This is a genomic window from Tenacibaculum pacificus, assembly GCF_027941775.1.
Lineage (GTDB): Bacteria > Bacteroidota > Bacteroidia > Flavobacteriales > Flavobacteriaceae > Polaribacter > Polaribacter pacificus_A.
Map to the genome: position 1 here is coordinate 325,686 of NZ_CP115917.1, position 115,343 is coordinate 441,028.

The 115,343-nt window shown below is 29.1% G+C and carries 122 protein-coding genes, 1 tRNA gene and 3 pseudogenes (2 of these 126 cut by a window edge); 71 read left to right on the forward strand and 55 right to left on the reverse strand.

Annotation, left to right across the window (positions count from 1 at the left end; all coding sequences use genetic code 11):
- From PG913_RS01390 to PG913_RS12980, 4 genes are all read left to right on the forward strand, one after another.
- Positions 1–111, forward strand: partial view of a response regulator gene (locus PG913_RS01390; protein ID WP_271231292.1) — the final stretch only. It extends 168 nt beyond the left edge of the window; only the last 111 of its 279 coding nucleotides appear in the window; its start codon lies off the left edge, out of view; the stop codon is at positions 109–111.
- 86 nt (positions 112–197) lie between these two features.
- Positions 198–1,904: a tetratricopeptide repeat-containing sensor histidine kinase gene (locus PG913_RS01395; RefSeq protein ID WP_271231293.1), complete on the forward strand. Its 1,707-nt coding sequence runs from the start codon at positions 198–200 to the stop codon at positions 1,902–1,904.
- A gap of 91 nt (positions 1,905–1,995) precedes the next feature.
- Complete coding sequence (locus tag PG913_RS01400) at positions 1,996–2,742, forward strand: LytR/AlgR family response regulator transcription factor (RefSeq protein ID WP_271231294.1); 747 nt, start codon at positions 1,996–1,998, stop codon at positions 2,740–2,742.
- Positions 2,743–3,104: 362 nt separating this feature from the next.
- Positions 3,105–3,197, forward strand: coding sequence for a LytTR family transcriptional regulator DNA-binding domain-containing protein (locus PG913_RS12980; RefSeq protein WP_408648501.1), 93 nt, complete (start codon positions 3,105–3,107; stop codon positions 3,195–3,197).
- 285 nt (positions 3,198–3,482) lie between these two features.
- On the opposite strand, the gene PG913_RS01405 is transcribed toward PG913_RS12980, so the two are convergent.
- The 4 genes from PG913_RS01405 to PG913_RS01420 form a co-directional block, all read right to left on the reverse strand.
- Positions 3,483–4,973, reverse strand: a complete 1,491-nt coding sequence (locus PG913_RS01405; RefSeq protein ID WP_271231295.1) for a S41 family peptidase — start codon at positions 4,971–4,973, stop codon at positions 3,483–3,485.
- A gap of 62 nt (positions 4,974–5,035) precedes the next feature.
- Entirely contained in the window at positions 5,036–5,461 is a 426-nt protein-coding gene (locus PG913_RS01410) for a deoxycytidylate deaminase (RefSeq protein ID WP_271232110.1), read from the reverse strand.
- A 57-nt stretch (positions 5,462–5,518) separates the two neighbouring features.
- The gene (locus PG913_RS01415) at positions 5,519–6,082 is read right to left on the reverse strand and encodes a HupE/UreJ family protein (RefSeq protein ID WP_333780807.1); all 564 of its coding nucleotides are present in this window, start codon (positions 6,080–6,082) and stop codon (positions 5,519–5,521) included.
- A gap of 30 nt (positions 6,083–6,112) precedes the next feature.
- Positions 6,113–6,574 carry an Lrp/AsnC ligand binding domain-containing protein gene (locus PG913_RS01420; RefSeq protein WP_058885880.1) on the reverse strand — a complete coding sequence of 154 codons (462 nt, stop codon included), beginning with the start codon at positions 6,572–6,574 and terminating at the stop codon, positions 6,113–6,115.
- A 269-nt stretch (positions 6,575–6,843) separates the two neighbouring features.
- Between PG913_RS01420 and PG913_RS01425 the strand changes: the two genes are divergently transcribed.
- The gene (locus tag PG913_RS01425; RefSeq protein ID WP_271231296.1) at positions 6,844–7,281 is read left to right on the forward strand and encodes a LexA family protein; all 438 of its coding nucleotides are present in this window, start codon (positions 6,844–6,846) and stop codon (positions 7,279–7,281) included.
- Positions 7,282–7,334: 53 nt separating this feature from the next.
- Here the strand turns inward: PG913_RS01425 and PG913_RS01430 are convergent, their stop codons facing one another.
- Positions 7,335–7,745: a BrxA/BrxB family bacilliredoxin gene (locus tag PG913_RS01430; RefSeq protein ID WP_271231297.1), complete on the reverse strand. Its 411-nt coding sequence runs from the start codon at positions 7,743–7,745 to the stop codon at positions 7,335–7,337.
- 269 nt (positions 7,746–8,014) lie between these two features.
- Between PG913_RS01430 and PG913_RS01435 the strand changes: the two genes are divergently transcribed.
- The 6 genes from PG913_RS01435 to PG913_RS01460 all read left to right on the forward strand — a co-directional run bounded on the left by PG913_RS01435 (position 8,015) and on the right by PG913_RS01460 (position 14,708).
- A complete protein-coding gene (locus PG913_RS01435; protein WP_271231298.1) occupies positions 8,015–8,773 on the forward strand; it encodes a TerB family tellurite resistance protein in 759 nt (252 codons plus the stop codon).
- A gap of 111 nt (positions 8,774–8,884) precedes the next feature.
- Positions 8,885–12,283 (forward strand): isoleucine--tRNA ligase, encoded by a 3,399-nt coding sequence (gene ileS / locus PG913_RS01440; protein WP_271231299.1) that lies wholly within the window; start codon positions 8,885–8,887, stop codon positions 12,281–12,283.
- A 3-nt stretch (positions 12,284–12,286) separates the two neighbouring features.
- Positions 12,287–12,667 (forward strand): TraR/DksA family transcriptional regulator, encoded by a 381-nt coding sequence (locus PG913_RS01445; RefSeq protein ID WP_271231300.1) that lies wholly within the window; start codon positions 12,287–12,289, stop codon positions 12,665–12,667.
- An 11-nt stretch (positions 12,668–12,678) separates the two neighbouring features.
- Positions 12,679–13,398 (forward strand): hypothetical protein, encoded by a 720-nt coding sequence (locus tag PG913_RS01450; protein WP_271231301.1) that lies wholly within the window; start codon positions 12,679–12,681, stop codon positions 13,396–13,398.
- A gap of 43 nt (positions 13,399–13,441) precedes the next feature.
- Positions 13,442–14,014: a lipoprotein signal peptidase gene (locus tag PG913_RS01455; protein ID WP_271231302.1), complete on the forward strand. Its 573-nt coding sequence runs from the start codon at positions 13,442–13,444 to the stop codon at positions 14,012–14,014.
- Between the two features lie 70 nt (positions 14,015–14,084).
- Positions 14,085–14,708 carry a DUF4230 domain-containing protein gene (locus tag PG913_RS01460; RefSeq protein ID WP_271231303.1) on the forward strand — a complete coding sequence of 208 codons (624 nt, stop codon included), beginning with the start codon at positions 14,085–14,087 and terminating at the stop codon, positions 14,706–14,708.
- A 157-nt stretch (positions 14,709–14,865) separates the two neighbouring features.
- Here the strand turns inward: PG913_RS01460 and PG913_RS01465 are convergent, their stop codons facing one another.
- The 9 genes and pseudogenes from PG913_RS01465 to pdxA form a co-directional block, all read right to left on the reverse strand.
- On the reverse strand, positions 14,866–15,279 hold the full coding sequence (locus PG913_RS01465) for a DUF6691 family protein (protein ID WP_271231304.1): 414 nt from the start codon (positions 15,277–15,279) through the stop codon (positions 14,866–14,868).
- 1 nt (position 15,280) lies between these two features.
- Positions 15,281–15,841 carry a YeeE/YedE family protein gene (locus PG913_RS01470; RefSeq protein ID WP_271231305.1) on the reverse strand — a complete coding sequence of 187 codons (561 nt, stop codon included), beginning with the start codon at positions 15,839–15,841 and terminating at the stop codon, positions 15,281–15,283.
- Positions 15,841–17,078: pseudogene (locus PG913_RS01475) on the reverse strand (3-deoxy-D-manno-octulosonic acid transferase). Before PG913_RS01475 ends, PG913_RS01470 begins: the two are co-directional and overlap by 1 nt.
- A 67-nt stretch (positions 17,079–17,145) precedes the next feature.
- The gene (accC, locus tag PG913_RS01480; protein ID WP_271231306.1) at positions 17,146–18,486 is read right to left on the reverse strand and encodes an acetyl-CoA carboxylase biotin carboxylase subunit; all 1,341 of its coding nucleotides are present in this window, start codon (positions 18,484–18,486) and stop codon (positions 17,146–17,148) included.
- Between the two features lie 71 nt (positions 18,487–18,557).
- Complete coding sequence (accB, locus tag PG913_RS01485) at positions 18,558–19,037, reverse strand: acetyl-CoA carboxylase biotin carboxyl carrier protein (protein WP_271231307.1); 480 nt, start codon at positions 19,035–19,037, stop codon at positions 18,558–18,560.
- Between the two features lie 26 nt (positions 19,038–19,063).
- A complete protein-coding gene (locus PG913_RS01490; RefSeq protein WP_271231308.1) occupies positions 19,064–20,059 on the reverse strand; it encodes a beta-ketoacyl-ACP synthase III in 996 nt (331 codons plus the stop codon).
- Between the two features lie 150 nt (positions 20,060–20,209).
- Complete coding sequence (rpmF, locus tag PG913_RS01495) at positions 20,210–20,404, reverse strand: 50S ribosomal protein L32 (protein WP_271231309.1); 195 nt, start codon at positions 20,402–20,404, stop codon at positions 20,210–20,212.
- A gap of 6 nt (positions 20,405–20,410) precedes the next feature.
- Positions 20,411–20,944, reverse strand: a complete 534-nt coding sequence (locus tag PG913_RS01500; RefSeq protein ID WP_271231310.1) for a YceD family protein — start codon at positions 20,942–20,944, stop codon at positions 20,411–20,413.
- 71 nt (positions 20,945–21,015) lie between these two features.
- A complete protein-coding gene (pdxA, locus tag PG913_RS01505) occupies positions 21,016–22,053 on the reverse strand; it encodes a 4-hydroxythreonine-4-phosphate dehydrogenase PdxA (protein WP_271231311.1) in 1,038 nt (345 codons plus the stop codon).
- A 61-nt stretch (positions 22,054–22,114) separates the two neighbouring features.
- On the opposite strand from pdxA, the gene PG913_RS01510 reads away from it, so the two are divergent.
- The 6 genes from PG913_RS01510 to dgoD all read left to right on the forward strand — a co-directional run bounded on the left by PG913_RS01510 (position 22,115) and on the right by dgoD (position 27,297).
- Complete coding sequence (locus tag PG913_RS01510; protein WP_271231312.1) at positions 22,115–22,702, forward strand: riboflavin synthase; 588 nt, start codon at positions 22,115–22,117, stop codon at positions 22,700–22,702.
- Between the two features lie 261 nt (positions 22,703–22,963).
- Positions 22,964–23,743 (forward strand): SDR family oxidoreductase, encoded by a 780-nt coding sequence (locus tag PG913_RS01515; RefSeq protein WP_271231313.1) that lies wholly within the window; start codon positions 22,964–22,966, stop codon positions 23,741–23,743.
- 16 nt (positions 23,744–23,759) lie between these two features.
- Positions 23,760–24,623 (forward strand): SMP-30/gluconolactonase/LRE family protein, encoded by an 864-nt coding sequence (locus PG913_RS01520; protein WP_271231314.1) that lies wholly within the window; start codon positions 23,760–23,762, stop codon positions 24,621–24,623.
- A complete protein-coding gene (locus PG913_RS01525; RefSeq protein ID WP_271231315.1) occupies positions 24,623–25,540 on the forward strand; it encodes a 2-dehydro-3-deoxygalactonokinase in 918 nt (305 codons plus the stop codon). The genes PG913_RS01520 and PG913_RS01525 overlap by 1 nt, the downstream gene beginning before the upstream one ends.
- Positions 25,524–26,162: a 2-dehydro-3-deoxy-6-phosphogalactonate aldolase gene (locus PG913_RS01530; protein ID WP_271231316.1), complete on the forward strand. Its 639-nt coding sequence runs from the start codon at positions 25,524–25,526 to the stop codon at positions 26,160–26,162. The genes PG913_RS01525 and PG913_RS01530 overlap by 17 nt, the downstream gene beginning before the upstream one ends.
- The gene (gene dgoD, locus PG913_RS01535; protein ID WP_271231317.1) at positions 26,143–27,297 is read left to right on the forward strand and encodes a galactonate dehydratase; all 1,155 of its coding nucleotides are present in this window, start codon (positions 26,143–26,145) and stop codon (positions 27,295–27,297) included. Before PG913_RS01530 ends, dgoD begins: the two co-directional genes overlap by 20 nt.
- Before the next feature lie 109 nt (positions 27,298–27,406).
- On the opposite strand, the gene eda is transcribed toward dgoD, so the two are convergent.
- The 8 genes and pseudogenes from eda to PG913_RS01575 all read right to left on the reverse strand — a co-directional run bounded on the left by eda (position 27,407) and on the right by PG913_RS01575 (position 35,859).
- Positions 27,407–27,970, reverse strand: a complete 564-nt coding sequence (gene eda / locus PG913_RS01540) for a bifunctional 4-hydroxy-2-oxoglutarate aldolase/2-dehydro-3-deoxy-phosphogluconate aldolase (RefSeq protein WP_271231318.1) — start codon at positions 27,968–27,970, stop codon at positions 27,407–27,409.
- A 12-nt stretch (positions 27,971–27,982) separates the two neighbouring features.
- Positions 27,983–29,785, reverse strand: coding sequence for a phosphogluconate dehydratase (gene edd, locus PG913_RS01545; protein WP_271231319.1), 1,803 nt, complete (start codon positions 29,783–29,785; stop codon positions 27,983–27,985).
- An 11-nt stretch (positions 29,786–29,796) separates the two neighbouring features.
- Positions 29,797–30,471, reverse strand: coding sequence for a 6-phosphogluconolactonase (pgl, locus tag PG913_RS01550; protein WP_271231320.1), 675 nt, complete (start codon positions 30,469–30,471; stop codon positions 29,797–29,799).
- 4 nt (positions 30,472–30,475) lie between these two features.
- The gene (zwf, locus tag PG913_RS01555) at positions 30,476–31,939 is read right to left on the reverse strand and encodes a glucose-6-phosphate dehydrogenase (RefSeq protein ID WP_271231321.1); all 1,464 of its coding nucleotides are present in this window, start codon (positions 31,937–31,939) and stop codon (positions 30,476–30,478) included.
- Between the two features lie 9 nt (positions 31,940–31,948).
- A complete protein-coding gene (locus PG913_RS01560; RefSeq protein WP_271231322.1) occupies positions 31,949–33,535 on the reverse strand; it encodes a solute:sodium symporter family transporter in 1,587 nt (528 codons plus the stop codon).
- Positions 33,536–33,612: 77 nt separating this feature from the next.
- Positions 33,613–34,611 carry a GntR family transcriptional regulator gene (locus tag PG913_RS01565; RefSeq protein WP_271231323.1) on the reverse strand — a complete coding sequence of 333 codons (999 nt, stop codon included), beginning with the start codon at positions 34,609–34,611 and terminating at the stop codon, positions 33,613–33,615.
- A 147-nt stretch (positions 34,612–34,758) separates the two neighbouring features.
- Positions 34,759–34,832 (reverse strand) — tRNA-Ile (locus PG913_RS01570).
- Between the two features lie 53 nt (positions 34,833–34,885).
- Positions 34,886–35,859, reverse strand: a pseudogene (locus tag PG913_RS01575) (polyprenyl synthetase family protein).
- A gap of 126 nt (positions 35,860–35,985) precedes the next feature.
- Between PG913_RS01575 and PG913_RS01580 the strand changes: the two are divergent.
- From PG913_RS01580 to PG913_RS01600, 5 genes are all read left to right on the forward strand, one after another.
- Positions 35,986–36,591 carry a TetR/AcrR family transcriptional regulator gene (locus PG913_RS01580; protein ID WP_271231324.1) on the forward strand — a complete coding sequence of 202 codons (606 nt, stop codon included), beginning with the start codon at positions 35,986–35,988 and terminating at the stop codon, positions 36,589–36,591.
- 91 nt (positions 36,592–36,682) lie between these two features.
- Positions 36,683–37,924 (forward strand): TolC family protein, encoded by a 1,242-nt coding sequence (locus tag PG913_RS01585; protein ID WP_333780771.1) that lies wholly within the window; start codon positions 36,683–36,685, stop codon positions 37,922–37,924.
- Between the two features lie 7 nt (positions 37,925–37,931).
- The gene (locus tag PG913_RS01590) at positions 37,932–39,098 is read left to right on the forward strand and encodes an efflux RND transporter periplasmic adaptor subunit (RefSeq protein WP_271231326.1); all 1,167 of its coding nucleotides are present in this window, start codon (positions 37,932–37,934) and stop codon (positions 39,096–39,098) included.
- Between the two features lie 21 nt (positions 39,099–39,119).
- Positions 39,120–42,584 (forward strand): efflux RND transporter permease subunit, encoded by a 3,465-nt coding sequence (locus PG913_RS01595; protein ID WP_271231327.1) that lies wholly within the window; start codon positions 39,120–39,122, stop codon positions 42,582–42,584.
- Positions 42,585–42,687: 103 nt separating this feature from the next.
- A complete protein-coding gene (locus tag PG913_RS01600; protein ID WP_271231328.1) occupies positions 42,688–43,164 on the forward strand; it encodes a regulatory protein RecX in 477 nt (158 codons plus the stop codon).
- Here PG913_RS01600 and PG913_RS01605 read toward each other — a convergent pair.
- Positions 43,157–43,681 carry a hypothetical protein gene (locus tag PG913_RS01605; RefSeq protein ID WP_271231329.1) on the reverse strand — a complete coding sequence of 175 codons (525 nt, stop codon included), beginning with the start codon at positions 43,679–43,681 and terminating at the stop codon, positions 43,157–43,159. The two genes, PG913_RS01600 and PG913_RS01605, sit on opposite strands and share 8 nt — an antisense overlap.
- Positions 43,682–43,900: 219 nt before the next feature.
- Here PG913_RS01605 and PG913_RS01610 point away from each other — a divergent pair, with 219 nt between their 5' ends.
- The gene (locus tag PG913_RS01610; protein WP_271231330.1) at positions 43,901–44,491 is read left to right on the forward strand and encodes a thioredoxin family protein; all 591 of its coding nucleotides are present in this window, start codon (positions 43,901–43,903) and stop codon (positions 44,489–44,491) included.
- A gap of 91 nt (positions 44,492–44,582) precedes the next feature.
- Positions 44,583–45,083 (forward strand): ABC transporter ATPase, encoded by a 501-nt coding sequence (locus tag PG913_RS01615; protein WP_271231331.1) that lies wholly within the window; start codon positions 44,583–44,585, stop codon positions 45,081–45,083.
- Here PG913_RS01615 and PG913_RS01620 read toward each other — a convergent pair.
- From PG913_RS01620 to mce, 6 genes are all read right to left on the reverse strand, one after another.
- Complete coding sequence (locus PG913_RS01620) at positions 45,057–45,593, reverse strand: hypothetical protein (RefSeq protein ID WP_271231332.1); 537 nt, start codon at positions 45,591–45,593, stop codon at positions 45,057–45,059. The two genes, PG913_RS01615 and PG913_RS01620, sit on opposite strands and share 27 nt — an antisense overlap.
- Positions 45,594–45,629: 36 nt before the next feature.
- The gene (gene truB, locus PG913_RS01625; RefSeq protein WP_271231333.1) at positions 45,630–46,325 is read right to left on the reverse strand and encodes a tRNA pseudouridine(55) synthase TruB; all 696 of its coding nucleotides are present in this window, start codon (positions 46,323–46,325) and stop codon (positions 45,630–45,632) included.
- A 3-nt stretch (positions 46,326–46,328) separates the two neighbouring features.
- Positions 46,329–47,123, reverse strand: coding sequence for an undecaprenyl-diphosphate phosphatase (locus tag PG913_RS01630; protein ID WP_271231334.1), 795 nt, complete (start codon positions 47,121–47,123; stop codon positions 46,329–46,331).
- Between the two features lie 2 nt (positions 47,124–47,125).
- Entirely contained in the window at positions 47,126–47,368 is a 243-nt protein-coding gene (locus tag PG913_RS01635) for a DUF3098 domain-containing protein (RefSeq protein WP_271231335.1), read from the reverse strand.
- Between the two features lie 7 nt (positions 47,369–47,375).
- Complete coding sequence (locus PG913_RS01640; protein ID WP_271231336.1) at positions 47,376–48,254, reverse strand: cell division protein FtsX; 879 nt, start codon at positions 48,252–48,254, stop codon at positions 47,376–47,378.
- Between the two features lie 62 nt (positions 48,255–48,316).
- Positions 48,317–48,718, reverse strand: coding sequence for a methylmalonyl-CoA epimerase (gene mce, locus PG913_RS01645; RefSeq protein WP_271231337.1), 402 nt, complete (start codon positions 48,716–48,718; stop codon positions 48,317–48,319).
- Positions 48,719–48,994: 276 nt separating this feature from the next.
- Here mce and PG913_RS01650 point away from each other — a divergent pair, with 276 nt between their 5' ends.
- From PG913_RS01650 to PG913_RS01670, 5 genes are all read left to right on the forward strand, one after another.
- Complete coding sequence (locus PG913_RS01650; protein ID WP_271231338.1) at positions 48,995–49,609, forward strand: hypothetical protein; 615 nt, start codon at positions 48,995–48,997, stop codon at positions 49,607–49,609.
- A gap of 623 nt (positions 49,610–50,232) precedes the next feature.
- Entirely contained in the window at positions 50,233–51,000 is a 768-nt protein-coding gene (locus PG913_RS01655; RefSeq protein ID WP_271231339.1) for a sensor histidine kinase, read from the forward strand.
- 25 nt (positions 51,001–51,025) lie between these two features.
- On the forward strand, positions 51,026–51,670 hold the full coding sequence (locus tag PG913_RS01660) for a response regulator transcription factor (protein WP_271231340.1): 645 nt from the start codon (positions 51,026–51,028) through the stop codon (positions 51,668–51,670).
- Positions 51,671–51,691: 21 nt separating this feature from the next.
- Positions 51,692–52,087 (forward strand): 30S ribosome-binding factor RbfA, encoded by a 396-nt coding sequence (gene rbfA, locus PG913_RS01665; protein ID WP_271231341.1) that lies wholly within the window; start codon positions 51,692–51,694, stop codon positions 52,085–52,087.
- A 40-nt stretch (positions 52,088–52,127) separates the two neighbouring features.
- A complete protein-coding gene (locus PG913_RS01670; RefSeq protein ID WP_271231342.1) occupies positions 52,128–53,330 on the forward strand; it encodes an ABC transporter permease in 1,203 nt (400 codons plus the stop codon).
- A gap of 64 nt (positions 53,331–53,394) precedes the next feature.
- Here PG913_RS01670 and PG913_RS01675 read toward each other — a convergent pair whose 3' ends face one another.
- The 5 genes from PG913_RS01675 to PG913_RS01695 all read right to left on the reverse strand — a co-directional run bounded on the left by PG913_RS01675 (position 53,395) and on the right by PG913_RS01695 (position 56,433).
- Positions 53,395–53,790 (reverse strand): hypothetical protein, encoded by a 396-nt coding sequence (locus PG913_RS01675; protein WP_271231343.1) that lies wholly within the window; start codon positions 53,788–53,790, stop codon positions 53,395–53,397.
- Between the two features lie 55 nt (positions 53,791–53,845).
- The gene (locus tag PG913_RS01680; RefSeq protein ID WP_271231344.1) at positions 53,846–54,058 is read right to left on the reverse strand and encodes a hypothetical protein; all 213 of its coding nucleotides are present in this window, start codon (positions 54,056–54,058) and stop codon (positions 53,846–53,848) included.
- 126 nt (positions 54,059–54,184) lie between these two features.
- Positions 54,185–54,580: a hypothetical protein gene (locus PG913_RS01685; protein ID WP_271231345.1), complete on the reverse strand. Its 396-nt coding sequence runs from the start codon at positions 54,578–54,580 to the stop codon at positions 54,185–54,187.
- A 153-nt stretch (positions 54,581–54,733) separates the two neighbouring features.
- Positions 54,734–55,735: a tRNA dihydrouridine synthase DusB gene (gene dusB / locus PG913_RS01690; RefSeq protein WP_271231346.1), complete on the reverse strand. Its 1,002-nt coding sequence runs from the start codon at positions 55,733–55,735 to the stop codon at positions 54,734–54,736.
- 47 nt (positions 55,736–55,782) lie between these two features.
- The gene (locus PG913_RS01695; protein WP_271231347.1) at positions 55,783–56,433 is read right to left on the reverse strand and encodes a hypothetical protein; all 651 of its coding nucleotides are present in this window, start codon (positions 56,431–56,433) and stop codon (positions 55,783–55,785) included.
- 241 nt (positions 56,434–56,674) lie between these two features.
- On the opposite strand from PG913_RS01695, the gene lepA reads away from it, so the two are divergent.
- Positions 56,675–58,471 (forward strand): translation elongation factor 4, encoded by a 1,797-nt coding sequence (gene lepA, locus PG913_RS01700; RefSeq protein ID WP_271231348.1) that lies wholly within the window; start codon positions 56,675–56,677, stop codon positions 58,469–58,471.
- A gap of 53 nt (positions 58,472–58,524) precedes the next feature.
- On the opposite strand, the gene PG913_RS01705 is transcribed toward lepA, so the two are convergent.
- Positions 58,525–58,767, reverse strand: a complete 243-nt coding sequence (locus PG913_RS01705) for a hypothetical protein (RefSeq protein WP_271231349.1) — start codon at positions 58,765–58,767, stop codon at positions 58,525–58,527.
- Positions 58,768–58,919: 152 nt separating this feature from the next.
- On the reverse strand, positions 58,920–59,618 hold the full coding sequence (locus PG913_RS01710; protein WP_271231350.1) for a zinc metallopeptidase: 699 nt from the start codon (positions 59,616–59,618) through the stop codon (positions 58,920–58,922).
- Between the two features lie 371 nt (positions 59,619–59,989).
- Here PG913_RS01710 and PG913_RS01715 point away from each other — a divergent pair, with 371 nt between their 5' ends.
- The 7 genes from PG913_RS01715 to PG913_RS01745 all read left to right on the forward strand — a co-directional run bounded on the left by PG913_RS01715 (position 59,990) and on the right by PG913_RS01745 (position 64,294).
- Positions 59,990–60,598 (forward strand): asparaginase, encoded by a 609-nt coding sequence (locus PG913_RS01715; protein ID WP_271231351.1) that lies wholly within the window; start codon positions 59,990–59,992, stop codon positions 60,596–60,598.
- A 46-nt stretch (positions 60,599–60,644) separates the two neighbouring features.
- The gene (locus PG913_RS01720; protein ID WP_271231352.1) at positions 60,645–61,022 is read left to right on the forward strand and encodes a hypothetical protein; all 378 of its coding nucleotides are present in this window, start codon (positions 60,645–60,647) and stop codon (positions 61,020–61,022) included.
- 239 nt (positions 61,023–61,261) lie between these two features.
- Positions 61,262–61,975 (forward strand): MotA/TolQ/ExbB proton channel family protein, encoded by a 714-nt coding sequence (locus PG913_RS01725; protein ID WP_271231353.1) that lies wholly within the window; start codon positions 61,262–61,264, stop codon positions 61,973–61,975.
- 8 nt (positions 61,976–61,983) lie between these two features.
- Positions 61,984–62,421, forward strand: coding sequence for a hypothetical protein (locus tag PG913_RS01730; RefSeq protein WP_271231354.1), 438 nt, complete (start codon positions 61,984–61,986; stop codon positions 62,419–62,421).
- Between the two features lie 6 nt (positions 62,422–62,427).
- Positions 62,428–63,054 carry an ExbD/TolR family protein gene (locus PG913_RS01735; protein ID WP_271231355.1) on the forward strand — a complete coding sequence of 209 codons (627 nt, stop codon included), beginning with the start codon at positions 62,428–62,430 and terminating at the stop codon, positions 63,052–63,054.
- Positions 63,055–63,072: 18 nt separating this feature from the next.
- Positions 63,073–63,543 carry an ExbD/TolR family protein gene (locus PG913_RS01740; RefSeq protein ID WP_271231356.1) on the forward strand — a complete coding sequence of 157 codons (471 nt, stop codon included), beginning with the start codon at positions 63,073–63,075 and terminating at the stop codon, positions 63,541–63,543.
- A gap of 91 nt (positions 63,544–63,634) precedes the next feature.
- Positions 63,635–64,294, forward strand: a complete 660-nt coding sequence (locus tag PG913_RS01745; protein ID WP_271231357.1) for a porin family protein — start codon at positions 63,635–63,637, stop codon at positions 64,292–64,294.
- Here the strand turns inward: PG913_RS01745 and PG913_RS01750 are convergent.
- The 3 genes from PG913_RS01750 to asnS all read right to left on the reverse strand — a co-directional run bounded on the left by PG913_RS01750 (position 64,289) and on the right by asnS (position 67,871).
- On the reverse strand, positions 64,289–64,888 hold the full coding sequence (locus PG913_RS01750; RefSeq protein ID WP_271231358.1) for a hypothetical protein: 600 nt from the start codon (positions 64,886–64,888) through the stop codon (positions 64,289–64,291). The genes PG913_RS01745 and PG913_RS01750 overlap by 6 nt on opposite strands.
- A 4-nt stretch (positions 64,889–64,892) precedes the next feature.
- A complete protein-coding gene (rpoN, locus tag PG913_RS01755) occupies positions 64,893–66,353 on the reverse strand; it encodes an RNA polymerase factor sigma-54 (protein ID WP_271231359.1) in 1,461 nt (486 codons plus the stop codon).
- 84 nt (positions 66,354–66,437) lie between these two features.
- On the reverse strand, positions 66,438–67,871 hold the full coding sequence (gene asnS / locus PG913_RS01760) for an asparagine--tRNA ligase (RefSeq protein ID WP_271231360.1): 1,434 nt from the start codon (positions 67,869–67,871) through the stop codon (positions 66,438–66,440).
- Between the two features lie 118 nt (positions 67,872–67,989).
- On the opposite strand from asnS, the gene PG913_RS01765 reads away from it, so the two are divergent.
- Positions 67,990–69,030: a P-loop NTPase family protein gene (locus PG913_RS01765; protein ID WP_271231361.1), complete on the forward strand. Its 1,041-nt coding sequence runs from the start codon at positions 67,990–67,992 to the stop codon at positions 69,028–69,030.
- Between the two features lie 10 nt (positions 69,031–69,040).
- Here PG913_RS01765 and PG913_RS01770 read toward each other — a convergent pair whose 3' ends face one another.
- The 9 genes and pseudogenes from PG913_RS01770 to PG913_RS01810 form a co-directional block, all read right to left on the reverse strand.
- Positions 69,041–69,781 (reverse strand): LuxR C-terminal-related transcriptional regulator, encoded by a 741-nt coding sequence (locus PG913_RS01770; RefSeq protein WP_271231362.1) that lies wholly within the window; start codon positions 69,779–69,781, stop codon positions 69,041–69,043.
- A gap of 299 nt (positions 69,782–70,080) precedes the next feature.
- Positions 70,081–72,442, reverse strand: a pseudogene (locus PG913_RS01775) (efflux RND transporter permease subunit).
- Between the two features lie 92 nt (positions 72,443–72,534).
- Positions 72,535–73,089 (reverse strand): ribosome recycling factor, encoded by a 555-nt coding sequence (gene frr / locus PG913_RS01780; protein ID WP_271231363.1) that lies wholly within the window; start codon positions 73,087–73,089, stop codon positions 72,535–72,537.
- A 48-nt stretch (positions 73,090–73,137) separates the two neighbouring features.
- Positions 73,138–73,848 (reverse strand): UMP kinase, encoded by a 711-nt coding sequence (gene pyrH / locus PG913_RS01785; RefSeq protein ID WP_101902530.1) that lies wholly within the window; start codon positions 73,846–73,848, stop codon positions 73,138–73,140.
- A gap of 114 nt (positions 73,849–73,962) precedes the next feature.
- Positions 73,963–74,931, reverse strand: coding sequence for a translation elongation factor Ts (gene tsf / locus PG913_RS01790; RefSeq protein WP_271231364.1), 969 nt, complete (start codon positions 74,929–74,931; stop codon positions 73,963–73,965).
- A gap of 89 nt (positions 74,932–75,020) precedes the next feature.
- Positions 75,021–75,785, reverse strand: a complete 765-nt coding sequence (gene rpsB / locus PG913_RS01795) for a 30S ribosomal protein S2 (RefSeq protein ID WP_271231365.1) — start codon at positions 75,783–75,785, stop codon at positions 75,021–75,023.
- Positions 75,786–75,942: 157 nt separating this feature from the next.
- A complete protein-coding gene (rpsI, locus tag PG913_RS01800) occupies positions 75,943–76,329 on the reverse strand; it encodes a 30S ribosomal protein S9 (RefSeq protein WP_271231366.1) in 387 nt (128 codons plus the stop codon).
- The gene (gene rplM / locus PG913_RS01805) at positions 76,329–76,784 is read right to left on the reverse strand and encodes a 50S ribosomal protein L13 (protein WP_271231367.1); all 456 of its coding nucleotides are present in this window, start codon (positions 76,782–76,784) and stop codon (positions 76,329–76,331) included. Before rplM ends, rpsI begins: the two co-directional genes overlap by 1 nt.
- Positions 76,785–76,954: 170 nt before the next feature.
- The gene (locus PG913_RS01810; RefSeq protein WP_333780808.1) at positions 76,955–77,716 is read right to left on the reverse strand and encodes an OmpA/MotB family protein; all 762 of its coding nucleotides are present in this window, start codon (positions 77,714–77,716) and stop codon (positions 76,955–76,957) included.
- 214 nt (positions 77,717–77,930) lie between these two features.
- On the opposite strand from PG913_RS01810, the gene PG913_RS01815 reads away from it, so the two are divergent.
- Positions 77,931–78,911 carry an FAD:protein FMN transferase gene (locus tag PG913_RS01815; RefSeq protein WP_271231368.1) on the forward strand — a complete coding sequence of 327 codons (981 nt, stop codon included), beginning with the start codon at positions 77,931–77,933 and terminating at the stop codon, positions 78,909–78,911.
- Here PG913_RS01815 and PG913_RS01820 read toward each other — a convergent pair.
- From PG913_RS01820 to PG913_RS01835, 4 genes are all read right to left on the reverse strand, one after another.
- Positions 78,908–79,690, reverse strand: coding sequence for a class I SAM-dependent methyltransferase (locus PG913_RS01820; RefSeq protein ID WP_271231369.1), 783 nt, complete (start codon positions 79,688–79,690; stop codon positions 78,908–78,910). The genes PG913_RS01815 and PG913_RS01820 overlap by 4 nt on opposite strands.
- Positions 79,691–79,746: 56 nt before the next feature.
- Positions 79,747–80,550: a type I methionyl aminopeptidase gene (gene map / locus PG913_RS01825; protein WP_271231370.1), complete on the reverse strand. Its 804-nt coding sequence runs from the start codon at positions 80,548–80,550 to the stop codon at positions 79,747–79,749.
- 65 nt (positions 80,551–80,615) lie between these two features.
- Complete coding sequence (gpmI, locus tag PG913_RS01830; protein WP_271231371.1) at positions 80,616–82,133, reverse strand: 2,3-bisphosphoglycerate-independent phosphoglycerate mutase; 1,518 nt, start codon at positions 82,131–82,133, stop codon at positions 80,616–80,618.
- Positions 82,134–82,369: 236 nt separating this feature from the next.
- On the reverse strand, positions 82,370–83,143 hold the full coding sequence (locus PG913_RS01835; protein ID WP_271231372.1) for a M48 family metalloprotease: 774 nt from the start codon (positions 83,141–83,143) through the stop codon (positions 82,370–82,372).
- Between the two features lie 107 nt (positions 83,144–83,250).
- Here PG913_RS01835 and PG913_RS01840 point away from each other — a divergent pair, with 107 nt between their 5' ends.
- Positions 83,251–84,999, forward strand: a complete 1,749-nt coding sequence (locus PG913_RS01840; protein WP_271231373.1) for an aromatic amino acid hydroxylase — start codon at positions 83,251–83,253, stop codon at positions 84,997–84,999.
- An 8-nt stretch (positions 85,000–85,007) separates the two neighbouring features.
- Positions 85,008–85,322 (forward strand): rhodanese-like domain-containing protein, encoded by a 315-nt coding sequence (locus tag PG913_RS01845; RefSeq protein ID WP_271231374.1) that lies wholly within the window; start codon positions 85,008–85,010, stop codon positions 85,320–85,322.
- A gap of 35 nt (positions 85,323–85,357) precedes the next feature.
- Here the strand turns inward: PG913_RS01845 and PG913_RS01850 are convergent, their stop codons facing one another.
- Entirely contained in the window at positions 85,358–86,281 is a 924-nt protein-coding gene (locus PG913_RS01850; RefSeq protein WP_271231375.1) for a GSCFA domain-containing protein, read from the reverse strand.
- 108 nt (positions 86,282–86,389) lie between these two features.
- On the opposite strand from PG913_RS01850, the gene PG913_RS01855 reads away from it, so the two are divergent.
- The 19 genes from PG913_RS01855 to PG913_RS01945 all read left to right on the forward strand — a co-directional run bounded on the left by PG913_RS01855 (position 86,390) and on the right by PG913_RS01945 (position 100,465).
- Positions 86,390–87,283: a MerR family transcriptional regulator gene (locus tag PG913_RS01855; RefSeq protein WP_271231376.1), complete on the forward strand. Its 894-nt coding sequence runs from the start codon at positions 86,390–86,392 to the stop codon at positions 87,281–87,283.
- 122 nt (positions 87,284–87,405) lie between these two features.
- A complete protein-coding gene (locus tag PG913_RS01860) occupies positions 87,406–88,869 on the forward strand; it encodes a phytoene desaturase family protein (protein ID WP_271231377.1) in 1,464 nt (487 codons plus the stop codon).
- A gap of 2 nt (positions 88,870–88,871) precedes the next feature.
- Positions 88,872–89,714 carry a phytoene/squalene synthase family protein gene (locus PG913_RS01865; protein ID WP_271231378.1) on the forward strand — a complete coding sequence of 281 codons (843 nt, stop codon included), beginning with the start codon at positions 88,872–88,874 and terminating at the stop codon, positions 89,712–89,714.
- Position 89,715: 1 nt separating this feature from the next.
- Positions 89,716–90,162: a sterol desaturase family protein gene (locus PG913_RS01870; RefSeq protein ID WP_271231379.1), complete on the forward strand. Its 447-nt coding sequence runs from the start codon at positions 89,716–89,718 to the stop codon at positions 90,160–90,162.
- A 14-nt stretch (positions 90,163–90,176) separates the two neighbouring features.
- Positions 90,177–90,878: a lycopene cyclase domain-containing protein gene (locus tag PG913_RS01875; RefSeq protein WP_271231380.1), complete on the forward strand. Its 702-nt coding sequence runs from the start codon at positions 90,177–90,179 to the stop codon at positions 90,876–90,878.
- Positions 90,865–91,338, forward strand: coding sequence for a TspO/MBR family protein (locus PG913_RS01880; RefSeq protein WP_271231381.1), 474 nt, complete (start codon positions 90,865–90,867; stop codon positions 91,336–91,338). The genes PG913_RS01875 and PG913_RS01880 overlap by 14 nt, the downstream gene beginning before the upstream one ends.
- Positions 91,339–91,342: 4 nt before the next feature.
- Positions 91,343–91,996, forward strand: a complete 654-nt coding sequence (locus tag PG913_RS01885) for a TetR family transcriptional regulator C-terminal domain-containing protein (RefSeq protein WP_271231382.1) — start codon at positions 91,343–91,345, stop codon at positions 91,994–91,996.
- Positions 91,993–93,303, forward strand: coding sequence for an ABC1 kinase family protein (locus tag PG913_RS01890; protein WP_271231383.1), 1,311 nt, complete (start codon positions 91,993–91,995; stop codon positions 93,301–93,303). Before PG913_RS01885 ends, PG913_RS01890 begins: the two co-directional genes overlap by 4 nt.
- Positions 93,304–93,360: 57 nt before the next feature.
- Positions 93,361–93,915, forward strand: coding sequence for a flavin reductase family protein (locus PG913_RS01895; protein WP_271231384.1), 555 nt, complete (start codon positions 93,361–93,363; stop codon positions 93,913–93,915).
- Positions 93,916–93,937: 22 nt separating this feature from the next.
- Complete coding sequence (locus PG913_RS01900) at positions 93,938–95,326, forward strand: SDR family oxidoreductase (protein WP_333780772.1); 1,389 nt, start codon at positions 93,938–93,940, stop codon at positions 95,324–95,326.
- A 39-nt stretch (positions 95,327–95,365) separates the two neighbouring features.
- Positions 95,366–95,632, forward strand: coding sequence for a TIGR03643 family protein (locus PG913_RS01905; RefSeq protein WP_101955010.1), 267 nt, complete (start codon positions 95,366–95,368; stop codon positions 95,630–95,632).
- 5 nt (positions 95,633–95,637) lie between these two features.
- The gene (locus PG913_RS01910; protein ID WP_193701600.1) at positions 95,638–96,048 is read left to right on the forward strand and encodes a 6-pyruvoyl trahydropterin synthase family protein; all 411 of its coding nucleotides are present in this window, start codon (positions 95,638–95,640) and stop codon (positions 96,046–96,048) included.
- Positions 96,011–96,706, forward strand: coding sequence for a GTP cyclohydrolase I FolE (folE, locus tag PG913_RS01915; protein WP_193701601.1), 696 nt, complete (start codon positions 96,011–96,013; stop codon positions 96,704–96,706). Before PG913_RS01910 ends, folE begins: the two co-directional genes overlap by 38 nt.
- Positions 96,703–96,927 carry a hypothetical protein gene (locus PG913_RS01920; RefSeq protein WP_193701602.1) on the forward strand — a complete coding sequence of 75 codons (225 nt, stop codon included), beginning with the start codon at positions 96,703–96,705 and terminating at the stop codon, positions 96,925–96,927. Before folE ends, PG913_RS01920 begins: the two co-directional genes overlap by 4 nt.
- Positions 96,924–97,601, forward strand: a complete 678-nt coding sequence (locus PG913_RS01925) for an SDR family NAD(P)-dependent oxidoreductase (protein WP_271231385.1) — start codon at positions 96,924–96,926, stop codon at positions 97,599–97,601. The genes PG913_RS01920 and PG913_RS01925 overlap by 4 nt, the downstream gene beginning before the upstream one ends.
- Before the next feature lie 10 nt (positions 97,602–97,611).
- Positions 97,612–98,136: a CIA30 family protein gene (locus PG913_RS01930; RefSeq protein WP_271231386.1), complete on the forward strand. Its 525-nt coding sequence runs from the start codon at positions 97,612–97,614 to the stop codon at positions 98,134–98,136.
- A gap of 51 nt (positions 98,137–98,187) precedes the next feature.
- Complete coding sequence (locus PG913_RS01935) at positions 98,188–98,703, forward strand: glutathione peroxidase (protein ID WP_271232111.1); 516 nt, start codon at positions 98,188–98,190, stop codon at positions 98,701–98,703.
- Positions 98,704–99,189 (forward strand): SRPBCC family protein, encoded by a 486-nt coding sequence (locus PG913_RS01940; protein ID WP_271231387.1) that lies wholly within the window; start codon positions 98,704–98,706, stop codon positions 99,187–99,189.
- Complete coding sequence (locus PG913_RS01945) at positions 99,179–100,465, forward strand: cryptochrome/photolyase family protein (protein ID WP_271231388.1); 1,287 nt, start codon at positions 99,179–99,181, stop codon at positions 100,463–100,465. Before PG913_RS01940 ends, PG913_RS01945 begins: the two co-directional genes overlap by 11 nt.
- A 177-nt stretch (positions 100,466–100,642) precedes the next feature.
- Here PG913_RS01945 and alaS read toward each other — a convergent pair whose 3' ends face one another.
- A complete protein-coding gene (gene alaS, locus PG913_RS01950) occupies positions 100,643–103,270 on the reverse strand; it encodes an alanine--tRNA ligase (RefSeq protein ID WP_271231389.1) in 2,628 nt (875 codons plus the stop codon).
- Between the two features lie 243 nt (positions 103,271–103,513).
- On the opposite strand from alaS, the gene PG913_RS01955 reads away from it, so the two are divergent.
- From PG913_RS01955 to PG913_RS02005, 11 genes are all read left to right on the forward strand, one after another.
- Positions 103,514–104,014 (forward strand): sigma-70 family RNA polymerase sigma factor, encoded by a 501-nt coding sequence (locus tag PG913_RS01955; RefSeq protein WP_271231390.1) that lies wholly within the window; start codon positions 103,514–103,516, stop codon positions 104,012–104,014.
- 53 nt (positions 104,015–104,067) lie between these two features.
- Complete coding sequence (locus tag PG913_RS01960) at positions 104,068–105,042, forward strand: FecR family protein (RefSeq protein ID WP_271231391.1); 975 nt, start codon at positions 104,068–104,070, stop codon at positions 105,040–105,042.
- 87 nt (positions 105,043–105,129) lie between these two features.
- A complete protein-coding gene (locus PG913_RS01965; protein ID WP_271231392.1) occupies positions 105,130–107,934 on the forward strand; it encodes a TonB-dependent receptor in 2,805 nt (934 codons plus the stop codon).
- Positions 107,935–107,938: 4 nt separating this feature from the next.
- Positions 107,939–108,769, forward strand: a complete 831-nt coding sequence (locus PG913_RS01970) for a DUF4249 domain-containing protein (RefSeq protein WP_271231393.1) — start codon at positions 107,939–107,941, stop codon at positions 108,767–108,769.
- Between the two features lie 217 nt (positions 108,770–108,986).
- Positions 108,987–109,955, forward strand: coding sequence for a M23 family metallopeptidase (locus PG913_RS01975; protein WP_271231394.1), 969 nt, complete (start codon positions 108,987–108,989; stop codon positions 109,953–109,955).
- 27 nt (positions 109,956–109,982) lie between these two features.
- The gene (locus tag PG913_RS01980; RefSeq protein WP_271231395.1) at positions 109,983–110,312 is read left to right on the forward strand and encodes a MerR family transcriptional regulator; all 330 of its coding nucleotides are present in this window, start codon (positions 109,983–109,985) and stop codon (positions 110,310–110,312) included.
- Positions 110,313–110,327: 15 nt separating this feature from the next.
- Positions 110,328–110,924, forward strand: a complete 597-nt coding sequence (locus PG913_RS01985; protein WP_271231396.1) for a LemA family protein — start codon at positions 110,328–110,330, stop codon at positions 110,922–110,924.
- Positions 110,925–110,930: 6 nt separating this feature from the next.
- Complete coding sequence (locus PG913_RS01990) at positions 110,931–111,368, forward strand: TPM domain-containing protein (protein ID WP_271231397.1); 438 nt, start codon at positions 110,931–110,933, stop codon at positions 111,366–111,368.
- Positions 111,365–112,186 (forward strand): TPM domain-containing protein, encoded by an 822-nt coding sequence (locus tag PG913_RS01995; RefSeq protein WP_271231398.1) that lies wholly within the window; start codon positions 111,365–111,367, stop codon positions 112,184–112,186. The genes PG913_RS01990 and PG913_RS01995 overlap by 4 nt, the downstream gene beginning before the upstream one ends.
- Positions 112,187–112,264: 78 nt before the next feature.
- Positions 112,265–113,965 (forward strand): alkaline phosphatase D family protein, encoded by a 1,701-nt coding sequence (locus PG913_RS02000; RefSeq protein WP_271231399.1) that lies wholly within the window; start codon positions 112,265–112,267, stop codon positions 113,963–113,965.
- A 270-nt stretch (positions 113,966–114,235) separates the two neighbouring features.
- Positions 114,236–115,084 carry an NHL repeat-containing protein gene (locus PG913_RS02005; RefSeq protein WP_271231400.1) on the forward strand — a complete coding sequence of 283 codons (849 nt, stop codon included), beginning with the start codon at positions 114,236–114,238 and terminating at the stop codon, positions 115,082–115,084.
- Here the strand turns inward: PG913_RS02005 and PG913_RS02010 are convergent.
- A protein-coding gene (locus tag PG913_RS02010; RefSeq protein ID WP_271231401.1) for a DUF423 domain-containing protein crosses the window boundary here: on the reverse strand, positions 115,077–115,343 show its 3' portion. 105 nt of this gene lie beyond the right edge of the window; only the last 267 of its 372 coding nucleotides appear in the window; its start codon lies off the right edge, out of view — the gene reads right to left on this strand; it ends in the stop codon at positions 115,077–115,079. The genes PG913_RS02005 and PG913_RS02010 overlap by 8 nt on opposite strands.

Below are 115,343 nucleotides of genomic sequence, written 5' to 3' on the forward strand. Positions count from 1 at the left end.
AAAGAACATATTGAAATGCCTTTTTTGTTTTTAACAAGTATACAAAATAAAATCCCACAATTATCTGATAATCGTAAAATTGCTGACGTATTAAAATATTTTTTAGTGTAAATTACTTCAATGAATTTATAAAATTTAATAGAGTTGTTTTAAATATTCAAAATAGCTAAAAAATACGATGATTATCGCTATAAAAAATGAGTAGTAAAGGATTATTTGTTATTTTGTTTTTTTTGTCAATAAATACTTTTTCTCAAAAAGTATTACACGATTTGAGAAATAAAACAGATTCTATCTGTAATAAAGTTCAAATAAAATCATTTTGCAAAGTTCTTGAATTTTATAAATTAAAACAATACGATTCTTGCTATATTTATTCAAATAAAGCATTGTTAGATGTTACTACTACTAATCAAAAAGATATTATATATTATTTGAAAAGTATTAGTCCAATGGAAAAATTATTGTTCAAAAAATCACTTTTTAGTCTTCAAAGAATATCAGATACAGGGCGTTTTGCTTCTTTAAAAAATTTAAAAATAGGTTATGTTTATTTAAATCAGCAAAAATATGATAAATCAATTTTAAGCTTAGAGAAATGTTTATCATCTAAAGATATTATGAAAAATGTTAAACAAAGATCAGTAATTTATCATAATTTAGCGATATGTTATTTATCTAAAAGTAATTTTAAAAAAGCTACTTTTTTCTTTGATAAACAACTTTCTTTAATAAAAAAAACAGATACTTCTTTTATAATTTTAGCAAAAACAGGAATGGCTAATATATATTATCAACAATATATGGATAGTCAAGCAATTCCTTTATTTAAAGAATGCTACGATTTGTCGCTATTATATCGAGATTTTAAATTTAAGGAAAGCACTGCTTTTAATATGGCTGTGGTAGAAGAGAATAGAAAACGTTATAAAAAAAGTGTTAAGTATTATAAAGAAAGTAATCGCTGGAAAGATTCTATTTGGAATAGAGATAAAATTTGGGAACTTATTGAACGAGATAAAAAAAATGTAGTTGCTTATAAACAGCAAGAAATTCGAATTAAAAATGAAGAAATAAAACGTCAAAAAATAGTTCAAAAAGGATTGATTCTTGGCGGAAGTTTATTATTATTTCTTTTAGGGGGTTTAGGCTTTATCTATAAAAAATTAAGAAATAATAATAAATTAATTATAGCGCAAAAGGAGGCTTTAAGTGTGGCTAATAAAACAAAAAATCATTTATTTTCGGTAGTTTCACACGACTTACGATCGCCTATAAATACGATAAAAAGACAGCATAAAAAACTAGAAAAACACATTGAAAATAACGATTTACCTGCAATTATAGAAGCAACTCAAGTAGCTATTTCTGTTACACAAAGTACGAGTCGTTTATTAGATAATGTATTATATTGGTCGCTAGATCAAAGTAATATTTTAAGTTTTATTCCCGAAAAAAATGCCTTACACCCAATAATAGAACATCTTTTATTTGATTATAAAAATTTAGTAAGTGTTAAAGATATTTCTATTTCAAGTGATTTAGAAACAGGGATATTTGTTTTAATAGATAAAGAATCTTTAAAAATTGTACTGCGAAACTTAATAGATAATTCGATGAAATACATGAAAGGTTCAGGAACTATTTCAGTTAAACTGAAAATGTATTCAGAGAACGAAGCATCGATTGAAATTAAAGATACTGGAATTGGAATTTCACCAGAAAAGCTCAAAGAAATTAACGGGTTAAAAGATTTATCCGTAGCTAAAATAGATCATTCAAAAGGCGTTGGATTGGGTTTATTATTGTGTCAAACATTAATTAAAAAAAATAAAGGAACTTTGTTTTTTGAAAGTAAGCAAGGAACTTATACAAAGGCTGTTGTTTTATTGCCTTTAGTGTAGTTATTAGTCTATAAATTAGTTTGTTTAGTTTTTTAAAAACATGAATTAATTTATAAAATAAGTATCTTCGTAAGTTAAAAAGCTATAAAAGATGAATAATTTACGACTACTTCTATTAGAAGATTTAGACGAAGAGGCTACAGAAATAATAAACTTATTAGAACAACATAATTATGAAGTTATTCATGTAAAAAATACTAAAGATGCTGAAAAAGAGATAAAAAATAGTTTTTTTGATATTATTCTTCTTGATATTATGATTGATGGAGAACCGCGAGGTATTTCGTTAGCACACAGATTAAATAAAGAACATATTGAAATACCTTTTTTATTTTTAACAAGCATACAAAGTAAAGTGGTGTTTAATGAAGCTAAACTTACAAAACCATATACTTATTTATTAAAACCATTTAATAAATTAGAGTTATTATACTCTTTAGAGTTAGCTTTGGAAAAATTTTATGAACAGGAAAATAACAGCAGTTTAAGTGATGAAAAAGCGATTATTACACCTTCCTTTTTATTTGTTAAAAAAAATAAAGGTATTGTAAAAGTTGATATAAAAACAATTTTTTATGTAGAAGTTGAAGAAAAATACTGCCGACTTGTTTGTGATCAAGATCAGGAGTATATGATTCGATTATCGTTAACAAAAATAAAAGAATTACTTGGCGATACTTATTTTGTTCAAACTCACCGAAATTATTTGGTTAATCTAAAGAGAATTCAAGCACTTTATTTTGAAGATAATTTATTGATTTTAAATAATAATCATAAAATATTATTTAGTGATCGTTTTAAAAAGCAATTTTTGAAAAATAATAAAGTTTTTAGGTAAAAACAGCTATATTACTAGTTCTAAATTGAAGTTAATAACTTTTCATTTTAAAGTATAAAAAAAGAAGTAAAAAACATATTATCTAGCCCCCCCAGAGTTTGATTTTATGCTAATTACCTCTTTTATTTTTCGAAGATTTGAGTTAAAAATCCCATTATTTATTTTTAACCTACTGCAAATATATGGTGTACTTACAAGTAATTTTTTTTATTGTCTCTTAGTGCTTAAAAATAGGAGGTAAGTGTATTTTAAATTGGTATAAGTGTGTGTTTTTAATTGATAAAATAGGATTTTAAAAAGGGTTATTCTTAAATTATATTAATATAAAAGTAATCGTAAATTATTTTTTCTCTAGTTGAATCATTTTTTTTACTCAAACCCACCGAAATTATTTGGTTAATCTAAAGAGAATTCAAGCACTTTATTTTGAAGATAATTTAGGCTTTAAAGTATAAAAAAAAGAAGTAAAAAAACATATTATCTAACTTACTGATAGCTTGACTTTATGTTTATTACCTCTTTTTTTTCGAATACTTGAGCTAAAAATCCTATTATTTATTCTTAACCTGTTGCAAATATATTGTGTACTTACAAGTAGTTTTTTTTATTGTCTCTTAGTGCTTAAAAATAGGAGGTAAGTGTGTTTTAAATTGGTATAAGTGTATTTTTTTTGATAAAATATCATTTGAAAAAGGGGTATTTCTACATATAAATTATATTAATATACAAGTAAGCTTAAATTACTCTATTTCTAGTTCAAATACTTTTTGAAGCATTTTATCATCAATCTGATTTACTTTATATAAACCTTCATCACTAAAAAGTTCTCTAGCAATTAAAGTTTTTAAGTTTTGTTTTAATTGTTCTTTAATTTTTGATGAAAGTTTATAGCCTTCAAGTTTTGATAAGAAATCATTAAAAATACTGTTATCTACATCAAAATTTTTGATAAAGTCGTTTACATTAACCGTTTCTAACTTTTTACGATTAGTATCTACATAATTAAAAGCAAAGTTATTTAAAGGTCTGAAAAATATACTAGGAACATAAGTAGTCGTATCTACAGCAACAAAATAATCAGGAATAATACCACCACCACCATAAACGATTTTACCTTTTGGAGTGGTAAATTTTAAACTATCAATAGTTTTTATGCTGTCTTTATTAAATAATTCACCGCTTGAATATCTATTTTCGATATCGTTAGCATATGTTTTATTTGATTTGCTTTTATCATAAGTTTTTTGAATAGATCGCCCTGTTGGAGTGTAGTAACGAGCCGTTGTTAAACGAACTGCAGAACCATCGCCTAAATCCATTTCTTGTTGAACTAATCCTTTTCCAAAAGAACGACGACCAATAATTATTCCTTTATCGTTATCTTGTAAAGCACCAGCAACAATTTCTGAAGCAGAAGCAGAGTTTTCATCAATTAAAACATATAAACCACCTTTTTCAAAACTCCCTTTATCTGTGGCAAATGATTTGTTAATGTCTCCTTTATTATTTTTAGTGAATACAATTAATTTTTCATCTTCTAAAAATTCATCAATAATACTGTTTGCAATATCAATAAAACCACCACCATTTCCACGAAGATCAAGTACTAAATCTGTCACGTTATTCTTTTTAAGAGTATCTAAAGATGTTTTAAATTCTCTATAAGAATTACGAGCAAAACGATTTAATTTTATATAACCAATACTGTCATTTAGCATATAAGCGATATCAACACTTTTAATATTTACTTTATCTCTTGTTATGTTTACATCAAAAATACTATCGATTGTTTTTCTGTAAATTTGTAGCGTAACATTTGTTTTTGGTTTGCCTTTTAAGGCTTTCATTATTTTAGAAGTTTCTAATTTTTTTCCATACAAAGTGTCTTTGTCAGCTAATAAAATTCTATCACCAGCTTTAATTCCTTTTTTTATACTAGGTCCTCCTTTAATAGGTGAAATAACAGTAATTGTATCACCAATCATGCGAAACTGCACACCGATTCCAACAAAATTACCTTGCATATTTTCGGTAACTAATTGAAGATTTTCTTTAGGGATATATACCGAATGTGGATCTAATTTCCCAAGCATTTGTGTAATAGCACCATCTAATAAATCATCAGTATTTACATTGTCAACATAATCTGTTTGTATGTAGTCAATCAGCCGTTTTATTTTTTTCGGTTGATGAGTTTGTTCCGATAAAATTCGAGCTGTTTCCTTTGCCAAAAAAAGTTCCGATAAGAATACCGAAAACAACAGCTATTGATAAATAAATAGGAAAGTTATTTTTATTCATAAGGTAAATGTAAGAGTTCAATACCTGCTTTTTCTAAAAAGTCGATGCCAGAAGTATCTTTATAATCTTGGGCATATACAACTCGTTTTATACCTGCCTGATGTATTAATTTACTACATTGTTGGCAAGGAGAAAGCGTAATATATAAAGTAGCATCTTTACATGATTGTGTAGAGGCGGCAACTTTTAAAATAGCATTTGCTTCGGCATGTAAAACGTACCATTTTGTGTAGCCTTCTTCATCTTCACAATAATTTTCAAAACCAGAAGGAGTTCCGTTATAACCGTCAGAAATAATCATCCGATCTTTAACGATTATTGCGCCTACTTTTTTTCGTTTACAATGAGATAATTTTCCCCATTCTTGTGCCATATTTAAATAGGCTTTGTCGTATTTTAATTGTTTTTTACTCAAAATAATAAATTATGTGATATGCTAAGATAGTTAGATTTTAAAAGGTTATTACTTAAATTTTTACCAAAAAACACGGTTAATCATCATTTGAAAAGCAAAACCCATTACAATAGAAGATATAACTAAAATCCAATCGCGACGATTTACATTAAATATTGATTGCGTTAATGTTCCTATTAATAAAATTCCTAAGACAATAATAATTTGAGCAGCTTCTACACCGCCAGCAAATTCTAATAAAGGAATTAATTTATCAGAAGTTTTACCAATCATTATTTTAAAGTAATTTGAAAAACCAAGTCCGTGAATTAATCCGAAGAATAAAGCGAAAAATAAATTCTGATTTTCTTTTCCTACGGATGCTTTTCTGGCTGTTAATACATTCATTAAACCAGTTATGAAAATTGATAACGGAATTAAAAACTCAACCAAATCGACATCAATCTTTAATATTCCATAGGCTGATAATGCCAATGTTATAGAATGTCCGATGGTAAATAAAGTGATTAACCATAATACTTTTTTCCAGTGTATAAATTCATAAACAACAGCAAGTACAATTAAAAATAAAATATGGTCGTAGGCTTTTATATCAAGTACAATGAAATAAGCCCATTTTAAAATAGAAAATAAAGTCGTTCATTAAGGGGAAATTTAAATTTTTATTTGTCGGTCTATTTGTTGATCTAAAGAAATAAAAGTTTCTGTTCTTGAAACTCCTTTTATATTCTGAATATCCTTGTTTAGTAAATGCATTAAATCTTCATTGTTTTTACAAAGTATTTTGATGAAAATAGCATAATTACCAGTTGTATAATGACTTTCAACAACTTCAGGTATTTCTTTTAATCTTTTTATTGCTGATGAATATAAGCTAGATGAATCTAAAAAAACTCCTACAAAAGCCGTGGTATTATAGCCTAAAGCCTTCGGATTTAATACCATTTTGTATCCGTCTATTAAATCGGAAGCATCTAGTTTTCGTAATCGCTGATGAATTGCCGCTCCTGAAATTCCTACTTCTCTAGCAATACTTAAAATAGGCGTACGAGCATCAGAAACCAATCGTTTGATGATAATCTTATCAATTCCATCAATTTTTAATTTTTTAATCATACTACAAAAATAAGAAAACTTGATTAGATAATTATTTTGCTTTATTTTTAGATGTTTTTATCGATTAAATAAGTTTACAGACCTTTTATAAATTGATGTTTAATTTAAAACTTCTTTATTATTAGTAAATTAAATAAGGTTTTTAAAATAGATACGTTTAAATTAGCAGTCCCTAAAAAATATTGATAGCATATTTGGAAAGTATAAAAAGAATGTTTTATTCCAAATTATTGCATAAATATTAATGAGGATATTATTGTGAAAAAATTATGAACAGATCAAAAAAACTAACTTTTTTAGCACCTAAAGATATGACTGAAAGTAAGGGTGCAATTTTTATAGATATGGGTATTTCTGCTGGATTTCCATCACCTGTTGATGATTTTAAAGAAACTCGTATTTCATTAGATGAAGAGTTGATTAAAAATAAAGAAGCAACCTTTTTTGCAAAAGTAAGTGGACAATCAATGATTGGTGCAGGGTTAGATGATAATGATTTATTGGTGATTGATAGAAGTATTCCGCCAACAAATAACAAAATAGCCGTTTGTTTTTTAGATGGAGAATTTACCGTAAAAAGATTAAGAGTAACTAAAGATGAAGTTTGGTTACAACCCGAAAACCCTGATTATCCTGTAATTAAAATTACGGAGGAAAATAATTTTATTATTTGGGGAATTGTAACTAGTGTGATAAAAAAGGTATAACAAAAAAAATCCAGCAAATTTGCTGGATTTTTCTTTTATATTATAAATTTTGACTAGCAAAATTCATCGTAAGCTGCTGCTAAATTCTGAGCAATAGCTTGAGCTGAATGACCTTCAATATGGTGACGCTCTAAAATGTGCACTAAACTACCATCTTTAAATAAAGCAATAGCAGGAGATGATGGAGGAAAAGGTATCATCAATTCTCTAGCTCTAGCAGTAGATTCTTTTTCTACACCTGCAAAAACAGTTGTTAAGTTTGTAGGTCTTTTTTCTGCGCCTAAAGAAGCAATAGCTCCTGGTCTTGCAGTACCTGCAGCACAACCACAAACAGAGTTAACCATTACTAAAGTTGTTCCTTCTTTTGCTAATGCAGTATCAACATCTTGAGCAGTGTATAAAGCGTCAAAACCAGCATCGATTAATTGATCACGCATCGGTTTTACTAATTCTTCTGGGTACATATTTTTTGAGTTAAATAGTTTAACGCAAAGATACTTTATTTAAAAAGAAGAATCAAACCAAAACAATTACTGCTTTTTTTAGATGTATTTTATTTTAGCCCCGATTGAAGCAATTGTTTGAGCTCTTTTTTGTTTTTTTCTTCAAAAAATAAAAAAAGCGAGTGCGGAAAGCGGGAAATAGCTTCAAAATATCTTTATTATTTTTTTTAAAAGGAAATAATTATTTCAAAATGGTATTAATAGTATATTTACATCTTTAAAATTAAAAAATGGGAAAATTTGCAAAATGGCTTGGTGCCGGAGCAGGATTTACAATGGGTGGTCCAATAGGGGCTATTATAGGATTTGCTATAGGTAGTTTTATAGATGGAGTTTCTATAGAAGACTTTAGAAAAGAGCAACGAGAATATCAAGATAATACAGAACCACAAAAAAGAGGTCGTGCTACTTCTGGCGATTTTGAAATAACTTTACTGATTTTAGCTTCCGTAGTTATTAAAGCTGATGGAAGGGTTGATCAGCGAGAGTTAGACTTTGTTCGCTTACATTTTGTAGAAATGTATGGTAAAGAACGAGCGAATCATGCTTTTAAATTGTTTAGTGGTATTATCAAAAAAGAAATATCAACTCGTCAGGTTTGTATGCAAATTCGTCAGCATATGTCGCATGCTTCTCGTTTGCAATTGTTGCATTTTTTATTCGGAATTGCCAAAGCTGATGGACAAGTAACAACACTTGAAGAACAAGAAATAAGAAAAATTGCAGGTTATTTATATATTAATCAACATGATTATATTTCGATAAAAGCAATGTTTTATGAAGAGTTTGATAGCGCTTATAAAATTTTAGAAATTACAAAATCGGCTACCGATAATGAGCTTAAAAAAGCGTATCGAAAAATGGCTAAAAAATATCATCCTGATAAATTAGAAGGTTTAGGAAAAGCTCACAAAGAAGGCGCTAATGAGAAATTTCAAAAAATTCAAGCTGCTTACGAACAAATAAAAAAAGAAAGAGGTATTTCTTAAAAAGTAATTAGTTAATTATAAAGCCTTTATTTAAAGGCTTTTTTTTAATGTCAACTATTACAATTACAAGAAAATACGTAATTTCGCAAAATCAATAAATATAAAGAAAAAATGAGTACGAAGTTTACTGAATACAAAGGGCTTAACTTGCCAAATGTTGCGGATGAAATCCTAAATTATTGGAAAGAAAACAACATTTTTGAAAAAAGTATAACTACGCGTGATGATAATAAGCCGTTTATCTTTTTCGAAGGACCTCCTTCGGCAAATGGTTTACCAGGTATTCATCATGCAATGGGACGTACCATTAAAGATATTTTTTGCCGTTATAAAACTTTAAAAGGATTTCAGGTAAAGCGTAAAGCTGGTTGGGATACACATGGTTTACCTGTTGAATTAGGTGTTGAAAAAGAATTAGGAATTACCAAAGAAGATATCGGAACTAAAATTACGGTAGAAGAATACAATATTGCTTGTAAAAAAGCAGTAATGAAATATACTGATATTTGGAATACGCTTACCGAAAAAATGGGTTATTGGGTAGATATGGAAGATCCGTATGTTACTTATAAACCAAAATACATGGAAACGGTTTGGTGGTTGTTAAAGCAAATCTATAATAAAGATTTGATGTATAAAGGATATACAATTCAGCCATATTCACCAAAAGCAGGAACAGGTTTAAGTTCTCATGAGGTGAATCAGCCAGGAGCGTATCAAGATGTTACTGATACAACTGTAGTTGCTCAATTTAAAGCAATTACTGAAACTTTACCAAGTGTTTTTCAAAATGGAAATGATGTTCATATTTTAGCATGGACAACAACTCCTTGGACTTTACCAAGTAATACAGCATTAACCGTTGGAAATAAAATTGATTATGTTTTAGTAAAAACATTCAATCAATATACTTTTGAGCCTACTCAAGTAGTTTTAGGAAAACCTTTACTTGCAAAACAATTTGCAAGGAAAAAGTTTAAAGCTGTTGAAAACGAAGCTGATTTAGCAACGTATAAATCAGAAGATAAACAAATTCCTTATTTAGTAATTGCTGAATGTAAAGGTGCTGATTTAGTAGGTACTAAATATGAGCAATTATTACCATATACATTACCACATGATAATCCTGAAGAAGCTTTTAGAGTAATTTCTGGGGATTTTGTAACCACAGAAGATGGTACAGGAATTGTACACACAGCGCCAACTTTTGGAGCTGATGATGCTTTAGTTTGTAAAGATGCAGGTGTGCCACCAATGTTGGTAAAAGATGAAAATGATAATTTAGTTCCTTTAGTAGATTTACAAGGTAAATTTACCAAAGAAATGGGTGAATTTGCAGGAATGTACGTTAAAAATGAATATTATGCTGATGGAGAAGCTCCTGAACGTTCAGTAGATGTACAAATTGCCATCAAATTAAAAGAAGAAAATAAAGCCTTTAAGGTAGAAAAATATGTCCATAGTTATCCACATTGTTGGAGAACTGATAAGCCTATTTTATATTATCCGTTAGATTCTTGGTTTATTAAAGTAACGGACGTTAAAGAACGTATGCATTCTTTAAATGAAGAAATTAATTGGAAACCTGAATCAACAGGAACAGGTCGTTTTGGAAATTGGTTGAAAAATGCTAATGATTGGAACTTGTCTCGTTCTCGTTTCTGGGGAATTCCGTTGCCAGTTTGGAGAACAGAAGATGGTAAGGAAACCAAAATAGTAGGTTCTGTAGCTGAATTAAAAGAAGAAATGGCACTTGCTGTAAAAGCAGGTGTAATGACTGAAGATATTTTTGCTGATTTTGTTTCAGGAGATATGTCTGATGAAAATTATGACACTATTGATTTACATAAAAATGTAGTTGATAAAATTACATTAGTATCTGCTTCGGGTGAGCCAATGCAACGTGAATCTGATTTAATTGATGTTTGGTTCGATTCAGGTTCTATGCCGTATGCACAATGGCATTATCCGTTTGAAAATAAAGAAATAGTAGAAGAAGGTTGGAAAACTGCCGACTTTATTGCCGAAGGAGTAGACCAAACTCGTGGATGGTTTTATACTTTACACGCTATCGCAACGATGGTTTTTGATGATAAAGCTTATAAAAATGTAGTATCTAACGGATTGGTGCTAGATAAAAATGGACAAAAAATGTCGAAACGTTTAGGAAATGGAGTTGATCCGTTTACTACCTTAGATAAATATGGTCCTGATGCTACACGTTGGTACATGATTTCAAACGCAAATCCTTGGGATAATTTAAAGTTTGATTTAGATGGAATTACCGAAGTAAGTAGAAAGTTCTTTGGAACTCTTTATAATACCTATTCTTTCTTTAGTTTATACGCTAATTTAGATAACTTCAATTATAGTGAAGCTGAGGTGCCGTTAGCTGAAAGACCAGAAATTGACCGTTGGATTTTATCAGAATTAAATACACTTGTTCAAAAAGTAGATGTGTTTTATGCAGAATATGAACCAACAAAAGCAACAAGAGCAATTTCTGATTTTGTACAAGATCATTTAAGTAACTGGTATGTTCGTTTATGTAGAAGACGTTTTTGGAAAGGTGAATATGCACAAGATAAAATATCTGCATATCAAACTTTATATACGTGTATGCTTACGGTTGCTAAATTGGCATCGCCAGTAGCGCCTTTCTTTATGGATAAATTATATAAAGATTTAATAAGTACTACAAATGTTGAAGGTTTTGAAAGTGTACATTTAGCAGAATTTCCTGTTTCTAATGAGGCTTTAATTGATAAATCATTAGAGCGTCAAATGGAAAATGCACAAACGATTTCTTCTTTAGTTTTATCATTAAGAGCAAAAGAAAAAATTAAAGTACGTCAGCCATTACAAAAAATAATGATTCCTGTTTTAGATGCTACTCAAAAAGAAGAAATTTTAGCGGTTGCTGATTTAATTAAATCAGAAGTAAACGTTAAAGAAATTGAACTTTTAGATGATGCTTCTGATATTTTAGTGAAGCAAATTAAACCAAACTTTAAAGCACTTGGACCAAAGTTCGGTAAAGATATGAGGTTGGTTGCTAGTGAAATACAGAAATTTACACAAGATGATATCATTAAAATTGAAAAAGAAGGATCTATTTCTTTAGAAATTAATGATAAAATCATTATCTTAGAAACTGCTGATGTAGAAATTTCATCAAAAGATATTGAAGGTTGGTTGGTTGCAAATGCAGAAGGTTTAACCGTTGCTTTAGATGTTACTATAAATGAAGATTTACGTAAAGAAGGTGTTGCTAGAGAATTAATCAACAGAATTCAAAACGGACGTAAAGAAACAGGATTAGAAGTAACAGATAAAATTAAATTAACAATTTTAAAAACGGTCGACTTACAAGAGTCTGTAACTGCAAATGAAAATTATATAAAAGCAGAAACATTAACCAATGAATTGGTTTTTGTGGATGAATTAAATGATGGTACAGATATCGAATTTGATGCTATCAAAAGTAGAATGTTAATTGAAAAAGCATAAGTTATGGATAAAAATATTAATATAAGATACTCTGATCTTGATTTACAGGAATTTAAAGAGATTATTTTAAAAAAAATTACGAAGTCAGAAGAAGACTTAGAATTATTACAGGCTTCTTATAAAAATGGTTCAGGTAATGGTACTGAAGATACTTCACCTACATTTAAATCATTTGATGATGGTTCAGATACAATGGCAAAAGAGGCAAATGTGCAATTAGCCTTACGTCAAGAAAAATTTATTCGTGATTTAAAACACGCTCTAATTCGTATTCAAAATAAAACATACGGAGTTTGTAGAGTTACAGGTAAATTAATTCAAAAAGAACGTTTAAAATTAGTGCCTCATGCTACATTAAGTATTGAAGCTAAACGTAAACAATAACTTTTTTGAATATGTATAATATCAAAAAAAAGCCTCTTTATAGAGGCTTTTTTTGTTTTAAAGCTAATGTTAAGCGATGGAATATCTGTTACTTTTTAGTGTTTTTTTTATGTGAAAATCTGATTGTTTTTTCTCAAGAAAAATTACTTAAAACGACAACTGTTTTATCAAATGATATTGAAATAAATACTGATGGTTTAGATGATATTCTTATTGAAAATTCAAAAAGTAATCAAATAGAAGTATTACTTTTAGATGAAAATCCACATACGCACACTATTTATTTTCAAGAAAAATTAGCTGTTTTAAAAATAGATTTTAATCAAATTTTTGATTACAATGAAACTGGTGTTTTTAGAAAATATATCACAAAAAGATTGCAAAGAGTTCGTGTTATAGTTAAAGTCCCGAAGAACAAAAATGTTATTATTTATGGAAAAACAATCGGAATTGTTTCTAAAAGTTATCAAGGAAATGTGAAGATTTATATTGATAAAGGAAATGTTCGATTAAATAATGTAAAAGGAAATGCTTTTGTTTCTTTGTTTTTAGGCAATGTTTATGCAAATTTATCTAAAAAAAGTAACATCGATATTAAAACAAATAACGGAATAATACGTATAAATAATAATAGCTATAAGGATAAGATTTATATTAAAAAAACACAAAAAGAAGTTTACAATTTTAAAGTAAATACTATTAATGCTAATGTTATTTTAATTACCGAATAAAAACGAATACTTTTCTTATTTTTGTTGCTATTAAATTCAAAAAATGTCTAAAAAAAATATTGCAATATTTACCGTAATCCTGGCGATTCTAATAGATCAAATTAGTAAAATTTATGTAAAAACACATTTTCAACTTGGCGAAGAAGTTGTTGTTTTTGCAGATTGGTTTAAAATCCACTTTACTGAAAATAATGGTATGGCTTGGGGTTTTGAATTTGGTGGTAGAGCAGGTAAATTATTTTTAACATTGTTTAGAGTTATTGCCGTTTCAGGTATTATATATTGGTTGTGGCAAACTATAAAAAGACAAGCTCATACAGCTGTTGTTATTGCTATAGCGTTAGTTTTAGCAGGTGCAATAGGTAATATTATAGACTCTGTTTTTTATGGTGTAATTTTTGATACTTCTTATCATAATGTAGCTACGTTGTTTTCAGACAAACCTTATGGAGAATTATTTTACGGAAAAGTAGTTGATATGCTTTATTTCCCGATGTATGAAGGTGAAAGTTTTACTTTCTTCAATGCTATTTTCAACGGAGCTGATACTTGGATTAGTATTGGTGTTTTTTTGTTATTTTTATTTAACAAACAAGCATTTCCAAAAGAAGAATAAGACCTTTAAATTATACAAATTCTTGTTTTAATTTAAGATACTTTAATTATATTTATAGCAAAACATCAGGATGCGTCTTCTTAAATATATTGCTATTTTTTTACTAGGTTTTTTAGTTGCCAAATTATGGTACGAAAAACAAGAAGATAAAAAAGTAGAAAAACACGTACACGAAGAAATTCAAGTAGTATTAAATAGTATCCAAAACTTAAGTAAATTAGTTGTTTCGGAAGGGAGTTTTTCTGAAATGTATCATTTTTCTGAAAGTAAAAAATACTTTTACGATTATCTTTCTTTTGAAAAAAAAGCCATATTATCGGTTAATGCAAAAGTTGAAGTTGGTTACGATTTATCAAAATTAGAAATTGAAATTGATAGTATTGGTAAACAAATAATTATTCATAAAATACCAGAAGAATCAGTTGTTATTTCTCCTGATATTAAATATTTTGATTTACAACAAAGTCAATTTAATACCTTTTCAAAATCAGATTTGAATAACCTTAATACTAAAGCTATTGAAAATATTAAATCGACTATTACAGTTTCTCGATTGCAAGTAGAAGCAAAAACACGTTTGTTTGAAGAGCTTTCTAAAATATATCAACTTTCGGCAATTTATAATTGGAAAGTAGTTGATAATACTAAACTTAAAACGAGTATTATATTTGATACTGATTTAATAAAATATTAGGTATAAAGAAGTATTATCTATTATTAAAATAGAGTAAAATTCCTAGCCCTGATTGTAGCAATTGTTTGAGCTCTTTTTTGTTTTTTTCTTAAAAAAAATAAAAAAAGCGAGTGCGGAAAGCGGGAAATTGCTACAAATAATCTTTATTTTTTTAACCTTAATTAGGTAGCTTTTTACTTAGTAATCCGTAAATAAAAGCGCCTAATATTGCACCTAATAAAACAATAATAATTGGAAATACACTATGACCAATTAATACGAAAATAGGAGCAGGGCAAGCTCCTGCTAATGCCCATCCTAAACCAAAAATAGTTCCGCCAATAAGAGTTCTTATAAATCCTTTTTTCTTTTCTTTTATATTGATTTGATTACCGAGATAATCTTTAATTGTACCTTTTTTGAATAAATACATAAAAATCATAGAAATAGCAACTGCCGAACCTATAATTCCGTACATATGAAAGGATTGAAACTTAAACATTTCGTAGATTCTGTACCGTGAAATTGCTTCGGATTTGGTCATTATAATTCCGAAGAAAATACCGATTATTAAAAATTTTATGTTTTTCATATTATCCGAAAATTAAAGGGAAAAAAATCCAAGTCATTAATAATCCTCCTATAAAAAAACCAATTACGGCAATTAAAGAAGGTAGTTGTAAATTGCTTAAACCAGCAATTGCATGTCCTGAGGTACATCCGCCAGCGTATCTAGTACCGAAACCAATTAAAATTCCTGCAATTAATAAAATTGAGAATCCTTTTATAGTAAGCATATTTTCAATGCTGAAAATTTCAGAAGGAACAAAAGAATTTCCTGCATTTTCAAAACCTAAATCTGCTAATTCTTGTACTGTTTTAGGGTTTAATTGTATTGTTTTTGTTGCTGATAAATAATTAATGGCTATGAATCCGCCAATAATTAATCCAACTAAAAAAATAAGTGCCCAATCACGTTCTTTCCAGTCTTTTTTAAAATAATCAGAAATTTTTCCCGCACCAGCAATAGTACAAATGGTTTCTAAATTTCTAGATACTCCAAAGCTTTTTCCGAAGTAAAAGAACAAAAATAGTACAAAAGCAATTAAAGGACCAGAAATATACCATGTCCAAGGTTGTAAAATAATATCCATTATAAGGTTTTTTTAATGTAATCCATTATTGTTTTGGTAGCACCTGTATTTTCAGAAATATATTTTTGGTTGATGCTTCCTAATTTAGTTCTAAACTCTTTTTTGTTTTTTAAAGAAGTGAAAATAGTGGTAAATTCTTCTTCATTCACAACAGTTTTAACTCCGCCTAATTTTAATAAATCAGTAGCTTCTTGAAACTTTTTATACTTATTTGCTCCAAATACTATTGGTACTCCAAACGTTGCAGGTTCTAATATATTGTGAAGCCCTGTTGCTAATCCTCCGCCTACGTACGCAACATCGGCATAGGAGTAAATTTTGGTTAATAAACCGATAGTATCAATAATAAAAACTTGATTTTCTGATAAATTTTGACCTTCTTTTTCAGAATATAAAATTGTTTTTTTGTTGATACTTTCTTCTAATTCTTTTATTTGTTTTTGATTGATATTATGCGGTGCTATTATAAATTTTTCATCGGCTGAAGCATTATTATTAATGTAATTTACTAATAGTTTTTCATCTTCTTTCCAAGTACTTCCTGCAACTAGTGTATAAGTATCATTTTTAAATTCATTGATGAAATCAAGTGAATTATCTTGTTTTAAAATATCGAGAACTCTATCAAATCTGGTATCTCCAGCAATGGTTGTATTTTCAAAACCAATAGTAGAAAGTAGTTTTTTAGATTCTTTATTCTGAAGATAAAAATGATTAAAAGCATTTAGTTTATCACGCATAAAACCGCCATACCACTTAAAAAATGATTGTTTTTTTCTGAAAATCCCTGAAATTAAAATAGTATTAATTCCTTGTTTTTTTACTTCGGATAAAAGATTTGGCCAAAATTCGTATTTGATAATAATGGCTATTTCTGGATGTATTTTATCAATAAATTTTTTAACATTCGATTTTGTATCGAAAGGTAAATAACAAACGACATCGGCTAAATTATAATTCTTTCTGATTTCATATCCCGAAGGAGAAAAAAAGTAACTACTATTTTATGATTCTTATAGCGTTCTTTTAATGCTTCAATAATTGGTCTTCCTTGTTCAAATTCACCTAATGAAGCAGCGTGAAACCAAATAACTTTATCTGTTTTCTGTATGTTATTTAATTTATTGAAAGTTTGTTTTCGTCCATCAACAAAAAGTTTTATTTTTTTATTGAATAAAGCGATAAAGCGAAGTAGTATTGATACTTTAAAAAGTAATAGGTTATAAATAAAATTCATAACGCAAATTTATGAAATAAAAAAAATCAGTGAGTTTAATCACTGATTTTTTTATATTGATATTTTGTTATGATTGCATTTCAAAATCTTCCATAAATTTAGTGGTATAATTACCAGCAATATAATCTGGATGATCCATTAATTGTCTGTGAAAAGGAATTGTAGTTTTAATTCCTTCAATAACATATTCATCTAAAGCACGTTTCATTTTGTTAATTGCTTCTTCACGAGTTTGTGCAGTAACAATTAATTTAGAAATCATTGAATCGTAGTTTGGCGGAATCATATAACCAGCATATACGTGCGTATCAATACGAACTCCATGACCTCCTGGCGTACGGTATGAGGTTATTTTACCTGGTGCAGGTCTAAATCCGTTAAAAGGATCTTCTGCATTAATTCTACATTCAATAGAGTGTAATTTCGGGAAGTAATTTTTACCTGAAATTGGCACACCTGCTGCTACTAAAATTTGCTCACGAATTAAATCGTAATTAACAACTTCTTCAGTAATAGGGTGCTCAACTTGAATACGTGTATTCATCTCCATAAAGAAGAAGTTACGATGTTTATCAACTAAAAACTCAACAGTTCCAGCACCTTCGTACTTAATAAATTCAGCAGCTTTTACAGCAGCATTACCCATTTTATCACGTAATTCATCCGTCATAAACGGAGAAGGAGTTTCTTCAGTTAATTTTTGATGACGACGTTGTACAGAACAATCTCTTTCAGATAAATGACATGCTTTTCCGTAAGAATCTCCAATAATTTGAATTTCGATATGACGAGGCTCTTCAATAAGCTTTTCCATATACATATCATCATTACCAAAGGCAGCTTTCGATTCTTGACGAGCAGAATCCCACGCATCTTTTAAATCTTCCGCTTTCCAAACAGCACGCATTCCTTTTCCACCACCACCTGCTGATGCTTTTAACATTACAGGATATCCAGTTTCTTCGGCTGTTACTATACAATCTTCAAAAGTTTCGATAACACCCTCACTTCCAGGTACACAAGGTACACCAGCAGCTATCATAGTAGATTTAGCGTTTGCTTTATCTCCCATACGGTCAATCATATCAGGTGAAGCACCAATAAATTTTAAATCATGTTCTTCACATAATTTAGAAAATTTAGCATTTTCTGATAAGAAACCATAACCAGGGTGAATTGCATCTGCATTTGTAATTTCGGCAGCAGCAATAATACGATCCATTTTTAAATAAGATTCGCTACTTGCGGCTGGTCCAATACAAACTGCTTCATCAGCAAATTTTACATGTAAACTTTCTGCATCTGCTTTAGAGTAAACAGCAACAGTTTTGATGCCCATTTCTTTACAGGTTCTAATTACACGTAGTGCAATTTCACCTCTATTGGCAATTAATATCTTTTTAAACATACGTTCTAAAAATTTAAAAACTCCAAATAAAAGAAGTCAAAAAACTTAATTTATTTAGAGTTATATGTTAATTAAGATGGATCTACTAAAAATAACGGTTGATCAAATTCTACCGGAGTAGCATCATCTACTAATACTTTAACGACTTTACCTGAAATTTCAGATTCAATTTCATTAAATAATTTCATTGCTTCAATAACACAAACAGTATCACCTACTTTTACTTCCGTACCTACTTCAGCAAAATTTGGTTTATCTGGTGATGGTTTTCTGTAAAAAGTTCCAATAATTGGAGATTTGATTGTAATATATTTAGAATCCTCCTCTGTAGTAGCTGTTTCATTTGATGCTGCTGCTACTGGTACTGCAGGAGCTTGAGTCATCATTTGAGGAGCTACGCCCATAGGTGCAGCCGTTTGAATAAATGTAGTTTCAGGAGTTTCGCTTCCAGTTTTAATGGTGATTTTAATATCTTCCATTTCTAACTTCACTTCACTTGCACCTGATTTTGCTACAAATTTTATAAGACTTTGAATTTCTTTAATATCCATATTCCTAATTTTAGTTGTTTGGTTTTTTATGAATTGTATGCCCATTTTAAATAGATAGCTCCCCATGTGAAGCCTCCACCAAATGCAGCAAAAATTAAATTATTTCCTTTTTTTAGATCTTTTTCATAATCTGCAAGTAATAAAGGTAAAGTAGCTGAAGTGGTATTTCCATATTTATGGATATTTACCATTACTTTTTCAGAATCTAAACCGACTCTATTAGCAGTCGCTTCAATAATACGATTATTTGCTTGGTGTGGTACTAACCAATCTACATCATCTTTTGAAAGATTGTTTCTTGTTAGCATTTTTTCAGAAACATCTGCCATGCTAGAAACTGCGTACTTAAATACAGTTCTACCTTCTTGAGTTATAAAATGCTCACCATTTTTAATTGTTTCTTCTGATGCTGGAGCAATAGAACCTCCTGCATGAATTTTTAAGAAATTTCTACCAACTCCATCACTTCTTAAGTATTCATCTTGTAAACCTAATCCTTCTAAGTTTGGTTCAAATAATGCAGCACCAGCTCCATCACCAAAAATAATACAAGTAGCTCTGTCTGTATAATCAATAACAGATGACATTTTATCAGCACCTATTAATAATACTTTTTTATAACGACCACTTTCTATGTACCTAGAAGCTGTAGACATTCCGAATAAAAAACTAGAACAAGCAGCTTGTAAATCGTAAGAAAAAGCATTTACAGCACCTATTTCAGTAGCTGTATAAGCAGCAGTAGAGGCAACTAACATATCTGGAGTTGCAGTAGCTACAATTACCATATCAATCTCTTTAGGATCGATATTAGATTTTTTTATTAAATCTTGAGCAGCTTTGATAGCCATATAAGAAGTTCCCTTATCTTTATCTTTAAGTATTCTTCTTTCTTTTATCCCTGTTCTGCTAGTGATCCATTCATCATTAGTATCAACCATTGTTTCTAGCTCCTTATTAGTTAAGGCGTATTCAGGAACAAATTTCCCTACTGCGGAAATAGCTGCAGTTATTTTAGTCATAATTGTTTATTTATAGGTAAAATCAGTTTTCAAAAGTAATGAAAAATATATCAGCTTTTAAAAGATAAAACATCAATTAAGTCAATTTATAATATAAAACCCAAAAAAACCCTCTAAAAGAGGGTTTTTTTATTATGTAAAAACTATTTTTTAAGCTTCAACTGCAGCGCTTTCTAATACTACTTGACCTCTGTAGTATAATTTCCCTTCATGCCAGTGAGCTCTGTGGTATAAATGAGCTTCTCCAGTTGTAGGATCAACAGCTATTTGAGGTACAGAAGCTTTATAATGAGTTCTTCTTTTATCTCTTCTAGTTTTCGATATTTTTCTCTTTGGATGTGCCATTATATTTTATTTATCTGTTAGTAAATTCTTTAATTTATCCCATCTAGGGTCTGTTGGTATTTCAACAGTTTTTTCTTCGTTTATTCTTAATTTATTTAATCTATCTAAAGCTTCAGATTTCATCGTGCCATTTAAAACATCTGGATGAACTCTTTTACTTGGAACTGATAAAACAATTAACTCATATATATATTGAGCTACGTTTAATTGATACCTTTCGTGTGGAAGTATCAAAATTTCATCATGTTCGTCATTATATTCAGGTCCGAATTGAACAACTAAATTTAAAGTACCATCTATTTTTAAATCAAATGGTTCGCCAGTAGTGTCACAAGGTACGTTTACAGTCCCTTTTATGGTAAAATAAAGTTCCAGTAAGGTACTTTTTTTTACAAAATCAATACTAGCTTCTAAATTTGCATTGTCAAATTCATCAAACTGAAAAGCTTTAAAGAACGTCTTGCCAATTTGATACGTAAACAAATGACGTCCTTCTTTTAAACCTACAAAAGGTATATCGAATTCTTTTAAGTCTTTCATCTGTAATATCAATTTGAGCTTGCAAAGATATGAAAAATGTTTATATTTTTATATTTTACCGAAAAAAAAAACTATTTTACTTTTAAAACATTTTTTGTTAGTTCAGCATACTCTTTTCGGTTCTTAAATATTTGTAATGAGGTGAATAAAGCTTCTTTGAAAGAAGATGGATTTGCTTTGTTTTTACCTGCAATATCAAAACCTGTTCCATGATCTGGCGAGGTTCTTACTTTGTTTAATCCTGCAGTAAAGTTTACACCGTTTCCAAATGATAACGCTTTAAAAGGTGCTAATCCTTGATCGTGATACATTGCTAAAACACCATCAAATTGATTATATGTTTCAGATCCAAAAAAACCATCGGCAGCATAAGGACCAAAAACTAACTTTCCTGATTCTTTAATTTCTGCTATTGTTGGACGTATAACCGTATTATCTTCGTTACCTATAAGTCCGTTATCACCACAATGAGGATTTAATCCTAAAATAGCTATTTTTGGTTTTGTAATACCAAAATCTTGCTTTAATGAAGTATACATAATTTCCACTTTTTCCTTAATTAATTCAGGAGTAATCCTTTCTGCAACTTTTGAAATAGGAATATGACCTGTAATTAAACCAACTCTTAATTTGTCAGTCATTAAAATCATTAAACTTTTTCCTTCTAAATTTTCTTCTAAATATTCGGTATGCCCTGGAAAGTTAAATTCTTCTGATTGAATATTTTCTTTACTGATTGGCGCAGTAAGTAAAATATCAACATGATTATTTTTTAAAGCATCGGTAGCTGCTTCAAGTGATTTATATGCAAATTTACCTCCAGCATCGGTTATTTTACCTAATTCAATTTTAACTTCATCTCTCCAAGAATTCATTAAATTGATTTTATCATGTGCAATTTTATCAATCGAATTGATAGCATAAATGTTATTGTTCAATTTTAGGTTTTTCTTATGATAAGAAACCAACCTATTAGAAGCAAATAAAACAGGGGTACAAAAATCAAGCGTGCGCTTGTCTTCAAAAGTTTTTAAAATAATTTCAATACCAATTCCGTTTATATCTCCAACTGAAATTCCAACAATAATTTTTCTTGTATTACTATCCATAGTTATTTTAGTACGTAAAGTTGTATTTTTGAAACAAACAAAAGTAACTAAAATTTAGAGAATGTTTACAGGAATCATTGAAACTCTTGGAATCGTAAAAAATATAACCAAGGATAAAGAAAATTTACATATTACTATTTTAAGTGATATTACTAAAGAATTAAAAATTGATCAAAGTGTGGCGCACAATGGTGTTTGTTTAACTGTTGTTGATATAAAAGATGAGGAATATACCGTTACCGCAATTAAAGAAACACTTGATAAAACCACTACTGGAGCTTTAGAAGTAGGAAGTCAGGTAAATCTTGAAAGAGCGATGAAATTAGGCGCTCGTTTAGATGGTCATATTGTGCAAGGACATGTTGACAGAACAGGTGTTTGTAAGGCGATAAAAGAGGAGGGAGGAAGCACTGTTTTTACTTTTTCTTATGATTTTGATGGTGAAAATATTACTATTGAAAAAGGATCGATTACTATAAATGGCGTAAGTTTAACGGTTGTAAATTCAAAGAAAGATGAATTTAGTGTTGCTATAATTCCATATACATTGGCGCATACGAATTTTAAAGACTTTAAAATAGGTAGTAAAATTAATTTAGAATTTGATGTTATTGGTAAATATGTAGCCCGATTAACACAGTTGAAATAAATAAAATCGTTTTGAATAGATAGTTATATCGATATAAAAATCTGATTATGAGTAATTCGTAGTCAGATTTTTTTTATCAAAATTTTTAGTAAAAATCATTATCTAACTACAAAAATTTGAGACAAAATACAATAAACTTGTTTTTAAAATACAACTGTTAGCTACCAGTTTATTTGTTTAATGTTACTATTTTCAAGTAGATTATTTAATTCAGAAACCTAAATAAATTACATTTGAATAATAGTCATTTGAAAAGAGAGTATGGGAAATAGATTAGACAATAAAATTGCTATTGTTACAGGTAGCGCAAGAGGGATAGGAAAAGCGATTACAAAATTATTTATGCAAGAAGGTGCTATTGTTATAGCAACAGATAAAGATGTAGCAGAATTAGAAAAAACAGCAAAAGAATTTTCTTTAATAAAAAACGGTAGAATATTAACCTACGAAGTAGATATTACAAATAAAACTCATATTGAATCGGTAGTTAAAAAAACAATTGAACAGTTTAATCGTATTGATATTTTAATAAACAATGCAGGTAAAAATGTTTTTGAAGATCCAATGAATATTACGAGTGAACAATGGGAACTTTGTTATAACTTAAATTTAAAAGGAAGTTGGAATTGTTCACAAACAGTATTACCTTTTTTTATTAAACAACAATATGGTAATGTAGTAAATATCGCTTCGGTACACGGGCATAAAATTATAAAAGATTGTTTTCCTTATCCAGTATTTAAACACGGACTTATCGGTTTAACAAATTCTTTAGCAATTCAATATGCTTCACAAAATATTCGTTTTAATTCAATTTCTCCAGGGTTAATATTAACGCCTGCGATTGAAGATAGTTTTAATGCATCGTCAAATCCTGAAGCTGAAAAAAAAGCACAAGAAGATATTTTACCTTGTAAAAGAATTGGTACTCCAGAAGAAGTAGCAAATACAGCATTGTTTTTAGCTAGTGATGAAGCTCGTTTTATTAATGCTACTGATATTTTAATAGATGGTGGACGTTCTAAAATTTATCATGATTAATTAAAGCTTCTAAAAAATGATACATAATATTAGTGTGGTTTCTCATTCGCCACAAAATACTTTAGGAGAAACACCTATTTATTGCGATTATCTTCAAAAAGTTATTTGGGTAGATATTTTAGAAAATAGTATTTATACATTAGATATTGCAACATTAAAAATCAATAAAATAAAACTTCCTTTTTTATGTAGTGCGGCATTGCCAACTACTAAAAAAGGAATTTTGCTTTTAGTTACTGAAAATGGAGTTTTATCTTTTGATTTATTAAAAGAAACAGTTATTAAAAAATGGATTGATTTTCCTGAAAAAGATACCCGTCCAAATGAAGCGCAAATTTCTCTAAATGGTGATTTGTTTTTTGGAACAATGGATTATGACGCAAAATCAAATAAAGGTTCTTGGTATCGTTTTTCATCAAAAGACATCAAACTAACATTATTAGAAAGCAACGTTAGTATTCCTAATACATTAGCTTTTTTTGATGATGAGGTTATTTTTGGAGATACCGCTACTAATCAGTTTTTTATAGATAAAGTTAATGCACTTCATTGGAATGATAAAAAAAGCTGTACTCCTGAAATTGAAGCAGGAGGTATGGATGGTTCTTATTTTTCAGGTGATAATTATTTAATAAATGCACGTTGGGGATTATCAAAAACGACTGTTTTTGATGTTCAAAAGAATATGAATATTCATGTTGAATTTGAATTACCAGTAAAGCAACCTACAAGCTGTGTTATTTATCCATCAGAAAATGGAAATAAAATACTTTTTACTTCTGCAAAAGTAGGGTTAGAAAATCCATCTGAAAATGACGGTAAAATTAGTATAGCAGATACTACTTATAAAACAAGAACTATAAACAGATTTAAACTTTAATGAATACATATATAGCGATAGATTGGGGGTCAACAAATTTACGTGGATACTTCATTGAAAATAATACGGTAACAAATACATATTCATCAGAAAAAGGTGTGAAAAATATTACTGATAAATTAGAATATACCACTATTTTATCAACAATTATTAAAACTTTTTCTGCTTCTGAAAATATGCCAATATTACTAAGTGGTATGGTTGGAGGAGCTGCTGGTTGGATTGATACTACTTATGTTAATTGTCCTTTTAGTATTAATAATACATCAAAAAATATTATTAATATAGAGCAGGATGTTATCAATAATCCTATTTATATGTATCCAGGGCTTTGTATTAAAAATAAAGAAGAGGATACCTACGGAGTAATGAGAGGTGAAGAAATTCAGCTAATCGGTGCTTTAAAAAAGGAAGCATACGACCTTCTAATTTTACCAGGAACGCATAGTAAATGGGTTCATGTTGAAAATAATGATTCGACATCAATTATTGATTCATTTTCAACAGTAATGACAGGTGAATTATATGAAGTTTTATTACATAATTCTCTTTTAGGAATGGTTGAGGATAAGAAAATATTCTCTTTAAAAGGATTTCATAAAGGACTTCAAACAGCAAAAGATTCTGATGCGATTATAGCGTCATTATTTTCTACCAGAGCAAAGCTATTGTTAGGTGGTATTGACAAAACAGAAGTTCCTGCATATCTTTCAGGGATGCTTATCGGAAATGAAGTAAAAAGTCAATTAGCTCAAATTACAGCTGATAAAAAAATAGGTGTAGTTGCTAATAAACATCTTAGTGAGTTATATCAACTAGCTTTTCAATCATTTAATTTAAACAACGTTAATTTCTTGGACGTTCAAGAAGTTACTATTCAGGGATATAATACTATAGCGCATGATTTCATTAGATAAAATTGAATTGCCATTAATTGCCATTTTAAGAGGGATTAAACCAACAGAAGTACTTGAACATGCGAAAGCATTATTTGAGGTAGGTTTCCGATTTATTGAAATTCCTACAAATTCGCCTGATTGGGATAAAAGTGTTGATATTTTACAAAAACATTTTGATAATACTGCTTTTATTGGTGCAGGTACTGTTATTACAGAAGCACATCTTGATACCTTAATTTCGTTAGATGCTAAATTAATGGTAAGCCCAAATGTTAACCTTAATATTTTAGCTAAAAGTGTTGCTAATAATATGATTAGTTGCGTAGGCGCATTATCACCTACAGAAATAATTGCAGCAAGCCAAGGAGGTGCTAATGTTGTAAAGGTTTTTCCTGCAGGTACTATGGGACTTAATTATTGTAAAGCAGTAATGGCAATTGCTCCTAAAAATCAACAATATTATTGCGTCGGAGGAATAAATCCAGCAAATTTAAGCGATTATCTAAAGTTAGGATTTCACGGTGCAGGATTAGGTGGTGATTTATACAAACCGAATCAATCAGTTGAAACAACTAAAGATAAAGCAACACAATTTTATAACGCATATATAAATTACAAAAATGAAAATAACAGGAATTAGATTATATAAAGTTGCGCCACGCTGGCAGTTTTTAGCCATTGATACTGATGAAGGTATTACAGGTTGGGGAGAACCAGTTTTAGAAGGTCGTGTTGATACTGTTCAAGCAGCAGTTAAAGAATTGAGCCCTTATTTAATAGGAAAAGACCCAAGTAGAATAAATGATATTTGGAATGTACTTTATAGAGGTGGATTTTACAGAGGTGGAGGTATTTTAATGTCTGCTATTTCAGGAATTGACCAAGCTTTATGGGATATTAAAGGTAAAGTGATGAATCAGCCAGTATATGAATTACTAGGTGGTTTGTGTCGTGATAAAATGAAATTATATAACTGGGTTGGAGGAGATAATCCTTCGGATGAGGTTGCTGACATCAAATTATATAAAGAAAAAGGATTTGACACTTTTAAGTTAAACGGAACAGGGAAATTGAAAATGATTGATTCTAACAGAGCAATTGATCAAGTAATTTCAAGAATAGATACTATTCGTGCTGCTTTTGGAAATACCATCGATTTTGGATTAGATTTTCACGGAAGAGTAAGTACACCAATGGCAAGTGTATTAATTAAAGAGTTAGAACCGTATCGTCCTTTATTTATTGAAGAACCTGTTTTACATGATTATTCTGAAAATTATGCACGTTTAGCGGCTAAAACAAGCATTCCTATTGCAGCAGGTGAAAGAATGTTTAGCAGATATGATTTTAAAAGAATTTTTGAACAAGGTGGATTAGGTATTGTTCAGCCAGATTTATCACATGCAGGAGGTATTACAGAATGTTTAAAAATAGCATCAATGGCAGAAGCTTATGATGTTGCTTTAGCACCTCATTGTCCGTTAGGACCTGTTGCTTTAGCGGCTTGTTTGGCTATTGATTTTGTATCGCCAAATGCTATTATTCAAGAGCAATCAATGGGGATTCATTATAACAAAGGAACTGCTGAACTTATTGATTATGTGAAAAATAAAGAAGATTTTGAATATATTGATGGATACATCAAGCCTTTACCAAAACCAGGTTTAGGTGTTGTTATAGATGAAGAAGCTGTTATTGAAGCTGATAAGAAATTTGATGTTGATTGGAAAAATCCTATTTGGAGACATGAGGATGGTTCTTTTGCTGAGTGGTAAAATTTTTTTTATCATAAAAAATAAAAAAACCGCTAACATTTATCTAAAAGATATTTGTTTGCGGTTTTTAAAATTTTGTCAAGGTGTTTTAATTATATTATAAAAAAAATTACTTCATCATCCAAGAACCTCCAACGCTTATAACATTTGATAAGCTTTGATAATCAGTAACAGTTTTTTCATTAACACCTCCTGTAGGACAAAATTTTACTTTTGGGAAAACATTACAATATGTTTTTAAAGCAGCTGTGCCACCAAATAAATTAGCTGGAAAAAATTTAAAAGTATCCCATCCTAATGCTAAACCTAACATAATTTCACTAGGTGAAGTTACTCCAGGAATAAAAGGAATATCACTTTCTTCTAAGTCGCTTGCCATTTCTTTAGAAATACCAGGGCTTACTATAAAGTCAACCTTTAAATCCTTTACTTTTTGTATTTGATTTTTGTGAATAACAGTTCCTACACCAACTTGTAAAACATCTCTATATTCTTTTTTAACTTTAGCAATAGCTTCAAATGATATTGGTGTTCTTAACGTTATTTCAATACATTTTATTCCTTTACTTAATAATTTTTCAACAGTTTGTGGTATTTCATCTAAACTATTAAAAGTAACAACTGGTATTACAGGATTATTTTTAAGAATTTCTCTAATATTATTTTGAATCATAATTTTCTTTTTTTAGAATAAAAAACTAGCGCCATCTTGACTAGAACCTACTATATTCCTAATATTTCCGAATAATTCTCTTCCAGAACCTTGATTGTTTTCAATGGTTTTCTTAGCTGATTTTCTTGCTAATACAACGGTTTCATTTAATACATTAAGTTGTCCTGTAACGGCATTTAAGCTTAGAATATCGCCTGTTTTTATTTTAGAAATAACACCACCATCTAAAGCTTCTGGCGATAAATGTATTGCCGCAGGAACTTTTCCTGAAGCACCCGACATACGACCATCAGTAACTAAGGCAACTTTAAATCCTCTACGTTGTAAAATACTTAACGAAGGTGTTAGTTTGTGTAATTCAGGCATTCCGTTAGATTTAGGTCCTTGAAAGGGAAGTACTGCAATAAAATCTTTATCTAGTTCTCCTTTTTTAAAAGCATCCATTAAAGCTTCTTGTGTTAAAAAAACTACAGCAGGAGCTTCTATAATTAAATATTCATCTTTAACAGCTGAGGTTTTTATAACAGATTCTCCAATATTTCCTTTTAAAACTTTTAGCCCACCATCTTTAGAAAAAGGGGTTTCTACAGTTCTAATTACATTTTCGTTTAATGTTGTTTTAGAACCTTCAACCCAAATGATTTTATCATTTTCTATTTTTGGTTCTTTTGTATATTTAGATAATCCTTTACCTAATATAGTATTTACATCTTCATGTAATAACCCGTTTTTTAATAAAGTATTTACTATAAAACCAACACCTCCAGCAGCATGAAAATGATTTACATCAGCACTACCATTTGGATATACTCTTGCTAAAAGTGGTATAACTCCTGATAAATCAGAAAAATCTTGCCAATTAATTATAATACCAGCAGCTTTTGCCATGGCTATTAAATGAATTGTATGATTTGTAGAACCACCCGTGGCTAACAAACCAATAATACCATTAACTACTGTTTTTTCACTATATATCGAAGCTAGTGTATTATCAAAATCTTTTTCTTTACAGTTTTTACTGATGATTTTTACAGCCTCTTCATCAAGTAATTTTCTAAGTTGTGTATCAGGGTTTACAAAACTAGCCCCAGGTAATTGTAGTCCCATAATTTCCATGAGCATTTGATTACTGTTGGCTGTTCCGAAAAAAGTACAAGTTCCTGGAGAGTGATAAGAATCAGATTCTCCTTTTAATAATTCATCTCTATCGATTTTTCCTTCCGCAAAATTTTGACGAATTTGAGCCTTTTCATCATTACTAATTCCTGTTTCCATAGGACCACTAGGCATAAATATTGCAGGTAAATGTCCGAATTTGAGTGAACCAATTATTAATCCAGGGACTATTTTATCACAAATACCAAGATTAATAACGCCATCAAACATATTGTGAGAAAGTGCTATTGCAGTAGATAATGCAATAATATCTCTACTAAATAAAGACAATTCCATACCGTCTTGTCCTTGAGTTACCCCATCACACATTGCAGGAACTGCTCCAGCAACTTGTGCTGTTGCTGTATGCTTTTCAGCATATTCTCTAATCATTTGAGGATAATTCTCATAGGGTTTGTGAGCAGATAACATATCGTTATATGCCGTAACAATTCCTAAATTAGGGGTTATATATTCAGATAATTCATTTTTAACACGTGTGCTACAAGCAGCAAAACCATGTGCTAAATTCCCGCAACTTAAAGTGTTTCTTGAAACTTCTTTAGAAAAAGCCTTTTGCATTTGTGTTAAATACAGTTGACGAGAATTTTTACTTCTTTCAATTATTCTATTGGTAACTTCTGAAATTATCTTATTCATTGTTCTTGAAATTAAATACTATAATACCACTCTATATCTTTTTTGTTATCAACAAAACTAAATATCGGAAGTGTTCGTTTATCGTTATTATTTAATACCTCATATTTCTCTTTACCTGTTGTCATCAAGAGTACTTTATTTGCATTTAATAACATTTGTTTGCTACATGTTATTCTTTGTACAGGTGCTTTAGGTGCTTTGGTATTTATAATAGCTACTTTATTTTGTTGTAAATTTTCTTCTGATGCAGGGTCAGAAGGGAATAAAGAAGCAGTATGTCCATCTCCTCCCATACCTAATAGCACAACAGTAATATCTTTAAAAACTTCGTTATACTTTTGATTAATTAAAGTAATATTATCTTTTTCATCATTGATGTTTGCTATCATTCCATAAAAATTAGCTACGGATGCTTTAGCAATTAAAAGATGTTCTTTTATCATTTTTTCATTACTATCATTTGAATCTGTAGTAACAAATCGTTCATCAACTAAACCAATATGTACTTTTTCCCAAGGGATGTCTAATTGTGCTAATTGAGTGTACATTTTTTTAGGAGTACCACCTCCTGAAACAAGTAAATAAGCTACATTATTTAGGGTAATAGCTTTTTTTAAGGAATTTGCTATTGTAGTAGCTAATTCCTTTTCAAGTTCTTCTGTTTTATCAAAATAAAATTTTTTCATAATTTTAACTATGTATCTCCCAAGTATCTCCATTAGACATTACTGAATCTCTAGGTCCTGTTGTTCCTGCTTCGTAAAGGTCTATTGGTTGTTTAATTTTTTTCCAATTATCAGTAATTGATTCAATCCAAGTCCAAGCTGCTCTTAATTCATCTTCTCGCATAAATAAGGTTTGATTTCCTCTTAAAACATCTATCAAAAGTCGTTCATAAGCTTCAGGTAGTCTTTCATTAAAAGAGTCTAAATAATCTAATTTTAATGAAATAGGTTTATATCGATATCCACCAGGACCAGGAATTTTTGTCATCTGAACAATAGATATTCTTTCTTCTGGTTGCAAACGAATAATAAGTTTATTATTAGGAACAGTAGTTTCAGGATTAAAAATATTATGTTTAACAGATTTAAAGTTAATTACTATTTCAGAATATCGTTGTTCTAATCTTTTTCCTGTTCTTAAATAAAAAGGAACTCCTTTCCATCGCCAATTATCTACATAGGCTTTTAAAGCGACAAAAGTTTCTGTATTAGAAGCATACTTATTAATATCTTCTAAATAGGAACTAACCTTTGTTTTATTTATTTTTCCTCTAGTATATTGCCCTCTAACAGTATCTGTTTTTACAGATTCAGCATTTAACATGCGTAATGATTGTAATACTTTTAGTTTTTCGTTACGCATTTGGTCGGCTTCTACAGAAATAGGTGGCTCCATGGCAACCAAACATAATAGTTGTAATAAATGATTTTGAACCATATCTAAAAGAGCCCCACTTTTATCATAATAACCACCTCTAGTACCAACACCTAAGTTTTCAGCAACAGTAATTTGAACATTATCAATATGTTCACTATCCCAAGAACGTTCAAATAAATGATTAGAAAACCTTAATACCATAAGGTTTTGTACTGTTTCTTTTCCTAAATAATGATCAATTCTATAAATTTGTTTTTCTGAAAAAGTTTTGGTTATTTGGGTGTTTATTTCTTCAAAAGAAGCTAAACTATTACCTAAAGGTTTTTCTAAAACAACTTTACTTGTAGTGTTTACTATAGATGATTCTCTTAACGTATCGCAAATTTCAACAAATACAGATGAAGGAGTCGAAAAATAAAAAACATCTTGATAATTGCTATGCTCTTGTAAAATATTTTTTAAAGGTTGATACGTCTTTATACTATGATTTTTTATAAGAATAACAGTGATTTTAGAAATAAAATCAGCTACAACTTCCGAATTAAAATCAATTTTTTTATCAGCGACAGTAATTTGTTCTTTAATTTTTTCGAGAAGAGGTTCAATAGGCATTTCATCTCTAATAATCACAACAATATTAAAGTCTCCTCCAATTTGTTGCTCAGCAAATCGACAAAATAATGCTGGATAAATTTTGCGCATAGCTAAATCTCCATCACCACCAAAAATTACAAAATTAAACGCTTCTAACATTTTATCTTTTTTACTCATTACTTATTGTTAAATAAAATAAATATAAATAGATAATACTAAAACACATATAATAATACCTAAAGAGTTGGTAAATTTCCAAGGACTAATAGAAACTTCTTTTGTATATACTTGTACATATGCTTCTTTACGAGGTTTTAACTTACCAATTAACAGCATTATTAGTACGTTTAAAACAAAAAGAATAGCCATTACATGTAAAAAATGAGGATAATTATCAGCACCTATTACATATGGCTTAATTATAAATTGACTTATAATGTATAAAATAGACCCTGATATAATTCCAATTTTTGCAGCAATAGCAGGTACATATTTTGTTAAAAAACCAACTACAATAATTGTTAAAATAGGAATACTATAAATACCATTAGCTTCTTGTAAATAACCAAATAATCCATCTGAAGCATAAATTAATAAAGGAGCAATACACATAGCTATTAAAGCAAGTCCAATACCAAAGGTTTTTCCTGCTTTTATAACGTTAGTTTCATTAGTTCCTTTTTTGAAATATGACTGATAAATATCAATACTAAATAAGGTAACAGAACTGTTTAAAGCAGAGTTAAAAGAACTTAAAATAGCCCCAAATAATACTGCAGCAAAAAAACCAAGCCATACTTTAGGAAGTACTTTAGAAACTAACATAGGGTAAGCTTCATCAGGGTTTACTATTTGGTCACCAAACATATGATAAGCTATAATACCAGGTAATACTACAATTAACGGCCCTAATATTTTAATAAAAGAAGCTAAAAGTAATCCTTTTTGACCTTCTTTTAAGTTTTTAGCTCCTAATGCACGTTGAATAATAGCTTGATTTGTTCCCCAGTAAAAAAGTTGTACTAACATCATACCTGTAAAAATTGTTTCAATTGGAATAGATGATTTTGATCCTCCAATAGATTTGAATTTTTCAGGATGTTCTGTCATTAAAACAGCAATTCCATCAAATACATTTCCATCACCTACTGCCATTAAACCAAAAATAGGAATTAACATTCCACCTATAAGTAAACCAACTGCATTTATTGTATCTGAAATTGCAACAGCTTTTAAGCCACCAAAAATGGCATAAATACCACCTATTATTCCTATAAGCCATACGGTTATCCATAAGGCTACGCTTTTAGATACTCCAAGTAATTCAGGAACTTCAAACATACTATTAATAGCTAATGCTCCAGAATATAGTACGATAGGTAATAAAACAATAGCATAACCACTTAAAAATAAAATAGAAGTGATTGCTTTTGTTGTTTTATCATATCGTTTTTCTAAAAACTGTGGGATTGTTGTAATTCCTCCTTTTAAATATTTAGGTAATAAAAAAACTGCTGTAAGTACCATTGCTATGGCAGCAAGTGTTTCCCAAGCCATTACTAAAATTCCATCTTTAAAAGCAGCACCATTTAATCCTATTATTTGTTCTGTAGAAAGATTTGTTAATAACAATGATCCAGCTATTACAACACCTGTTAAACTTCTTCCTCCAAGAAAATAATCATCTGATGTTTTTTCATTTGTTTTCCTGGATTTATAGTAGGATATAACCGCTACTAAAATGGTAAATGCTAAAAATGTAATTATCTGCATATGATTTAAGTTAAAATATATTGTTAAGTTAGTTGATTATTATTTGGTTATTTTAAATATAAATTAGGTGTAAGTTATTAAATAGAGTTTCTTAAAATTAAGCTATTTGGATTTTCAATTCTTACATTTTCTTGCTTTGTAACCATTTGTGCTAAACGTTTTCCCATAGCGTTAAAATCAGTTGATATTGTTGTTATTCCTCCTTGAACAACCTCTTTTAATAAAGTGTCGTTGTATGAAATAATTCCAATATCTTTTGCTAATTCAAAGTTTAATGTTTTTATCATTTTAATGATACGAATTAAATTTCTGTCATCAGGAATTAAATAAAGGTCTCCTTTTGATAAAATTCTATTCTCGAAACTAGCTACAACTTCATTATTAAAATGATGTTTTTTACAAAATTTATTAAAGCCTTTTAACATTCCGATTGGTTGATTGTCATCTACAAAGAGTAATATTAATTTTTTGTATGGTTTTAAATATTTTAATCCTGTTTCAAGAGATTGGAAAATATCTTTTTCGAAATTTTGATAAATAGCGGAGTATTTAAAATGCTCTTTTCCTATTTGATCTAAGATATATACGCTGTCTTTAGGTAAAACATCTAAAATTAAATGCGTGTTTTTTAAGTTAGCAGGCATAACAATATAGGTGTTATAAATTCCAATATTATCATGTATTAATTTACTAAAAACATCTTGATTAAAGTGATGGAAAAAAATATCTACTTTATCGCCTTCGTCTAAATTTGATAAAAAAGAATTATATAAATCTTCTTTAAAGGCATTTAATTCATCAAATAATAGGAATATTTTTTTAGAAGTACTTATATTCTTGCTTTTTACATAATAGCCTTTTCCAGGAACTGATTGTATAATCCCTCTGGATTTAAGTAAGCCATATGCTTGCAGTACGGTATCTCTAGAAATATAAAACTGTAGTTTAACTCTATTAATTGAAGGTAATTTATCTCCTTGTTTGTAGTGGCCGTTAAGAATACCATCTTCGATAGATTTAACTATCTGCTTATATTTAGGCATTCCATTATTTTCTTCAAGAATCATGAAACTCATAAACGCTAAGATATATCATTAAATTATAGTAAACCAACTGGTACGTACTAGTATGTTTTGTTTTTTCTTGAGAAAATAATCTTAAATATTTTTAATTTAAAAGCATAAAAAAACCTCAAAATCAGTTAAGATTATGAGGTTTAAACGTGGTCCCACCAGGACTCGAACCTGGGACCACCTGATTATGAGTCAGGTGCTCTAACCAACTGAGCTATAAGACCGTTTTTGATTAGGACTGCAAATATACAAGTTTTTTTTAATTAGAAAAGTTTTTTTAAACTTTTCTGCTCATTAAATTTTCACCAAACAAACGAAGCCCATTTTTTTGAGCATCACTAATATTTAGGTGTATTAAACTTTTAAAAGACTTATTTGTGTAATATTCAATAAGTTCGTGTGTATATTTAGGTATATTATTCTTCGAAAAAATATCAGAAACCGTCTTTATTTTTTCTGAAATATTTTCTTGTTTTTTATTGTAAAGAGTATTTAATTTTTCTTTATCAGTATCATTTGCTACTTCAAAAGTTTTTAAATAGAGGTAGGTTTTTTTATTTTCGATAATATCTCCACCAACTTGTTTACCAAAAGTTTCAGGATTTCCATAAGTATCTAAATAATCATCTTGTAATTGAAATGCGATACCTAAATTTAATCCGTAGTTATATAAATGTTGTGCTTGTTCATCACTAGCATCAGCAACAATAGCGCCCATTTTTAGTGCTGCAGCTACTAAAACAGATGTTTTTAAGGTAATCATTTTAATATATTCAGCAATAGTAACATCATTTCTGGTTTCAAAATCGACATCTAATTGTTGTCCGTCGCAAACTTCAAGCGCTGTTTTGCTAAATAATTTGGCTAGTTTTTGAAAAACAATCGGCTCGTAGTTTTCAAAATATTGATACGCTAAAATTAACATTGCATCTCCAGAAAGTATTCCTCTGTTAATATCCCATTTTTCAGCTGAACGGTTTTATGTCCTCTTCTTAAAGGAGCATCGTCCATAATATCATCGTGTACTAGCGTGAAATTATGAAATACTTCAACAGCTAACGCCGCTGGCATTGCTTTTTTATAATCACCAGAAAAAATATCAGCAGCAATAAGTGTAAGTATTGGGCGAATTCTTTTTCCTCCTATTTGAAGAATGTAATCTATTGGTTCATAAAGGTTTTTAGGTTCTTTTATTGTTTTTTTAGAAGCTAAGTAAGATAAAAAGTCTGATTGATATTTTAGTATGTCCAAATCTTGAATTTTTTGTAAAAATAAGATAAAGAAAAATTCTAATTGTTAGGGAATGTTAAAAAATCATTAAAACTTAGGAAACTTTTATTGTTTTTAAAGTTTCCTTGTGTACATTTGCAAACGATTATGAGAGATAAAATATTAAATAAAGCAGGAGAGATGTTTTTAAACTTCGGGTTTAAAAGCGTTACCATGGATGATATTTCAGGAGAACTTGGAATATCGAAAAAAACATTGTATAAGTATTTTTCAAAGAAAACTGAATTGGTTGATGCGAGTACAGAAGCCGTTCATAATACTATAAATGAAGCAATTACAAATATAAAGTTACAGGAGTATAATGCTATTGAAGAGGAATTTGCAGTAAAAGCAATTTTTAAAGAAATGTTTAAAAATGCAAAAACTTCACCAATGTTTCAGTTAAAAAAATATTATCCAGAAACATATACGAAGTTAATGAATCGTGAAATATGTATGTTTAGAGATTGTAATATTGATAACTTAACAAAAGGTATTAAAGAGGGTTTTTATCGTGAAAATTTAAAAATAGACTTAGTTGTAAATTTTTATTTTACATTGATTTTTGGTGTTTTTGAAACAGAAATGTATGGTAGTGAAATGCAAGAATTAATGAAAGTAGAATATGAAATTTTAGAATATCATATAAGAGCTATTGCAACTGAAAAAGGATTAGAAGAATTATATAAACAATTAGAAATTATAAATTCATAAATTACATAAACCAATGAGAAAATACATATACAGTGTATTTATATTCTTTTGTACGAGCTTCTTATTTGCTCAGGAAGAACTTAATTTATCAATGCAACAAGCCATTGATTATGCTATAAAAAACAGTTACAATAATAAAATAGCTGAAAATGATATTAAAGCAGCCATTAAAAGAAAGTGGGAAACCACTACCATTGGATTACCTCAAATTGATGCTAAAGTTGATTATATCAATAATTTAAAACAACAGTTTCCTGGTATAGATTTTAATCAAGATGGTATAGTAGATTTTGGAGCGAAACAATCTGTAACAGGTACAGCAACATTAAGGCAATTGCTTTTTGATGGTTCTTATTTAGTGGGTTTACAGGCAGCAAAAACGTACTTAAAAATTTCAGAACAAGCTAAAGAGAAAACAGGATTAGCAACAAGAGAAGCAATAATAAATGCATATGGTAATATTCTTGTTTCTGAAAAATTAATTGAAATTCTTCAAAAAAATAGCAATATTTTAGAAAAAAACTTCAAAGATGCTAAGAAAATTAATGAAAACGGATTAAATGAAGAGGAAGACGTTGAACAGTTAGAAATTACATTAGGTAATATTCAAAATAGTTTGAGAAATGCAATTAGATTAAAAGAAATTGCTTATCAAATGTTAAACCTTTCTTTAGGAAATCCGATAAATACAAAATTGATTTTAACAGATAATTTAGATAGTTTGATTATGCCAAGTACTGCTTTAGCATTATTATCGAAAACATTTAATTTAGATACACATATCGATTTTAAAATTGCTGAAAATGATAGAGAAAGCAAGCGTTTATTAATGCGTTTAGAGCAAAGTAAAGGATTGCCTAGTTTGAGTGCTTTTATGAATTATTCTTATATCGCCAATTCAGACGATTTTAGTTTTTTTGATTCTTCACAAAAATGGATACCAACATCTGTATTTGGAGTTAGTTTAAATATTCCAATATTTAGTAGTTTAGGAAGAAGTGCTAAAACTGCTCAAGCCAGAATTGAATTAGAATCTGCGGATATTCGTTTGGAAGAAGTTAAACAAAAGTTGAACTTACAAACAGCATCGGCAAAAAGTGAATATCAGTTAAGTATTGAAAATTATGAATACGCTATGAAAAACATGAAGTTAGCAGAGCGTATTGAAAAAAAGCAACAAATTAAATTTTTTGAAGGAATTTCATCAAGCTTTGATTTATCGCAAGCACAAAACCAATTGTACACTCAGCAAAACAATTATGTACAGTCAATGTTAGCTGTTATTACTAAAAAAGCAGCATTAGAAAACGCATTAAATATACCTTTAAAATAAATCTATAATGAGAAAAATATATACACTATTAGTAATAACGCTATTTTTAGCTTCCTGCGGAGGTAACAAAAAAAAATCTGTAGACAAAGTTATAGCTTCTAATGATTTAGTGAAAATACGAACTAAAAAAACGGAAATAAATACAGAAATACAGGCATTATCAGAAAGTGTTAAGGCGTTAAATGCTAAAATTGCAACTTTAGATACGACTAAAAAAGTTCCGTTAATAACTGTTGTATCAGCAAATAAAACAGTGTTTAATCATTATTTAGAATTACAAGGAGATGTAAAAACAAAACAAAATGTTTTAATTTATCCTGAAATGGCTGGACAGTTGGTTCAAATTTATGTGAAAGAAGGTCAGTTTGTAAATAAAGGACAATCATTAGCTAGAATAGATGACGGAGGTTTATCTAATCAGTTGGCACAAATAGAAGTTCAAACAGCACTTGCTGAAACTACTTATAATCGTCAGAAAAGATTATGGGAACAAAAAATTGGTTCTGAAATACAATTTTTACAAGCTAAAACTACTTATGAAGCTCAAAAAAATGCAGTTTCTCAATTAAGAAAACAAGTTGCAAAATCAGTAATAAAAGCTCCTTTTTCTGGAGTTATAGATGATGTAATTAAAGAACAAGGCGTAGTTGTTGCTCCTGGTGCTGGAGCAGAAGTTTTTAGAATAGTAAATCTTTCTAAAATGTATATTGAAACGGCAGTTCCTGAAAGTTATATTGTAGCTATCAAAAAAGGTAAAAATGTTGAGGTAGAATTTCCTGTATTAGGTAAAAAAATGAACTCAACAGTACGTCAGGTTGGTAATTTTATCAATCCAGCAAATCGTACTTTTAATGTTGAATTAGCAGTTGATAATAAAGACAAAAGTATAAAACCAAATTTAACAGCAAAGTTAAAAATTAACGATTATACTAATAATGAAGCATTATTAATTCCACAAAGTATTATTTCTGAAAACGCAAAAGGAGAACAATATGTTTATCTAGTTGTTGATTTGAAAGATAAAATGGGTACGGCAAAACAAGTAATTATTACTACTGGAAAAACTCAAGGAGATGTTGTTGAGGTTTTAAATGGTGTTAAAGATGGCGATAAAATTGTTGTTGAAGGTGCTCGTAGTGTTCAAAATGGTCAGCAAGTACAAGTTTTAAACTAATTCACCAATAAAATTATAAATATGTCTAAAAAAAACAAACAGGTGGATAAGGAATTTGGCTTATCATCTTGGGCTATAAACAATAAAACAACAATGTATGTTTTAATAGCGCTGATACTTTTCTTAGGTACTTCGGCTTACTTCGGTATGGCGAGAGAAAATTTTCCAGAAATAAAAGAAACTAAAATATATATAAGTTCTATTTATCCTGGAAATACTGCGGAAGATATAGAAAAACTGATTACCGATCCTATTGAAGATAAATTAAAATCAGTTAGTAATGTTGTAGATATTACATCAACATCTCAAGAAAATTACTCTATTGTTGTTGTTGAGTTTGATGAAAAAATAACTGTAGATGCCGCTAAGCAAAAGGTAAAAGATGAGATAGATACGGAAACTTCAGGTGAAGATTGGCCAACTTTTAATGGTGCTAAAGTTGAACCAAATGTTTTCGATTTAAGTATATCAGAAGAAGTTCCGATTTTAAATATTAATATTTCTGGAGATTATCCCGTAGGGAAGCTTAAAAAATTTGGAGAATACCTTGAAGATGAAATAGAAAGATTAACCGAAATTAAGCAAGTAGATATTAGAGGTGCTCAAGAAAAAGAAGTAGAGGTTGCTGTAGATGTTTACAAAATGATGGCTGCTAAGGTAAGTTTTGACGATATTAAAAATAGTATTGGAAAAGAGAACTTAACCATGTCAGCAGGAAATTTAATTTCTAGTGGGCAAAGACGTACTATCAGAATTATTGGAGAGATTCAAAATCCGAATGAGTTAGAAAATTTTGTTGTAAAAGCAGAAAAAGGAAATGCAATTTATTTAAGAGATATAGCAACTGTAAGTTTTAAAGATGAAGATAAAACGACCTACGCCAGGGAATTTGGAAAAGAGGTGGTTATGTTAGATGTTAAAAAACGTTCAGGTGAAAACATGGTTGCTGCTGCAGAGCAAATACGAGAAATTGTAGAACATGCTAAATTAAACGTATTTCCTACGGATTTAAAAGTAACAATTGCTAATGATCAATCTTCAAAAACAGTTGGTCAAGTAGATGATTTAGTAAATAATATCATTTTTGGAATTATATTAGTTGTTACTGTTTTGATGTTCTTTTTAGGATTTAAAAATGCTTTATTTGTTGGATTTGCCATTCCGATGTCTATGTTTATGTCATTAATGATATTAGATTTATTCGGATATACTTTAAATACCATGATTCTTTTTGGATTAATTATGGGGCTCGGTATGCTGGTAGATAACGGAATTGTAGTTGTTGAAAACGTTTACAGATTAATGACTGAAGAAGGTATGAGTCGTGTTGAAGCAGCCAAAAAAGGAATTGGTGAAATTGCTTTACCTATTATTATATCAACATTAACTACTGTTGCAGCCTTTGTACCGCTTGGTTTATGGCCTGGTGTAATGGGACAGTTTATGAAATATTTTCCTATTACGCTTTCTGTTGTATTGGGATCATCATTATTTGTGGCAATATTTTTTAATTCGGTATTAGTATCACAATTTATGACTACTGAAGATAAAGATATGCCCTTAAAGCAGATTCTTAAAATATCAGGAATTATTGGAGTTATTGGTTTATTAATTTTATTTTTTGGAGGAGCTTATAGAGGTTTAGGTACTTTAATGTTACTAACCGTGATTATGCTTTGGGTTTATCGTTTGTTTTTACGTAGTTGGGCAAACGGATTTCAAAATAAAATATTACCACTTTGGGAGCGTGTTTATGAAAAGATTCTTCGATTTTCGTTAAGTGGAAAAAAACCGATATTTATTACTGTTGCTACCGTTATTTTATTATTTATTGCAGGTTATAGTTTTAGATTATCTATTGAAAGTAAGCGTACTAAAATAGAGTTTTTTCCTGATACAAAAGCAAATCAAATTACGGCTTATATCGAATATCCTGAAGGTACAGATATTAAAAAAACCAATGAAATTACTAAGGCTATAGAACAGCGAATGTTTAAGGTAATTAATGATAGTGGTTATATAAAAGATGGTCAAAACTTTTTAACAGAAAGTGCTGTTTCACAAGTTGGTGAAGGTGCAGGGAATCCGCAAACAGACGGAGGTTCGGCAGCCGAAATGCCACATCGTGGAAAAATAACAGCAACTATGCGTGAATTTAAATTCAGGCAAGGTGAGGATAGTAATGAATTATTGAAAAAAATTCAAGAAGATTTAAAAGATGTGTATCCAGGAGTTTCTATTTCTGTAGAAAAAGATGCAGCAGGTCCACCAGCAGGATATCCTATTAATGTAGAATTAGAAGGTGAAGATTATGCTGAACTTATTGTTACTGCTGAAAAAATGCGTGATTTTCTTAATACTAAAAATATTCAAGGTATAGATCAATTAAAAATTGATGTTAACAAATCTAAACCAGGAATAGAAGTAGTAGTAGATAGAAAAAAAGCAGGAGAATTAGGCGTTAGTTCTTCTCAAGTAGGGCAACAATTACGTAATTCTATTTTTGGAGCAAAGGCGGGTATTTATAAAAAAGATGGAGAAGATTACGATATTTATGTTCGTTTTAATAAAGAAAACAGATATAATACGAGTGCTCTTTTTAATCAGAAAATTATTTTTAGAGACATGACTTCTGGTCAAGTTAAAGAAGTTCCTATCTCTGCGGTTACCAAACAAAAAACATCTTCTGGTTTTAGTGCCATAAAACATAAAGATGTTAAACGAGTAGTAACGTTGTACTCTGCATTAGCACCAGGATTTACAGATGCTGGAGCTATTGTTTCAGCAATTCAAAATGAAATGCAAAGTTTCAAGGATAAACCAGCTAGCGTAAAAATTGATTATACAGGTCAAATAGAAGAGCAAAAGAAACAAATGTTGTTTTTAATGGGTGCTTTTTTTACAGGTTTAGGGTTAATCTTTTTCATATTGATTTTTCAATTTAATTCAATATCAAAACCAGGTATTATAATGCTTGCTATCTTTTTAAGTTTAATCGGTGTTTTTGGAGGTATTGTAGCAACAGGAAGTTCTTTTGTTATTATGATGACAATGATGGGAATTATTTCTTTAGCAGGAATTGTTGTAAATAATGGAGTTGTATTACTTGATTATACACAATTATTAATAGATAGAAAAAAACTTGAACATAATTTAGGTGATAACGAATATATTGAAGAAAATGAGCTTTTTGAAGCAATTGTAAAAGGTGGAAAAGCACGTTTACGTCCTGTATTATTAACTGCAATTACTACTATTTTAGGATTAATTCCGTTAGCAACAGGATTCAATATTAACTTTTTTACTTTGTTTAGTGAATTTAATCCGAATATATATGTTGGTGGAGATAATGTTATTTTTTGGGGTCCATTAGCTTGGACAGTAATTTATGGACTTTTTATCGCTACTTTTTTAACATTGATTGTAGTACCAATTTTATTCTATTTAGTAACAAAGTTTAAAATGTGGTTAAAAAGAAATGTATAATATTTTATTTTTGATTTTATCTTAGATAAAAAAGAGTTGGAAATGTAAAAATTTTCAACTCTTTTTTTATTTTAGAAGTTTTTTAGAAGATGTTTTAGATATTATGAATAAAGAGATAAATAAAGGTGTTTTTACTGTAGATGAAATAAAACGAAAGATGGAACATTATTGTGTCTATCAAGATCGTTGTCATAAAGAAGTAGAAAGTAAATTAAGTTCGTTTAATGTTATTCCCCAAGCTAGAGAAATAATTCTGTTAAGTTTAATGGAAGATAATTTTTTAAACGAAGAGCGTTTTTCTAAAAGTTTTGCAAGAGGAAAATTTCGTATTAAAAAATGGGGAAAAAACAGAATTGTAAGAGAATTAAAATTCAGAAATATATCGGCATATAATATAAAAACAGCGTTAAAAGAAATCAACGAAGAAGATTATATTACTACATTATATAGTTTAGTTGCCAAAAAAAATGAGTTAGTAACAGAAACAAACATCTTTAAAAGAAAAAAGAAAATAGTCGATTATTTATTATACAGAGGTTTTGAAAGTCATTTAATTTATGAAGCATTAAGTGTTATTTAAAATTAAATAAACTGTCTAGGTTTATCTCTTTGTCAAATTGTTTTTTAGCGTAAATAGTGTTTATTTTAGTATTCATACTTCCAAATAATACGAAAACTTTTGATAACTGAGAATTCACTTCTTTAGGTGTAATAGCAGGAATGTTTTCCATATCGTTTAATCGTAATATTTCGTTTTGAAAAACATTCATACGTGCTTTAAACGCAGGTGTTTTAAGTGTCGTAATATTTAAACTATCTTTTAAATGCTTGGTTAGTTGTTTTAATTCTAACGCATTATTTAAAGCCTCTGCAGGTGTTATTTTTTTTAATTGCTGTAAAAAATTTTCTAGGATAAAATATTCTTTCCATTTTTCAATTTCTTTTGTCGAAGTTTTATCAAGTTCTGTATATTTAGGATGCTTAACAGCTGTATCCATTCCTGTTTTTTGAATAGGTGTATTTGTTTTGTTTTCTTCTTTTTTACAAGAAAAAATAAAAAATACTAAAGAAAGTAAAAGAAATAAATAATGTTTCATTTATGAGAAATTAAAGCTGTAAAAATACCTATTTTATTCGATTTAATAGCAATGATAAAAATAGATTAAATCGAATTTATATGTTTTAAAGTATCAAAATTAAAATTGATTGTAAGTTTTTAAGTTAAAGTTCGTCTACCATATTTTTAGATACATATTGTAACTTATGTTGTATTTAAATAAGAAAAAATACATTTGTATAAATAAAGAGTCATTAAGATGAAAAAAATTATAGAAAATAGTTTAGAAAAATCAATTTCATATCCAGCATATAGAACGCTTGTAAAAAATTTGTTAGATGAAGGGAAATCAACAGGACCTAATCAATCAGAAGATTTATTAAATTATAGTTTGTTAAATGATAAACGCATGAAGCGTTTAGATAAAACAATAAAAGTTTCAGAAGAAACAGTTGCAAAACTAAAAGAAGTAAAAGAGCCTCAAACTTGGTTGGTATTAACTGAAGGTTGGTGTGGTGATGCTGCTCAGAATTTACCTGTTATTAATAAAATAGCCGAAGAAAATGATAATATTCAATTAAAAGTAGTTTTAAGAGATGAAAATTTACCATTAATGGATGCTTTTTTAACAAATGGTGGACGTTCTATTCCTAAATTAATTGCTTTAGATAAAAATAATGAAGTAATTAATACTTGGGGTCCAAGACCTGCTACTGCTACTAAAATGGTTGTTGATTATAAAGCAACACACGGAAGTTTAGATGCTGATTTTAAAAAAGATTTACAAATTTGGTATAATAAAAATAAGGGAATCAATGTTCAAGAAAATATTGTTGCCTTGTTAAAATAAAAACAACTTTTTAATATAAAATAAATCTCCTTTTTGTTTATCAGAAAGGAGGTTTTGTTTTCTGTATCTTTGCAACTCAGAAAGAATAATTATGTTAGTAGATTTTAATACATTATCAGAAGAATCAAAAGTTTGGATTTATCCATGTAATAGAAAGTTTTATCCAAAGGAAATTGACGGATTAAACGAACAATTAAAAACATTTGTTGAAGGATGGAAGTTAGATGATGAAAATTTTCAAGCATCTTTTGAAGTACGATACAATCGTTTTATTATTTTTTCAGCATCAGAAGATGCAGTTTTGTTAAATGTCGATATTGATGCACAAGTTGGTTTTATTTTACAATTACAAACTCAATATGAAGTTGAATTGTTAGATAGAATGAATGTGTGTTTTAAGCAAGGTGAATACACACAATACAAAGAATTGAAAGACTTTAAACAGTTAATTAAAAATAAAGCAGTAACAGAAAAAACTATTGTTTTTGATAATTTAATTGAAACAAAACAAGAGTTAGATAATTATTGGGAAGTGCCAATTTCTGAAAGCTGGTATAGCAGATTTTTAAAGAAAAGTAAAACCAAGTCCTAAAGAAATACTGTCTAGATTTCCGTTTTTAAAGTTTGTTATTTTTTTTCGATGAAAATCTAAACGAATAACGGTAAGCCATCTACTTGAGTTGCTAATTTGTACGCCCAAACCAAACGCGTAGTATTTACCATCTTCAAATTTACTTGAAGGTCGCCATATATTACCATAACTAGCTTCAGTAAAAAAGCTATCATCATCATCTTGATCAATGTTATAACGTAAAGTTCCATAGATAGGAATTGCATTTAAACTGAACTTAGGATGATGGTCATATCCTAAATTAACAATAGTTGCCCAGCGTTCGGCAAATTTATACCCAAAGCCAGTACGTACAAAAATAGCTGAAAATTTTAAAGCATTTTCACCATCATCAGGATTAAATAATACGTAGTTTTCATTAAGTGAAAACGTGAAATTTAAGGAACTTGTAAAAAAAACTTTCTTTTCTTGGGCTTTTAATGACTGATTTACCGTAAAAATTATTGCAAAAATAAATAGTATTTTTTTCATAGCGCTAAAAAATTATTTAACGCTATGTAACAAAAATTATTCCAATTTTAATGTTTTTATAAATTCGTCAACACTTAAGGCGTTATCAACATGAAAATCACCGATTTTAGTTCTTCTTAATTTTGATAAATGAGCACCAGAATTTAAAGCAATTCCAAAATCATAAGCTAAAGAACGAATGTATGTTCCTTTACTACAAACAACTCTAAAATCAAGATTATTACCATCAATTTTTGTGATTTCAAAAACAGGAATCGTAACTTCTCTTGTTTTTATTTCGGTAGTTTCTCCTTTTCTTGCTAATTCATATAAACGTACACCTTCTTTTTTTATCGCTGAAAAAATAGGTGGTTTTTGCTGAATTACTCCTGTAAATTGTTTGGTTGTTTCATTAATTAATTCTTCGGTAATATGTTCCGTAGAAAAAGTTTCATTTATTTCGGTTTCCAAATCATAACTAGGCGTTGTTCCTCCTAAAGTAATTGTTCCCGTGTATTCTTTTATTTGTCCTTGATATTCATCAATAATTTTGGTTTTTTTACCTGTACAAAGTATCAATAACCCAGTTGCCAAGGGATCTAAAGTTCCAGCATGCCCAACTTTAATTTTTTTGATGTTAAATCGTTGTCTTATTTCCCAACGCAATTTGTTAACCACTTGAAAAGAAGTCCATTCTAAGGGTTTATCAATTAATAAAACTTGTCCGTTTTTATAATCTTCTTCAGTTTTCATAATTTAATTTAATAAAGAGTATCCTATAGCTATTAATCCTACAACAGCACAGTAAATTGAAAAATAAGATAATTTGCTTTTTTTAACTAAAGCAATCATCCAGTTACAGGCAACTAAACCTGAAAGAAAAGCAGCAATAAAACCTGCTGATATTGGTATGATTTCTGAAGATTGAAAATTAATATCTCCACCTAAAAAATCTTTTGCTATTTTTCCGAAGATAAGAGGAACGACCATTAAAAATGAAAATCGTGCTGCTTTACTACGGTCAATTCCTAATAAAACAGAAGTAGAAATAGTAGCTCCAGAGCGTGAAATTCCTGGTAACATTGCAATAGCTTGAGAAATTCCAATAATTAATGAATTATTAAAAGAAACTTCTTTGTTAGTGTTTTTAGCTTTATCAGCAAATAATAATAAACCTGCTGTAATTAATAACATAATTCCTACTAATAATATTTTTCCACCGAAAAAAGATTCTAATTGTTTTTCAAAAGCTAATCCAATAATTACTGCAGGAAGCATCGAAATTATAATTTTTACTGAAAACTTCATTTCTTCATTCCATTTAAATTGGAACAATCCTTTGAAAATTTCAGCAACTTCTTTTCTAAAAACAACCAAAGTACTTAATGCGGTTGCAAAATGTAAAACAACGGTAAAAGTTAAACTTTCTTCGGGAACAGAGGTATCTCCTAAAATTGCTTTTGCCAATTCTAAATGACCACTAGATGATACAGGTAAAAACTCGGTAAGTCCTTGAATAATTCCAAGGATAATTGCTTCTAATAAATTCACGCTTATTTTTTTGGATTGGCTAAAATAGCATAAATTTCGATTCCTAAACCGATAATAACCAAGGTTGGTGCTAAACGAATTCTGCGCCAGCTATAAATTTCTTCATTAAAAATAGTTGGGTCATCGCTTCCGCCACCTGCCATTAAAATAAAGCCTAGTGCAATAACCGCTAAACCTATTAACATAATGATATAATTTTGTTTACCAAATAAAAATTCTTGTTTTGAGGTAGTGTCTTTTTTCATAAAAATTTTAGTAATACAAATCGTTTGTTTGTAAGTTTAAAAAACGTTGTGTTGCAAAAAAGGTACTGATAGCGGTAATAAAAAAAGCTGTAAATAAAACACCTCCAGTTAAATAGGTTATTGAGGTGTAATCAGTTAATAGTTCTAAAGTAGGAATGTTTTTATCTATATAATAAATTACAATAGCTAATCCACATAAAGAAATAACAGCCCCTAAAAGTCCTAGTTTTATACTTTTCCAAATAAAAGGTCTACGGATAAAACCTTTAGTTGCACCTACCATTTGCATTGTTTTAATATTAAATCGTTTAGAATAAATAGATAATCTGATTGAACTATTGATTAATAGAATAACCATTAATCCGAAGAAGCCACTTAAAACTAATAACCAAAAACTGATTCGTTGAATGTTTTCAGTTAGTAACCTAACTAAAGGTTTATCGTAATTTACTTCTGCAACAAAATCGTTTTTATCAAAAGATTTTTTAATAATATCCATTTTTTCAGGAGTTACAAAATCGGCTTTTAAATAAATATCAACACCATTTTTAAGAGGATTATCTCCTAAGAATTTTAAAAAATCTTCTCCTAAATCTTCTTTATAGGTTTTTGCAGCTTCTGCTTTAGAAATATAAATTGCTTTATTTGTATAGCTTTCTTTTTCAAGAGATGCTTTAAATTTTTGGCGTTGTGTTTTGGTTACATCATCATTTAAAAATAGCGTCATTACTACTTTTTCTTTAAAATGATTAGCAACTTTAGTTGATTTAAGTATAACTAATCCTAAAAATCCCATCATAAAAAGTACCAAAGCAATGCTTATTACTACAGAAATGTAAGAGGATTGTAGGCGGCGTTTTTGAAAAGAGTCAAAAGATTTAGACATTATTAAGTAGTAGTTTTAGATACTGCAAGATACAAATATTTACGAAATTCAAAATGAATGTATTACTCGATTTCTTGGCATAATTCAATTAAAACACCATTTGTTGTTTTAGGATGTAAAAAAGCTACTAATTTATTATCAGCTCCTTTTTTTGGTGTTTTATTAAGTACTGTAAAACCTTCTTTTTGTAAGCGTTTTATTTCTGATTTTATATCGGTAACGGCAAAAGCAATATGATGTATACCTTCACCTTTTTTTGCTATAAATTTAGCAATAGGACTTTCGGGATTTGTGGCTTCTAAAAGTTCAATTTTATTTTCTCCTGATTTAAAAAAAGAAGTTTTAACGGCTTCACTAGCTACTTCTTCCGTTTTATAATGTGGTTTTCCAAAAAGTGAAGCAAATAATTCATTTGATTTTTCTAAATCTTTTACCGCAATTCCAATATGTTCTATGTTGTTCATCTGATAAATATAAAAAATATTAAGGAGATTATCCTTTTTAGAATACTGTTTCCTTATTCTGATAAATAAAATAATAAAAAAACTGTTATTCGTTTTTATTCAAACATTGAGTATAAAACAAATGTAAATAAGACAGGGTATTCTCTTCGTTGCTAAGGGTGTTTTTCTCTATTTTTTTATTTAAAATATTGATTTACTTATATGTTGATAAAAAAAATATTTTTGAAAGAAACAAGAGTGTATATTTGATTATAATTAAACCAAATTTAGCGTATCATGGAAGAAAAAAATATTTCTGAAAAAATCAGAGAAGAAAAACAAACTGTTTTTTCGTATAAAGACGAAGGAAGAACTAAAGAAATGCTTAATTATACCGAAATTATTGATGTATTAAAGCTTTATGATGTTACTAGAATATCACCTATTGAAAAAGCTTTAGGTTACGAAGACTCTCGTATTAACACATTCAATTTTGTACAGTTTAAAAAGTATTTAGGACGTATTGAAAATTTAAGTAAAAAAGCTGGTATTGAAATTACTGGTATTAGTTTTATTGCTACTGCAAAGCAAATAGATAATACAAACGATAAAGGCTATGGATGTTTAATTTATCTTCCGTCAACTACAGTTAATGGAGAACAAGTATTATTTGATCCTGAGCAAAGTGTTAAACAAAGAAAATTAGTAACCTTTAAAGAAATGTTAGCAAAACATGGCTATAATTGGATTTATGACTCAAAAGAATCTTATAGTAAAGGTAAAAGAAGAGATTACAATTACAAAATAGAGTTAGAACAGAGTGTATTAAGGAGAGCAGCTCAAGGTGATGAAAGTGGTGCAGGAAATTTAACTCATATTAAACCACCATATTTAGATCAAGGAGAAAAATAGTATTCTTTTGTTTTTTAGATGTACTTTAATTAAAACAATTATTATATAATGTTCCAACATTTGTCTCTCTTTTTTCAGATTATAACAGCAGTTATTTGTTTGTTTTTATATGAAAAATATAAAGATCAAGGTTTTTATATTTATCTTTTGATCTTACTTGTTTTTACTGCAATAATTGAGGTGGTTGGAACATATCTTCTTTACACAGATATTGGAAGTTATTTTCTATCTTACTTTTTTGTTTTTTTTCAAAATACATTATTAATTCTGATATTTAAGGAGTTATTGAGGAAAAAAAGTGTCGTTTATCTTTTGTATTTTCTATTTTTAATTTTTTGGGTAATTTATTTTAATGATATGAATGAAGTTTATCTAATTATTATTTTAGGTGCAACAAATAGTGCAATATTTCCTTTTATATACCTTAAAGAACTTTTAATGTCAGATGAAATAATAAACTATAAGAAACTATTGCCTTTTTGGGTTTCAGTCGGTTTTTTAATTTTTTATTTACCTTCGATTCCTTTTTTTAGTATGTTAAATTATATGCATAGTAGAGGGTTATTTTTCATCTTGAATATACTTGTAATATTGATGAATATATTTATAATTTACGGTTTACTATGCAGCAAGAAAGAGAAATATTAATAATAACCACTTTAATAATCATCGTAATTGTTGGTTTTTTAGTGATTTTATTTACAGTGTTTCAGCGTCGTAAAAACAAGTTGTTAGAAGAAAGAGATATTGCTAAAAAATATTTTGAAACGGCAATTACAGAAACACAAATAGAAATAAGAGAAGAAACCTTACGTGGTATTAGTTGGGAATTACACGATAATATAGGACAACTTTTAACATTAGCAAAAATACAATTACAATATGCATCGCCTGGTAATATTGATGACATAAAAGAAACAATTACTAAAAGTTTAGTAGAAATAAGAGCACTTTCAAAATCAATAAATCCAGAATTTATAAATAGCATTAACTTTACAGTTGCTTTACAGTTAGAAATTGACCGTTTTAATAGGTTAAATTATATAACAGCTAGTTTAACTATTATCGGTGAAAAAATAGATTTAGATCAAAAATCAGGAATCATTATTTTTAGAATTTTACAAGAATTTTTTTCGAATACAATTAAACATGCAAAAGCTACAAATTTAGATGTAACAATTAAGTATAGTGAAAATGAGGTAGAAATTACAGCTAAAGATGATGGTGTAGGTTTTATTTTAGGTGAGGTAAAAATAAATGGTATTGGTCTAGGGAATATAAAAAATAGAGCAAAATTAATAGGTGCCAAAGCTAATTTAACATCAATACCAACAAAAGGTACTACCTTAGTCATTAATTATTTTTTTAATACAGAAGAACTTATCAACTAACCTACTAAAAAAAACCTTAATAAATATGACATATTCAGTTGTTGTTGTTGACGACCACACGCTTTTATCTCAAGCCATTGAAGGAATGGTAAATTCATTTGATAAATTTAAAGTACTATACACCAGTAAAAATGGACAAGAATTAGTCGATAAATTTAAAATATCAGCTAAAAATGTACCCGATATTGTTTTAATGGATGTTAATATGCCAGTAATGAATGGTATTGAAGCTACAGAATGGGTTTCAGAAAATTTTCCAGCAGTAAATGTAATGGCTTTATCAGTTGAAGATGCTGAAAATACCATGTTAAAAATGTTGAAAGTGGGTGCTGTTGGTTATTTATTAAAAGATACCGAAAAAAATGTTTTAGAAAAAGCACTACTTGAAGTGATGGATAATGGCTTTTATCATACAAGAAATGTAACTACATTATTATTAAATTCTATTTCAGGAAAAAACGAAAAAGAAAATGTCAACTTCAAGTGTAATGAAATGATATTCATGAAGTTAGCTTGTTCTGAATTGACTTATAAAGAAATTGCAGACAAGATGTTTTTAAGCCCTAAAACGATAGATGGTTATCGTGATAGTTTGTTTACAAAGTTAAATGTAAGAAATAGAGTAGGGTTAGTAATATATGCAGTGAAAAATAAAATTTACACTCCGTAATTTTATCCTTAAATTTGCAGCATGGAAGAAACTAACAGACAACGAAAAATTGCAGGAGTATTGCAACTAGATTTGGTAGACGTTTTACAACGTGCTGCACAAGATGGAATGAAGGGAGTAATTATATCGGTATCTAAAGTTTCGGTTACTGCCGATTTAGGAGTCGCTAAAATATATTTAAGCGTTTTTCCTTCGGATAAAAGAGATGAAATTGTAGAAGGTGTAATTTCTAATACGCCGTTAATTCGTCGTGAATTAGCAAAACGTACAAGAAATCAATTAAGAAGAATGCCAGAATTATTGTTTTTTGGAGATGATAGTCTTGATTATATTGAAGATATTGATAAGTCTTTAAAAGGTGAAGATGTAGATCCTATTCAAAATCCTGATGTATTGCCACGTCGTCAAAAACGTTAATAAATTTTCTTTACATTGCTAATTAAAATTTATTAAAATTTTGAAATTTTCTTTATACATCGCTAAAAGATACCTGTTTTCTAAAACAAGCACAAACGCCATAAATATTATTACATTTATTGCGGTTTTTAGCGTTGTTGTAGGGGCTTTGGCATTATTTGTTATTTTATCGGGTTTTTCAGGATTAAGAACTTTTAGTGATTCTTTATTGAATGCCTCTGATCCTGATATCAAAATAACGACAGTAAGAGGAAAATCTTTTGAATATTCTGATGATGTTCATCAGAAATTAATAAAAGATACTGAAATAAAGACAATTTCAAAAGTAATAGAAGAACGTGTCTTTTTAAAATATAAAGATAAAACACATATTGCTTATATTAAAGGAGTAGATGCTAGTTATAAAGGTATTATTCCTGTAGATTCACTATTAACTGTTGGTACTTGGGTCGATCCTGAGTTTAAAAATACCGCAGTTATTGGCTACGGAATTTCATATAAATTATCGTTAGGAGTTTTAAATTTTGGCGCACCATTACAAATTATGGTTCCAAAGCCAGGAAAAGGATTTGTAAATGCCAATAATGCTTATGTATCTGTTGATACGCAAGTAATAGGAGCGTATTCAGGATCTGAAGAATTTCAAAATAAATATGTTTTTACAGAATTATCTTTAGCGCAAGAGTTGTTAAATTATACTGAAAATCAGATTTCAGGAATCGAACTAAAACTACAACCAACTGTTGATTTAGATGATTTTCAAGAGCAATTACAACAGCGTTTAGGAGCTAATTTTGAAGTTAAAACAAGAGCGCAATTAAATGCGTTGTACTATAAAGTAATTAATACCGAAAATTTTATTTCTTATTTAATTTTTACATTGATAATAGCGATAGCCTTGTTTAATGTGATAGGTTCTATTATAATGATGATTATTGATAAGCGTCAAAACTTAAAAACTTTGTATAATTTAGGTGCTAGTATTGAGGAGATAAAAAAGATATTCATTCTACAAGGATTTTTATTAACCATTGTAGGAATGATTGTAGGAATCGTTTTGGGAGTTTTATTAGTGTTAATTCAGCAACGTTATGAGTTATTTATGATAACTCAAAATTTAGCATATCCAGTAGAATTCAGATGGATAAATTTATTGGTTGTAATTCTTACCATTTCAATACTTGGTTATATTGCCGCTAAAATAGCTAGTTCAAGAATATCGAAAACGTTTATCGAAAAATAAAATTTTCATAATATTTTAAATTTTAGTTTAGTAAGTTAAGGTTTTTTATTTTCTAAGCGATTTTTTAGGTACTATATAGCTTGCTGAATATTTTAGGTTTTTTTTTAGTTATCTTGAAGTTATTAAACGCTTCTTGATACCATTTTGAATCAGCAGAAAAAGTATCATAAAATTCTACTACAGCAGGAACATAAAACCCTCCATCAATACAAGGTTGAATTCCTGTTATTCCTACTCCAAGTTTTTTAACTCTGTTTAATACTATTTGAAAATCTGATTCTGAGAAATAATATATCCATTCAGAGTCAAATCCATCATTTATATTTTCAAGTTCCTTAAACACATTGGTTTTTAAATATTCATCTTCTTTTATTTGGTCTTCTTTGCTATAATTTTTGAATTTTAGCATTGCCTTTTCTAAGGTTTTTAACTTAGCTTTCTTTTTAGGATTACCAATCACAATTTTAATTTTTTAGTTAATATTATTTTAATAGTAGATTCGTACTAGTAATTTTTTAAGAGTCAGTGAATTCCCAATCAACATCTCCTAAATCTATTTTTTTATGCATTTCGAACTCAAGACTAGAGATTCCTGCAAAATAATTAGAGACTTTAAAACTTAAACCAGTCAATGTTCCTGCTTCTATATTTAATTTAGAACATCTTTCAATTTCATTTTTAATATTTAAATACTGTTCATCACTTAATATTATTTCTATCTTTTTCATTAAAATTTATTTTTAAATGATTATAATTTAGTTTGATTTTTAGGTAGTTAATAAAAACATAAATAAATAAAAAATCCTCACATATTTTTGAAATAGGGGAGGATTGATAGTTTCTCTTTTTGATTTTTATTTTCTGAGTTTTCTCTGCTGTTTTCTTTCTAATTTTCGTTTTCTTTTAGCAGCTTTTTTTTGTTTTTTTAAATACTGATGATGTGCATTTACGGTCTTATTATTAATACGCCCTGTTACTTGAACATCATAGCCAAGAGATTTTAATTTCTCTTGATATTTTTTCATTTTGATTTTATCTTGTTCACATTTTACAAGTTCTTTTTTTGATTTTTCTTGCTTAACTTTTGAACATTTAACCTCTTTCCATTCAATTTTTTTGTCATACTCAAAACATCGCTCGTAGCATATTCCTGGTTTTGCGTTTCGAGGTAAATTAGAATTTTGAGCTTTTACTTGCGTATTGAATGCTAAAAAAGCGAGTATTGTAATTATAAATTGCAATTTTTTCATTTTTCTTAAAGATATAAATTTATTCTAAATTAGTACATAAAAGCGAAGTAAATACAGAAATTAAGGAAGCTTGTAAAATGTGCAAACACACAGATTCGCCCCTACGATTATTAATGTAGGGGCAGACCTATGTGTCTGCCCCTTTTTGATTTATTACCTAATATCAGGAATAATCATATTTCCAAATTTTGCTTCAACTTCATCAAAAGCTTTGAAAACATCTTCTGGAGCATCCGAAGTTACCATTTTCATTCTATATTCTTTAAAATGTGGAATTCCTTTAAAATAATTGGTGTAATGTCTTCTTGTTTCAAAAACGCCTAAAACAGGTCCTTTCCAATCGATAGCCATTTGTAAATGTCTACGAGCCATTTCTACACGTTGTGCAATTGTTGGCTTTGCTAAATATTCACCTGTTTTAAAATAGTGTTTTATTTCGTTAAAAAACCAAGGATATCCAATAGAAGCTCTACCAATCATACAGCCGTCTAAACCATATACATCACGCATTCTCATGGCTTTTTCAGGTGTATCAACATCACCATTTCCAAAAACAGGAATGTGCATTCTTGGGTTGTTTTTTACTTCTGCAATTGGTGCCCAATTTGCTTCGCCTTTATACATTTGCGCACGTGTTCTTCCGTGGATAGAAATTGCAGCACAGCCAACATCTTGTAAACGTTCGGCAACTTCTACAATTTTAATAGAATCTTCATCCCAACCTAAACGAGTTTTAACTGTTACAGGTAAATTCGTATGTTTTACCATTGCTTCGGTTAGTGAAACCATTAAGTCGATATCTTTTAAAATACCTGCACCAGCTCCTTTAGAAACCACTTTTTTAACAGGACATCCAAAATTGATATCAATAATATCAGGGTTTGATTTTTCAACAATTTCTACAGATTGTAGCATTGAATCTAAATTTGCTCCAAATATTTGAATCCCGACAGGGCGTTCTTTTTCGTAAATATCTAATTTCATTACGCTTTTTGCGGCATCACGAATTAATCCTTCCGAAGAAATAAATTCAGTATAAACCACATCGGCACCATTTTCTTTGCATAAAGCTCTAAAAGGTGGGTCACTCACATCTTCCATTGGCGCTAATAATAGCGGAAAATCAGGAAGTTCTATATTTCCAATTTTAATCAAAATTCTATAATTGTATTTTATGTTCTATTTTATCAAATAAACGATTATTAGTTACCTAATTCGGTTATTTTTTTCTCGTATAATTTTTTACTTTCAGTAACTGCAACATTAAGTTCTTGCATTATACCATCAACTCTTTGTTCAATGCTTTTCATTTGTCCGTTAATAGAATCGAATGAATTAAGTGCAGCAGCAACTTCTAAAGCTTTTACAATTTCAACAGCATCAGTATGCAAAAGTCTTAATTTTTGTATTGCTTTTGATGTATTATTTAGCGTTGTATTATAGTTCTTTTTTGCTTTATTAATTGCTGATAAAAGAGTTGTTTTGGTTGCAACATCGCTCAAACTATTGGTTTGAGTTTCCATAGCGGTAAATAAATTAGAAGCTTTTGCTTTTAAATCTTCAAATTCTTTATTAAGGTTATTTACTTTTCTATTGACTTTTTCCCAATCGCCATAAACTCGGGCAAATTCTTTATCTTCATTTTTGGCATCTTCTAAAGCTAATTTTAATGCTCCTAAAGAATTTAAACCTTTGGTTATTTTTTTGTTAGCGGTTTCTTTTTTGTTTTCGAAAGTTGAAACTTGAGATTTGAATTTCTCTTTTAAACGGATTAAATCTTCAGGGCTTCTGTCTTTCCAACAAGAAGTTAATAATAAAAGTAATCCAACAAATAGTACTGTTTTTTTTAACATATATGAACTGTTAATCATTTAATTGATGCAAATATACAATGAAGATATAAAAATGTACGGTTTCCTATTTATAAAATGTGCTAATTCATTTATTCTGTGGTGTTTTAAACAGTAAAAGGTGTTTTATAAACTAAAAATTCTCTTTTTATTGAAATTAATATTTTTTTGAATAAATTTTTAATTGTACAACGTTTTTCAATAAAGTATCTTTGTCAGTCATAAGAGGTTAGAAATACGACGAATGAAGAAAATTAGAAATTTTTGCATTATTGCACATATTGATCACGGTAAAAGTACACTTGCAGACAGATTATTAGACTACACAGGTGCTGTAACGGAGAGAGAAAAGAAATCACAGTTATTAGATAGCATGGATTTGGAGCGTGAACGTGGTATTACCATTAAATCACACGCTATTCAAATGGATTATACTTTTGAAGGTGAAGATTATATTCTAAATTTAATTGATACCCCAGGACACGTAGATTTTTCGTACGAAGTATCTCGTTCAATTGCCGCTTGTGAAGGTGCATTATTAATTGTTGATGCTGCACAAAGTATTCAAGCACAAACGATTTCTAATTTATATTTGGCTTTAGATAATGACTTGGAAATTATTCCAGTTTTAAATAAAGTTGATTTACCATCAGCAAATCCTGAAGAAGTAACTGATGATATTGTTGATTTATTAGGTTGTGAACCTGAAGAGGTAATTCACGCAAGTGGAAAAACAGGTTTTGGAGTAGAAAATATTTTAGAAGCAATTATTAAAAAAGTTCCAGCGCCAACAGGAAATCCTGATGCGCCTTTAAAAGCTTTAATTTTTGATTCTGTTTATAATTCTTACAGAGGAATTGAAACTTACTTTAGAGTAATTGATGGTTCTATTAAAAAGAATCAGCGTATTCAATTTATGTCAACAGGTACGGAATATAAAGCCGATGAAGTTGGTACTTTAAAACTAGAACAAGAAGTAAAGCAAGAAGTAAAAACAGGAGATGTAGGATATTTAATTACAGGAATTAAAGTTGCAAAAGAAGTAAAAGTAGGAGATACAATTACCGACTTTGAAAATCCAACAGAAAGCCTTATCGATGGTTTTGAAGATGTAAAACCAATGGTTTTTGCAGGTATTTATCCTGTTGATACAGAGGATTACGAAGAATTACGTAATTCAATGGAAAAATTACAATTAAACGATGCTTCTTTGGTGTTTCAACCAGAAAGTTCAGCAGCATTAGGTTTTGGTTTTCGATGTGGATTCTTAGGAATGTTACACATGGAAATTATCCAAGAACGTTTAGAACGTGAATTTAATATGACAGTAATTACTACTGTTCCCAACGTTTCTTATCACGCATACACAAAGAAAAATCCTACGGAAATTGTATTATTAAATAATCCGACAGATTTACCTGATCCATCAAGATTAGAAAAAGTTGAAGAACCTTTTATTAAAGCATCAATAATTACAAAATCTGATTTTGTTGGACAAGTAATGTCGCTTTGTATTGAAAAAAGAGGGGAAATTGTAAATCAAACATATTTAACTACCGAAAGAGTTGAATTAACTTTTGATATGCCTTTAGCAGAAATTGTATTTGATTTTTATGATAGATTAAAAACAGTTTCAAAAGGGTATGCTTCTTTTGATTATTCGCCAATCGGAATGCGTACTTCTAAATTAGTTCGTGTAGATATTCTATTAAATGGTGATCCTGTTGATGCACTTTCAGCATTATTACATGCAGATAATGCCTATACAATCGGTAAGAAAATTGTAGAAAAATTAAAACAATTAATACCAAGACAGCAGTTTGATATTCCTATTCAAGCAGCAATTGGAGCTAAAATTATCGCCAGAGAAACAACTAAAGCTTTACGTAAAGATGTAACAGCAAAATGTTATGGTGGTGATATTTCTAGAAAACGTAAGTTATTAGAAAAGCAGAAAAAAGGTAAGAAAAGAATGCGTCAAGTTGGTAATGTAGAAATTCCACAAGAAGCATTTATGGCAGTTTTAAAATTGAATGATTAAAGAATAAAAAAAAAGGGGAAGTTTTTAAAACTTCCCCTTTTTTTTAATATAAATTATTTACAAGTCACTCCAGCTGTATCCATAGACTCAATATATTTGTCAAAAGTCGTTCCTTCTGGAAGACGACTTATTGATGTCTCTTGTCCTAAAACGGTCACTGTTATTGTACCGTCTCCATTATCACAATATTTAGTAGTGATAGACCCCATCATTTCACATTCTTTACAAGAGTTAACGCTCTCCTCAGCATTATTATCATCATCAGAACAAGAAACAAAAGCAACAGAAGCTAACACAGCAATAGATAAAATAAATTTTTTCATAATATAATAATTTTTTTAAAAATAATATGGCGATTTAACATAATATTTCGAATTATTAAATGTTTATTTATTTATGAGGTGATTCTTAATTTAGTATAAATAAGATGTAAAAGGAAGCTACAATACTAATCTCTACTTCCTAAAATACGTAATCCCCAATATAATAACATTGCTAAAGAACCTAATGCCGCAACTAAATATGTTCTTGCTGCCCATTTTAAAGCATCTTTAGAACCTGCTAATTCTTCACGAGTTACAATGTGTTTATCTTCTAACCAAGCCAAAGCCCTGTTACTTGCATCATATTCAACAGGTAAAGTAACGAAACTAAAAAGTGTACCTACAGCCATAAAAATTAAACCTGCAATAGCAATATAAAAACCAATTCCAGAGTTACCAGAAGCAGCACCAAAAGCAATTCCACCAATAACCATCCATTGCGAATATTTAGAGGTAATACTTACCATTGGCACTAATTTAGAACGCATTTCTAAATATTGATAAGCTCTTGCACGTTGTACAGCATGCCCAACTTCATGAGCTGAAACTGCTGCTGCGGCTGCATTTCTTTGGTTGTAAACACCTTCACTTAAATTAACTGTTTTGTTTTGAGGGTTATAATGATCGGTTAACATTCCTGGAGTAGAAATAACTTTTACGTCATTAATACCGTGATCATTTAACATTTTTTCAGCTATTTCAGCGCCACTCATTCCATTTTTTAAATGAACTTTTGAGTATTTTTTAAATTTTCTTTTAAGCATACTACTTACTAACCAGCTACATAAAGAGATAATACCTATTAAAATATAAAATCCTATCATAATTTATTTTGTTTTAAAAATTTGCATCATTTTTGATTGATAAATTTACAAAATTATTCCATAATTAAATTACGTCTTATAAAATATCATCACGTTAAATACAACTATGAGTTATTCATCATTTTTTTTTGGGGATAAAAACTAAGAATATCAATAGTATTAATATTTTAGAGCTATTTTTATATTATTCATTCTATTTTGATAGAAAATACTAATTATTGCTTATTGTATAAATATAATAAAGAGATTATAGCTATCAATTTATAAAAATCGACTAAAATTAATGGAGTATTAAAAATTTGCATCATTTTGTTTGATAGCTTTACAATCTGTTTTTTACAGTTAAATTACTTAATAATAAATTTTTCATAATGTCAAATACCCCTAAAATTTTAATAGTATATACAGGAGGAACTATTGGTATGGTTAAAGACTATAAAACAGGTGCTTTAAAAGCTTTTGATTTTAGTCAGATATCTAGTAAAATACCCGAATTACAGCAATTAAATTGTGAAATTTCTACTATTTCATTTGATGAAGCTATAGATTCATCAAATATGAATGTGAACTATTATATTGATATCGCCCAAATTATTGCTGATAATTATGAGCAATTTGATGGTTTTGTAGTACTTACAGGTTCTGATACGATGTCATATACATCATCGGCAATTAGTTTTATGTTTGAAAATTTACAAAAACCAGTTATTTTTACAGGATCACAATTACCAATTGGTGATTTACGAACAGATGCGAAAGAAAATTTAATTACTTCGATACAAATTGCATCAACTAGCGAAAATCGAAAACCAGTAATACAAGAGGTCGGTTTATATTTTGAATATAAATTATACAGAGCCAACAGAACTACAAAAATAAATGCAGAACAATTTGAGGCTTTTGCTTCGATGAATTATCCGCCTTTAGTAGTAAGTGGTGTTCATTTAAATTTTAATCACCCAGTATTATTTAAACATTGAAAAAGAAGAAAATAAACTTATCTTCAGAAAAAAATTAGACAATAATGTGGCTATTTTAAAGTTATTTCCAGGGATAACAGCATCGGTTGTTAATAGTTTTATAAATATACCCTATTTGAAAGGAATTATTTTAGAAACGTATGGTTCTGGAAATGCACCTACCGAAAAATGGTTTATAAATTTATTGGAAAAAGCAGTTGCTAAAGGTATCTATATTATTAACGTAACTCAGTGTGCAGGGGGCAGTGTTATTTTAGGACATTATGAAACCAGTTCTGATTTAAAACGCATCGGAATTGTAGACGGAAAAGACATCACAACAGAGACTGCTGTTGCTAAAATGATGTACTTGTTAGGCGAAAAGTTATCAAAAGAAGAGTTTAAACATTATTTTGAAACATCGTTAAGAGGTGAAATTAATTAAAATGCATTGTTTTAACTAAATTAATAGCTATAACTGTCTGAAATAGTTGTTGAAACAAAAATGTATTATAAATAACCTTAATTTTTTTAATGTACCAAGATTTTTTTGTTACTTGCCACTCTGAAAATAAAACTTTATTGAAGTACGAGTAAATAATTACTTATTTGTAAAAATTTAAGTTTTTTCTAGTAAAATTTGTATTTTTAACCCATTAACTATTTAAAATTAATTATAACAAAATGAAGAAAGTAGTAAATTTCCTAACTGTTGCAGGATTTATGTTTTTAGGGGCTATTCAGTCAACTTATGCTCAAGAAGCAGAAAAAACTTTTCACCAAGAGTTAAAACAACGTTTTATTGAAGGAGATCCTCAGTTTATGGGTATCGTATTGGTAGCTTTAATCTTAGGATTAGCAATCGCAATTGAAAGAATTATTTATTTAAACATGGCTACAACTAATACTAAGAAATTAGTAGCAAGTGTAGATGATGCTTTAAGTTCTGGTGGTATTGAAGCTGCTAAAGAAGTTTGTAGAAATACAAAAGGACCTGTTGCTTCTATCTTTTTCCAAGGATTAGAAAGAGCTGACGAAGGTTTAGAAGCTGCTGAAAAAGCTGTAGTAGGTTATGGTGGTGTACAGATGGGGTTATTAGAGAAAAATGTTTCTTGGTTATCTTTATTTATTGCATTAGCACCGATGTTAGGGTTCATGGGAACTGTAATTGGTATGATTGAGGCTTTTGATAAGATTGCAGTAGCAAATGATATTTCTCCAGCAGTAGTAGCAGGTGGTATTAAAATTGCACTTTTAACAACTGTATTTGGTCTTGTTGCAGCAATTATTTTACAGATTTTTTATAATTATATCGTTTCTAAAATTGATAGTATTGTAAATAATATGGAAGATGCTTCAATCTCTTTAATCGACTTATTAGCTAAGTATAAAAAATAATCAATCATATGAATAATAAAATATTAACATTACTTGTAGCTGCAATATCACTTATCGGTGTTGCGTTATTTGTAAACGTTGTAATAATAGACAAAGAAAACGTAGAAGCGGTTTCTAACGCTGTTTCTCCTTTAGTAAGTTATTCATATTATTTACTAATTGTAATTGTAATTGTTGCTGTAGTAATTTCACTATTGAGTATGTTTAAAAACCCTGCTGCCTTAAAGAAAACCTTATTAGGTGTTTCAGTTTTAGGTGTGCTTTTAGTGGTATCATACATGTTTTCTTCTAATGGTCAAGTATTAGGTCCTGATCAAGGAGTATTAGTTGCAGAAGGAAGTACTTCTAAATGGGTAGGAACAGGAATTAGTTTTACCATTATTTTAGGTGCAATAGCTGGAGCATTTTTTGTAGTAGATTTATTAAAAGGAATAGTTAAATCATAAGTAAACATGGCAAGAAGAGAAAACCCAGAAATTAATGCAGGTTCTATGGCAGATATTGCATTCTTGCTACTTATCTTTTTCCTTGTAACAACAACAATGGATGTTGATTCAGGTATCCCTAAAAAGTTAGCTGAAAAATCTGATGTTGTACCACCTATTGTAAAAGAGAAAAACATCTTTCAAGTAATTATTAACAGAAATAACCAATTATTCGTAGAGGATGAAGGTATGGAGTTAAAAGACTTAAAAGATGCGGCTGTTAAATTTATAGATAACGGTGGTGGTGTTGGTAATCCGATGCCAGGGAAAGATGCAGGAGCATCTTGTAACTATTGTAAAGGAGCTAAAGATCCAGCTTCATCAGATCATCCAAATAAAGCTATTATTTCTGTTGAAAGTGATAGAGGTACTGAGTTTGGTATGTATGTAGCTGTTCAAAATGAACTGTTAAAAGCATATGCTGAATTACGTAATAAATTATGCCAACAAAAATACGGTATGAGTTTTACTGAATTAGATAAATCTTTTACAGCTGGAGCAAGAAAAGATGATGCATTAAGAAAAAAAGTAGAAGATATTAAGGCGAGTTACCCTCAAATTATATCTGATTCTGAACCAACTAATGTTCAATAGTATTAAAACAATTTAAGTATGTCTAAATTTAAAAATAAGAAAAAAGAGATGCCAGCAGTGAATACTTCTTCACTTCCTGATATTGTTTTTATGTTATTATTCTTTTTCATGGTAACAACGGTAATGAGAGAAAGTGATTTAGCGATAGATGCACCTCGTTTACCTAGTGCTAGTGAAGTAAAGAAACTTGAACGTAAAAGTTTAGTGAGCACTATTTATGTTGGTAAGGCTAAAGATGCTAAATATGGAACGGGTTATAATAGAATCCAGTTAAACGATAAGATTGCTACACCAGATGATGTACCTTCTTTTATTTTCTTAGAAAGAGGAAATGTATCGGAAGCTGAAGTTCCTTTTATGACAACTTCTATAAAGATGGATAAAGAATCGAGTGTTGGAACTTTATCTGATATTCGTGAAAAATTAAGAGATGTAAATGCTCTTAAATTAAGTTTATCTACTCATAAATCAGCAGATATTAAAAAGTAATTACTTTTTAAAAAATAAATACTAAAAAGAGCAATCATATGATTGCTCTTTTTTTATGTAAATAAACTATATTTAACCATAGTTAATTTTTATGAAACACCTTGTAACTTTATTTTTAGTTTTTTTATCAATATGTAGTTATGCTCAAAAAGATTCTTTACAAATAGGCGATCGTTATTGGGAGGATCAATTATATATAAATATTTCATATAATATTTTAAGTAATCAACCAAAAGAATTAAATGTTTCTGGTTTTTCATTCGGTTTTTCAGGTGGTTATATAAAAGATATTCCGCTTGTCAAAAGTAGTAAAATAGCACTAGGAGTTGGTTTAGGTTATGGTTTTGATTCTTTTAATCATCATTTAAAAGTAGTAGAAGAGAATCTAGTAACGTTAAAAGTTGCTAATGTTATAACTGTAGATAAGTTAAAATCACATAATATTGAAATGCCTATTCAGTTTCGATTAAGAACATCAACTGTAAATAGCTATTCTTTTTGGCGAATTTATACAGGGATTAAGCTAAGTTATAATTTAAATAATAGTTTCAGTTATACCGATTCAGATACGATAATTAGTACTTCAAATTTACCAAAATATAATAAGTTTCAAACAGGATTAACACTTTCAGTAGGTTACAGTACTTTTAATTTTCATGTGTATTACGGACTAACACCTATTTTAAAAAATGGTTCTTCAAATAAGAATACTAATATAATCCGAATAGGGTTGAGTTTTTATCTATTATAAAAGGTAAAATGCAAAAAAAGGACTTGCTATACCAATAAAAAAACCAAGATACACTTCTTTAACAGTATGTGCTTTTAAGTGAAGTCTTGCACTAGCTAAAACTCCTGAAAGTACTATAAAAACTATGATTAATGGCAGTATGTAAATGTTATGTATTTGTTGAAAAAGTAAGAAGTATCCAGTAGCAGCACCCATAGATAATAGGTGTAAACTAGTTTTTGTATTAACGTTAAAAAGGATGTAGACAAAACCTAATCCAAATACGACTCCAAAAAATAGGTAACTTAAATCTCTAATAACCGCTATCTCTAAGAAAAACCTACCTAACATAAATAGTAAAGTCATCATAAAAAATATAGGAACTTTTCGTTCTTCAATTTTAGATACTTGATAGGATTTTATATATCCGATGGCTTTTAAGAATATTAATAAAAGTATTGGAATTACATAAGTAGTAACAAATACAATACTTAACATCGTATATTGTTGATGACGACTTAAATGAACTGGTGTTAAAATAAAATATAAAATGATACCAATTGTTGGGATAACAATTGGGTGTAAAATAGTGGATATAAATTTAGACCAGCGCATTATCTTATATTTCTTTACGTAACCTTGCTACCGAAATATCTAATTGCTCACGGTATTTAGCAACAGTTCTTCTTGCAATTGGATAACCTTTTTCTTTTAATATTTTAGATAATTTTTCATCTGTAAGAGGCTTTCGTTTATCTTCTTCTTGAATAACTGTTTCTAGTATTTTTTTAATTTCACGTGTAGATACATCTTCACCTTGGTCATTTTTCATCGATTCAGAGAAAAATACTTTAATCAATTTAGTTCCGTAAGGCGTTGTTACATATTTACTATTTGCAACTCTTGAAACAGTAGAGACATCCATGTGTATTTCATCAGCAATATCTTTTAAAATCATCGGTTTTAGCTTACGCTCGTCACCTGTTAAAAAATATGCTTCCTGACGTAGCATTATAGCATTCATAGTAATTAACAAGGTTTGTTGACGTTGTTTTATAGCATCAATAAACCATTTTGCAGCATCTAATTTCTGCTTAATAAACATTACAGCATCTTTTTGACTTTTGCTTTTCTTTTTAGAATCGCTATAACCTTTTAACATATTATTGTATTCACGAGAAACATGTAATTCAGGTGCATTACGAGAGTTTAAAGTCAATTCTAAATTTCCATCAATAATTTGTATTGAAAAATCAGGAACTATTTGTTCTGCTAATTTATTATTTCCTGCATACGAACTACCAGGTTTCGGATTTAATTTTCCGATTTCAGTAATTATTTCTTTAAGTTGATCTTCTTCAATATTAAATTTTTCAAGAAGTTTTTTGTAATGCTTTTTAACAAAGTGATCGAATGCATTTTCAAGAATATCAATAGCAAATGTTCTTGTTTCTTTTACTGATTTTGATTTTAATTGAATAATTAAACACTCTTTTAAATCACGAGCACCAACACCAATAGGATCTAATTTTTGAACTACATTAATTAAAATATCTTCTACTTTTTCTTCGGATGTAAAAACATTTTGCGTGAAGGCTAAATCATCTACTAAATCGATAATTTCTCTTCTTATATAACCACTATCATCAATACTTCCTACTAAAAAATCAGCAATAGCACGTTCTTCTTCATTAATTCTGTAAGTATTTAATTGATTATTTAATGATTGATGAAAACTTGTTCCAGCTGCATACGGAATTTGCCTTTCTTCATCATCGGCTGAATAATTGTTTGCTTGTGTTTTATAACTCGGATATTCATCATCGCTTAAATACTCATCAATATTGATATCATTAGTATCTATTTTTTCAGTTCCTTCATCAAAATCTTCAGAATCTGTTAAAGTATCTTCAAAGTTTTCTGGTTCTTCTTTACCAGTATCTAAAGCAGGGTTTTCTTCAATTTCTTGCTTTAAACGTTCTTCAAAAGCTTGTGTAGGCAATTGAATTAACTTCATCAACTGAATTTGTTGAGGCGATAATTTTTGAAGTAACTTATAATGTAAACTTTGTTTTAGCATACTTACAAATATAGGAAATAAGGATAAAAAAAAATCGTCATTCTGTTAGGAATGACGATTGTATTTTATAAATTTTATTTTTTTTTAAAATTCGGCGTTTTGCGGAGTTCTTGGAAAAGGAATTACATCACGAATATTGCTCATTCCTGTAGTAAATAAAACTAAACGTTCAAATCCTAAACCAAAACCAGAGTGTACAGCTGTACCAAATTTACGAGTATCTAAATACCACCATAATTCTTCTTCATCAATGTTTAAATCGGCCATTTTAGCTTTTAAAACATCTAAACGTTCTTCTCTTTGCGATCCTCCAACCATTTCTCCAATTCCTGGAAATAAAACATCCATAGCACGAACTGTTTTACCGTCGTCATTTAAACGCATGTAAAAAGCTTTTATCGTTGCAGGATAATCAAATAAAATTACAGGACATTTAAAGTGTTTTTCAACTAAATAACGCTCATGTTCTGATTGTAAATCAACACCCCATTCATTAATAGGAAATTGAAATTTCTTCTTTTTGTTAGGCTTACAGTTACGTAAAATATCAAAAGCTTCGGTATAAGAAACACGCTTAAAGTTATTATTAGCAACAAAGTTTAATTTTTCAATTAACCCCATTTCACTACGTTCAGCTTGTGGTTTTGTTTTTTCTTCTTGCGTTAAACGATTGTCTAAAAATGCTAAATCATCTTTACAGTTTTCTAAAACATAGTTTAAAACTGACTTGATAAAATCTTCAGATAAATCCATATTTGCATCTAAATCATTAAATGCAACCTCAGGTTCAATCATCCAAAACTCTGCTAAATGACGCGTTGTATTTGAGTTTTCAGCTCTAAAAGTAGGACCAAAAGTATATACTTTTCCTAATGCCATTGCATAGGTTTCTGCTTCTAATTGTCCTGAAACGGTTAAATTAGTTTCTTTTCCGAAGAAATCTTGTGTATAATCAATTTCTCCTTCTTCATTTAAAGGAGCTTTATTTGTTTCAAAATTAGATACATGAAACATTTCACCAGCACCTTCGGCATCAGAACCTGTAATAATAGGTGTGTTTACATAGTTAAATCCGTTTTCTTGAAAATACTTATGTACTCCAAAAGATAAAGCAGAACGAACTCTCATAACAGCACTAAAAGTGTTTGTTCTAATACGTAAGTGAGCATTTTCTCTTAAAAACTCTAAACTATGTTTTTTAGGTTGAATAGGATATTCATCAGGATTAGAATCTCCTAAAATTTCTAGTTTAGTAACTTTAACTTCTACAGTTTGTCCTTTACCTTCACTTTCAACTAAAGTACCTGTAATACTAACAGCAGCACTTGTAGTTATTCTTTTTAAAAGTTCTTCATCTGTATTTTCGAAATCTACAACACATTGAATATTGTTAATGGTAGATCCATCATTTAAAGCAATAAAACGATTGCTTCTAAAGGTTCTAACCCATCCTTTTACGTGTACTTCCTGTAAAAATTTATCCGAATGTAATAATTCGTTAACGCTACTTCTTTTCATCTTTTAAAAATTGAATAGCAAAGATACTTTTTTGAAATAAAACAATCAACGTAGATTCTCATTGTTTTTCAGAAGATGTTTCTTTAAAGCTGTATTTTCGCCATTGAATTTTATAATGATGGCTAAAATTAAAAGACGTACAGTTTTAAATCAGCTTAAAGAAGATTTAATAGGGAAAGATTCACATCGAGGTGTTACCTTAACTTATTCGTGGTTGGCAAATCAATTTGGACATATTGCTTTAGGTTTTATACCTTCTTTTATTTTACATGATAATATTCAGCATATAAATGGCTACAAAAACCCAGTATATGCTAGTTTTGTTGTTACCTTATTTTGGTTTCTGTTTGAATTATATAATTTTTTAGGGCCTTTATTAAAGATTAAACCTTCTTCAAAAAAAGAAAAATATACTTTTAATCCGAATTGGTCAAATATCAGTTATGATACTATTACGGATGTTGCTTTTTTTGCATTTGGTGCTTTTCTTTATAGTTTTTATAAAAATGGTCTACAAGATACTCCTACAATTGTTGTGTTAACTCTTCTTTCTCTCTATTTATTAAAGGCTTCTAGTTATTGGTATTTAACAAAAATGTATCAACATTATGCAAATTATCCTTTTCAATTTCGATTAAGTCAGTGGAATTTTAATATAAATAATGAAGATAAAAAATCAATTTTTAATTTTATTGAAGGAAAAGGTTCAGGAAACCATCTATTAATTTTTGGTTCTCAATTTTGCGGTAAAACAAGTTTAGGGGTAGGGGTTTTAAATGAATTATCAATTAAACACAAAGTTTGTTTGTATACTAGTGCAATGAAATTATTTAGTTTTTTTTATATTGAGGAAAACACCAAATTAGATCGCCGTAGAATTTGGTCTTGGAAAGAATGTGATTATTTAGTAATTGATGATCTTAATCCAGGAAAGCCCATTGATGAAGAGTTAATAAACCCTAAAAATATTTTACGATTTTTAGACCCTACAGAAACAGGAGAAATAGATAAAGAAAGTTGTAGTATTATAGCAAATAAAAATATTATTTGGGTTTTAGGTAATAAAAACAACACGAGTCAAGAGAATAACTGGTTAAAAATGTTATTAAAAATAGGCGTAAATGAAGCTAAGATTGAAAAAATAAATTTAATTGATTAGCTTTAGTTTATTAAAGAATATGATTGGTATGTGCAAAACTAATTAAATGAGGTAAACTTTTTACATCAAATCGTTTATAGAGAGGTATTAAACGTTTTTCAATAGCCGATTGACTAATACTTAATGCTGCTGCAATTTCTTTAAAAGCCATTCCCTTTGCAGCCATACTAAGTGCTTCTTTTTCTTTTTTAGAAATAGCAAGATGTTTAAATAATTTTTTATTTAATAATTCTTCAAAATCTGATTTTGCAGGACCATATGCTGCATATTGCATCACATTACTATGTTTTAGTGATTTTATAACTTGAGAAAAACCAATAATTTCATCTACTTTACCGTTTGAAGCTTTAAAAACACCTACTCTAGAAAATAAAGGGACAATGCTACCATTTTTATGAACTTTTTCAACTTCTAAAGTAAAGCTATATTCTTCTAAATTATCAGTTCTAGTACTCATAATTTTCAAAGCTTTATCGTTAAGTTCGTTTGAAAATTTAAAATGTCTAGGAGAAGTACAGCTTACAATTTTAAGCATTGTAATTTCATCATTTTTATAACCTAATAACTCTTCCCATCCGTAGGCATATAACATTTTTCCTTCTTTGAAAGAGTAAATGTAGGCTGCTTGCCCAACAAATTTAGGAATCGTTTTTTGATAGAATTGATATGCTTCAGATTCTTTATTTAGGGGGGTATCAGAAACACTTTCTTGTGTGTTCTTACCAATATTTAATTCTTGTTCTAAACTCATAAGTTATAAAAACTACGGAAAGACGCAGTTGTGTAAAAATTAGATTGAATGTATATTTGTGGCATACTTTAAGGCAGCTAAAAAAAAATACAGTGTTATAATTGTATCTATGAAAAGGAAAACGTTTAGTTATAGTCTTATAAAAAATATTAAAGTTTTTTGAAAAGGGTTTAAAAGGGGTAGCTTATGCTATCCCTTTTTTATTGCTATAAATATAAGTTAATAATTTTAAAGAAGTTTTTAAAATTTTAAAAAACAGGAAAAACACTGTTTTTTTTAAGGTGTTTTAAGCCTATTATTTAGTTCTCCTTTGGAGGTAAAATTTTAAAGTTAGTTTCTTTTAGTACTTTTTTATTCGCAATTCTTTTTTCAAAAGAAAGTAAAAGAGATGGTAATAATAATAAATTAGAAACCATTGCCAATAATAATGTAACTGAAACTAACCCCCCTAAAGCTATTGTTCCTCCAAAACTAGAAATTGTAAATACTAGAAAGCCGAAAAATAATACAATAGATGTGTAAAACATACTAACACCTGTTTCTTGAAGTGCTGCATAAACAGCTGGTTTAATTTTCCAATTATTGGCAAGTAATTCTTGACGATATTTAGCGAGAAAATGAATAGTGTCATCTACAGAAATACCAAAAGCAATACTAAATACTAAAATTGTAGATGGTTTTATAGGGATACCAAAAAAGCCCATTAAACCTGCTGTAATTAACAATGGAAGCATATTTGGTATTAATGATATAAAAATCATTTTATAAGAACGAAACATCCATGCCATAAAAATTGAAATCAATAAAATAGCTAGGGATAATGAAATTACTAAATTTTTAATTAAATAATTTGTTCCTTTTAAGAAAACTAAAGCTTTTCCTGTCATAGAAACAGTAAATTTCTTTTTAGGAAATTCTTTTTTTATAACAGCATCTAAGCGTCCTTGAATGATATCCATTTTATCAGTACCAACATCCTTCATAAAAGTAGTGATACGTGTATAACGACCAGTGCTATCTACAAAATTATTCAACATACCTGAATTGGTATCTGAATTTTTAGTGAAAGCGAAAATATGTACTTTTTCTTGACTAGTTGGTAATTGATAATATTTAGGGTTTCCTTTATAGTATGCTTGTTTAGAGTATTTGACCAAATTTGTTATTGAAATAGGTTTCGATAATTCAGGAAAAGTTTCAATAGCTTCATTTAATTTTTCCATTTTCTTTAAAGTAGAAAGCTTCATAACACCTTTTTCTCTTTTTGTGTCAATCAAAATTTCTAAAGGCATAATTCCTCCAAATTCTGTTTCAAAGAACTTAATATCTTTATAAAACTGCGCTTCTTTAGGCATATCTTCAATTAAACTACCCGAAACACGAATTTGATAAACGCCAATCATACTTAATATAATTACGATAACAGTAGTAATATAAATGGTAATTCGTTGTTCTTTTACCATACGTTCCATCCATTGAAACTACATTTCCCATCCACTTTTTTTCTAAGTGACTTAAATGTTTTTTTTCAGGAAGTGGCATAAAACTATAAACAATAGGAATTATTAATAGTGCCAAAATAAAAATACTAATAATATTTACTGACGCTAAAATTCCAAATTCTCTTAATAATTGACTTTTTACAAAAACAAAAGTTGCAAAACCTGATGCTGTTGTAATATTGGTCATTAAAGTTGCATTACCTATTTTTGAAATAACACGTTGTAATGATTTCGCTTGATTTCCGTGTTTTTTTATTTCTTGTTGATATTTATTGATAAGGAAAACCGCATTTGGTACTCCAATTACAATAATTAATGGTGGTATTAAAGCAGATAAAACAGTAATTTCATATCGAAATAAACCTATAAATCCGAAAGCCCAAATAACACCAATACCAACAACTAGTAGTGTGATAAAAGTAGCTCTAAATGAACGGAAAAAGAAAAAGAAAATAACAGCTGTAATACCTAAAGCACCTAATACGAACAGTTGCATTTCATCAATAATATTTTGAGAATTGATAGTTCGGATATAAGGCATTCCAGACATTCGTACATCTATCTGATGCTTTTTTTCAAATTTTTCAACAGTAGGAATTAATACTTTTGTAATAAAGTCTCTACGTGCAGGCGTATTTACAATTTCTTTATCTATATAAATAGCTGTTTGTAAAGTCCCTTTGTCGTTATATAATAAGTTGTCGTAAAATGGAAGGTTTTCAAATAACTGTTTCTTAATCTTATTTACTTCTTCATTTGTTGTAGGTGCTTTATCAAATAAAGGTTCTAGTACAAATTTTCTATTTTTTCTATCAGCTTTTAATTCTTTAACATCAGCAATAGAAACTGTAAAATCTACTTGTTTTGCACTATCTAATTCTTTTACAAGGGTATTCCATGCGTTAAATTTTATAGGCGTAAAAATACTAGCATTTTTTACACCTAATATAACTAAGTTACCTTCTTCGCCAAAAATTTCCAAAAACTGATCGTATTGGATGTTCGCTTCATGATCTTTAGGAAGCAAGTTTGCTTCTGTATATGAGAAACGCATGTATTTGATTTGAGTAACTAAAAGCCCTGTAATAATAGCGATAGCGATTAAAACTAGGTATCTGTTTCTCAATATAAATCCAGCAATTTTAGTCCAAAAAGTCATTTGAAATTTTTTTGCAAAGTTATGATAAAAGTAACAATTAAACGAAAAAAAGAGTGTCATAACAGACACTCTTTATATATATATGAAAGTAATTAAACAGTCATTATTTCTTTTTCTTTTACGGCTACTTTTTCTTCAATAACTTTACTGAAACTATCGGTTAATTTTTGAACACTTTCTTCTGATATTTTTTTAACATCATCAGAAACATCGGTTTTTTTAATATCGTTATTTGCATCTTTACGTGCATTACGAATACCTACTTTAGCGTGTTCAGCTTCTGCTTTACATTGTTTAGCTAATTCTTTACGACGCTCTTCAGTTAAAGCAGGAACGTTAATAATAATAACATCACCATTGTTCATTGGGTTGAATCCTAAATTAGCGTAAGTAATTGCTTTTTCAACTTCATGAAGCATATTTTTTTCCCAAGGTTGAATGGTAATTGTTCTTGCATCAGGAGTACTTACGTTTGCTATTTGACCTAAAGGAGTTGCTGAACCATAGTAATCAACTTGTACATTTGCTAACATTGCAGGAGATGCTTTTCCAGCTCTAATAGTACGTAATTCTTTTTCTAAATGTGCAACTGCATTATTCATTGCCTCTTTGGCAGAATCTAAAATAAAATCAATTTCTTCGTTCATTTTGCTCGTATTTATTGCCCTATAAAAAATGTGAGGGATTCTTTTGATTTATTGGTTGTCAACTATTGTTCCTATTTGATCTCCAGAAACTAATTTAAGTAAGTTTCCTTTTTTATTCATATCAAAAACAATAATAGGAAGTTTATTTTCTTCACTTAAAGTAAAGGCAGTCATGTCCATTACTTTTAATCCTTTTCTGATAACATCTTTAAAGCTGATACTTTCGTATTTGATAGCATTTTTATCCTTTTCAGGATCTACATTATAAATACCATCAACTCTAGTTCCTTTTAAAATGGCATCTGCATTTACTTCAATAGCTCTTAAAACTGCTGCAGTATCAGTAGTAAAATACGGATTTCCAGTACCTCCTCCAAAAATAACTACACGTCCTTTTTCTAAATGACGATTTGCACGACGTTTAATATAAGGTTCTGCAATTTCTTTAATTTCGATAGCAGTTTGTAAACGAGTATGAATTCCTTCAGCCTCTAAAGCACTTTGCAAAGCTAAACCATTAATACAGGTTGCTAACATTCCCATGTGGTCACCCTGAACTCTATCCATTCCTTGGCTAGCTCCAGCAACACCTCTAAAAATATTTCCACCACCAATAACAATGGCAATTTCAATGTTTTTAGCTATTACTTGTTTAATTTCTTGGGCGTATTCTTTAAGTCTTTTAGGATCAATACCATATTGAAGGTCGCCCATTAATGATTCACCGCTTAATTTTAAAAGGATTCTTTTATATTGCATAATCTTGTTGAAAGTTTTGCAAAACTACGCAATTTTTTTGAGTTTGAATTTTGATAAAAGAAAAAACCATCCAAAAAATTGGATGGTTTTTAAATATTTTGTGATGTTTAAGAATTATCCTAAAGTAACTCTTACGAAGTTTTTAACTTCTACGTCACCAAAAGAAGAAACATATTCTGCAACAGTTTTCTTTTCGTCTTTAATAAACTTTTGATCTAATAAACATTGTTCTTGATCTAAAGTTGTGTTATCTGAAATAAATCTTTCCATTTTTCCTGGTAAAATTTTATCCCAAATTTTTTCTGGTTTACCTTCTGATTTTAATTGCTCTTTTGCAATTTCTTCAGCACTAGCTAAAGCAGCATCAGTTAATTGTAATCTAGAAACATACTGAGGAACGTTCTTTAAAGTTTTACCTAAACGAACTAATTCTTCATTATCTTTTACGATAGCAGCAATTCTTGCTTCAGTTTCAGACTCTACATAAGCAGCATCAAAACCTTTGTAAGATAAAGAAACAGCTCCCATAGAAGCAGCTTGCATTGCTAAATCTTTTGCTAAAACAGCAGCATTATCTGCAGGAGCAGATAAACCAACCATAGCAGCAATTTTACCAATGTGAGTATAAGAACCTACGTATGGTGCTTCTAATCTTTCAAAAGAAGTAATATCGATTTTTTCACCGATAACACCTGTTTGTTCAATTAATTTTTCAGCAACAGTTACTCCACCAAAATCAGCAGCTAAAAATTCTTCTTTACTTTTAGTACCAAAAGCAATAGCAACAAATTCAGCAGCTAAATCTTTAAAAGAATCATTTTTAGATACGAAATCTGTTTCACATGCTAATACAATAGCAACACCGTAAGTGTTGTCATCACTAATTTTAGTAATTGCTACACCTTCAGTAGACTCTCTATCGGCTCTTTTAGCAGCGATTTTTTGTCCTTTTTTACGTAAAACGTCAACAGCTTTATCAAAGTTACCTTCTGCTTCTACTAATGCATTTTTACAATCCATCATACCAGCTCCGGTACTTTCTCTTAATTTTTTTACGTCTGCAGCGCTAATTTTTACTGACATATCTATTGTTATTTTTTAGTTGTTTTATACTTGTAAAAATAGTTAAAGGTTTCAAATTAATGAAACCTTTAATCAAAAATAAATTAAAATTATTTAGTTTCTTCTGTAGCAGGAGCTTCAGTAGTAACTTTAGCTTCTTCTTTTACAGGAGCAGCTACTTTTTCTTTATCAGCTTTTCTTTCTGATAAACCTTCAGTAATTGCGTCAGTAATATAAGATAATACTTTGTCAATAGACTTTGAAGCATCGTCATTTGCAGGAATTACGTAATCTACTGGTCTAGGATCAGAGTTAGTATCAACTAATGCAAAAATTGGAATGTTTAATTTTGTAGCTTCAGCAATTGCAATGTGTTCTTTTTTAACATCAATTACAAATACAGCAGCAGGTAAACGAGTCATATCAGAAATAGAACCTAAATTCTTTTCTAATTTAGCTCTCTGACGGTTAATTTGTAACTTTTCTCTTTTTGATAAAGCATCAAAAGAACCATCTTGCTTCATTCTATCAATAGTAGCCATTTTTTTAACAGCTTTACGGATAGTTACGAAGTTTGTTAACATACCACCTGGCCAACGCTCAGTAATGAACGGCATGTTAATGTTTGTTGCTCTTTCAGCTACAATATCTTTCGCTTGCTTTTTAGTTGCAACGAATAATATTTTACGACCAGAGCTAGCTATTTTTTGTAAAGCTAATGCAGCTTCATCAATTTTAGCAGATGTTTTATACAAATCGATGATGTGAACACCGTTACGTTCTGTATAAATGTATGGAGCCATGTTTGGGTTCCATTTTCTAGTTAAGTGACCGAAGTGCACTCCGCTTTCTAATAATTCTTGAATATTTGCCATTTTAATAAAATGTGTTTACGTTCTGTTTTCACAATATTTCAGTAGTTGTAATAAGTCTGAAATATTTAGATACTAAACTGTTAAAAATAAATTTATAAATAACAGTCTCTTTTGAAAATAAATAACATTGCCTTTTGCAAGGCAATGAAAATATATATTAACGTTTAGAGAACTGGAATTTCTTACGTGCTTTTTTCTGACCGAATTTCTTACGTTCAACCATTCTAGGGTCACGAGTTAATAAACCTTCTGGTTTTAATACTGCTTTGTGCTCTTCGTTAATTGCTACTAATGCTCTAGTAATTGCTAAACGAATTGCTTCTGCTTGACCTGTAATACCACCTCCGTAAACATTAACTTTAATGTCATAAGACTCTAAGTTCTCAGTTAACATTAAAGGTTGTTGAATTTTATATTGTAAAGTTCCTGTTGTAAAGTAGTTCTTAAAGTCCTTCTTGTTAACAGTAATGTTTCCTTTACCTTCTGAAAGATAAATACGAGCAACTGCTGTTTTTCTTCTACCTATTTTGTGTACAGTTTCCATTATTTAAGATCTTTAAGGTTAATAGCTTTTGGGTTTTGAGCTGTTTGTTGGTGCTCAGTACCTGCATAAGCATACAAGTTTTTGTATAAAGCGCTTCCTAATTTATTTTTAGGTAACATTCCTTTTACTGCTTTTTCGATTAATCTTGTAGGATCTTTTTCGAACATTTCTGTAGCAGTTAATGATCTTTGTCCACCTGGATAACCTGTGTGACGGATATAAGATTTATCAGTCCACTTTTTACCAGTTAAAACAATTTTTTCTGCGTTGATAACAACCACGTTATCTCCACAATCTACGTGAGGAGTATAATTTGGTTTGTACTTACCTCTAATTAGCATTGCTATTTGAGAAGCTAGACGACCCAACGTTTGCCCGTCCGCATCAACTAAAACCCACTCTTTATTAACAGTGTTTTTGTTCGCTGATACTGTTTTGTAACTTAATGTGTTCATAATTACACGATTAGTTTTTGTTTATTAATATATGAATTTCTCCTTAAAAAAGGAATGCAAATATACGCCTAATTATTTGATTGACAAATAGTGAGTTAGTTTAATTTCTTTCAAATAAAAAAAACGTGCATTTGCACGTTTTTTATTAATTTTATCAAAAGAGTTTTAAATTATTCAGCTTTTTGCTCTAATAATTCAAAAAATTGATTTAAACGAGGAAGAATAATAATTTTTGTTCTTCTGTTTTTTGCTTTGTTTTCAGGAGTGTCATTAGCTACTAAAGGCACATAACTACCTCTACCTGCTGCGATTAATCGATTAGGAGCTACGTTATATTTATTTTGAAGATCACGTACAATAGCTGTTGAACGTAAAACACTTAATCCCCAGTTATCTTTGATGCTAGATCCTTTTGTAACAGGTGTATCATCTGTATGACCTTCTATCATAACATCCATTTCTGGCTGAGCATTTATAACCGTAGCTACTTTTCCTAAAACTTTAGAAGCTTCTTCTGAAATAGTATAACTTCCACTTTTAAATAATAATTTATCAGAAATTGAGATAAAAACAACTGTTTTTTCTACATTAATAACGATATCTTCATCATCAATACCTTGTTGTAATTGTTTCTTTAAGTGAAAAGCAACGGCTAAATTTAAAGAATCTTTTTTAGAATTAGCAGCTCTAATTCTGTTGATATATTTATCTTTTTTACTTAATTGTGTTAAAGTTTCTTTGATATTATCATTTGCTCCTTTACTTAAAACGGTTAAATTTTCTACTTGTTTTAATGAGTTTTGCTTGTCTTGTTTTAAATCTCCTACTGAAGATTTTAATGTAGAAACTCTTTCTTCACAACTTTCTTTTTGAATTAAACATTTAGTAAGATTTGCTTTTACAGCAGATAATTCATTTTTCGTTTTTTCAATGTTTTGTTTTTAAAGCATTTAGTTCTTTTGTAGACACACATGATGCTAATAAGAAAGAAGTGGTAAGGAATATAAAAATTTTCTTCATTTTATACTTTGTTTGTGTTATTAATAATCAATAAGGCAAATTTAACAAAACCAATTAGCAAAAAAATAGAATTAACAATCTTTTATGAACCTATAATCAATTATTTTTGTGCTTAAATTTTAAAAAATGATTAATAAAATAGTTTACATTTTATGTATATCAGTATTTTTAATTTCTTGTAAAAAAGAAGTTAAATCATCAAAAAATAACTTACAAGGCTTTGTTTTTGGTACAACTTATAATATTACTTATTTTGAAAATGAAAATAAAGCTAATTATCAAAAATCAATAGATAGTTTATTTAGTTTAGTTAATAATTCATTATCTACGTATTTACCAACTTCGGATATTTCAAAGATAAATAAAGGCGATACTACCGTAGTTGTTGATGATATGTTTATTGAAGTTTTTGCAAAAGCGAAAAAAATATATAAAGAAACAGATGGTTATTTTGACCCTACAATTGGTAAATTAATTAATGCTTACGGATTTGGGTCGGGTAAGGAGCGTAAAAATTTATCATCCGAAGAAATTAAAAAATTAATGATTGATGTTGGTTTTGATAAAGTTGTATTGAAAAATAATAAAGTATATCGTCAATCAGATCAGATTGAATTTAATGTAAATGCTTTTGCTAAAGGATACGGTGTTGATATTATCGGTCGGTTTTTAGAGGATAAAAAAATCAACAATTATTTAATTGAAATTGGAGGTGAAATTAGAGCAAGAGGAAAAAAGAATGGTAAATTATGGAAAGTTGCCATAGAAAAACCAAATATTGATGGAACACGCTCACTTCAAAAAATAATTTCGTTGGATAATGAATCAATGGCTACTTCTGGTAATTATCGAAAATTTAAACTAAATGGAAATGGTAAAAAAATTGTACATACTATTAATGCTAAAACAGGTTTAGCTAATGAAAGTAATTTATTAAGTGTTTCAGTGCGATTAAAAGGCGATTGTGCCGATGTAGATGCTTATGCAACAGCTTTTTTAGCTATGGGATTAGAAAAAACTAAAGTGTTTTTACAAAAATATCCTGAGTTAAAAGTAGTTTTATTATATAATGATGAAAATAATGAATTGAAAGAATTTGAAAATTAATTCTTAAAACATACAGGTAAAATTTCGCCTTTCATTAAAGCAAATCGTTCTAGTTTTTCTGGAGCGATTTTTTTTGTGAAATCAACTTCATCAACTTTAAAACCTATTGAGCGAAGTTTGTCAAAATAATCACGACCATAAACACGTACATGGTCGTATTGTCCGAATATTTTTGTGCGTTCTTTTTCATCGGTAATTGAATCGTCTTCAAAGGTTTTTTCTCTTGATAAATCTTGCGGAATCTGAAAAACACCAAATCCGCCAACTTTTAAAACTCTGTATAATTCTTGCATTGCTTTGGTATCATCCGTAATATGTTCTAAAACATGATTACAAAAAACAACATCAAATTCATTATCTTTAAAAGGTAAATCGCAAATATCAGCTTTTACATCAGCAATTGGCGATTCTAAATCAGAAGTAATATATTCTAAGTTTTTTTGTTTTCTGAAGATATCTAAAAAGCATTGTTCAGGTGCAATATGAAGTACTTTTAATTTTTTATCCGAAGAATTATTTGAAGATAAAAAAGTAGTTTCATTTTGTAAATACAACCATAATAAACGATGTCTTTCTAAAGATAGAGTAGAAGGTGAAAGTGCATTTTCTCTTTGAATTCCGTATCCGTAAGGCAAAAATTTTCTGAATGATTTTCCGTCAATAGGATCGGTAAAAACATCACCTTTTAACCACCATGCAATTATTGGACTAACCAAATAACTAGCTTTAATTAATAAAGGTCGTGGAATGGTATTTAATATGGATTTGAATATTTTCAACTAGTAATAAATTAAAAAATCAGCCTTTAAAATAAGTAAAGGCTGATTTATATTTTTTATGCTCTAAATTCGTCTTCTTCGTTAGTTTCAATACCTAACGCTTCGTGCACATATTTAAAGGTAGAAAGTAATTCTGGTTTTCCATTAACAATAGCAACATCATGTTCAAAATGAGCAGAAGGCTTGTTGTCTAAAGTTGTAATTGTCCAACCGTCATCATGTTGTAAAATCTTGTGAGTTCCTAAGTTTGTCATCGGTTCAATGGCAACAACCATTCCTTCAATAAACTTTTTACCACGACCTCTTTGACCGTAATTAGGCATTTCTGGGTCTTCGTGCATTACACGTCCTAAACCATGACCAACTAATTCACGAACTACTCCGTAACCATGTTTTTCAGTAAAGTTTTGAATAGCAAAACCAACATCACCAACACGATTTCCTACTTTTAATTCACGAATACCAACGTATAAACTTTCTCTAGTTACGTCTAATAATTTTTGAGTTTCAGCAGCAATTTCACCAACAGCAAAAGTGTAGGCATGATCTCCGTAAAAACCATTTTTAAGAGCTCCACAATCAATCGAAATAATATCGCCTTCAATTAAAGGAGTTTTGTTAGGGATTCCGTGTACTACTTGCGAGTTTGGACTCATACAAAGTGTATTTGGAAAATCATATAATCCTAAAAAACCAGGAATTGCTCCTTCTGCGCGGATAAAATCTTCAGCAAGTTTATCTAAGTATAAAGTAGAAACTCCAGGTTTTACCTCTTTAGCTAACATTCCTAAAGTTTTTGATACTATTAATGCACTTTCACGCATTATTTCTATTTCTTCTCTAGTTTTTGGTTTGATCATTTTAAAAATATTGAAAGGCAAATTTACGGTTATTTTTGATTTTAAAATTCGAAATACTTAAATCTTTAAATTAACGAATTTTGTGTCATTTCTTTAGGTTGAGGTACATTCATTAAATGTAAAATAGTTGGTGCAATATCACCTAAAACACCGCTTTTTATATTTTTTAATTCTTTATCAACCAAAACCATTGGTACAGGGTTTGTGGTGTGAGCTGTATTTGGTGAACCATCAGGATTCATCATTGTTTCACAATTCCCATGATCGGCAATTACAATAGTTGTATAATCGTTTTCTAAAGCCGTTGTAATTACATCTTTTACGCAATTATCAACCGTTTCACAAGCTTTTACAGCTGCTTCAAAAACACCTGTATGACCAACCATATCGCCATTTGCAAAGTTTAAACATACAAAATCAACAGCGCCTTCTTTTAATTCAGGAATAATTGCATCACGAATTTCGTAAGCGCTCATTTCTGGTTGTAAATCGTACGTTGCTACTTTTGGCGATGGACATAATAAACGTTTTTCACCTTTAAATTCTTGTTCTCTTCCTCCAGAAAAGAAAAATGTTACGTGTGGATATTTTTCAGTTTCAGCAATTCTAATTTGAGTTTTTCCTGCACTTTCTAAAACTTCACCTAAAGTATTTTCAATATTATTACTATTGTAAATTACTTTAATATCTTTAAAAGTTTCATCATAGTTTGTCATGGTAACAAAGTATAATGGTAATTTTTTGGTATTAAGTTCAGGGAAATCTTTTTGATTCAGAATTTCAGTTAATTCACGACCCCTATCTGTTCTAAAATTAAAAAAGATAACAACATCATCTTCTTTAATAGTTGTTTTAGGCTGATTTTTTTCATCAACCATAATAATAGGTTTTACGAATTCATCCGTAATATTTTCATCATAACTTTTTTGAATACTTTGGGTCGCATCAGTAGAAAAACTTCCTTTTCCGTTTACTAAAGCATCGTAAGCTAATTGCACTCTTTCCCAACGATTATCTCTATCCATAGCAAAATAACGACCTGTAATTGTTGCCAATTCACCCGTTGTTTTTTGCATGTGTTCCTGAATATCGTTGATAAAATATTTTCCAGATTTAGGATCACAATCTCTACCATCAGTAAAAGCGTGTAAAAAAACATTCGATAAACCAAAATCAGCGGCAGCACTAAGCAATCCTTTTGTATGATTTATATGAGAATGAATTCCGCCATTAGAAACCAATCCTAAAAAGTGAACATTTTTATTGTTTTTCTTGGCATAATCAAACGCTTTTAATAATTCAGTTTCTTGCGCTAACGTACCTTCATCAACAGCTTTGTTGATTTTTGCAAGATTCTGATATACAATTCTACCAGCACCTAAATTCATGTGTCCAACTTCCGAATTTCCCATTTGCCCTTCAGGTAATCCAACATGATTTCCGTCAGTACGTAATTCGGCGTGCGGAAATTTGTCGTATAAAGAATTTATAAACGGAGTTTTGGCATTGTATATAGCAGATACTTTTGGATCTTGGGTAATTCCCCAGCCGTCAAGTATCATTAAAATAACTTTTTTGTTCATTTTTGTTGAATTGGACGGTAAAAATAAGAAACATTTTATCGTTTTATAAAAAATAAACAAATGGATTATTTGCTATAAAATTTTTTTGAAGCAATTTCCCGCTTTCCGCACTCGCTTTTTTTTGAAGAAAAATCAAAAAAAGAGCTCAAACAAATGCTTCAATCGGGGCTAGGGTTTTGTGCTAAAAAAATGCTTTCAGAAATCATCTAAAAGCATTTTGAGTTATTTTTTAATATTTATTTACGATACTTACGAATAGCGCTTTTAATTTTTTCGATTCTATTTTCAGGGTCGGGATGTGTACTTTGAAATTCTGGAGTTTTGTTAGGTCCTGCGGCAGCTTTTAAAATTTGCATTACGCCAATTAAACTTTCAGGATTATAACCTGCATCAAGCATTAATTTAACGCCAATTTCGTCACTTTCTAATTCGTCACCTCTACCATATTTCACGTTAATAACATTTGCAATTCCTGCCATTCCTTGTGCGGTACTTGGGTCAAAACCAACAGAAGCACCCGAAAGTAAACCTTGAGTTAAATCTTGTTTTGCCATACGAGCTGCCGAATGTCGCCCGATAACGTGTCCAATTTCATGACCTAAAACACCTGCTAATTGGTCTTTGTTTTTTAATTTATTGAATAACGCAAAAGTTATAAAAACTTGTCCGCCAGGTAAAGCAAAAGCATTGATAGTTCTATCATCTCTTAATAAATGAAATTCAAAAGGATATCCAGATTCTCTAGCAATACTATTATCAACTAATTCTTTACCAATTTTATCAACTAAATCTTGATGTTTTTGGCTAGGATATAAACCTCCGTGTTGCTGTGCCATTTGTGGTGCGCTACTTAAACCGATAGCAATTTCTTGTTTTGGAGAAATAGAAATATGTTGTTTTTTACCTGTATAAGGATTTACCTCTGCACTAGAACAGTATTTAAATAAAGCAAAAAGTGCGATAGCAGCACCAATTAAAAGTTTAACTTTTGCACTTCCGCGATTTTTCATAGTCTATTTTTTATTTTTTTTTGATGAAAGTAAAGATACAAAATATATAATTTAATAAATATCAACCATAAAAAACTTAAATTTACAAAGCAAAAATATATAATAATATGAATCCTCATTTCGAGTTAAATGAAGTAACTAAAAAGTTACCAAAGCACTTACATAAATTTATCGTAAAACAACCATACAACGAATATACCGCACAAAATCAAGCGGTCTGGCGATATGTAATGCGTATGAATGTTAATTATTTAGGTAAAGTTGCTCATTCATCATATTTAAAAGGATTAGAAAAAACAGGAATATCAATAAATAACATTCCGTACATGGAAGGAATGAATCGTATTTTAAAAGAAATCGGTTGGTCGGCAGTTTCGGTTGATGGTTTTATTCCTCCAAATGCTTTTATGGAATTTCAAGCCTATAATGTATTGGTAATTGCCTCGGATATTCGTACCATAAATCATATTGAATACACGCCAGCACCAGATATTATTCACGAAGCAGCAGGACACGCTCCAATTATTGCAAATCCTGAATATTCAGAATATTTACGTCGTTTTGGAGAAATAGGTTCAAAAGCAATTTCATCATCAAAAGATTATGAAATGTATGAAGCAATTCGTTTGTTATCAATTTTAAAAGAAGATCCTAATGCGACTAAAAAATCAATAGATGACGCACAAGAAAAGGTAACTTGGTTACAGGATAATATGGGCGAATTATCTGAAATGGCACAAATAAGAAACTTGCATTGGTGGACGGTTGAATATGGATTAATCGGAACTCCTGAAAATCCGAAGATATACGGCGCAGGTTTATTATCATCCATAGGAGAAAGCACTTGGTGTATGCAATCGGAAGTTAAAAAAGTGCCGTATTCAGTTGCCGCAGCTACTCAGAATTTTGATATTACAAAACCACAACCTCAATTATTTGTTACGCCAAATTTTGCTTATTTAAGTTTGGTTTTAAATGAATTTGCCAACACAATGGCACTTAGAACAGGAGGTTTAAAAGGTGTTCAAAAATTAATCAATTCTAAAAATTTAGGAACTGTCGAATTAAGTACAGGAATTCAAATATCAGGAATGTTTACCAATGTTATTGAAGATGAAAAAGGGAATATAGCCTACATACAAACAACAGGAAATACTGCTTTATCAAACAGAGATAAAGAATTAATTGGTCACGGAATTAGTTATCATGCTGAAGGTTTTGGAAGTCCCGTAGGAAAATTAAAAGGTATTAATTTGCCTATTGAAGATATGAGTCCACGAGATTTAAAAGCCTATGGAATTTATGAAGGCGAAATAATAAATCTAGAATTTGAAAGTGGTGTAGTTGTTGCAGGTAAAATTATTACAGGAACACGTGATTTAAGAGGTAAAATTTTAATCGTGTCTTTAAAAGATTGTACAGTTACTTATAAGGAACAAATTTTATTTGAACCATCTTGGGGAATTTACGATATGGCAATAGGAAAAGAATTAGTTTCTGCATACTCAGGACCTGCAGATGTTGATTCTTTTGGTGATATGGGGAAAGTATCTGAAACCAAAACACATAAAATTCAATATTCGGAAGCTGATAATAAATTATATCAAATGTATGCTGATGTAAGAAAGTGTAGAGAAGAAGATACGGTTAACGAAAAGATGATTGAAACAATTTTAAAGATACTTAAAAATGAATATCCAAAGGATTGGTTATTAGTTTTAGAGTTATACGAATTGGCTTTTAAGAATGATTTTTTAATAAAAACAACTCTAAAAAAATATTTAGAAAGCTTAAAAAGTAACAATGGTTACAAAGCTTTAATAGAAAACGGATTATATTTGCTGTCTGAGAAATAATGCAACAAATGGGATTATTTAACTTATTTAAAAAGAAAAACATGAGTAAAGAAATACAAGAGTATTTAGGTAACGAAGCAGTTATTTTAGATGTAAGAACTATAGCAGAGTGGAATGAAGGTCACTCAGAAGGAGCAAAACACATTGTTTTAAATTTTATTCCTGAGCAAGTTGAGCAAATTAAAGCAGTGGGAAAACCTGTAATTGCTGTTTGTAGAAGTGGCGCTAGAAGTGGTCAGGCAACTGATTTTTTAGTAGCACAAGGAATTGATGTAATTAACGGAGGACCTTGGGAAAATGTAGATCAGTATTTAATAAAATAAGTACTGATTTTAAAATTTAATAAAAGGAAATGCTTTTAGAAGTGTTTCTTTTTTTGTTCGATATTTTTTAAAAATTTTTGATGTGCTTCTGATGTCGGATTAAAAGAACGATGTGTTAACCCTTTTTGTATCGTTGCTACTTTTTGCATGGTTTCTTTGCTTTGTTCAGAAATCCAAACTTCTATAAATTTTTCCCAAATATAATTGATTGCTGTATTATTTGGATGAATCATATCTTCAGCATAAAAACGATAATCACGTAATTCATCCATCATAATTTCATAAGAAGGAAAGTAATAAATGTTCTTTTTAGCATCAATAATTGAATGAATCGCACTTAATAAATGCGCTTTACTTTGTTGATTTTCAATAAAACCATCTTTTATATGACGAACAGGCGAAACTGTGAAAATAATTGAAATATCAGGATTAACAGATTTTGTTAAAGCAATAATAGCATCTAAACTTTCAGCGATTTCATCAATAGTTAAAATTTCTTTTAAAAAATTTTTCTGCGGAATTTTATGGCAATTTGCTACAATAGCATTCGAAGAAATTTTACGATACACCCAAGAAGTGCCAAGTGTAATTATTATATGACTCGCATTTTTTAAATGCTTAAATGTTGCCGTATTTGCAGTGTTTAAATTATTTAAAACTTCTTTTTTATCCAAAGAACTTAAACTAGAATGTGCATTAAAACAATGCCAAGATTCATTGTGATAAAAAATATCTTCTTCTGTATATTTTTTTTGATTAATAGCATCCGTAATTAATTTTTCAATAGCTTTAGGATGAAATAAAATTCCAAATGGATTTTGTTCTGATTGAAATTTATAAAATGATAATTTATTTCCGATGTTTTCAGAAAAACAAGAACCTAATAAAAGTAATTTAGAATTATAATCTATTAAATTATAAGATTGTTTCTTTAAAGGTATTTGTGTTTGAAGCTTCATTTTATAAAAATAATCAGCATCAAAAATAAAGATAAAAAAGTCAATTTATAAGTCTTTAGATTAATTTGAATGAAAAATGTATCTTTGTTTAATAAAAAATAAAATAAATTGAACAATATAAAGAAGTCATTTACAATAAAAGACCTTGAAAATATTTCAGGAATTAAAGCACATACTATTCGTATTTGGGAAAAGCGATATAATTTATTATCGCCAGAAAGAACCGATACGAATATTAGGTATTACTCTTCAGAAAATTTATTGAAATTGTTAAATGTTGTTTTGTTAAATAAAAACAATTACAAAATATCTAAAATTTCACAAATGTCTGATAAGTCTATTTTGTTAGTGGCAAGAGAGTTGGCTTTTAAAACTGCCATAAGTGATGAGGCTATAAATGCTTTGAAAATGTCAATGTTTCAGTTTGATAAGGTTTTATTTAATAACACCTATAATCAATTATTAAACAAAAAAACATTTAGAGAAATTTTTAAAGATGTTTTTGTGCCTTTTTTAAATCATATAGGATTATTGTGGCAAACAGATACATTATTACACGCACACGAACATTTTATATCGAATTTAATAGCTCAGAAAATTCAAATTAGTACTGAAAGATTAGAGTATTCAATAATAGATTCAGAGGTTATTTATGTGTTGTTTTTACCCGAAAATGAAATTCATGAATTAGGATTAATGTATTTAAATTATGAATTGGTTTTAAGAGGAAATAAAACCATATATTTAGGACAAAGTTTACCATTAAGTAATTTGAATTATTTTTTTGAAAGTGATACCGAAGTACGATTTATCACCTCATTAACTGTTCAGCCTTATGACGATAAAATAATGGATTACTTTCAAGAAATAGAGATAGCTTTAAAAGGTAAAAAACATCAATTTATTGCTGTAGGTAATAAAACATCAAAAGTAAAAGATGTAAATTTTGAAGCAAATATTTCTCTTTATAGTTCTGTTATAGAGTTTTTAAAAGTTTTGTAAATAATTTTGTTTAACTAATTTTTGTTTTTGTTAAACAAAAATTGTAATTTTGAAAGGTCTAATTACTTTATCTCTTAAATAGCATTAGGTAAGTGAATTATTAATCCTTATAAAATATACAATTGAAAAAAACAATACATATAATAGGTTCCGGTTTTTCATCATTATCAGCTTCTTGTTATTTAGCGAAAGCAGGATACGATGTTGTAATTTTAGAAAAAAATGAAACAGTAGGAGGTAGAGCTCGTCAATTAATAAAAGATGGATTTACTTTTGATATTGGTCCAACGTGGTATTGGATGCCAGATGTTTTTGAGAAGTTTTTTGCGGATTTTGGTAAAAAACCATCAGATTATTACGAGCTAGAAAAGTTAGATCCAGCATATCAAGTTTATTTTGATACCGCAGATTCTATAACAATACCAGGTAGCGTTGAAGAGATTTATGAAATTTTTGAAGCAGAAGAAAAAGGAAGTTCTGTTCATCTAAAAGAGTTTTTAAAATCAGCAGCATATAATTATGATGTTTCTATAAACGATTTGGTATATAATCCAGGTGTTTCGCCTTTAGAATTGGTAACTCCTGTTACGATTGGGAAAATAACACAGTTTTTTTCAACGATTAGAAAAGTCGTTCGTAAAAAAATAAAAAGTAAAAAGTTAATTCAAATTTTAGAGTTTCCTGTTTTGTTTTTAGGTGCAAAACCAAGTAATACTCCTGCTTTTTATAACTTTATGAATTATGCAGATTTTGTTTTAGGAACTTGGCACCCGAAAGGAGGAATGTATAAAGTTATTGAAGCAATGATAACTTTGGCTAAAGATTTAGGAGTAACTTTTAAAACTGAAGCCAATGTTGAAGAAATTAAACTTAATCAATCAGGAGAAGCTATTGGTTTAGTAGTAAATGGTGATTTTATTGCTTCGGATATTGTTTTAAGCGGTGCTGATTATCATCATACAGAAACATTATTACCTAAAGATTATAGACAGTATTCTGAAAAATATTGGGATAAAAAAGTTTTTGCGCCATCATCATTATTATTTTATGTTGGTTTTGATAAAAAACTAAAAGATGTTTGTCATCATACATTATTTTTTGATACTGATTTTGACGTACATGCTGCATCAATATATGATAATCCAAGTTGGCCAAAAGATCCGATGTTTTATGCCAGTTTCCCTTCATTAACAGAAGATTCTTTTGCGCCATCAGGTAAAGAAGCAGCTACTTTTTTAATTCCGATAGCTCCAGGTGTTGAAGATACTCCTGAACTAAGAGAAAAGTACTTTAATTTAATTATCAATAGATTAGAGAAATTAACGCAGCAATCTGTGAAAGAAAGTATTATCTTTAAGGAGAGTTTTTGTGTAAAGGATTTTGTGAAAGATTATAACTCGTACAAAGGTAATGCTTACGGATTAGCAAATATTTTAACACAAACAGCTTTTTTAAGACCAAAAATAAAAAGTAAAAAAGTAAAGAATTTATTCTTTACAGGACAATTAACGGTTCCAGGGCCGGGTGTACCACCGTCATTAATTTCGGGTAAAATAGCTTCAGATTTAATTTTAAAACACCATTAAAAATGAAACAATTATTTGATGAGGTTTCTTATGCTTGTAGTAAGTTAGTTACTCAAAAATATAGTACTTCTTTTTCTTTAGCTACTAGAATGTTATCGCCTAGCATACGTGATGCTATTTATAATATTTATGGTTTTGTACGTTTTGCTGATGAAATAGTAGATTCTTTTCACACATATAATAAAGAAGATTTATTAATTAGATTTGAAAATGAGTATTATCTTTCAAAAAAAGAAGGCATTAGTTTAAATCCTATTTTAAATTCATTTGTTCAAACTGTTGAAAAATATAAAATTACAGATGATTTAATTCAAGCTTTTTTAAAGAGTATGAAAGCAGATTTACATCAAACAGAATATACTACAGAAGAAGCATATAAACAATATATTTATGGCTCTGCCGATGTTGTTGGATTAATGTGTTTACGTGTTTTTGTAAATGGTGATGCGAATCAATATAATGAGTTAAAAGGTGCTGCAATGCGTTTAGGTTCTGCATTTCAAAAAGTCAATTTTTTAAGAGATTTAAAAGATGATATTCAAGTATTGAATCGTTCTTATTTTCCTAATGTAGATCTTAAAGAATTAGACCAAATATCCAAAGAAATTATTATTAAAGATATTGAAGCTGATTTTGACTATGCCTATGAAAACGGTATTTTAAAATTACCTGTTGAAGCAAAGTTTGGTGTTTACATGGCGTATCGATATTATAAAAAATTGCTTAATAAATTAAAAGCAACGCCATCATCAGAAATAATGGACACAAGAATTAGAATATCAGACCCAATGAAAATTAATTTATTGGCAAGAAGTTATGTGAAATATAAACTAAATCTTATTTAAAATGTTATTTATAATTACAACTCTGGTAACTTTTATAATAATGGAAGCCGTTACTTGGTTTACCCATAAATATATAATGCACGGTTTTGGATGGTATTTACACGAAGACCATCACCAGCCAGGGTATCCAAATGTTTTTGAAAAAAATGATGCATTTTTTGTGGTTTTCGCCATACCGAGTATGTTGTTGTTTTACTTCGGAATTAATCCCGAATTAAATTATTTGTTTTTTATTGGATTAGGGATTTTATGTTACGGATTAGCGTATTTTTTAATTCACGATGTTTTAATTCACAGACGCTTTAATTGGTTTAAAAACACGAATAATCAATATTTAAAAGGATTAAGAAAAGCACATAAAATTCATCACAAACACTTAGGTAAACCAGATGGAGAATGCTTTGGAATGTTGTTTGTTCCGTTTAAATATTTTAAAACAAGACAATAAAAATAATTAAGACAATGAGTGAGTACTTGTATCTAATATTAAATTTAGGAAGTTTAAGTATTCCTTTAGGTTATAGTGTTTTTGAGAAGAAATTTCATTTTATACAGTTTTTTAAAATAGCATTTATTAGTATTTTATTGATAGCTATTCCGTTTTTAATTTGGGATGCTTTTTTTACGAAAATTGGTGTTTGGGGTTTTAATGCTGATTATTATTTAGGAATAAAATTATTTGAAATGCCAATTGAAGAATGGTTGTTTTTCTTTTGTATTCCGTATGCTTGTTTGTTTACGCACGAGGTTTTAAAATATTTAGCACCTCAATTTAAGTTATCTAAGTCGGTAACTATATTGTTAAGTTTTTTATTGATTTTGATAGCATTTATACTATTGGTTTTCAATTTTGGAAAATGGTACACAACTGTAAATTTCAGTGCTTTTTTAGTATTAATGTTTTTCGGATTAAAATATAACTTAAAAGCTTTACAGGAATATTATCCGAGCTTTTTGGTTGTTTTAGTTCCTTTTTTAGTAGTAAACGGAATTTTAACAGGAAGTTTTATTGATGCTCCTGTGGTTTGGTATAACAATGCAGAAAATTTGAATTTTAGAATTTTTACAATTCCTTTTGAAGATGTTTTTTATGCCTTTACTTTATTATTTTCGATACAATTAATTTTTAATTATCTGAAAAAACAAAAAAATGAAACAAAATAAATACATACGTTTTCTACTATTTTTAGTAGTTAATTTTTTAGCATTGGCAATTGGCGTTTTATTAATGCAAGATGGTCCAAAAACAGATTGGTATTTATCATTAAATAAAGCACCTTGGACACCTGCTGGGTGGGTTTTTGGAGCAGCTTGGACTACAATTATGCTATTATTTGCTTTTTACGTGACAAAATTGAGTCTTAAATTTCCTTTTTTAGATAAAAAAATAACACTACTTTTTAGTGTTCAGTGGATTTTAAATATAGGTTGGAATTACTTTTTTTTCAATCAACATTTAACTCTTATCGGATTAGTAATTATTACTTTATTATGGTTGTTAATCGGGTATTTTACCTTTAAAAATTTAAGAGAATTAAAAGGGATTACATTATTTATACTTCCATATTTAATATGGATGACTATTGCAACAAGTTTAAACGCCTACATCGTATTTTATAATTAAAATTATGGGAAATCAAGAAATTATTACAGAAGATAAAATTATAGAATTGTATATGGACACGGTTTTAATTTCAGGAAAACCAGCCTCTATTTACGCTTTTGCTCAAAAAAATGAGTTTGAAGAGTCTGAATTTTACAAATATTTTTCAAGTTTTGAAAATTTAGAAAAATCAATATTTGGGGTTTTTGCAAAAGAAACAATTCACTTGTTACATAAAACAGAAGCTTATAAAGATTATACATCAAAAGATAAATTATTAAGTTTTTATTTTACTTTTTTTGAATTATTAACAGCAAACAGATCGTATGTTTTATTACAATTTCAGCATATAAAATCAGATTTTTCAAAACTATCAGTTTTAAAAGAATTACGTTCAGAATTTCTAAAATATGTTAGTAACATTGAATTAGAAAAAATTGATTTTAAGAATGATAAAATCAATAAAATTCAAGATAAAACAATAACCGAAGCTTATTGGTTACAGTTATTAATGATTTTAAAATTTTGGATTGATGATAAATCTTCAAACTTCGAAAAAACAGATGTTTTTATTGAAAAATCAATTAAAGTAGCTTTTGATATTCAGCAAATAACTCCCGTAAAAAGCGTTATTGATTTAGCGAAATTTTTATGGAAAGAAAAAGGAACTTCAGTATGAAAAGATTAGATAAAATACCCACGTCAAAAATAGAAAGAACAACTAAATTAGTTACTACAGGACTAAAATTAGGTGTAAACTATGCAAAGTATTACGGAAATAAAATCACAAAATCGGAAGAAGAAGCAAGAGCGCAGTTAAATGAAGATAATGCAACCGATATTTATGATGGTTTAAAAGAATTAAAAGGTTCGGCATTAAAAGTAGCGCAGATGTTAAGCGTGGAAAAGAATTTATTGCCAAGTGCTTATGTTGAAAAATTTTCGTTATCACAATTTTCTGTTCCGCCACTTTCAGGACCTTTAGTAGTTAAAACTTTTAAAAAATATTTTAACAAAACACCTGAAGATGTTTTTGATACGTTTACAGCAGAATCTGTAAATGCAGCAAGTATCGGGCAGGTTCACAGAGCTACGATAGGCGAAAAAGTATTGGCTGTTAAAATTCAATATCCTGGTGTTGCTAATAGTATTTCTACAGATTTAGCATTGGTAAAACCGATTGCGATGAAAATGTTCAATATAAGAGGCGAAGGTTCTGATGAATACTTTAAAGAAGTTGAAAATAAGTTATTAGAAGAAACTAATTACGTTTTAGAGTTAGCACAGAGTAACGAAATAACGAATGCTTGTGCACATATTCCAAATTTAAAATTTCCGAAATATTACGAAGAGTTTTCTACGGATAGAATTTTAACAATGGATTGGATGGATGGAATTCATTTATCTGAATTTACATCAAAAGGATATGATGAACAAACGGCAAATAAATTAGGACAAGCTTTATGGGATTTTTATATGTATCAAATGCATACTATAAAAAAAGTTCATGCCGACCCGCATCCTGGTAATTTTTTGGTATCCAAAGAAAACGATTTAATTGTTATCGATTTTGGATGTATGAAAGAAGTGCCAATGGCTTTTTATACCCCATACTTCGAATTAGCTAAACGTGAAAATATTGAAAATCCTACTTTTTTTGAAAGTAAATTATATGAATTAGAAATTTTGAAAAAAGACGATTCCGAAGAAGAAAAAGCCTTTTTTAAAGAATTGTTTTACGAAATGTTGTATTTATTTACATCGCCTTTTCAGCAAGAATATTTTGATTTTTCTGATGGTGTTTTCTTTGGTAAAATAGCCGATTTAGGACAAAAATATGCAAAAAGTACTGAGCTTAAAAAAATGAACGGTAACAGAGGTTCGAAACATTTTATTTATATCAACAGAACATTTTTTGGTTTGTATAATTTAATGCACGATTTAAAATCGACTCATATAAAAATTAATAATTATAAGAATTTATAAATGCATTTATCAAGAAAAGCTATAGATAAGATGAATCATCTGTATAAAATAAATTTAATGAACAGTATTTCTGGTTATAAACCAGCAAATTTAATTGCTACAAAATCGGAAGATGGAATTAGTAATGTAGCTGTTTTTAGTTCTGTAGTTCATTATGGTTCTAGTCCTGCAATTTTAGGGTTTGTTTTGCGTCCGACAACCGTAGCTAGAAATACCTATGATAACATTAAAAAAACGGGTTTTTATACTATAAATGCTATTAATGAAGCAATTATTGAAGATGCACATCATACATCAGCAAAATATCCGTCAGGAGTTTCGGAGTTTGATAAAACGGATTTAACGGAAGCTTATAAAGATGATTTTTTTGCACCTTATGTGGCAGAATCGCCCATAAAAATAGGAATGAAATTTTTAGAAGAACATCATATAAAAGTAAACGGAACTATTTTAATCTTAGGTGAAGTAACCGATTTGTATTTTAAAGATTCAATGCTTTCTGAGGATGGTTTTTTAAATTTATCCGAAGAAAAAATTGCAGCAATTAATGGTTTAGATACCTATATGGTTGCAAAAGAATATCAAAGATTATCATATCAAAGACCAAAATAAACGAATGTAAAACATCAAGAAAATGAAAATTTTAATCACAGGAACAACAGGATATATAGCAAAAAGATTGGTATTGAAATTATTAGATGCTGGTCATGAATTAATATGCTGTGTCCGTGATTTAAAACGAATTCCTGATGAAATAGAATACAAAGATAATATTTCATTTATAAAAGTTGATTTTTTACAGACCGAACAAATTGTTTTTCCTTCGGATATTGATGTTGCGTATTATCTGATTCATTCTATGGCTACGGATGCTAATAATTTTGAAGATTTAGAGCAAACTTGCGCTAAGAGCTTTAAAAATATTATTGAAAAAACAAACTGTAAGCAAGTCATTTATTTAAGTGGTATTGTAAACGATAGTTCTTTATCTAAGCATTTAGCTTCTCGTTTTCAGGTAGAGAAAAATTTAGCTTCAAAAAAATATGCATTGACCACTTTTAGAGCAGGAATTATTGTTGGAAGTGGTAGTGCATCCTTTGAAATTATTAGAGACATTGTTGAAAAATTACCCGTAATGGTTACGCCAAAATGGTTGAATACAAAATCGCAACCAATTGCAATTAGAGATGTATTAATTTTTTTAGAACGTGCCGTTGGAAATGAAAAATTGTATAACAAATCCTTTGATATTTGTGGTACAGAAGTACTTACTTATAAAGAAATGCTTTTACAATTTGGAGAGGTAAGAGGCTTTAAGCGTTACATTTTAACATTACCACTTTTAACGCCAAAATTATCGTCGTATTGGTTATACTTTGTAACTTCTACGTCTTTTAATTTAGCACAAGCTTTGGTAGATAGTATGAAAGTTGAGGTAATTGCCAAGCCAAGTAATATTAATCAAATTTTAAATATATCGCCTATTTCTTATAAAGAATCGGTTGATTTAGCTTTTCAAAGAATAGAACAAAACGCTGTAATATCAAGTTGGAAAGATGCAATCAGTAGCGGTGTTTTTCAAGCTCAATTATCGGATTATATTCAAATACCACAATATGGTTGTTTTGTAGATAAACGTACTATAAAAGTTTCTGATGATGCTTTTACACTTGATAAAATTTGGTCGATTGGAGGAAAAAATGGTTGGTATAGTTTTAATTGGTTATGGAAAATAAGAGGTTATGCCGATAAAATTTTCGGAGGAGTTGGCTTGCGTAGAGGAAGAACACACGATACATCATTAGAAGCTGGTGACCCATTAGATTTTTGGCGTGTTTTATTGGCTGATAAAAAAGAAAAAAGACTTTTGTTATTTGCAGAAATGAAATTACCTGGCGAAGCTTGGTTAGAATTTAAAATAGTAAATGACACTTTACATCAAAAAGCAGTTTTCAGACCTAAAGGAGTTTTAGGGCGTCTGTATTGGTATTCCGTTTTACCATTTCAATGCTTTTGTATTTAAAGGAATGATAAACGCTTTGGTAAAAAATAATCAAAAATTATGAATCACAGAGATATAGATAGAATAATAGAAATGGCTTGGGAAGATAGAACCACATTCGATGCTATAAAGTTTCAATTTGGTTTAAAAGAGCAACAAGTAATTGAATTAATGCGTAAAGAATTAAAACTGTCTAGTTTTAAATTATGGAGAGCAAGAGTTCAAGGACGTTCAACTAAACATCAAGCAAAACGAATTTTCGAAAAAGGAAGGTTCAAATGTACAAGGCAAAAAAGTATTAGTAATAATAAAGTTTCTAAGAGATAAAATAAATGAATAAAATAGCTATTACAAGAAGAGAACATTTTAATGCTGCTCACAGACTTCATAATCATAATTGGTCAATAGAGAAAAATAAAGAAGTATTCGGTAAATGTAATAATGAAAATTACCATGGTCATAATTACGATTTAGAAGTAACTATTATTGGTGAAATTAATCCTGAAACAGGATATGTAATAGATACCAAGATACTTTCGAATCATATTAAAAGAGAAATACTAGAGCCTTTTGATCATAAAAACTTAAATCTTGATACAGAAGATTTTGAGTTTTTAAATCCAACTGTAGAAAATATTGCAGTTGTAATTCATAATAAATTAAAAAAAGTAATAAGTAACGATTTAGAAATAAAAATTAAACTATATGAAACAGCCAGAAACTTTGTTGAATATCCCTATTAAAAATGGTTATAACGGTTTGTCTGTAGAAGAGATAGGAGATAATCATTTATCAATAGGTATTGATACACCAATGACACCTGATGCATTTTTAATGTCAGATAAAGAAAAGAAGCAAAAAATAGCAATGCTTTTTAAAGAAATTATGCAAACGATGGGTTTAGACTTAAATGACGATTCGTTAAAAGGTACCCCAAATAGAGTTGCAAAAATGTATATAGATGAAATATTTTCAGGGTTAAATCCAGAAAATAAACCCAAAATAGCATTGTTTGATAACAAGTATCAATATAATCAGATGTTGGTAGAAAAAGATATTACTTTTTACTCTAATTGTGAACATCATTTTGTTCCAATAATAGGAAAAGCACATATAGCTTATATATCATCAGGAAAAGTAATAGGACTATCTAAATTAAACAGAATAGTACAATATTATGCAAAACGTCCACAAGTACAAGAGCGTTTAACTAATCAAATTGCAACAGATTTAAAACAGATATTAGACACCGAAAATGTTGCAGTAATAATAGATGCAAAACATTTATGTGTATCATCTAGAGGAGTAGAGGATAATGCATCATCTACTTTAACTTGTTATTATGGAGGTGTTTTTAATACTTCAGAGAAAATTGTTGAACTTCAAAATTATTTAAAATGAGCACATTAAATTTAGTAGAAGAAGCATTAGATTTTGAAAAAAATCACAAATCTTTTAGAACAAGAAACGAAAAAATAGTAGCTTCTAGAAAAGCTAAAGAAATAGTTTTAGCTATAAATGAAATTTATAAGAAAAGTAGAGATAAAAAATTAATGGATATTATGAAGCGTATTACATTGATTAAACAGAAAATTGAAAAAAGGTTAAAAGGAAGATTATGAAAACAATTGTAGTAGTAGGAGGTAGCTCGGGTATCGGAAAAGCTATTGTAAATAAATTAAAAGATACACATAAAATCATCAATATAAGTAGAACAGTACCCGAAGAACACGAAAATGTAACGCATTATTCATGTGATGTTTTAAATGATGAATTACCAGTTTTAGAAGATATTAATGGATTGGTATATTGTCCTGGAAGTATCAATTTAAAATCATTTACGCGACTTAAAATTGCCGATTTTAAAACTGATTTTGAAATAAATGTTATAGGAGCAATCAATACTTTAAAAGCATACGAAACTAGTTTGGCAAAAAACAACGGAAGTGTTGTATTATTTAGTACAGTTGCTTCTGCTTTAGGAATGCCTTTTCACGCAAGTATTGCTACAAGTAAATCGGCAGTTGAAGGCTTAACAAAATCGTTAGCGGCAGAGTATGCAACTAAAATTCGTTTTAACGCTATTGCTCCAACCGTAACAGATACGCCACTTGCAAAGCGTTTGTTAAGAAACGAAAAGCAACAAGAGAGTATGCAAGACAGGCATCCGCTAAAAAAATATTTAACGCCACAAGAAGTAGCAGGTTTGGCTAGTTATTTATTATCAGAGGATGCAAGTTCAATAACAGGGCAAATTATTCCTATGGATGCAGGAATTGTAAGTGTAAAATTATAATTGTACTCGAATGAAATGGCTAATTTTATTCACTATTTTTTTATGTATGAATGATGAGGTAATAATTTTTGATAAAAATACAATTCCCAAAAACTGGATTATAACAAATGATGATGTTATGGGAGGAGTATCTACATCATCTATGAAATTGAATAACGATAAACAACTTGTTTTTTCGGGAGCTGTTTCTTTAGATAATAACGGCGGTTTTGCAATGACAAGATTACCTATCGCTATTAATTTTGATGATAAAAAAACAAATCTAGTTATAAAGTTAAAAGGCGATGGTAAAAATTATCAGTTTAGAATAAAAGCCAAAGAAGACCAGCGTTTCTGGTATGTGCAATCGTTTGAAACTACTAATAAATCAACAGAAATTGTTTTGCCTTTAAATAAGTTTTATGCATCTTTTAGAGGATATTCATTAAATGTAGCTAATTTTTCGGCAACTACTATTTCGGAAATAGCAATTCTGATAGGTAACAAAAAGAACGAAAAATTTAATGTATCAATAGAAAAAATAACGCTTCAGTAAATGAAAATAGTTAAAATAACTTTACTTATAACTTTATCAATAATACTACTTATGACACTATTTAGTTTTTTATCAAATTCGGAAACAGTATCTCCTAATCAATCTTTATATGACATAGAAATTAAAGGAATTGATGGAAAAAAATTAGATTTAAATCAATATAAAGGTAAAAAAATATTATTTGTAAATGTTGCCTCTAAATGTGGATTTACAAAGCAATATGATGGATTACAAGAATTATCATCAAAATATACTGATAAATTAGTAGTCATCGGTTTGCCGTGTAATCAATTTGGAGCACAAGAACCTGGAGAGGCATCAGAAATAAAATCATTTTGTAAGTTAAATTTTGGAGTAGATTTTCCATTAACCGAAAAAATAGCCGTTAAAGGAGAAGAGAAACATCCGTTATATCAATGGTTAACTGAAAAAGAAAAAAATGCAAAAATGGATTCGTCTGTAAAATGGAATTTTCAAAAATATTTAGTTGATGAAGAAGGAAGATTAATTGATATTTTCTACTCAATTACAAAACCAATGAGTTCTAAAATAACAAGCCTTTTATAAATGATGAATTTTAAAAAACACTCAGGAATTTATACGCTAGAAACAGCACAAGAATTAAAAATGCCGTTAGAAAAAGCATGGGATTATTTTTCATCACCAGAAAATTTAGCAAAAATTACGCCCAAAAAAATGGGTTTTAATATCACTTCAAAAGTTGATAAAAAAGCATATCCTGGGCAAATAATAACGTATAAAGTATCGCCTGTTCCGTTTGTGAAAACAAATTGGGTAACAGAAATAACGCAAGTAAAAGAACAAGCTTTTTTTATTGATGAGCAACGTTTCGGACCTTATTCAATGTGGCATCACGAACATTTTTTTGAAGCCTTGCCAAACGGAAATACCTTAATGAAAGATAAAATTTCCTATAAAATACCGTTCGGTTTTTTAGGACATATAGCACAAGCTCTTTTTATCAAAAAACAATTAAAAAGTATTTTCGAATATCGATTTATAATTTTAGAAAAAATGTTTAATGGTAAATAAATTAGCGATATTTTGGTTTCGTAGAGATTTGCGTTTAGAAGATAACGTAGCTTTATTTAATGCTTTAAATTCATCAAATAAAGTACTGCCGATATTTATTTTTGATGAAGAAATTTTAGATAAATTGCCAGAAAACGATGCCCGAGTTTCATTTATTTATCAAAGATTACAGCAGTTAGATACCGATTTAAAAGTAGTCGGTTCATCTTTATTGATAAAAAAAGGAAATCCTCTTGAAGTTTGGAAAACAATAATTTCGGAGTTTGATATTTCAGCAGTTTATACAAATAAAGATTACGAACCGTATGCCTTACAAAGAGATGCAGAAATTAGCGATTTTTTAAAATCAAAAAGTATTAATTTTTTAAACTATAAAGACCAAGTTATTTTTGAAAAATCTGAGGTTACCAAAAATGACGGATTACCATATACCATTTATACGCCCTATAAAAATAAGTGGTTGCAGAAATTTAATGCCGAAGAAGATTTAAAAAATCATGATATAAATTTTAATAATTTTTATCAATTTACATCAGAAATACCTTCTTTAAAATTTATAGGATTTAACGAAAGTAGTATAAAAGTACCCCCTTATAATTTATCAAATTTAACAAATTACGATGAAATTCGTGATTTTCCTTTCATCGATAAAACATCTTATTTATCGCCTTATTTTCGTTTCGGATTGGTAAGTGTTCGTAAAATGGTGCAATTTGCTTTAAAAACCAATGCAACTTTTTTAAACGAACTGATTTGGCGAGAATTTTTTATGCAAGTATTATTTCATTTTCCCAAAGTGGTTACGAATAATTTTAAGCAAAAATACGATGCCGTTCCGTGGAGAAATAACGAAGCCGAATTTGAAAAATGGTGTAAAGGAGAAACGGGTTATCCGATGGTTGATGCAGGTATGCGACAGTTAAATAAAACGGGGTATATGCACAATCGGGTACGCATGATTACGGCAGGTTTTTTATGTAAACATCTGTTAATTGATTGGCGTTGGGGCGAAGCTTATTTTGCCGAAAAACTATTAGATTACGAATTGTCGGCAAACAACGGAAACTGGCAATGGGCAGCAGGAACGGGTTGCGATGCTGCGCCATATTTTAGAGTTTTTAATCCTGAAGCACAATTAAAAAAGTTCGATAAAGATTTACAATATATTAGAAAATGGATTGAAAATTTTGATGAATTAACCTATCCACAGCCAATGGTTGAACATAAATTTGCCCGAGAAAGAGCAATTTCGACTTATAAAGAAGCATTAAATTAATTGCGAAATAAAAAAGGTTCAAAGAATTAAATCTTTGAACCTTTTTAATATTATTTTTATTTGAAGCAATTTCCCGCTTTCCGCACTCGCTTTTTTTTGAAGAAAAATCAAAAAAAGAGCTCAAACAAATGCTTCAATCGGGGCTAGAATTTTCTGCTATCTTTTTTAATATTGTTGTTAAACGATATATTCTTTAGCACCTTCTAAAGCTTTAGGAATTCCGCCAGGATTTTTACCTCCAGCAGTTGCAAAGAAATTTTGTCCACCACCGCCACCGTTGATTAATTTTCCTAATTCTCTAACAACTTTACCAGCATCGTAACCACGTTCTTCAACTAATTCTTTCGAAATATAGCAAGTTAACATAGCTTTATCAGCTTTTTCAGAAGAGGCAAAAAACAAGAATAAATTTTTAAAATCTTTACCTAAAGCAAATGCTAAATTTTTAATTCCGTTGGCATCTAAAGCAACTTTAGTCGCTAAAAATTGCACACCGTTTATTTCTTGTAATTGATTTCTTAATTCACCAGATAAGTTTTCTGCTTTTTCTTTAAGTAATTGTTCTATTTGCTTTTTTAAAGCAGTGTTTTCATCTTGTAAATTAGTTACCGACTTTACAACATCTTTAGGATTTTTAAATAGTTGTTTTATATCACTAAAGTTGCGTTCAACATCTTCAAAATAATCACCAACAGCTACATTTGTAATTGCTTCAATTCTTCTAATTCCAGAAGCAACAGCACCTTCCGATTTTATTTTGAAATACCAAATATCACCTGTTTGTGGAACGTGAGTTCCTCCACACAACTCCATTGATTGCCCAAATTTTATAGCTCTTACGGCATCGCCATATTTTTCGCCAAATAAAGCAATAGCCCCTTCATCAATAGCTTGTTGCATCGGAATATTTCTTCTTTCAACTAAGCTTAAGTTTTCACGAATACGAGCATTTACAAAATCTTCAATTTCTTGTAATTCATCCGAAGTTACTTTAGAGAAATGAGAAAAATCGAAACGTAAATGTTTAGGACTCACTAACGAACCTTTTTGCTCAACATGAGTTCCTAAAATTGTACGCAATGCTTGATGTAATAAATGCGTAGCAGTATGATTACTTGCAGATAAATTTCTACTATTTTTATTTACTACAGCTTTAAACCTTTCTGTTAAATTAGAAGGTAAAGTTTTAGTATAGTGAATAATTAAATTGTTTTCTTTTTTAGTGTTTACCACGTAAATTAAATCTCCGTTAGAAGTTTCAATATGCCCAACATCACCAACTTGTCCACCGCCTTCAGGATAAAAAGGAGTCATGTTAAAAACTAATTGATATTGTTCACCATCTTTTTTAGTGGTTACTTTTCTGTATCTAGTTAATTTTACATCAGCAGTTAAGGTGTCGTAACCGATAAACTCTTCCTCGTCATCTTCAATTAAAACATTCCAATCATCAGTTTCAATAGCCGTTGCAGCTCTTCCTCTGTCCTGTTGTTGTTTTAAAGCTTCTTTATATTCTTCTTTATTATAATCTAATCCTTTTTCAGATAAAACTAAGGCTGTTAAATCTTCAGGAAAACCGTAAGTATCTTTTAATTCAAATACTTTTTTACCAGAAATTACTTTGCTTCCAGCATTAGCTGTCATAGTATCTAGTAATAACAAACCTTGCTCTAATGTTTTTAAGAAAGATTGTTCTTCTTCTTTAATAACATTTCTAGCTAATTGTTCTTGTGCTTTTATTTCAGGAAAAGCATCACCCATTTGGTCGCTTAAAGTTGCGACTAATTTATAGATAAAAGGTTCTTTCTGATTTAAGAACGTAAATCCGTAACGAATAGCTCTTCTTAATATTCTTCGGATTACATATCCTGCACCAGTATTACTTGGTAATTGACCATCGGCAATAGAAAATGCAACGGCACGAACGTGGTCAGCAATTACACGAATTGCGATATCTGTTTCATCACCAGTAATTTCAGTATTTTCGTATTTTACGTTTGTAATAGTTTCTATTTCTCTGATAATCGGAGTAAAAACATCGGTATCATAATTAGATTGTACGTCTTGTAAAGCCATACATAAACGCTCAAATCCCATACCTGTATCGATATGTGTTTTAGGTAAGTTTTCTAAACTTCCATCAGCTTTACGGTTGAATTGCATGAAAACTAAATTCCAAACTTCTACAACGTGCGGATGATCTAAATTTACTAATGATGCACCAGAAACTTTTGCTTTTTCATCCGCAGAACGAATATCAATATGAATTTCAGAACAAGGTCCACAAGGTCCTTGTGCGCCCATTTCCCAAAAATTATCTTTTTTATTTCCTAATAAAATACGGTCTTCAGCAATGTATTGTTTCCAAATATCATATGCTTCTGTATCTTTTTCTAAACCTTCTTTTTCATCACCTTCAAAAATAGTAACATATAAAATGTCTTTATCTATTTTGTAAACTTCAGTAAGTAATTCCCAAGCCCAAGCAATCGCTTCTTTTTTGAAATAATCGCCAAAAGACCAGTTACCAAGCATTTCAAATAATGTATGATGATACGTATCTTTTCCAACTTCTTCTAAATCGTTATGTTTTCCAGAAACACGTAAACATTTTTGAGAATCGGCAACTCTAGCATCAACTATTTTTTTTTGTCCTAAAAAATATTCTTTAAAAGGAACCATTCCCGCATTTACAAACATTAAAGTAGGATCGTTCTTTAATACCATTGGCGAAGATGGAACGATAGCATGGTTTTTAGATTTATAGAATTCTAAAAATTTTGATCTTATTTCTTGAGATTTCATATGTTTTGAGCTCGAAAATTTTGTTAAATAATCATTAAAAAACAGCTAATTAGAAGTAGTTTTAAAATAGTTATTATATTAGTTGCTAAGTATTGTATTTTTATTACTTACTTGAAAAAGACAAAAATAAGATATTTAGTAGTATGAAAGCAAAATGTTTTTTTAATCAGCTTGAATAAAAATAAGATTAATTTAAGCGTATTTAAAAGAACGTATTAAGTGAATTTTTAGCATTAAAAATTGATGAAATTAAAAGAAAAGGTAGATTTTTCAGTATTGTTTGATACACATTATGAAAAATTATATAACTACGCTATTAAAATAGTGAAAGATGAAAGTATATCGAATGATTTATTACAAGAGACTTTTATAAAGTTATGGGAAAATATCGATTCGATGAAAATAAATCATCGATCTATAGAATCTTTTTTAATTATAACGTTAAAAAATAAAATTGTAGATCATTTTAGAAAAGAAAACGTAAAAAATAAACATTTAAATCTGTATGTTTTAAATAAAGATATTGAAGAAGAAATAAATAATGAATGGGATTTACTAAAAACAATAGAAGAAGTATATACGTTACTTCCTCAAAAAACAATTGAAATATTTAAGCTTTCAAGAGATAAAGGACATACTTACGCTGAAATAGCGTCTATCAAAAATATATCAATAAAAACTGTAGAAGCTCATATTTCAAAGGCTTTGCAAGTTTTTAGAAAAGAATTAGTGAGTTTTTTATAAAAAAAAATAGGGTACTTGTTGTTTAGAAACGTTTTATAATAAATCTCATACTTATGAAGCGAGAAAAAATTAAAGAAACAGACCTTTGGGCTTATGTATCAAACACAGCAAGTGTTGGTCTTAAAGCTAAGGTTGAGCGATGGAAAAACTCAACAGAATATGATGAACAATTATTTGAGGAAATCAAAAAAATAAATCAAATTACTAAAGAAAATATTAGTGTAGCTACACCTAATATAGAAAAGAATAAAACCGCCTTTTTCAAAAAGATAGAAAGTAAGGAAAATAAAAATAACTTTAAAAAGCTTTTCTTTAAATATGCTGCCGCAGCAATAATAGTATTAAGTACTTCTTTTTTTACCTATTTTATAACACAATCTAAAGAAATATATATAGCAACAACTTACGGAGAACAAAAGGAAGTAACGCTTTCAGATGGATCTGTAGTTTGGTTAAATGCTTCGAGTAAAATTTCATATAAAGAGAATTCTCCAAGAACTATCCGTTTAGAAGGTGAAGCTTTTTTTGAAGTAGCAAAAGATAAAAAACATCCTTTTACGGTAGAAACTCCAGATAATGTTATAGTTAAAGCTTTAGGGACTAGCTTTAATATTAAATCTTATAACGAAAATGATTATTATGAAACTGTTCTATTTACAGGAAAAGTAGCAGTTAATGTTAAAGATTCTGACAAAAATAAAATGATAATGTTACCTAATGATAAAATAAGAATTCTGAAGAAAAATAAACATGTTTTTAAATCTGTTATAACAAATAAAATGAATACTATTTCTTGGAGAGAAGGTAAAATTCAATTTAAGAACAAAACATTTAAAGAAATAGCAACCGATTTTAAGAATCAATATAATTTGAAGTTTCATTTTGAAAATGAAAAAATATCAAATGTAAAATTTACAGGAACTTTTGAAAAAACAATGCCTATAAGAGAAATTTTAGAAATTTTAAAAATAACAAAACCTTTTGAATATCATTTTAATACTCAAAAAAATACTTGGATTATTAAATAAAAAATAGGAGAACTGCAATTCTCCTATTTAAAATTGCTGATAAATTTAATTTTAACTGAACAAAACCATTTAACAACATTCAAATCTATGAAAAACAAACAATTTATAACCCAATTAGGGTTAAAAAATGTATCAAAAAAACATTCGTTTTTAATGAAACTCACCTTATCAATTTTTTTATTTTGTTGCTTACAAATAGCAGCAACTAATACTTTTTCTCAAAAAAATGTAACACTAAACTATGAAAATACAACTTTAGAAGCTATTTTAAATCAAATAGAAAAACAAACTAATTATAACTTTGTTTTTAATAATGATGAAGTTAATATTCAACAAAAATTTAATATTAATGTAGTTAATAAAAATGTTAACAAAGCCATAGAGTTACTGTTTAAAAACACATTAATAAAGCATCAAATAAAAAATGAATTAATTATTTTATCTAAAGATAAAGAGACTTATCAAAAGAATATTTTAAAAAATCAGCAACTAAAATATACCATTAGTGGAACTGTAAAAGATGCTACAACTGGTGAAACATTATTAGGAGCAAATGTTGTAATAAAAGACGCTTTAAAAGGAACTATAACCAATGAATATGGTTTTTATTCGATGACAATTTTAAAAGGTATTTATGTTTTAGAGATTTCTTATGTAGGATATAAAAGCAAAGAAATTAAGATAAACTTAAATAGTAATATTAAGAAGAACTTTGAATTAACTTTAAGTGAAAATGCACTAGAAGAAGTTGTTGTAAACTCTACAAACAAAAGTCAAAGTCAGGTTAAAACAATTTTAACAGGAGTATCAAGCATAAAAACAGCTGAGATTAAAAAGCTTCCTGCATTTTTTGGTGAGCCAGATATAACTAGAGTTATTTTAACACAACCAGGAGTTAGCTCGGTAGGAGAAGGCGCTAGTGGGTTTAATGTTAGAGGAGGTAATATTGATCAGAATTTATTATTGTTAGATGAAGCACCATTGTATAACTCGTCTCATTTATGGGGGCTTTTTTCGGCAATTAATGCCGATGCATTGAAAGATTTAAAGTTTTATAAAGGAGGTATTCCTGCACGTTTTGGTGGTAGAGCTTCTTCTGTATTAGATATGAGACAGAAAGAAGGTAGTTCTAAAGTTTTTAAAGGAGAAGGAGGTTTAGGATTATTATTTTCAAGATTAACCTTAGAAGGACCTATAAAAAAAGATAAACTTAGTTTCTTAGTCTCTGGACGTAGAACTTATTTTGATTTGTTTTTTCCGTTAGCAGGAGATGATTTAAAAAATCAAAAAATGTATTTTTATGATTTAAACACAAAACTATCTTGGAATATAAATGATAATAATAAATTATACTTATCAGGATATTTTGGTAAAGATGTAATGAGGTTTAAAGGAGAAGAAGAAACAGAATTTGATGAAGAAACACAAACAGAAAAAACTGAACCAGCAGGTAAAATAGATTTTTCATGGAATAATGCTACTACAAGCTTACGTTGGAATCATGTGTTTTCTAATAAATTATTTATGAATTTATCAACCATTTATAGTTCATATAAATATTCGTTAGCTGCTGAAAATGATGGTCCTTCACAAACAGATTCAGGCAGTTCATTTGAGTGGACATCATCTGTAGAAAACTATATCTTTAAACCAGATTTTACGTATTATTTGAATTTAGATACAAAGATGAGGTTTGGTATCAATGGAACTTATTATAGGTTTACACCAGCAAAAATAACCAATAATGAAGAAGGAGTTAAGAGTGTTTTAGATTTATCAGTAGAAAAAGGTTTAGAGATAGCTCCATATTATGAAATAGAAAAAAAATGGGATAAATTATCAGTCAATTTAGGAGCTCGTTATTCTTTTTTTAGAAATATAGGAGCTTATGAAGTGGCAACTTACGCATCGGGTTTACCTAAAACACCAAGTACAATAACAGGACAGGTTAAATATAAAAGTGGAGAAACTATAGCAAAATATGGTGGTTTTGAACCTCGTTTATCTTTAAAATATGATGTTGATGATCGAAAATCTTTAAAAATCGGATATAATAAAATGTATCAGTATATACATTTAATGAGTAACAGTAGTGCTGCATTACCTTTTGATGTTTGGAAACTTTCAGGAAAATATGTTAAGCCTTTAGAGGTAAATCAATATTCTTTTGGGTTTGCTTTTGATAGTAAAAATAGAAATTATAATTTTTCTGTAGAAGGATATTATAAAGATTTTAAAAACTTGGTAGAGTATGTAAATAATGCCGATTTGTTTATCAATAAAAATATTGAAACACAATTACTTCCTGCAAAAGGATATGCTTATGGAACAGAATTTTCCGTACATAAAACTAAAGGGAAATTGACGGGTAATTTAAATTATACGTACTCGGTTTCTAAAAGAAAAACTGTCAGTGAATTTTCATCAGAAAATATAAATAATGGCGAATATTTTTCATCAAATTATGATAAGCCTCACATATTTAATGCAACTGCTAATTATAAATTTAGTGATAAATGGACTATGGGAACTTTTTTTACTTTCCAATCAGGAAGACCAACTACATTAATAACAGGAAGAGGTACTTATGGTGAAAATGAAAATCAATCTATTTTTACATATTCTGATAGAAATGCATACCGAATGAAAAATACACATCGATTAGATGTTTCATTAACATATACGCCAGAATCTAGTTTATATTCAAAATGGAAAGGAAGTTGGAGTTTTGGAGTTTATAATATTTATGGAAGAAAAAATGCTTTTTCTAATTATTATACTTTCTCTAATAATGAAAATCAAAATGTAGGGATATCTAAAACATTAAACAAGAAACAGTTTTCGTTGTTTGGAGCTCCAATACCATTTATTACGTATAATTTTAAATTTTAAAAAAATGAAATCACCATATATATTATTCATAATTTTTATAAGCATATTTACTTTTTTCGGTTGTTCAAAAACCATTCCGTTAGATGATATATACGAACCTCATGTAATAATAAGAGGAGGAATAACACAAGATAATGTTGTTTATGTCGATATACAACAAACTGTTCCTGTAGATGTAATAACTAAGAAACCTATTAATACCGCAAAAGTATCTTTGTATACTAAAGGAGAAAATATTTTAGATACAAAAATAGCTGATTTATTAATTTTAGATGAAAAAGATGGAAAGTATGCTATCGAAAATCAGTTTAATCCAATTGTAGGAAATTATTATTGGCTAACAATAATTTTAGAAGATGGTACTATTTTAGAATCAATTCCTGAATTATTTAAAGCGAAAGTTGAAATAAAGGAAATTACACAAGAAGATGAAAATACACGTGTAACTTTTAAAGATTTTTTAGGAGATCAAAAAGATTTTTACTTAATAACTTATAAGTTTTATAATGAACAAGGTGATTTTGTTTTTACTGATTTTTATATAGAAAATGATGTCTTTTTTGAAGAAGGTGAAGATGCTTCTTCAGAAATAGAGTATACTTCAAAAAGTGTAGAAGTTGAAATATCAAGCATAAGTTTTAATAATTATAATTTTTTTAAAAGTTATTTAACTCAAATAGAAACACAAGATGTTGAAGATGGAGATTTCTTTTCGCAATTATTTTCTGGTCCACCCGCTAATTTAGAAGGTAATATTGTAAATAAAAAGACTGGAAGAAAGGAGTTAGGTTTTTTTGGATTATTTAATCCAACTATTAAAAAACAAGATTTTTAAATAAATTATAATTTTTTGTAATTGTGATAAAACACATAAAAATATAAAAGGAACGTTTTTTAACGTTCCTTTTTTTGATTTTATTTTTTGTTAAATTATCATTAAAAAACAACTAAATAAAAGTAGTTTTAAAACATTTTGTAGATTTGTGTGTTATAAACAATGTTTTTAAACAAAATAGTCTGTTTAATAAGTACAAAATATTACATTTAGCATTATGGCGAAAGTAAAATATCATTACGATCCTGAAACGTTATCATATAGGAAAGTAGAGTCTAAAAAAAGCGAAACTTACAAGAAATCTTTCTTGATAATTGTTAGTGCTTTATTAATCGCTTTTTTTGGTTTTATTGGATTCAGTCAGTTTTTAATGTCACCTAATGAAAGATCTCAAAAACGAGAACTTGAAAATTTTAAGTTGCATGCAGAGTTGATGTCTAAAGAATTAGGAATGTTATCTGAACGTTTATCAGAATTACAAGAAAGAGATGATAATATTTATAGAACTTATTTTGAAGCAAGTCCGATACCAGAAGAACAGCGTACTGCTGGTTTTGGTGGTGTAAATAGATATAAACATTTAGAAGGTTTTAAAAATACGGCAATGATTACCAACGTTACCAAAGAAATAGAAATTTTATCTAAACAAATGGTAGTGCAATCAAAATCATTAGATGAAATTGTTACTTTGGCTAAAGAAAAAGAAAAAATGTTAGCTTCAATACCTGCAATTCAACCTGTAAAAAATCAAGATTTAAAAAGAATGGCTTCGGGTTATGGTATGCGATTACATCCTATTTTAAAATCGTGGAGAATGCATAACGGAATGGATTTTACAGCGCCAACAGGTGCACCTATTTTTGCATCAGGAAATGGAAGGATAAAAAAAGCACATCGTAGTGCTACTTTTGGTAATGTAGTTTATATAGATCATGGTTACGGGTATGAAACAGTTTATGCACATATGAGTAAAATAAAAGCTAAACAAGGACAAAAAGTAAAAAGAGGAGATGTAATTGGTTATGTAGGAAATACAGGTCGTTCGGCTGCTGCTCATTTACATTATGAAGTACATAAAAACGGTAGACCAGTAAATCCTATTTATTATTATTATGGAGATTTAACACCCGAAGAATTTATAGCAATGCAAAAGGCATCACAACAAAAAGGACAATCATACGATTAATTAAAATCTACAAAGAATACATTATAAATGCATGTAGAATTACCTGAAAAGAGATATTATAAAATTGGAGAAGTTTCTAAAGCTTTTGGTGTTAATGTATCATTAATAAGATTTTGGGAACAAGAATTTGATGTGATTAAACCTAAAAAAAATGCTAAAGGAAATAGGTTATTTACTAAAGAAGATATTGATAATTTTAAATTAATTTTTAACTTAGTAAAAGAAAGAGGTTTTACTTTAGAAGGTGCAAAACAAAAATTAAAGATAAACCCAACCGATGTTATAAATAATCACGAAATTATTAGTAGATTAGAAGCTATAAAAGCAACTTTACAAAAAATTAAAAATCAATTATAAAAATTAAAAAGAAAGATGAAAAAATTTATACCTATAATTATAGTAGCAGTAATTGCTTTAGGGTTATACAATTGGGGAGTAGGTTTTCAAAATACAGCAGTAGAGTATCAAGAAAATGCTAAAACAACTTGGTCTAATGTCGAAAGTTCATATCAACGTAGAAATGATTTAATAGGAAACCTTGTAAAAACTGTACAAGGAGCTGCAGATTTTGAAAAAAGTACCTTAGTAGATGTTATTCAAGCAAGAGCTAAAGCAACTTCTGTAAATATCAATGCAGGAGATTTAACGCCTGAAAACATGGCACAATTCCAAAAAGCACAAGCTGGTTTAAGTGGAGCTTTATCTAAATTATTAGTGTCTGTTGAACGTTACCCTGATATTAAAGCAAATAAGAATTTTTTAGAATTACAAAGTCAATTAGAAGGAACTGAAAATAGAATTAATGTAGCGCGTGACCGTTTTAACGAAAGTGTAAATATTTATAATAAATTAATTAAAAAATTTCCAGGATCATTATTAGCTGGTCTTTTTAATTTTGATGAAATGAATCGTTACAAATCGGATGCTGGTTCAGAAAACGCGCCAAACATCAATTTTAATTTTAAATAAAAGTAAATGTCTAAAGTAGAAAGTTTTCTTACTATTCAAGAAGAACAAGAAATTATTTCTGCTATTCAAATTGCAGAGAAAAACACTTCTGGTGAAATTAGAGTTCATATAGAAGCATCTACTAATAAAGATGTTTTTGAACGAGTATTAGAAGTGTTTCAACTGCTAAAAATGGTTGATACCAAAGCTAGAAATTCCGTATTAATTTATATAGCTGTAAATGATAAAAAATTTGTTATTTATGGAGACGATGGTATTCATAAAGTAGTACCTGAAAATTTTTGGGATACTACAAAAAATGCAATGCAAGTTCATTTTATAAAAGGAAATTTTAAACAAGCAATTGTTACAGGTATTTTAAAAGCAGGAGAAGAATTAAAAGCTCATTTTCCTTGGCAAATTGATGATGAAAATGAATTGTCGAATGAAATATCTAAAGGATGATTCAAAAAAAAACATTAAACATAGCCTTATTTTTTAGTTTTACTTTTTTACTTTTAAGTATTCAAACTGTTTTTTCTCAAGGATTTAAAATTCCAGAAAAACCAGCTTTTGAAACTAGTGTTTACGATTATGTAGGATTACTTTCTCGTGCACAAAAATCTCGTTTAGAAAGTAAGTTAATTAAATATTCAGATACTACTTCTACTCAAATAGTCGTTGCGATAATCAAATCCACCGAAGGTGAAAATATTAATTATTTAGCCGCTAATTGGGGTGAAAAATGGGGGTTTGGGCAGGCAAAAGAAGATAATGGTGTCTTTGTTTTATTAGCAAGAGAAGATCGTAGAATATCTATTCAAGCAGGTAAAGGAACTGAGCATTTATTAACCGATTTTGCATCTAAAAGAATTATCGAAAGAAATATTATTCCAGCTTTTAAACAAGGTGATTATTATGCAGGTTTAGATAAAGGTTCAGATGCTATTTTTAAAACGTTAAATGGCGAATATCAAGGTACTCGAAAAAAAGAAACTGAAGGATTTAGCTTTCCACCAATCTTATTTATTATCATTATAATTATTTTTTTTATTATCATATTTAGAGGTAATAAAAATAATAGAGGTGGAGGAAGTCGTTCAAGAAAAGGAGATATTACAGGTAGTATTTTAGAAACAATAATTTTAACTAATTCAGGTCGTGGTAGCTTTGGAGGTGGAAGTTTTGGAGGTTCATCAAGTGGTGGATTTGGAAGCGGAGGTTTCGGAGGAGGCTTTGGTGGTGGTAGTTTTGGAGGTGGAGGAGCTTCTGGAGGTTGGTAGAATTAGTATAAACTTAAATTAACTTTAAGGAAAACTAGCCTAATTACTTTTGCTGAAAATTAATTTAGCAAAAAATAGATGGCAACAAATATTAAAAGGAGAAATTTTATAAAAAATACTCTTTTAGCAAGTGGAGGAATACTTTTTGCAGCAAACTTTATAAGCTGTAATAATGATGACCCTATAACAAACCCAATTCCTACTAATTTATCCGAAGAAAACTTTAATGAAGGTGTTGCAAGTTTCGATCCTACAAATTCTCAAGTAATTATTTGGACACGTTATACAACCAATAAACCATCTGCTTCAATAGTTTGGCAAGTATCAAAAGACAAAGAATTTAAAGATATTGTACGTGAATCGACAGTGATAACCGATGCTTCTCGTGATTATACATTAGCTGTTGAGGTAAAAGATTTAACCGAAAATCAAAAATTATATTACCGTTTTATCAATATTGAAGACAAAACAACTTCTGTAATAGGAGAAACTTTAACTTTTGGAGCTAAAACTACCGATGTAAAATTAGCCGTAACTTCTTGTGCAAATTATGCTTACGGATATTTTAATGTTTATGAAGCAATCAACAAATCGGAAGCCGAAATTGTAATTCATTTGGGCGATTATATTTATGAATATGGCGAAAATACTTATGGCTCATTTAGAACGCCAAATCCAAAAGGTGAACTAATTTCTTTAGACGATTACAGAACTCGTTACCGTCAATATCGTTCAGATAGCAAGCTAAAAGATTTACACCAAAAGAAACCATTTATTTGTATTTGGGACGACCACGAAGTAGCAAACGATTCGTATAAAGGTGGTGCTGAAAATCATCAAGAAAACGAAGGAAGTTATACCGCTAGAAAAAATAGTGCTCTACAAGCATACAGCGAATATTTACCAAATACGACGAATATCGCGGATAATGAAATTATCTACAGAAATTTAAAAATAGGAAATTTAGCCGATTTAATTTTATTAGATACCCGAATTATAGGGCGTGACAAACAATTAGAATACGCTAATTTTTACACCTCAAAAGGAGAATTTGACGTTGCTTCTTTTCAAAAAGAATGGCTAAATCCTAACAGAACCATGTTAGGAACGACTCAAAAAACGTGGTTTACAAATCAAATAGCATTATCAAATTCGAGTTGGCAAATTATAGGGCAACAAGTTTTAATGGGTAAAATGCTAATGCCTGCTGAATTGTTACCAATTTTAGCCCGTGTTTCGGCAGAAGCAGCAGCTGGAGGAGCATCGGCAGAGACTTTTGGTATTTTTCAGAAAGCTATTACCGAATTGGTGATTATCAAAACAAGATTTTTGAAAAAAGACCCAAGTTTAACCCCGCAAGAAATAGCTAGAATAAAAACCGTTTTACCTTATAATTTAGACGCTTGGGACGGTTACTTTATGGAAAGAGAAGCGCTTTTAGCAAGCTTTAAAAATAAAAAAGTAGTTGTTTTAGCAGGCGATACTCATAATGCTTGGCAAAGTGATTTAACCAATGTAAGCGGTGAAAAAGTAGGCGTAGAATTGGCAACAAGCTCGGTATCATCACCAGGTTTAGAAAAATATTTAGGTGCAGGAGCATTACAATTAGAAAAGGCATTACAGCTTTTAGTAGATGATTTAAAGTATAGCGATTTTTCGAAAAGAGGCTTTATGGAATTGCAAATAAATCAAGCATCTGTAGTTTCAAATTGGAATTATGTAAATACTGTAACCAACGAAACCTACACCACAGAAATAGGGCATAGTGTAACGGTTTAAACATGTAAAGTAAAAAAACAGTAATATTAAAAAGAGTTCCTTAAAATTTATTTTGAGGAGCTTTTTTGTTTTTAAATATTTTTTTTGAAGCAATTTCCCGCTTTCCGCACTCGCTTTTTTTATTTTTCAAAAGAAAAAAATAAAAAAGAGCTCAAACAATTGCTTCAATCGGGGCTAGGTTTTTTACAACATATTAAAATTATAGAAATAATGAAGCTTTTTCTCTAAAGAATAAAATCGTATCATTGTGTTTAATAACAGTGTTTTTTTATGAAAAGAATAATGATGTGTCTTGCTTTTATTTCACTAATTAGTTGTGAAAATTTTGGCGGATTAAAAGTACTTGTTAATTTACCAAAAAAATTAGAAGAAGTTTCAGGAATTGAACAAATAAAACATTCAAAATTACTTTGGATGCTTAATGATAGCGGAAATAAAGCAATTATTTATGGTGTTAATACCGATGGTAAAATTATCCGTGAAGTTGCTGTAAATGCTAAAAATAATGATTGGGAAGATATCGCATCCGATGAAAAAGGAAACTTATATATTGCCGATTTTGGAAATAACGATAATAAACGTAAAAATTTAAAAATCCTTAAAATAAATCATCAAGATTTATTAGAAAAAGATATTGTTGATGTAGAAAAAATTAAGTTTTCGTATGCTTCGCAAAATAATTTTCCTCCTAAAAAGAAAAAGCGTTTTTTTGATGCCGAAAGTTTACTATATAAAAACGGATTTTTATATATTTTCACTAAAAGTAGAGTTAAAAATAGTTACGGAACAACAACATTATATAAAGTTCCTGCTAAAAAAGGGAATCATATAGCAAAGCGTATTTCAACTTTTGAAACTTGTAACGCTTTACCTTGTTGGATTACAGCATCAGCAATATCTTCTGATGGAAAAAAAATAGCCTTATTAAATAGTCAATCGGTTTTTATATTGACTGATTTTAATGATGATGATTTTTTCTCTGGAAATATTAAAGAATTTTCATTAGGGCATATATCTCAAAAAGAAAGTGTCACTTTTAAAGATAATAATACCCTTTATATTGCTGATGAAAAAGCACATGGAAAAGGAGGAAAGTTATATGAGTTTTCGCTTAAATAAAGGAAAACAATAATAATGTCCATCCGATAACTAATAATAAACCACCTAAAGGCGTTATTGGTCCTAAGAATTTCATTTTTTTTCCTTTTGCAGAGGATAAAACTAATCCGTAAATGCTAAAAGAAAATAGAATAATTCCTATAAAAAAAGCCCAACTCATAAATTGATTTGGAGTAGGGAAATAACTTCCTATAAACAATAAAACAATGGCATGATACATTTGATATTTTACGCCTGTTTCAAACGAGTTTAATTGTTC

What these genes read in the sequence shown, in the direction of transcription:
- PG913_RS01395 (WP_271231293.1), top strand. Translation starts at nt 198, where the DNA reads ATGAGTAGTAAAGGATTATTTGTTATTTTGTTTTTTTTGTCAATAAAT.
- PG913_RS01400 (WP_271231294.1), top strand. Translation starts at nt 1,996, where the DNA reads ATGAATAATTTACGACTACTTCTATTAGAAGATTTAGACGAAGAGGCT.
- PG913_RS01420 (WP_058885880.1), bottom strand. Translation starts at nt 6,574, where the DNA reads ATGATTAAAAAATTAAAAATTGATGGAATTGATAAGATTATCATCAAA.
- PG913_RS01425 (WP_271231296.1), top strand. Translation starts at nt 6,844, where the DNA reads ATGAACAGATCAAAAAAACTAACTTTTTTAGCACCTAAAGATATGACT.
- PG913_RS01430 (WP_271231297.1), bottom strand. Translation starts at nt 7,745, where the DNA reads ATGTACCCAGAAGAATTAGTAAAACCGATGCGTGATCAATTAATCGAT.
- PG913_RS01435 (WP_271231298.1), top strand. Translation starts at nt 8,015, where the DNA reads ATGGGAAAATTTGCAAAATGGCTTGGTGCCGGAGCAGGATTTACAATG.
- ileS (WP_271231299.1), top strand. Translation starts at nt 8,885, where the DNA reads ATGAGTACGAAGTTTACTGAATACAAAGGGCTTAACTTGCCAAATGTT.
- PG913_RS01445 (WP_271231300.1), top strand. Translation starts at nt 12,287, where the DNA reads ATGGATAAAAATATTAATATAAGATACTCTGATCTTGATTTACAGGAA.
- PG913_RS01450 (WP_271231301.1), top strand. Translation starts at nt 12,679, where the DNA reads ATGTATAATATCAAAAAAAAGCCTCTTTATAGAGGCTTTTTTTGTTTT.
- PG913_RS01455 (WP_271231302.1), top strand. Translation starts at nt 13,442, where the DNA reads ATGTCTAAAAAAAATATTGCAATATTTACCGTAATCCTGGCGATTCTA.
- PG913_RS01460 (WP_271231303.1), top strand. Translation starts at nt 14,085, where the DNA reads ATGCGTCTTCTTAAATATATTGCTATTTTTTTACTAGGTTTTTTAGTT.
- PG913_RS01465 (WP_271231304.1), bottom strand. Translation starts at nt 15,279, where the DNA reads ATGAAAAACATAAAATTTTTAATAATCGGTATTTTCTTCGGAATTATA.
- PG913_RS01470 (WP_271231305.1), bottom strand. Translation starts at nt 15,841, where the DNA reads ATGGATATTATTTTACAACCTTGGACATGGTATATTTCTGGTCCTTTA.
- accC (WP_271231306.1), bottom strand. Translation starts at nt 18,486, where the DNA reads ATGTTTAAAAAGATATTAATTGCCAATAGAGGTGAAATTGCACTACGT.
- accB (WP_271231307.1), bottom strand. Translation starts at nt 19,037, where the DNA reads ATGGATATTAAAGAAATTCAAAGTCTTATAAAATTTGTAGCAAAATCA.
- PG913_RS01490 (WP_271231308.1), bottom strand. Translation starts at nt 20,059, where the DNA reads ATGACTAAAATAACTGCAGCTATTTCCGCAGTAGGGAAATTTGTTCCT.
- rpmF (WP_271231309.1), bottom strand. Translation starts at nt 20,404, where the DNA reads ATGGCACATCCAAAGAGAAAAATATCGAAAACTAGAAGAGATAAAAGA.
- PG913_RS01500 (WP_271231310.1), bottom strand. Translation starts at nt 20,944, where the DNA reads ATGAAAGACTTAAAAGAATTCGATATACCTTTTGTAGGTTTAAAAGAA.
- pdxA (WP_271231311.1), bottom strand. Translation starts at nt 22,053, where the DNA reads ATGGATAGTAATACAAGAAAAATTATTGTTGGAATTTCAGTTGGAGAT.
- PG913_RS01510 (WP_271231312.1), top strand. Translation starts at nt 22,115, where the DNA reads ATGTTTACAGGAATCATTGAAACTCTTGGAATCGTAAAAAATATAACC.
- PG913_RS01515 (WP_271231313.1), top strand. Translation starts at nt 22,964, where the DNA reads ATGGGAAATAGATTAGACAATAAAATTGCTATTGTTACAGGTAGCGCA.
- PG913_RS01520 (WP_271231314.1), top strand. Translation starts at nt 23,760, where the DNA reads ATGATACATAATATTAGTGTGGTTTCTCATTCGCCACAAAATACTTTA.
- PG913_RS01525 (WP_271231315.1), top strand. Translation starts at nt 24,623, where the DNA reads ATGAATACATATATAGCGATAGATTGGGGGTCAACAAATTTACGTGGA.
- PG913_RS01530 (WP_271231316.1), top strand. Translation starts at nt 25,524, where the DNA reads ATGATTTCATTAGATAAAATTGAATTGCCATTAATTGCCATTTTAAGA.
- dgoD (WP_271231317.1), top strand. Translation starts at nt 26,143, where the DNA reads ATGAAAATAACAGGAATTAGATTATATAAAGTTGCGCCACGCTGGCAG.
- eda (WP_271231318.1), bottom strand. Translation starts at nt 27,970, where the DNA reads ATGATTCAAAATAATATTAGAGAAATTCTTAAAAATAATCCTGTAATA.
- edd (WP_271231319.1), bottom strand. Translation starts at nt 29,785, where the DNA reads ATGAATAAGATAATTTCAGAAGTTACCAATAGAATAATTGAAAGAAGT.
- pgl (WP_271231320.1), bottom strand. Translation starts at nt 30,471, where the DNA reads ATGAAAAAATTTTATTTTGATAAAACAGAAGAACTTGAAAAGGAATTA.
- zwf (WP_271231321.1), bottom strand. Translation starts at nt 31,939, where the DNA reads ATGAGTAAAAAAGATAAAATGTTAGAAGCGTTTAATTTTGTAATTTTT.
- PG913_RS01560 (WP_271231322.1), bottom strand. Translation starts at nt 33,535, where the DNA reads ATGCAGATAATTACATTTTTAGCATTTACCATTTTAGTAGCGGTTATA.
- PG913_RS01565 (WP_271231323.1), bottom strand. Translation starts at nt 34,611, where the DNA reads ATGAGTTTCATGATTCTTGAAGAAAATAATGGAATGCCTAAATATAAG.
- PG913_RS01580 (WP_271231324.1), top strand. Translation starts at nt 35,986, where the DNA reads ATGAGAGATAAAATATTAAATAAAGCAGGAGAGATGTTTTTAAACTTC.
- PG913_RS01585 (WP_333780771.1), top strand. Translation starts at nt 36,683, where the DNA reads ATGCAACAAGCCATTGATTATGCTATAAAAAACAGTTACAATAATAAA.
- PG913_RS01590 (WP_271231326.1), top strand. Translation starts at nt 37,932, where the DNA reads ATGAGAAAAATATATACACTATTAGTAATAACGCTATTTTTAGCTTCC.
- PG913_RS01595 (WP_271231327.1), top strand. Translation starts at nt 39,120, where the DNA reads ATGTCTAAAAAAAACAAACAGGTGGATAAGGAATTTGGCTTATCATCT.
- PG913_RS01600 (WP_271231328.1), top strand. Translation starts at nt 42,688, where the DNA reads ATGAATAAAGAGATAAATAAAGGTGTTTTTACTGTAGATGAAATAAAA.
- PG913_RS01605 (WP_271231329.1), bottom strand. Translation starts at nt 43,681, where the DNA reads ATGAAACATTATTTATTTCTTTTACTTTCTTTAGTATTTTTTATTTTT.
- PG913_RS01610 (WP_271231330.1), top strand. Translation starts at nt 43,901, where the DNA reads ATGAAAAAAATTATAGAAAATAGTTTAGAAAAATCAATTTCATATCCA.
- PG913_RS01615 (WP_271231331.1), top strand. Translation starts at nt 44,583, where the DNA reads ATGTTAGTAGATTTTAATACATTATCAGAAGAATCAAAAGTTTGGATT.
- PG913_RS01620 (WP_271231332.1), bottom strand. Translation starts at nt 45,593, where the DNA reads ATGAAAAAAATACTATTTATTTTTGCAATAATTTTTACGGTAAATCAG.
- truB (WP_271231333.1), bottom strand. Translation starts at nt 46,325, where the DNA reads ATGAAAACTGAAGAAGATTATAAAAACGGACAAGTTTTATTAATTGAT.
- PG913_RS01635 (WP_271231335.1), bottom strand. Translation starts at nt 47,368, where the DNA reads ATGAAAAAAGACACTACCTCAAAACAAGAATTTTTATTTGGTAAACAA.
- PG913_RS01640 (WP_271231336.1), bottom strand. Translation starts at nt 48,254, where the DNA reads ATGTCTAAATCTTTTGACTCTTTTCAAAAACGCCGCCTACAATCCTCT.
- mce (WP_271231337.1), bottom strand. Translation starts at nt 48,718, where the DNA reads ATGAACAACATAGAACATATTGGAATTGCGGTAAAAGATTTAGAAAAA.
- PG913_RS01650 (WP_271231338.1), top strand. Translation starts at nt 48,995, where the DNA reads ATGGAAGAAAAAAATATTTCTGAAAAAATCAGAGAAGAAAAACAAACT.
- PG913_RS01655 (WP_271231339.1), top strand. Translation starts at nt 50,233, where the DNA reads ATGCAGCAAGAAAGAGAAATATTAATAATAACCACTTTAATAATCATC.
- PG913_RS01660 (WP_271231340.1), top strand. Translation starts at nt 51,026, where the DNA reads ATGACATATTCAGTTGTTGTTGTTGACGACCACACGCTTTTATCTCAA.
- rbfA (WP_271231341.1), top strand. Translation starts at nt 51,692, where the DNA reads ATGGAAGAAACTAACAGACAACGAAAAATTGCAGGAGTATTGCAACTA.
- PG913_RS01680 (WP_271231344.1), bottom strand. Translation starts at nt 54,058, where the DNA reads ATGAAAAAGATAGAAATAATATTAAGTGATGAACAGTATTTAAATATT.
- PG913_RS01685 (WP_271231345.1), bottom strand. Translation starts at nt 54,580, where the DNA reads ATGAAAAAATTGCAATTTATAATTACAATACTCGCTTTTTTAGCATTC.
- PG913_RS01695 (WP_271231347.1), bottom strand. Translation starts at nt 56,433, where the DNA reads ATGTTAAAAAAAACAGTACTATTTGTTGGATTACTTTTATTATTAACT.
- lepA (WP_271231348.1), top strand. Translation starts at nt 56,675, where the DNA reads ATGAAGAAAATTAGAAATTTTTGCATTATTGCACATATTGATCACGGT.
- PG913_RS01710 (WP_271231350.1), bottom strand. Translation starts at nt 59,618, where the DNA reads ATGATAGGATTTTATATTTTAATAGGTATTATCTCTTTATGTAGCTGG.
- PG913_RS01715 (WP_271231351.1), top strand. Translation starts at nt 59,990, where the DNA reads ATGTCAAATACCCCTAAAATTTTAATAGTATATACAGGAGGAACTATT.
- PG913_RS01725 (WP_271231353.1), top strand. Translation starts at nt 61,262, where the DNA reads ATGAAGAAAGTAGTAAATTTCCTAACTGTTGCAGGATTTATGTTTTTA.
- PG913_RS01730 (WP_271231354.1), top strand. Translation starts at nt 61,984, where the DNA reads ATGAATAATAAAATATTAACATTACTTGTAGCTGCAATATCACTTATC.
- PG913_RS01735 (WP_271231355.1), top strand. Translation starts at nt 62,428, where the DNA reads ATGGCAAGAAGAGAAAACCCAGAAATTAATGCAGGTTCTATGGCAGAT.
- PG913_RS01740 (WP_271231356.1), top strand. Translation starts at nt 63,073, where the DNA reads ATGTCTAAATTTAAAAATAAGAAAAAAGAGATGCCAGCAGTGAATACT.
- PG913_RS01745 (WP_271231357.1), top strand. Translation starts at nt 63,635, where the DNA reads ATGAAACACCTTGTAACTTTATTTTTAGTTTTTTTATCAATATGTAGT.
- PG913_RS01750 (WP_271231358.1), bottom strand. Translation starts at nt 64,888, where the DNA reads ATGCGCTGGTCTAAATTTATATCCACTATTTTACACCCAATTGTTATC.
- rpoN (WP_271231359.1), bottom strand. Translation starts at nt 66,353, where the DNA reads ATGCTAAAACAAAGTTTACATTATAAGTTACTTCAAAAATTATCGCCT.
- asnS (WP_271231360.1), bottom strand. Translation starts at nt 67,871, where the DNA reads ATGAAAAGAAGTAGCGTTAACGAATTATTACATTCGGATAAATTTTTA.
- PG913_RS01765 (WP_271231361.1), top strand. Translation starts at nt 67,990, where the DNA reads ATGGCTAAAATTAAAAGACGTACAGTTTTAAATCAGCTTAAAGAAGAT.
- PG913_RS01770 (WP_271231362.1), bottom strand. Translation starts at nt 69,781, where the DNA reads ATGAGTTTAGAACAAGAATTAAATATTGGTAAGAACACACAAGAAAGT.
- frr (WP_271231363.1), bottom strand. Translation starts at nt 73,089, where the DNA reads ATGAACGAAGAAATTGATTTTATTTTAGATTCTGCCAAAGAGGCAATG.
- pyrH (WP_101902530.1), bottom strand. Translation starts at nt 73,848, where the DNA reads ATGCAATATAAAAGAATCCTTTTAAAATTAAGCGGTGAATCATTAATG.
- tsf (WP_271231364.1), bottom strand. Translation starts at nt 74,931, where the DNA reads ATGTCAGTAAAAATTAGCGCTGCAGACGTAAAAAAATTAAGAGAAAGT.
- rpsB (WP_271231365.1), bottom strand. Translation starts at nt 75,785, where the DNA reads ATGGCAAATATTCAAGAATTATTAGAAAGCGGAGTGCACTTCGGTCAC.
- rpsI (WP_271231366.1), bottom strand. Translation starts at nt 76,329, where the DNA reads ATGGAAACTGTACACAAAATAGGTAGAAGAAAAACAGCAGTTGCTCGT.
- rplM (WP_271231367.1), bottom strand. Translation starts at nt 76,784, where the DNA reads ATGAACACATTAAGTTACAAAACAGTATCAGCGAACAAAAACACTGTT.
- PG913_RS01815 (WP_271231368.1), top strand. Translation starts at nt 77,931, where the DNA reads ATGATTAATAAAATAGTTTACATTTTATGTATATCAGTATTTTTAATT.
- map (WP_271231370.1), bottom strand. Translation starts at nt 80,550, where the DNA reads ATGATCAAACCAAAAACTAGAGAAGAAATAGAAATAATGCGTGAAAGT.
- gpmI (WP_271231371.1), bottom strand. Translation starts at nt 82,133, where the DNA reads ATGAACAAAAAAGTTATTTTAATGATACTTGACGGCTGGGGAATTACC.
- PG913_RS01835 (WP_271231372.1), bottom strand. Translation starts at nt 83,143, where the DNA reads ATGAAAAATCGCGGAAGTGCAAAAGTTAAACTTTTAATTGGTGCTGCT.
- PG913_RS01840 (WP_271231373.1), top strand. Translation starts at nt 83,251, where the DNA reads ATGAATCCTCATTTCGAGTTAAATGAAGTAACTAAAAAGTTACCAAAG.
- PG913_RS01845 (WP_271231374.1), top strand. Translation starts at nt 85,008, where the DNA reads ATGGGATTATTTAACTTATTTAAAAAGAAAAACATGAGTAAAGAAATA.
- PG913_RS01850 (WP_271231375.1), bottom strand. Translation starts at nt 86,281, where the DNA reads ATGAAGCTTCAAACACAAATACCTTTAAAGAAACAATCTTATAATTTA.
- PG913_RS01865 (WP_271231378.1), top strand. Translation starts at nt 88,872, where the DNA reads ATGAAACAATTATTTGATGAGGTTTCTTATGCTTGTAGTAAGTTAGTT.
- PG913_RS01870 (WP_271231379.1), top strand. Translation starts at nt 89,716, where the DNA reads ATGTTATTTATAATTACAACTCTGGTAACTTTTATAATAATGGAAGCC.
- PG913_RS01875 (WP_271231380.1), top strand. Translation starts at nt 90,177, where the DNA reads ATGAGTGAGTACTTGTATCTAATATTAAATTTAGGAAGTTTAAGTATT.
- PG913_RS01880 (WP_271231381.1), top strand. Translation starts at nt 90,865, where the DNA reads ATGAAACAAAATAAATACATACGTTTTCTACTATTTTTAGTAGTTAAT.
- PG913_RS01885 (WP_271231382.1), top strand. Translation starts at nt 91,343, where the DNA reads ATGGGAAATCAAGAAATTATTACAGAAGATAAAATTATAGAATTGTAT.
- PG913_RS01890 (WP_271231383.1), top strand. Translation starts at nt 91,993, where the DNA reads ATGAAAAGATTAGATAAAATACCCACGTCAAAAATAGAAAGAACAACT.
- PG913_RS01895 (WP_271231384.1), top strand. Translation starts at nt 93,361, where the DNA reads ATGAACAGTATTTCTGGTTATAAACCAGCAAATTTAATTGCTACAAAA.
- PG913_RS01900 (WP_333780772.1), top strand. Translation starts at nt 93,938, where the DNA reads ATGAAAATTTTAATCACAGGAACAACAGGATATATAGCAAAAAGATTG.
- PG913_RS01905 (WP_101955010.1), top strand. Translation starts at nt 95,366, where the DNA reads ATGAATCACAGAGATATAGATAGAATAATAGAAATGGCTTGGGAAGAT.
- PG913_RS01910 (WP_193701600.1), top strand. Translation starts at nt 95,638, where the DNA reads ATGAATAAAATAGCTATTACAAGAAGAGAACATTTTAATGCTGCTCAC.
- folE (WP_193701601.1), top strand. Translation starts at nt 96,011, where the DNA reads ATGAAACAGCCAGAAACTTTGTTGAATATCCCTATTAAAAATGGTTAT.
- PG913_RS01920 (WP_193701602.1), top strand. Translation starts at nt 96,703, where the DNA reads ATGAGCACATTAAATTTAGTAGAAGAAGCATTAGATTTTGAAAAAAAT.
- PG913_RS01925 (WP_271231385.1), top strand. Translation starts at nt 96,924, where the DNA reads ATGAAAACAATTGTAGTAGTAGGAGGTAGCTCGGGTATCGGAAAAGCT.
- PG913_RS01930 (WP_271231386.1), top strand. Translation starts at nt 97,612, where the DNA reads ATGAAATGGCTAATTTTATTCACTATTTTTTTATGTATGAATGATGAG.
- PG913_RS01935 (WP_271232111.1), top strand. Translation starts at nt 98,188, where the DNA reads ATGACACTATTTAGTTTTTTATCAAATTCGGAAACAGTATCTCCTAAT.
- PG913_RS01940 (WP_271231387.1), top strand. Translation starts at nt 98,704, where the DNA reads ATGATGAATTTTAAAAAACACTCAGGAATTTATACGCTAGAAACAGCA.
- PG913_RS01945 (WP_271231388.1), top strand. Translation starts at nt 99,179, where the DNA reads ATGGTAAATAAATTAGCGATATTTTGGTTTCGTAGAGATTTGCGTTTA.
- alaS (WP_271231389.1), bottom strand. Translation starts at nt 103,270, where the DNA reads ATGAAATCTCAAGAAATAAGATCAAAATTTTTAGAATTCTATAAATCT.
- PG913_RS01955 (WP_271231390.1), top strand. Translation starts at nt 103,514, where the DNA reads ATGAAATTAAAAGAAAAGGTAGATTTTTCAGTATTGTTTGATACACAT.
- PG913_RS01960 (WP_271231391.1), top strand. Translation starts at nt 104,068, where the DNA reads ATGAAGCGAGAAAAAATTAAAGAAACAGACCTTTGGGCTTATGTATCA.
- PG913_RS01965 (WP_271231392.1), top strand. Translation starts at nt 105,130, where the DNA reads ATGAAAAACAAACAATTTATAACCCAATTAGGGTTAAAAAATGTATCA.
- PG913_RS01970 (WP_271231393.1), top strand. Translation starts at nt 107,939, where the DNA reads ATGAAATCACCATATATATTATTCATAATTTTTATAAGCATATTTACT.
- PG913_RS01975 (WP_271231394.1), top strand. Translation starts at nt 108,987, where the DNA reads ATGGCGAAAGTAAAATATCATTACGATCCTGAAACGTTATCATATAGG.
- PG913_RS01980 (WP_271231395.1), top strand. Translation starts at nt 109,983, where the DNA reads ATGCATGTAGAATTACCTGAAAAGAGATATTATAAAATTGGAGAAGTT.
- PG913_RS01985 (WP_271231396.1), top strand. Translation starts at nt 110,328, where the DNA reads ATGAAAAAATTTATACCTATAATTATAGTAGCAGTAATTGCTTTAGGG.
- PG913_RS01990 (WP_271231397.1), top strand. Translation starts at nt 110,931, where the DNA reads ATGTCTAAAGTAGAAAGTTTTCTTACTATTCAAGAAGAACAAGAAATT.
- PG913_RS01995 (WP_271231398.1), top strand. Translation starts at nt 111,365, where the DNA reads ATGATTCAAAAAAAAACATTAAACATAGCCTTATTTTTTAGTTTTACT.
- PG913_RS02000 (WP_271231399.1), top strand. Translation starts at nt 112,265, where the DNA reads ATGGCAACAAATATTAAAAGGAGAAATTTTATAAAAAATACTCTTTTA.
- PG913_RS02005 (WP_271231400.1), top strand. Translation starts at nt 114,236, where the DNA reads ATGAAAAGAATAATGATGTGTCTTGCTTTTATTTCACTAATTAGTTGT.